This is a genomic window from Arenibacter sp. ARW7G5Y1, assembly GCF_003201775.1.
Taxonomy (GTDB): Bacteria; Bacteroidota; Bacteroidia; order Flavobacteriales; family Flavobacteriaceae; genus Arenibacter.
On record NZ_QJJZ01000013.1, the window covers coordinates 57672 to 173014 of the forward strand.

General features: G+C 40.4%; 109 protein-coding genes, 1 pseudogene and 2 riboswitches (2 of these 112 cut by a window edge). Of the genes and pseudogenes, 21 read left to right on the forward strand and 89 right to left on the reverse strand.

The window, feature by feature from the left end:
• The 4 genes and pseudogenes from C7972_RS17210 to C7972_RS17225 form a co-directional block, all read right to left on the reverse strand.
• On the reverse strand, positions 1–136 hold the 5' portion of the coding sequence (locus C7972_RS17210; RefSeq protein WP_110357415.1) for a bifunctional 5,10-methylenetetrahydrofolate dehydrogenase/5,10-methenyltetrahydrofolate cyclohydrolase. 749 nt of this gene lie to the left of the window's left edge; the window shows 136 of its 885 coding nt (coding positions 1–136); the start codon lies at positions 134–136; its stop codon lies beyond the left edge, outside the window.
• Between the two features lie 18 nt (positions 137–154).
• A pseudogene (locus C7972_RS17215) lies at positions 155–558 on the reverse strand (four helix bundle protein).
• Between the two features lie 79 nt (positions 559–637).
• Complete coding sequence (gene ffh, locus C7972_RS17220) at positions 638–1975, reverse strand: signal recognition particle protein (protein ID WP_110357416.1); 1338 nt, start codon at positions 1973–1975, stop codon at positions 638–640.
• A gap of 138 nt (positions 1976–2113) precedes the next feature.
• Positions 2114–3862 carry a hypothetical protein gene (locus C7972_RS17225; RefSeq protein ID WP_110357417.1) on the reverse strand — a complete coding sequence of 583 codons (1749 nt, stop codon included), beginning with the start codon at positions 3860–3862 and terminating at the stop codon, positions 2114–2116.
• A gap of 112 nt (positions 3863–3974) precedes the next feature.
• Here C7972_RS17225 and C7972_RS17230 point away from each other — a divergent pair, with 112 nt between their 5' ends.
• The 3 genes from C7972_RS17230 to C7972_RS17240 all read left to right on the forward strand — a co-directional run bounded on the left by C7972_RS17230 (position 3975) and on the right by C7972_RS17240 (position 8144).
• Positions 3975–4487: an RNA polymerase sigma factor gene (locus C7972_RS17230; protein ID WP_110357418.1), complete on the forward strand. Its 513-nt coding sequence runs from the start codon at positions 3975–3977 to the stop codon at positions 4485–4487.
• Positions 4488–4687: 200 nt separating this feature from the next.
• Positions 4688–5596 (forward strand): FecR family protein, encoded by a 909-nt coding sequence (locus C7972_RS17235; RefSeq protein WP_110357419.1) that lies wholly within the window; start codon positions 4688–4690, stop codon positions 5594–5596.
• Positions 5580–8144: a carboxypeptidase-like regulatory domain-containing protein gene (locus C7972_RS17240; protein ID WP_110357420.1), complete on the forward strand. Its 2565-nt coding sequence runs from the start codon at positions 5580–5582 to the stop codon at positions 8142–8144. Before C7972_RS17235 ends, C7972_RS17240 begins: the two co-directional genes overlap by 17 nt.
• Before the next feature lie 154 nt (positions 8145–8298).
• Here the strand turns inward: C7972_RS17240 and C7972_RS17245 are convergent, their stop codons facing one another.
• The 4 genes from C7972_RS17245 to argS all read right to left on the reverse strand — a co-directional run bounded on the left by C7972_RS17245 (position 8299) and on the right by argS (position 17399).
• A complete protein-coding gene (locus tag C7972_RS17245) occupies positions 8299–11700 on the reverse strand; it encodes a DUF1080 domain-containing protein (RefSeq protein WP_110357421.1) in 3402 nt (1133 codons plus the stop codon).
• Between the two features lie 20 nt (positions 11701–11720).
• A complete protein-coding gene (locus C7972_RS17250) occupies positions 11721–12989 on the reverse strand; it encodes a Gfo/Idh/MocA family oxidoreductase (RefSeq protein ID WP_110357422.1) in 1269 nt (422 codons plus the stop codon).
• Positions 12990–13136: 147 nt separating this feature from the next.
• Positions 13137–15419 (reverse strand): LamG domain-containing protein, encoded by a 2283-nt coding sequence (locus tag C7972_RS17255; RefSeq protein ID WP_146216347.1) that lies wholly within the window; start codon positions 15417–15419, stop codon positions 13137–13139.
• Positions 15420–15614: 195 nt separating this feature from the next.
• A complete protein-coding gene (gene argS, locus C7972_RS17260) occupies positions 15615–17399 on the reverse strand; it encodes an arginine--tRNA ligase (RefSeq protein ID WP_110357424.1) in 1785 nt (594 codons plus the stop codon).
• Positions 17400–17560: 161 nt separating this feature from the next.
• Here argS and C7972_RS17265 point away from each other — a divergent pair, with 161 nt between their 5' ends.
• Positions 17561–17986, forward strand: coding sequence for a hypothetical protein (locus tag C7972_RS17265; protein ID WP_110357425.1), 426 nt, complete (start codon positions 17561–17563; stop codon positions 17984–17986).
• A gap of 252 nt (positions 17987–18238) precedes the next feature.
• Entirely contained in the window at positions 18239–19768 is a 1530-nt protein-coding gene (locus C7972_RS17270; RefSeq protein ID WP_110357426.1) for a BCCT family transporter, read from the forward strand.
• Here C7972_RS17270 and ctlX read toward each other — a convergent pair whose 3' ends face one another.
• From ctlX to rpsL, 38 genes are all read right to left on the reverse strand, one after another.
• Complete coding sequence (gene ctlX / locus C7972_RS17275) at positions 19769–20698, reverse strand: citrulline utilization hydrolase CtlX (RefSeq protein ID WP_110357427.1); 930 nt, start codon at positions 20696–20698, stop codon at positions 19769–19771. It abuts the gene before it with no gap.
• Positions 20699–20815: 117 nt separating this feature from the next.
• Complete coding sequence (locus tag C7972_RS17280) at positions 20816–21730, reverse strand: dimethylarginine dimethylaminohydrolase family protein (protein WP_110357428.1); 915 nt, start codon at positions 21728–21730, stop codon at positions 20816–20818.
• Positions 21731–21831: 101 nt separating this feature from the next.
• Entirely contained in the window at positions 21832–23115 is a 1284-nt protein-coding gene (locus C7972_RS17285) for a citrate synthase (protein ID WP_110357429.1), read from the reverse strand.
• A 124-nt stretch (positions 23116–23239) separates the two neighbouring features.
• Positions 23240–24781, reverse strand: a complete 1542-nt coding sequence (locus tag C7972_RS17290) for a glycogen synthase (RefSeq protein ID WP_110357430.1) — start codon at positions 24779–24781, stop codon at positions 23240–23242.
• A 148-nt stretch (positions 24782–24929) separates the two neighbouring features.
• Positions 24930–26222 (reverse strand): phosphopyruvate hydratase, encoded by a 1293-nt coding sequence (gene eno, locus C7972_RS17295; protein WP_110357431.1) that lies wholly within the window; start codon positions 26220–26222, stop codon positions 24930–24932.
• A 120-nt stretch (positions 26223–26342) separates the two neighbouring features.
• Complete coding sequence (gene carA / locus C7972_RS17300; protein ID WP_110357432.1) at positions 26343–27455, reverse strand: glutamine-hydrolyzing carbamoyl-phosphate synthase small subunit; 1113 nt, start codon at positions 27453–27455, stop codon at positions 26343–26345.
• A gap of 97 nt (positions 27456–27552) precedes the next feature.
• On the reverse strand, positions 27553–28125 hold the full coding sequence (rplQ, locus tag C7972_RS17305; RefSeq protein ID WP_110357433.1) for a 50S ribosomal protein L17: 573 nt from the start codon (positions 28123–28125) through the stop codon (positions 27553–27555).
• Positions 28126–28182: 57 nt separating this feature from the next.
• Positions 28183–29175 carry a DNA-directed RNA polymerase subunit alpha gene (locus C7972_RS17310; RefSeq protein ID WP_031445092.1) on the reverse strand — a complete coding sequence of 331 codons (993 nt, stop codon included), beginning with the start codon at positions 29173–29175 and terminating at the stop codon, positions 28183–28185.
• A gap of 19 nt (positions 29176–29194) precedes the next feature.
• Complete coding sequence (gene rpsD / locus C7972_RS17315) at positions 29195–29800, reverse strand: 30S ribosomal protein S4 (protein WP_110357434.1); 606 nt, start codon at positions 29798–29800, stop codon at positions 29195–29197.
• 102 nt (positions 29801–29902) lie between these two features.
• Positions 29903–30295 (reverse strand): 30S ribosomal protein S11, encoded by a 393-nt coding sequence (rpsK, locus tag C7972_RS17320; protein ID WP_031445094.1) that lies wholly within the window; start codon positions 30293–30295, stop codon positions 29903–29905.
• Between the two features lie 13 nt (positions 30296–30308).
• Entirely contained in the window at positions 30309–30683 is a 375-nt protein-coding gene (gene rpsM, locus C7972_RS17325; RefSeq protein ID WP_031445095.1) for a 30S ribosomal protein S13, read from the reverse strand.
• Positions 30684–30685: 2 nt separating this feature from the next.
• Positions 30686–30802 (reverse strand): type B 50S ribosomal protein L36, encoded by a 117-nt coding sequence (gene ykgO, locus C7972_RS17330; RefSeq protein ID WP_013621733.1) that lies wholly within the window; start codon positions 30800–30802, stop codon positions 30686–30688.
• A 9-nt stretch (positions 30803–30811) separates the two neighbouring features.
• A complete protein-coding gene (infA, locus tag C7972_RS17335) occupies positions 30812–31027 on the reverse strand; it encodes a translation initiation factor IF-1 (RefSeq protein WP_013549436.1) in 216 nt (71 codons plus the stop codon).
• Between the two features lie 3 nt (positions 31028–31030).
• Positions 31031–32374 carry a preprotein translocase subunit SecY gene (gene secY / locus C7972_RS17340; protein ID WP_110357435.1) on the reverse strand — a complete coding sequence of 448 codons (1344 nt, stop codon included), beginning with the start codon at positions 32372–32374 and terminating at the stop codon, positions 31031–31033.
• Between the two features lie 12 nt (positions 32375–32386).
• A complete protein-coding gene (rplO, locus tag C7972_RS17345) occupies positions 32387–32839 on the reverse strand; it encodes a 50S ribosomal protein L15 (protein ID WP_110357436.1) in 453 nt (150 codons plus the stop codon).
• A gap of 15 nt (positions 32840–32854) precedes the next feature.
• Entirely contained in the window at positions 32855–33034 is a 180-nt protein-coding gene (gene rpmD, locus C7972_RS17350; RefSeq protein WP_072865343.1) for a 50S ribosomal protein L30, read from the reverse strand.
• Between the two features lie 13 nt (positions 33035–33047).
• The gene (rpsE, locus tag C7972_RS17355; RefSeq protein WP_031445099.1) at positions 33048–33572 is read right to left on the reverse strand and encodes a 30S ribosomal protein S5; all 525 of its coding nucleotides are present in this window, start codon (positions 33570–33572) and stop codon (positions 33048–33050) included.
• A gap of 7 nt (positions 33573–33579) precedes the next feature.
• The gene (gene rplR, locus C7972_RS17360; protein ID WP_110357437.1) at positions 33580–33936 is read right to left on the reverse strand and encodes a 50S ribosomal protein L18; all 357 of its coding nucleotides are present in this window, start codon (positions 33934–33936) and stop codon (positions 33580–33582) included.
• An 11-nt stretch (positions 33937–33947) separates the two neighbouring features.
• Entirely contained in the window at positions 33948–34490 is a 543-nt protein-coding gene (gene rplF / locus C7972_RS17365; protein WP_072865345.1) for a 50S ribosomal protein L6, read from the reverse strand.
• Positions 34491–34510: 20 nt separating this feature from the next.
• Complete coding sequence (gene rpsH, locus C7972_RS17370; protein ID WP_110357438.1) at positions 34511–34909, reverse strand: 30S ribosomal protein S8; 399 nt, start codon at positions 34907–34909, stop codon at positions 34511–34513.
• Between the two features lie 67 nt (positions 34910–34976).
• Positions 34977–35246 carry a 30S ribosomal protein S14 gene (gene rpsN / locus C7972_RS17375; RefSeq protein WP_110357439.1) on the reverse strand — a complete coding sequence of 90 codons (270 nt, stop codon included), beginning with the start codon at positions 35244–35246 and terminating at the stop codon, positions 34977–34979.
• A gap of 1 nt (position 35247) precedes the next feature.
• Entirely contained in the window at positions 35248–35799 is a 552-nt protein-coding gene (rplE, locus tag C7972_RS17380; protein WP_110357440.1) for a 50S ribosomal protein L5, read from the reverse strand.
• 2 nt (positions 35800–35801) lie between these two features.
• Positions 35802–36116, reverse strand: a complete 315-nt coding sequence (gene rplX / locus C7972_RS17385; protein ID WP_110357441.1) for a 50S ribosomal protein L24 — start codon at positions 36114–36116, stop codon at positions 35802–35804.
• Between the two features lie 13 nt (positions 36117–36129).
• A complete protein-coding gene (gene rplN, locus C7972_RS17390; protein ID WP_103440708.1) occupies positions 36130–36498 on the reverse strand; it encodes a 50S ribosomal protein L14 in 369 nt (122 codons plus the stop codon).
• Positions 36499–36500: 2 nt separating this feature from the next.
• On the reverse strand, positions 36501–36758 hold the full coding sequence (gene rpsQ / locus C7972_RS17395) for a 30S ribosomal protein S17 (protein WP_031445107.1): 258 nt from the start codon (positions 36756–36758) through the stop codon (positions 36501–36503).
• A gap of 13 nt (positions 36759–36771) precedes the next feature.
• Positions 36772–36963, reverse strand: coding sequence for a 50S ribosomal protein L29 (rpmC, locus tag C7972_RS17400; protein WP_031445108.1), 192 nt, complete (start codon positions 36961–36963; stop codon positions 36772–36774).
• 17 nt (positions 36964–36980) lie between these two features.
• Complete coding sequence (rplP, locus tag C7972_RS17405; protein WP_110357442.1) at positions 36981–37400, reverse strand: 50S ribosomal protein L16; 420 nt, start codon at positions 37398–37400, stop codon at positions 36981–36983.
• Between the two features lie 20 nt (positions 37401–37420).
• Positions 37421–38143: a 30S ribosomal protein S3 gene (gene rpsC, locus C7972_RS17410; RefSeq protein ID WP_072865350.1), complete on the reverse strand. Its 723-nt coding sequence runs from the start codon at positions 38141–38143 to the stop codon at positions 37421–37423.
• A gap of 10 nt (positions 38144–38153) precedes the next feature.
• A complete protein-coding gene (gene rplV, locus C7972_RS17415; protein WP_031445111.1) occupies positions 38154–38561 on the reverse strand; it encodes a 50S ribosomal protein L22 in 408 nt (135 codons plus the stop codon).
• A gap of 3 nt (positions 38562–38564) precedes the next feature.
• Positions 38565–38843, reverse strand: coding sequence for a 30S ribosomal protein S19 (gene rpsS, locus C7972_RS17420; protein WP_110357443.1), 279 nt, complete (start codon positions 38841–38843; stop codon positions 38565–38567).
• Between the two features lie 13 nt (positions 38844–38856).
• On the reverse strand, positions 38857–39681 hold the full coding sequence (rplB, locus tag C7972_RS17425) for a 50S ribosomal protein L2 (RefSeq protein WP_110357444.1): 825 nt from the start codon (positions 39679–39681) through the stop codon (positions 38857–38859).
• 9 nt (positions 39682–39690) lie between these two features.
• Positions 39691–39981 carry a 50S ribosomal protein L23 gene (gene rplW, locus C7972_RS17430; protein ID WP_110357445.1) on the reverse strand — a complete coding sequence of 97 codons (291 nt, stop codon included), beginning with the start codon at positions 39979–39981 and terminating at the stop codon, positions 39691–39693.
• A gap of 7 nt (positions 39982–39988) precedes the next feature.
• A complete protein-coding gene (gene rplD / locus C7972_RS17435; protein ID WP_110357446.1) occupies positions 39989–40618 on the reverse strand; it encodes a 50S ribosomal protein L4 in 630 nt (209 codons plus the stop codon).
• A complete protein-coding gene (rplC, locus tag C7972_RS17440; protein ID WP_110357447.1) occupies positions 40618–41238 on the reverse strand; it encodes a 50S ribosomal protein L3 in 621 nt (206 codons plus the stop codon). The genes rplD and rplC overlap by 1 nt, the downstream gene beginning before the upstream one ends.
• A gap of 160 nt (positions 41239–41398) precedes the next feature.
• A complete protein-coding gene (gene rpsJ / locus C7972_RS17445) occupies positions 41399–41704 on the reverse strand; it encodes a 30S ribosomal protein S10 (protein ID WP_010230113.1) in 306 nt (101 codons plus the stop codon).
• 11 nt (positions 41705–41715) lie between these two features.
• Positions 41716–43848, reverse strand: a complete 2133-nt coding sequence (gene fusA / locus C7972_RS17450) for an elongation factor G (RefSeq protein ID WP_110357448.1) — start codon at positions 43846–43848, stop codon at positions 41716–41718.
• Between the two features lie 9 nt (positions 43849–43857).
• Complete coding sequence (gene rpsG, locus C7972_RS17455) at positions 43858–44334, reverse strand: 30S ribosomal protein S7 (RefSeq protein WP_072865355.1); 477 nt, start codon at positions 44332–44334, stop codon at positions 43858–43860.
• 78 nt (positions 44335–44412) lie between these two features.
• Entirely contained in the window at positions 44413–44787 is a 375-nt protein-coding gene (gene rpsL / locus C7972_RS17460) for a 30S ribosomal protein S12 (protein WP_031445118.1), read from the reverse strand.
• 573 nt (positions 44788–45360) lie between these two features.
• Between rpsL and C7972_RS17465 the strand changes: the two genes are divergently transcribed.
• From C7972_RS17465 to rlmB, 4 genes are all read left to right on the forward strand, one after another.
• A complete protein-coding gene (locus C7972_RS17465) occupies positions 45361–48522 on the forward strand; it encodes a SusC/RagA family TonB-linked outer membrane protein (RefSeq protein WP_110357449.1) in 3162 nt (1053 codons plus the stop codon).
• Positions 48523–48533: 11 nt separating this feature from the next.
• Positions 48534–50234: a SusD/RagB family nutrient-binding outer membrane lipoprotein gene (locus C7972_RS17470; RefSeq protein ID WP_110357450.1), complete on the forward strand. Its 1701-nt coding sequence runs from the start codon at positions 48534–48536 to the stop codon at positions 50232–50234.
• Positions 50235–50251: 17 nt separating this feature from the next.
• A complete protein-coding gene (locus C7972_RS17475) occupies positions 50252–51142 on the forward strand; it encodes a hypothetical protein (protein WP_110357451.1) in 891 nt (296 codons plus the stop codon).
• Between the two features lie 68 nt (positions 51143–51210).
• A complete protein-coding gene (gene rlmB, locus C7972_RS17480; protein ID WP_110357452.1) occupies positions 51211–51951 on the forward strand; it encodes a 23S rRNA (guanosine(2251)-2'-O)-methyltransferase RlmB in 741 nt (246 codons plus the stop codon).
• A 103-nt stretch (positions 51952–52054) separates the two neighbouring features.
• Here the strand turns inward: rlmB and C7972_RS17485 are convergent, their stop codons facing one another.
• On the reverse strand, positions 52055–52795 hold the full coding sequence (locus C7972_RS17485) for a rhomboid family intramembrane serine protease (RefSeq protein ID WP_110357453.1): 741 nt from the start codon (positions 52793–52795) through the stop codon (positions 52055–52057).
• A gap of 431 nt (positions 52796–53226) precedes the next feature.
• Here C7972_RS17485 and C7972_RS17490 point away from each other — a divergent pair, with 431 nt between their 5' ends.
• Positions 53227–54504, forward strand: a complete 1278-nt coding sequence (locus tag C7972_RS17490) for a replication-associated recombination protein A (RefSeq protein ID WP_110357509.1) — start codon at positions 53227–53229, stop codon at positions 54502–54504.
• A gap of 101 nt (positions 54505–54605) precedes the next feature.
• Here C7972_RS17490 and C7972_RS17495 read toward each other — a convergent pair whose 3' ends face one another.
• The 33 genes from C7972_RS17495 to C7972_RS17655 form a co-directional block, all read right to left on the reverse strand.
• Positions 54606–55481 (reverse strand): hypothetical protein, encoded by an 876-nt coding sequence (locus tag C7972_RS17495; RefSeq protein ID WP_146216348.1) that lies wholly within the window; start codon positions 55479–55481, stop codon positions 54606–54608.
• A 238-nt stretch (positions 55482–55719) separates the two neighbouring features.
• Positions 55720–57156 carry a DUF5723 family protein gene (locus tag C7972_RS17500; protein WP_110357455.1) on the reverse strand — a complete coding sequence of 479 codons (1437 nt, stop codon included), beginning with the start codon at positions 57154–57156 and terminating at the stop codon, positions 55720–55722.
• Positions 57153–57689 (reverse strand): hypothetical protein, encoded by a 537-nt coding sequence (locus tag C7972_RS17505; protein ID WP_110357456.1) that lies wholly within the window; start codon positions 57687–57689, stop codon positions 57153–57155. The genes C7972_RS17500 and C7972_RS17505 overlap by 4 nt, the downstream gene beginning before the upstream one ends.
• Before the next feature lie 63 nt (positions 57690–57752).
• Complete coding sequence (locus tag C7972_RS17510; RefSeq protein WP_110357457.1) at positions 57753–58442, reverse strand: YjjG family noncanonical pyrimidine nucleotidase; 690 nt, start codon at positions 58440–58442, stop codon at positions 57753–57755.
• A complete protein-coding gene (locus tag C7972_RS17515) occupies positions 58435–59730 on the reverse strand; it encodes a polysaccharide deacetylase family protein (RefSeq protein WP_110357458.1) in 1296 nt (431 codons plus the stop codon). Before C7972_RS17515 ends, C7972_RS17510 begins: the two co-directional genes overlap by 8 nt.
• An 85-nt stretch (positions 59731–59815) precedes the next feature.
• On the reverse strand, positions 59816–60514 hold the full coding sequence (gene radC / locus C7972_RS17520; protein ID WP_110357459.1) for a DNA repair protein RadC: 699 nt from the start codon (positions 60512–60514) through the stop codon (positions 59816–59818).
• A 158-nt stretch (positions 60515–60672) separates the two neighbouring features.
• Positions 60673–62010, reverse strand: coding sequence for a Gfo/Idh/MocA family protein (locus C7972_RS17525; RefSeq protein ID WP_110357460.1), 1338 nt, complete (start codon positions 62008–62010; stop codon positions 60673–60675).
• Between the two features lie 54 nt (positions 62011–62064).
• Positions 62065–62859 carry a DUF1080 domain-containing protein gene (locus C7972_RS17530; RefSeq protein ID WP_110357461.1) on the reverse strand — a complete coding sequence of 265 codons (795 nt, stop codon included), beginning with the start codon at positions 62857–62859 and terminating at the stop codon, positions 62065–62067.
• A gap of 86 nt (positions 62860–62945) precedes the next feature.
• Positions 62946–63437 (reverse strand): VOC family protein, encoded by a 492-nt coding sequence (locus C7972_RS17535; protein WP_110357462.1) that lies wholly within the window; start codon positions 63435–63437, stop codon positions 62946–62948.
• Positions 63438–63515: 78 nt separating this feature from the next.
• Complete coding sequence (locus C7972_RS17540; protein ID WP_110357463.1) at positions 63516–63881, reverse strand: hypothetical protein; 366 nt, start codon at positions 63879–63881, stop codon at positions 63516–63518.
• 36 nt (positions 63882–63917) lie between these two features.
• Positions 63918–64382, reverse strand: a complete 465-nt coding sequence (locus C7972_RS17545; RefSeq protein ID WP_110357464.1) for a hypothetical protein — start codon at positions 64380–64382, stop codon at positions 63918–63920.
• Positions 64383–64504: 122 nt separating this feature from the next.
• Positions 64505–65593: a serine hydrolase gene (locus tag C7972_RS17550; RefSeq protein WP_110357465.1), complete on the reverse strand. Its 1089-nt coding sequence runs from the start codon at positions 65591–65593 to the stop codon at positions 64505–64507.
• 68 nt (positions 65594–65661) lie between these two features.
• The gene (locus tag C7972_RS17555) at positions 65662–66474 is read right to left on the reverse strand and encodes a head GIN domain-containing protein (protein WP_258364886.1); all 813 of its coding nucleotides are present in this window, start codon (positions 66472–66474) and stop codon (positions 65662–65664) included.
• 41 nt (positions 66475–66515) lie between these two features.
• Positions 66516–67613 (reverse strand): acyloxyacyl hydrolase, encoded by a 1098-nt coding sequence (locus tag C7972_RS17560; RefSeq protein WP_110357511.1) that lies wholly within the window; start codon positions 67611–67613, stop codon positions 66516–66518.
• Between the two features lie 140 nt (positions 67614–67753).
• Positions 67754–68707 carry a methylenetetrahydrofolate reductase [NAD(P)H] gene (metF, locus tag C7972_RS17565; protein WP_110357466.1) on the reverse strand — a complete coding sequence of 318 codons (954 nt, stop codon included), beginning with the start codon at positions 68705–68707 and terminating at the stop codon, positions 67754–67756.
• Positions 68708–69040: 333 nt separating this feature from the next.
• Positions 69041–71755: a methionine synthase gene (gene metH, locus C7972_RS17570; RefSeq protein WP_110357467.1), complete on the reverse strand. Its 2715-nt coding sequence runs from the start codon at positions 71753–71755 to the stop codon at positions 69041–69043.
• 41 nt (positions 71756–71796) lie between these two features.
• A complete protein-coding gene (locus tag C7972_RS17575; protein WP_110357468.1) occupies positions 71797–72738 on the reverse strand; it encodes a pyridoxal-phosphate dependent enzyme in 942 nt (313 codons plus the stop codon).
• Entirely contained in the window at positions 72728–73747 is a 1020-nt protein-coding gene (locus tag C7972_RS17580) for a homocysteine S-methyltransferase family protein (protein ID WP_110357512.1), read from the reverse strand. The genes C7972_RS17575 and C7972_RS17580 overlap by 11 nt, the downstream gene beginning before the upstream one ends.
• Before the next feature lie 187 nt (positions 73748–73934).
• Positions 73935–74087: riboswitch (SAM riboswitch) on the reverse strand.
• A gap of 171 nt (positions 74088–74258) precedes the next feature.
• Positions 74259–75323 carry an NAD(P)/FAD-dependent oxidoreductase gene (locus C7972_RS17585; RefSeq protein ID WP_110357469.1) on the reverse strand — a complete coding sequence of 355 codons (1065 nt, stop codon included), beginning with the start codon at positions 75321–75323 and terminating at the stop codon, positions 74259–74261.
• A gap of 76 nt (positions 75324–75399) precedes the next feature.
• Positions 75400–76167: a uroporphyrinogen-III C-methyltransferase gene (gene cobA / locus C7972_RS17590; protein WP_110357513.1), complete on the reverse strand. Its 768-nt coding sequence runs from the start codon at positions 76165–76167 to the stop codon at positions 75400–75402.
• A 71-nt stretch (positions 76168–76238) separates the two neighbouring features.
• Positions 76239–78329 carry a HEPN domain-containing protein gene (locus tag C7972_RS17595; protein WP_110357470.1) on the reverse strand — a complete coding sequence of 697 codons (2091 nt, stop codon included), beginning with the start codon at positions 78327–78329 and terminating at the stop codon, positions 76239–76241.
• A 110-nt stretch (positions 78330–78439) separates the two neighbouring features.
• On the reverse strand, positions 78440–79687 hold the full coding sequence (locus C7972_RS17600; protein WP_110357514.1) for a sulfate adenylyltransferase subunit 1: 1248 nt from the start codon (positions 79685–79687) through the stop codon (positions 78440–78442).
• A 76-nt stretch (positions 79688–79763) separates the two neighbouring features.
• The gene (cysD, locus tag C7972_RS17605) at positions 79764–80663 is read right to left on the reverse strand and encodes a sulfate adenylyltransferase subunit CysD (RefSeq protein ID WP_110357515.1); all 900 of its coding nucleotides are present in this window, start codon (positions 80661–80663) and stop codon (positions 79764–79766) included.
• Positions 80664–80785: 122 nt separating this feature from the next.
• The gene (locus C7972_RS17610) at positions 80786–81409 is read right to left on the reverse strand and encodes a phosphoadenosine phosphosulfate reductase family protein (RefSeq protein WP_110357471.1); all 624 of its coding nucleotides are present in this window, start codon (positions 81407–81409) and stop codon (positions 80786–80788) included.
• A gap of 37 nt (positions 81410–81446) precedes the next feature.
• Complete coding sequence (locus tag C7972_RS17615) at positions 81447–81716, reverse strand: DUF2061 domain-containing protein (protein WP_110357472.1); 270 nt, start codon at positions 81714–81716, stop codon at positions 81447–81449.
• Positions 81717–81935: 219 nt separating this feature from the next.
• The gene (locus C7972_RS17620) at positions 81936–82346 is read right to left on the reverse strand and encodes an Rrf2 family transcriptional regulator (protein ID WP_110357473.1); all 411 of its coding nucleotides are present in this window, start codon (positions 82344–82346) and stop codon (positions 81936–81938) included.
• A 94-nt stretch (positions 82347–82440) separates the two neighbouring features.
• The gene (locus C7972_RS17625; protein ID WP_110357474.1) at positions 82441–83610 is read right to left on the reverse strand and encodes a PLP-dependent aspartate aminotransferase family protein; all 1170 of its coding nucleotides are present in this window, start codon (positions 83608–83610) and stop codon (positions 82441–82443) included.
• A 337-nt stretch (positions 83611–83947) separates the two neighbouring features.
• The gene (locus tag C7972_RS17630) at positions 83948–84271 is read right to left on the reverse strand and encodes a GIY-YIG nuclease family protein (RefSeq protein WP_110357475.1); all 324 of its coding nucleotides are present in this window, start codon (positions 84269–84271) and stop codon (positions 83948–83950) included.
• Between the two features lie 111 nt (positions 84272–84382).
• Positions 84383–87769, reverse strand: a complete 3387-nt coding sequence (gene thrA / locus C7972_RS17635; protein ID WP_110357476.1) for a bifunctional aspartate kinase/homoserine dehydrogenase I — start codon at positions 87767–87769, stop codon at positions 84383–84385.
• A 137-nt stretch (positions 87770–87906) separates the two neighbouring features.
• Positions 87907–89199 carry an O-acetylhomoserine aminocarboxypropyltransferase/cysteine synthase family protein gene (locus C7972_RS17640; RefSeq protein WP_110357516.1) on the reverse strand — a complete coding sequence of 431 codons (1293 nt, stop codon included), beginning with the start codon at positions 89197–89199 and terminating at the stop codon, positions 87907–87909.
• 123 nt (positions 89200–89322) lie between these two features.
• A riboswitch (SAM riboswitch) is annotated at positions 89323–89462 on the reverse strand.
• A gap of 76 nt (positions 89463–89538) precedes the next feature.
• The gene (gene metK / locus C7972_RS17645) at positions 89539–90795 is read right to left on the reverse strand and encodes a methionine adenosyltransferase (RefSeq protein ID WP_110357477.1); all 1257 of its coding nucleotides are present in this window, start codon (positions 90793–90795) and stop codon (positions 89539–89541) included.
• Positions 90796–91039: 244 nt separating this feature from the next.
• Entirely contained in the window at positions 91040–93727 is a 2688-nt protein-coding gene (locus C7972_RS17650; protein WP_110357478.1) for a TonB-dependent receptor, read from the reverse strand.
• 54 nt (positions 93728–93781) lie between these two features.
• On the reverse strand, positions 93782–94627 hold the full coding sequence (locus C7972_RS17655; protein WP_110357480.1) for a GLPGLI family protein: 846 nt from the start codon (positions 94625–94627) through the stop codon (positions 93782–93784).
• 197 nt (positions 94628–94824) lie between these two features.
• Between C7972_RS17655 and C7972_RS17660 the strand changes: the two genes are divergently transcribed.
• A complete protein-coding gene (locus tag C7972_RS17660; RefSeq protein WP_031445163.1) occupies positions 94825–95439 on the forward strand; it encodes a deoxynucleoside kinase in 615 nt (204 codons plus the stop codon).
• 105 nt (positions 95440–95544) lie between these two features.
• Here C7972_RS17660 and C7972_RS17665 read toward each other — a convergent pair whose 3' ends face one another.
• From C7972_RS17665 to C7972_RS17685, 5 genes are all read right to left on the reverse strand, one after another.
• The gene (locus C7972_RS17665; protein ID WP_110357481.1) at positions 95545–96810 is read right to left on the reverse strand and encodes an MgtC/SapB family protein; all 1266 of its coding nucleotides are present in this window, start codon (positions 96808–96810) and stop codon (positions 95545–95547) included.
• Positions 96811–96895: 85 nt separating this feature from the next.
• Positions 96896–99310 (reverse strand): sodium-translocating pyrophosphatase, encoded by a 2415-nt coding sequence (locus C7972_RS17670; protein WP_110357482.1) that lies wholly within the window; start codon positions 99308–99310, stop codon positions 96896–96898.
• 114 nt (positions 99311–99424) lie between these two features.
• Positions 99425–99955: an inorganic diphosphatase gene (locus C7972_RS17675; protein WP_110357483.1), complete on the reverse strand. Its 531-nt coding sequence runs from the start codon at positions 99953–99955 to the stop codon at positions 99425–99427.
• A gap of 71 nt (positions 99956–100026) precedes the next feature.
• Positions 100027–102522, reverse strand: a complete 2496-nt coding sequence (locus C7972_RS17680) for a DUF5686 and carboxypeptidase-like regulatory domain-containing protein (protein ID WP_110357484.1) — start codon at positions 102520–102522, stop codon at positions 100027–100029.
• A gap of 168 nt (positions 102523–102690) precedes the next feature.
• Positions 102691–103671 carry a pyruvate dehydrogenase complex E1 component subunit beta gene (locus tag C7972_RS17685; protein ID WP_110357485.1) on the reverse strand — a complete coding sequence of 327 codons (981 nt, stop codon included), beginning with the start codon at positions 103669–103671 and terminating at the stop codon, positions 102691–102693.
• Between the two features lie 186 nt (positions 103672–103857).
• Between C7972_RS17685 and C7972_RS17690 the strand changes: the two genes are divergently transcribed.
• From C7972_RS17690 to C7972_RS17710, 5 genes are all read left to right on the forward strand, one after another.
• The gene (locus C7972_RS17690; protein ID WP_110357486.1) at positions 103858–104604 is read left to right on the forward strand and encodes an electron transfer flavoprotein subunit beta/FixA family protein; all 747 of its coding nucleotides are present in this window, start codon (positions 103858–103860) and stop codon (positions 104602–104604) included.
• Between the two features lie 120 nt (positions 104605–104724).
• Complete coding sequence (locus C7972_RS17695; protein WP_110357487.1) at positions 104725–105693, forward strand: electron transfer flavoprotein subunit alpha/FixB family protein; 969 nt, start codon at positions 104725–104727, stop codon at positions 105691–105693.
• Positions 105694–105783: 90 nt separating this feature from the next.
• Positions 105784–106413: a bifunctional nuclease family protein gene (locus tag C7972_RS17700; protein WP_110357488.1), complete on the forward strand. Its 630-nt coding sequence runs from the start codon at positions 105784–105786 to the stop codon at positions 106411–106413.
• A 24-nt stretch (positions 106414–106437) separates the two neighbouring features.
• Positions 106438–107898: a NupC/NupG family nucleoside CNT transporter gene (locus tag C7972_RS17705; RefSeq protein WP_110357489.1), complete on the forward strand. Its 1461-nt coding sequence runs from the start codon at positions 106438–106440 to the stop codon at positions 107896–107898.
• Positions 107899–108087: 189 nt separating this feature from the next.
• Positions 108088–108912 carry a thymidylate synthase gene (locus C7972_RS17710; RefSeq protein WP_110357490.1) on the forward strand — a complete coding sequence of 275 codons (825 nt, stop codon included), beginning with the start codon at positions 108088–108090 and terminating at the stop codon, positions 108910–108912.
• A gap of 197 nt (positions 108913–109109) precedes the next feature.
• Here the strand turns inward: C7972_RS17710 and C7972_RS17715 are convergent, their stop codons facing one another.
• Positions 109110–109406, reverse strand: a complete 297-nt coding sequence (locus C7972_RS17715) for an isoamylase early set domain-containing protein (protein WP_110357491.1) — start codon at positions 109404–109406, stop codon at positions 109110–109112.
• 153 nt (positions 109407–109559) lie between these two features.
• Positions 109560–110642 (reverse strand): aminotransferase class V-fold PLP-dependent enzyme, encoded by a 1083-nt coding sequence (locus C7972_RS17720; RefSeq protein ID WP_110357492.1) that lies wholly within the window; start codon positions 110640–110642, stop codon positions 109560–109562.
• Between the two features lie 56 nt (positions 110643–110698).
• Between C7972_RS17720 and C7972_RS17725 the strand changes: the two genes are divergently transcribed.
• Together C7972_RS17725 and C7972_RS17730 are read left to right on the forward strand one after the other, a co-directional pair.
• Positions 110699–111088 (forward strand): 2TM domain-containing protein, encoded by a 390-nt coding sequence (locus tag C7972_RS17725; protein ID WP_110357494.1) that lies wholly within the window; start codon positions 110699–110701, stop codon positions 111086–111088.
• Entirely contained in the window at positions 111085–111588 is a 504-nt protein-coding gene (locus C7972_RS17730; protein ID WP_110357495.1) for a dihydrofolate reductase, read from the forward strand. The genes C7972_RS17725 and C7972_RS17730 overlap by 4 nt, the downstream gene beginning before the upstream one ends.
• Positions 111589–111609: 21 nt before the next feature.
• Here the strand turns inward: C7972_RS17730 and murI are convergent, their stop codons facing one another.
• Positions 111610–112401, reverse strand: coding sequence for a glutamate racemase (gene murI / locus C7972_RS17735; protein ID WP_110357496.1), 792 nt, complete (start codon positions 112399–112401; stop codon positions 111610–111612).
• Positions 112402–112539: 138 nt separating this feature from the next.
• Positions 112540–113901 (reverse strand): UDP-N-acetylmuramate--L-alanine ligase, encoded by a 1362-nt coding sequence (gene murC, locus C7972_RS17740; protein WP_110357497.1) that lies wholly within the window; start codon positions 113899–113901, stop codon positions 112540–112542.
• Between the two features lie 314 nt (positions 113902–114215).
• On the opposite strand from murC, the gene C7972_RS24345 reads away from it, so the two are divergent.
• The 3 genes in view from C7972_RS24345 to C7972_RS17755 are tightly spaced (at most 45 nt apart) and all read left to right on the forward strand, a layout consistent with a single transcriptional unit that may run on beyond the window.
• A complete protein-coding gene (locus C7972_RS24345) occupies positions 114216–114371 on the forward strand; it encodes a hypothetical protein (RefSeq protein ID WP_309148933.1) in 156 nt (51 codons plus the stop codon).
• Positions 114372–114374: 3 nt separating this feature from the next.
• Positions 114375–114533, forward strand: a complete 159-nt coding sequence (locus C7972_RS24350; protein WP_309148934.1) for a cupin domain-containing protein — start codon at positions 114375–114377, stop codon at positions 114531–114533.
• 45 nt (positions 114534–114578) lie between these two features.
• On the forward strand, positions 114579–115343 hold the 5' portion of the coding sequence (locus C7972_RS17755) for an SDR family oxidoreductase (protein WP_110357499.1). It continues 21 nt past the right edge of the window; 765 of the gene's 786 nt are visible here — the first part of the coding sequence; the start codon lies at positions 114579–114581; the stop codon falls past the right edge of the window.

The window sequence follows — 115343 nt, forward strand, 5'->3', positions numbered from 1 at the left end:
GACTGGCACCGTCGTTCCCCACGATAACCGCTGCCAAATGTGGCACCTTTTCACCACGCTCCCTCATTTTAGCTACCTCAGCGGCTATTTCCTCCTTTATTTGATTCGATACTTTTTTACCGTCTAAAATTTCCATTCATTTAAAGTTTAATGTTCAAGGTTGTTGTTTGTTGAATTTTGACCCCTTGTACTCTGATCGGGACAAGTAACTAATAAAGGAGCTGATTTTTTTTTACTTTCCAAAAGAACCAATTCGTAAAGAACCTCGAAAGAGGATCTGTTAATATGATTTCTATCCAATACTCTATAAAGTTGGGAACGTAGTTCACCACATGAAGCTTTTGCTATTCTTAAAAATTGAATAAATTCGCGATTGCCATTGCGCTCGAACCCTTCTGAAATATTATCCATAATTGATCCAGAACTTTTATCCATCTGATTCCTAAGAGCATAATTGCTGCCTAAAGAAGTGGTTTCAAAAATTTGATGTACTTTATTACATATCTCCCGAGCCAACTGCCATATTACCAAATCTTCAAACCTTTCAACCTTTGCCATTAGGACATCTATTTTATACTTTGCTCCTGCAATCTGAAACCTCGAACCTGGAACCTTTGACTTTCAATTTCGAACAACCCTACTTCATCCCCTTCATGGCCCCCATCATCTGCATCATCTTTTTGCCGCCGCCGCCCTGCATCATCTTCATCATCTTGCTCATTTGATCAAATTGCTTCAGCAATTGATTTATTTCCTGAATACTGGTACCACTACCTTTGGCTATCCTCTTTTTTCGACTGGCGTTCAATTTAGCCGGGGTAGATCGTTCATCCGGGGTCATGGAATGTATAATGGCCTCTATATGTTTAAAGGCATCATCATCTATATCCAAGCCTTTTAAAGCTTTTCCTGCTCCAGGAATCATCCCCATAAGATCTTTAAGGCTACCCATCTTTTTTATTTGCTGGATCTGGCTTAAAAAGTCATCAAAACCAAATTTATTCTTGGCTATCTTCTTCTGGATTTTCCTGGCCTCCTCCTCATCAAACTGCTCTTGGGCCCTTTCCACCAAAGACACCACATCCCCCATACCAAGGATTCGTTCGGCCATACGGGAAGGGTAAAAGACATCTATGGCATCCATTTTTTCCCCCGTACCTATAAACTTAATGGGCTTGTTTACGACAGATTTAATGGAAATAGCGGCACCACCACGGGTGTCCCCATCCAATTTTGTTAATATGACCCCGTCAAAATTAAGAACGTCGTTAAAGGATTTGGCAGTATTAACAGCATCCTGTCCTGTCATGGAATCTACCACGAACAGGGTTTCCTGAGGCTGTATGGCTTTATGGATATCGGCAATTTCATTCATCATTTGCTCATCCACTGCCAAACGACCTGCCGTATCAATAATAACTACATTAAAACCATTGGCCTTTGCATGGGCAATACCTGCTTTTGAGATGGCAACGGGGTCATTATTTCCCCGGTCCGAAAAAACCTCAACACCAATCTGCTCCCCTACTACATGAAGTTGGTCTATCGCAGCAGGCCTATAAACATCACAGGCCACCAACAAAGGTTTTTTTGTCTTTTTGGTTTTAAGATAATTGGCCAATTTTCCTGAAAAGGTAGTTTTACCGGAACCCTGTAGACCGGACATTAGGATTACGGAGGGCGTACCGGATAAATTGATGCCCTCAGCGTCTCCGCCCATAAGCTCAGTAAGCTCGTCCTTCACCAATTTTACCATCAACTGGCCTGGCTGAAGGGAGGTCAATACATCCTGTCCCAATGCTTTTTCCTTTACCTTATTGGTAAACTCCTTGGCAATTTTAAAGTTGACATCCGCATCCAAAAGTGCCCTACGCACCTCCTTTAAGGTTTCCGCAACATTGATCTCTGTAATTTGTCCATGTCCTTTTAGAACATGTAACGCCTTATCCAACTTTTCACTTAAATTATCAAACATAGTCTTACTGTATTATCAGGAAAGCGCAAATTTAAGAATAACTGCCGTAAGTGTGAAGCCTGGGATGAAAAATATAAAAGTAAAAAAAGGGCAGCTTCCTGAGGAAGCCACCCTTTTCCAAAAATTGGGGCAAAATTTTTATTTCTTTTCTAAAACAAGAACTTCTATGTTGTTCCCATTAATCATCTTTAACTCTACGCGATCATTGGTAATGGAGACAATTTTCCAGTCGTCCATTAAGACTTGCATGGCCGTAGCCAAGCCAAAATTAAGGTAACATTTCAGCTCTCCTTCACTATCCCTTATTATTCTCCAGAGTCCCGGATAGGCTGGTCCGGTTTCGCCTGTGGTAACATTCACGGCTAGTTCGGCCTGAAAGTCGAAGACAAAAGCTGCATAATTTTGGGTTTCATCATTATCGCCCTCCATATATTTTGCAATTATCCATTCTCCGCCCATCATGATATTCCTAATCTCGGCAACATCTTCATCGTCGGCGTTATTATCACAAACCCTTTCCAAGATTAGTTCATAATTCCCATCTTCTATAGTAAACTTTAAACGTTTATCCCTAAGATCGGACAATAACCATTCAAAACTCACCCCTGGCTCGTCCCCCATGGTAATGGCCATTACCAAACGCCCTTGGGCATTGGTCGTAATAGCCCAGGTACCTTCTGACATATCGGATTCGTTGCTCAAAGTAACCACCCCCTCGGCCTGAAAAGCGAACTCGTACCCCAATAACCTATCAAGGTCTTCGTTGTTCAGCATTACCTTTTTTATGACCCAGCTACACTCTTTTAAAATTTCCCTCAAGGTATCCGGTGTGTTATCTACGATACCACATGCCTTTTTCATTATTATCCGCTCCCCTTCACCGGCATACAACTTAATTTTACCATCGTCCAGATCATAAACAAACCACTCCAGGTCAAAATCGGCCAAGGCTTCAAAGTCCAACTTCAACAAGACCCTGTTCTCTCCAATTCTGGTACTCCAGGTTCCCGTTAAACTGTTCCCTGCCCTATCTTTCATTACGACCTTTCCGTCATCGGTAAAATTCATTACGTAATCAAAATACTGACCTGTATTGTCTATATTGGCCCGTATTACTTCATTCACCAACCATGGGCAGGCCACTAGGTACTCTTCCAAACGCTCTTGGGTAAAGTCATCATCATAATCGTCGTCCTCATCACATTCACTTTTGGCCGTTTCAATGGCATTGGCCAGTTCGGCATTATTGCTTACACTAATTTTAGTATCATCATATAATTCCAATGTAATAGGGAAATCAAAACTAAGTAGGTCATCATCACCACGTTCGGCGAAATAGCGTCTTAATTGCATATCATTTTCTACGGTAACATTCCCTGTTTGCTGTAGATTGATATCAAAGGAATATACAACAATAGGGTACACAAAATCTATACATTCTATATCATCGTCATCCCCACCTTCAACACACTCTTCAACCTTTTCACGAAGTTGTTCCTTGTTACTTATAGTTACTTCCGTATAATCCGACAAGGTAATCTGTATTGGGAATATAATTTCCAAGATATCATCATCTACCTCTACCTCATTAAAAAGCTGCTTTATCAACTTTAAATCTTCAATAGCATCTATTTTAACTTCCAGGCCATTTACATTTACCATATATGGAAAGTTGATTGCAATACAACTTGCTCCATCCACAATATTGTCATAAGAACCATCTTTGGACGACGTTCTTTTAATTAGTTGTGCCGTACTGGAACTTGCCAATATGGCTTCCTGGTTATCCTCTCCAGGCAATTCTTCAAACTCTTCCTGACAAGAAGTGAAATTTAATGCCACCAGAAGTAGGCTCCCGTACATTAAATATGACATAAACTTTTTCATAACGATTTGGTTTTTATTTGTTCGTATATATCTAAAACAACCCACTTTTAAAATACCCTACCTAATTTTTTGTTTTTTTTAAAATATCTTTGAAAAAATAAAACAGGAAGGATTGAAAGCTATCAAAGAAGAACATGTATGCGAGGATAAAGTTTACGCTTCAATCTTTAGCACCCATTCCAAAACGGTTTTTAATTACATATATTATAAGTTCGGCAATGAGGAAAAAGCGTATGATGTTGTACAAGAGGCCTTTATGAAATTATGGGAAAACTGTTCCAAGGTTGCACCGGACAAGGCCAAGTCCTATGTATATACCATTGCAAACAATTTATACCTGAATGTTATAAAAGCGGAAAAAGTAAGATTAAAATACGCACCGGATACCAATGCAATTGTAAATGAATCCCCGGAATTTTTATTGGAGGAACAGGAATATAAAGAAAAATTGGAACGTGCATTGGCAGCTTTGCCAGAAAACCAACGTACCACCTTTTTGCTAAATAGGATAGATGGAAAGAAATATGCGGAAATCGCGGAAATGGAGGGGGTAAGTGTAAAAGCTATTGAAAAAAGGATGCACTTGGCCTTAAAAACACTTAGGGACCAGATTGAAGGAATATAGGACAAAGAATTGAATACGGAGTAATGAGTAAATGGGCAATTGGGGTATTTTAACCTATTTAGGGTTAGAAAATTATCATTTTATACAGCAATCCCAAGACACGACACAAATATCGCTATACTAGTAGTAATTGTTAATTGTTAATTGAAAAGTAGGGTATTTTCAGTTTTGATTGTTATACCTATATAAAGCTAGAAACCATGCAGGAAAATTATTTGGCAAAATGGCTCAACAACGAACTCACGCAAGAGGAGTTGGTTAAGTTTAAAGAGACCGAAGAGTATGCCTCGTACATAAAACTACGGGAAGCCACCAATAATTTGGCAGCGCCTGATTTCAACATGGCCAAGGCTTGGGATGACCTCAACAAACACAAGGCTTCCACCAAGAAAAAAGTAATTAATCTTAATCCATATAAGAAATATTTGGGCATAGCCGCTGCCATTACCTTGATTATTGTTGCCTCCTTTTTGTACTATGGCAACTTGAACGAGGAAATAAGTACACAATATGCAAAAAGGACGGAAATATTGCTTCCAGATGCTTCGGAAGTTAGACTGAATGCAGATTCCCAAATTTCGTACAGCAAAAAGAATTGGACAAAAAAAAGGGACATAGCACTAAACGGAGAAGCTTATTTTAAGGTAGCCAAAGGAAAGCGTTTTACCGTAACAACGGAGCAAGGAACCGTAACCGTTTTGGGTACCCAATTTAATGTAGAAAACAGAAAAGGCTATTTTGAAGTAGCCTGCTACGAAGGTTTGGTAAGTGTTGTGTACAACAAGCAAGAAATTAAACTCCCAGCTGGCAATTCATTGGTGGTCATAAACGGAGAATTACAGGCCTTAAAAATACCAAATACAAAGGAACCCTCCTGGATAAGGAACGAAAGTAGTTTTAAAAGTATTCCCTTGAAATTTGTTTTGGATGAATTTCAAAGACAATTTAGTATTGAGGTCTCTACCAAAAACATAGATACCAATCAATTATTTACAGGATCCTTTAGCAATACGGATAAGGAATTGGCGTTGCAAAGTATTAGTACTCCTTCTCAGATCATGTATAAACTAGAGGGGAATAAAGTGCTGTTCTATGCTGAAACGCCATAAAGACCTTGTATTTCTTGTTGCCCTTTGTTTATCCCTTCTTTTCCCTTATTCCAACCGGGCACAAGATAATAGTGCGCCAAAAGCAAATCTAATCAGTTATTTGGAAAAACTGGAAAGGGAGTTCAACATAAAATTCTCCTATGCCGATCAGGACTTGCAACAATTGCAATTTTCTATTCCGGATACCAATTCCCTACCCCAAATACTTGACGAGCTTCGCAGTCAGACCCTATTGGACATCACTAAGCTCAATGATCGTTATTTTGCCATATCCAAAAGTAAGTTCATAGATATCTGTGCCAAGGTGATGGATAATTTTGAGAACAGCACCATCATGAATGCTACCGTGCAGGTTTTGGGCAACAATATATCGCAAATTACCGATCTTGAGGGGCAGTTTAGAATTAAGCAGGTGCCTAGAAATGCCAATATCGCCATAAAACACCTTGGTTTTAAGACCAAATATTTAAGTGCGGAAGAACTCCTGGACAATAATCCATGCAAGACCATATTATTGTCTCCAAATTATCAGCAACTGGAAGAAGTTGTTGTCTATCAATTCCTTACAACCGGTATCACTAAAGAACCGGATGCCAGCATTGAACTCAACACGGACAAATTTGGAATTTTACCCGGTCTTATAGAACCTGATGTACTGCAGACCATACAAGCATTGCCCGGAATTAAGAGTGTGGACGAGACCGTGTCCGACATCAATGTGAGGGGAGGTACCAACGACCAAAATTTAGTATTGTGGGATGGTATAAAAATGTACCATTCAGGACATTTTTTTGGTTTAATTTCTGCTTTTAACCCCTATTTGATAGATAATGTAAATATCATAAAAAATGGGACCAGCGTGCAATATGGTGATGGAGTGAGCAGTGTAATCAATATAAAGACCAGAAATAACATCAACGATTCATTCGTGGGAGGGGCAGGATTTAATTTATTGAGCGGCGATGTATTTGGACAGCTACCCTTTTCCGAGAAAGTTTCCGTTCAGTTTTCCGGTAGACGTTCTACCACAGATTTTATAAATACCCCTACCTACAATCGGTTTTTTGACAAAGTGTTTCAGGACAGTGAGGTCAAGGAAAATGGCAATTCAACCAATGCCGAAAATACAGTTAGGGACGAAGATTTCTATTTCTACGATTTTACGGGCAAATTGCTTTACGACATCAGTGAAAACCAGAAGGCGAGACTTAGTTTTATCAATACCAACAACCACCTTAATTACTCGGAAAAAACGGAGGATGCCACGGCCAAAAGTCTATTGGATCAAACCAATCTTTCCTTTGGAGGGAGCTTGGAAAGTAAATGGACTCCCAACTGGAGTACCCATTTAAACCTGTATTACACCCGCTACAATTTGGATTCCCAAAACATCCCTTCCCAATCCCAGCAACTTTTTCAGAGTAACCAGGTTTTGGAAAAGGCAATAAAATTGAACACCAAATACCACTTTGGCCCAAACCTTAATTGGTTGAACGGATATCAACTTAATGAGGTGGGCATAACCAACTTTACCCAAGTGAGCCAACCCCCATACAAGAGCAATATAAAAGGGGTGATTATGACGCATTCCCTATTTTCCGAGTTGGATTATAGATCCAAAAATGAAAAATTCAATGCCAGAGGCGGACTAAGATTAAATTACATTAAAAACTTAAAGACCTTTAAAACCTTTGACGAGTTTATTCTAGAACCCAGATTAAACTTAAATTATGCTTGGACAGAAGAGCTAAAGACCGAATTACTTGGAGAATTTAAAAGTCAGTCCACCAACCAAATAATAGATTTGGAACAAAATTTTTTGGGAATTGAAAAAAGGCGATGGATACTTTCGGACAACGAAATATTACCTATTACCAAAAGCAAACAAATATCCCTTGGACTAAATTATGACAAAAATACGCTTTATGTAGGTGTTGAAGGCTTTTACAAGAAGGTGGATGGCATAAGTACTGCTACACAGGGGTTTCAAAACCAAGATCAATTTAATGGCGAAATAGGAAAATACGACATATCCGGAATCGAATTCTTGATCAATAAAAAAACAACAACCTATAGCACCTGGCTCAGTTACGCCTATAACACCAACAATTATACTTTTGAGAATATAACGCCCCAGCAATTCCCCAACAATTTGGACATTAGGCACACCATAAGCTTTGCCGGCACCTATACTTACAAGAGCTTTAGAATGGGGCTTGGTGCCAATTACCACACGGGAAGACCATATACCAAACCACAGGAAGGCAACAACTCTATTATCCTGGATGTTTTCCCCAATCAAATCAATTATGAGGAGCCAAATAGTAGTAGACTCCCAGCCTACCTCAGGGCAGATGCTTCGTTTATCTACAACTTCAAGATAAGCCAAGGAATAAAATCGTCCGTAGGGGCTTCCGTCTTAAACCTATTGAATAAAAAGAATATCCTTAATATCTATTACAGGATAAATGAACAAAACGAAATTGAAACTATAGAAAGAGTTTCATTAGGCATTACCCCCAACTTTAGTTTCCGAATGAGCTTTTAGTTTTTCCAATATGTTCCTTGCAAAATAAATAAAGACGGGTAACTGCTTTAGAACCTTGTTGTTTACACAACTTGGATTTTTGCCATAAAAAAACCGGGAGTTATGGATTGTACCTATCCATAACTCCCGGTATATAAATAAATAATCAATAAAATTACTTGCTCAAATCCTTAATTCTAATATTCCTAAAGGCGAGTTCGGCACCATGGCCCAAGAAACCAATGTGACCTGTATTTCTTTCCAGGCCTGGGTGTTCCTTATGGTCTGCCGTCCCATTCTTGGACGCCTCCTTCCAATCCCCATCCACAATGACGGTGCCATTCAAGGTTACTTTAACATGATTTCCCTTAACGACAACCTCCTGCGAATTCCATTCCCCTACCGGATTCAATGCTCCTCTTTTTGCCGCCATTATTCCATATACGGACCCATGGTATTGGTAAGGTTTTAGATTGGCGTAAATTTCGGCCGTATTGTCCAAAATCTGCAATTCCTTACCTTCATAGGCAGCATCGCCCTTTAAGGGAGCATGAATACCCAAACCGTTGTTGGCGCCAGGAGTCAATTTAAAATCGAACCTGAAAATAAAATCCGAATATTCTTCTGCGGTATACAAATTTCCGTGACCACCCCTTTTAGGGCGTACCAATAACTCATTGTTTTCCATAACATAGTCGGTTTTATTGCCGACCCAATGATCAAGATCCTTTCCATTCAGCAAAGATTTAAAACCTTCTTTCTTTTCCTCTTCGGTCAATAGATCATCACCAGAACCAATTTCCCTTACATAAATATTCCTAAAGCCCAAGTCTTCCCCGTGAGCCTGTAGCTCAATGGCCTCTTTTGCAAAAATTGCCTGTTTGCGATCCCAATAGTTTTCCAAAACTACATTATCCGTTACCAAGACTCCATTTAAGTGTATCGTAACGCGCTCACCCACCATTTTAATCCTAAAGGTATTCCATTCATCAATGGGGTTGTCGGCCACCTGCAAAGGCTTACTCTCATGTTTTTGATTATTGTACAAACCACCTGACCCCACTTGGGCACCAACATTTACTCTGGCAATGTCCCATATTTGAACCTGGGGCGTACCCCTTAAATAAATACCACTATCGCCTCCGTTGGTAATCTTCCAATCTACGAGCATTTCAAAATCGCCATAATCCTTAATGGTACAAATATTATTATATCCTTCCCCTTTAAAACCGATAACACCGTTTTCTATATACCAATCTTTCATCATCTGTTCATTGGCCTTGGCCTGTTCTGCTGCCAATTTTCTGGAAGACATTTTGGACCGTGCTATTGGATTTTGTACCAATCCTTCCCATCCTGTAAAGTCCTTGCCATTGAAGATCGATACAAAGCCTTTCTCATTGGGCATTTTATCCAAAAACTCCTTCACGTCAATTTTAATATACTGGCTATCTGGACCTGTAAGGTTGTCTATACTTCTAGATACAATATCCCTTACCACTTCCCCGCTTAGGCCATCCTGTTTACCAGGGGTAGGCAAAGCAATGGCTATAGCTACATTTGAAGCGGTTGTTAAAAGTTCCTTATCTTGTAAATATTCCGAAACAAAAATTAGGGAAAGGAAGGTTTTTATATTCCTTACCGCAGAAAGCACTTGCTTTTTTTCTGCGAGGGTTTTGGCCTCAGGCATCAGCTTCCTAACCAACAACAATTTCTGATCATCCGGATAATCCGATTTTCTGACCTTGGCAAGATAATTGGTAAAAGCATTTTTTCTTATTGCACCATCAGTACTAGATGTGGCCGACCTAAATAGATATGGCAAAGCATCATTGTTTTTCCAGTTGGACAAGGCATCCAAAGCAATCATTTTTTCACTATCATTACCTTTAGAAAGGCTTTGGGAAACCAATTCCAATGCTTCCTGATTACTTAAGGAAGCCAGTACCGGCAATAATTTTGACTTATCCGCGGCCTTTTTATACTCCTTGAAGACAGCATCCGCATATTTGCCATTACTTTCATCCAGAATACCCAAAAGGGCCTGCTGTGCATTATTTATGTTTTCGGCCTTATCGGTCTTGTTCAACAGATTAACCAAGGTGGAAAAATCCTTATCCGTTGAAATAGATGGCAAAGCCCTGTATACTGCACCAGCAACCTTTTCACTTCCTGAATCGATAACCGCTACCAGTGTATCAAATTGATCAGTGGCATTTCTGGCCGCCAAGACATTTATCAATACTTCCTTACCGGCCTCATTTACATTGGGGAGCTGACCGGCCAATAACCCACTGTCCTTGGCATCGCACAATCTTAACAAGCTTTCCTCTATAGCCTTATATTCCACAGGGGTAGTGGCCTGTTTTAAACTGTTGAACAATACTGGTAAGGCCTTGTTCTTTTCTTGATAGGACAAAGATTTTATTCCTGCCTCACGTACAGCAACATCCTTGTCTTCCACCGCCTTCAAAACAACCTTATCAAAAACAGCCATTTCCTTGCTTTTACCAAGCATTCTAATTATAAGCGGTTTAATTTCTATTGATGATTTCTTATACTGTTTTACCCATAGTGCAACCTCCGTGGACGTAAGATCGGAGCCGGCCGCATCCAGCACGGCACCAACATAATTCTTATTGCTGTTCTTGGACTCCTTTAACAAGGTCTTGGTAAAGGCTGTGCCTTCATTCTCACTCAATATATGAATTCCCGCAGATCGATAATGCAGTTGGTCATCCATCCTGCAATTTTTGAGCAAGGCGTTGGCCACGGTATTACTTAAAACTTTATCGCCTTTCTTTTGCAATTTATTGCCATAGTGGATAAAGGCTATAATACTTTTGGAGTCATCCAATTGATAATTGGAGCTAGAAACAGCTTTTTCCAAGACCTCATAGGAAGTTGGACTTCCTATTTCGGCCAAAGCCATCAAGGCTCTTTCTTGTACTATTTTCGAAGATGAGTTTACACTAGCTTTCAACACTTCTTCCGCAGGAGCAAATTGTAGTGCGCCCAAAGCCTCAATAAAAGCAGCTTGTTTATTTACATCCCCTACCTCCGTAGCTTTCAAAATTGCCAAGGAAGCGTCAGTGGTACCTATGGCCGTTAAAGCGGCCAATGCTGGCTTAAACAAGTCGTTATTGGATAGATACCCCTTTAAAACTGGAACACTTGCATCGGTTCCAACATAAATTAGTCGGTCCATTAAAAAGGTCTTTACCTCCTTGTGTTTAGCCGCCCCCACCGCATGTAACAAGGCCTTTTCAACCACAGAGTTCTGAATTTTTGGTTGTTTCCCACCACTATAAATAGACACACTCTGAATGGCGTATCTGGCCTGGGTATCATTTCCACTTCCCAAAGGAACCAGCTTATCGGTAATTTTTAGGATCCCATCCTCGCCCAGATCAATAATCTCCTGCATTAGGCGATCCGAATGATCCAGGTCTTCCGTTGGTAATTGCATCAAAATATCGGCCACCTTGGTATCCAAGGTTCTATTGTCCTGTGCACTAATGGCAAATGTGCCTATAAATAGCATTAGCACACCTATGTTTTTATATAATGTATTCATTTTATATTTCTAGTATTTGGTTAATAAGCCCAAGAGGACCTCATTGGTTGATCTATTAATCTATTGGCTTCCTCATCATTGATAAATTCCTGTTTTACAGGATCAAACTCCAATGTACGTCCCAATCTCAAGGCGATAATACCCATGTTCACAACCGTTGCGGAACGATGGCCATTCTCTTCATTAAGGGCAAATTTCTGTCTGGTTTTAACCGATTCCGAGAATACGGTAATCTGCTCTTCAGGATCTGGAATACTATTGATCAAACCTTCTATATTGGGGATGGTCGACTTAAAACCGTTGTATATTTTTCCATTGGGCCCTTCAATATAGGCAGCATCCTTATCACTATTTTCACCGTCCAGGATAATTTGACAACCATCGGCATAGGTATAGGTAATTCTTCTCCAAGTCCCTATGGCATCATAGTGCTGCTCTGGTGCATCCACCTCCACTTTTACCGGACTGGTATTATCCTTTCCTAAAAAATATTGTACCGGATCAATATAGTGCTGGCCCATATCACCGAGCCCACCGCCATCATAATCCCAATATCCCCTAAAGGTACCGTGCACCCTATGTGGATGATAAGGCTTTTCCGGGGCCGGTCCCAGCCACATATTATAGTCCAACTCCGCTGGTACGGGTTGAGGCGTTAAATTTTCCTTTCCAACCCAATAGAACTTCCAATTAAATCCAGTAACCCCGCTAATGGTCACTTTTAACGGCCACCCTAAGGCACCACTATCCACTACCTTCTTCAACTTTTTTACCGGAGTACCCATTCCGTAAAAGTTATCCTTAAAACGGAACCAGGTATTTAAGCGGAACATCTTTCCATGCAATTGCATGGCTTCCACAACCTTTTTACCTTCACCTATAGTTCTTGTCATGGGTTTTTCACACCAGACATCCTTTCCTGCTTCCGCCGCCATAATAGACATAAGACCATGCCAGTGGGGAGGAGTAGCTATATGCACGATATCCACATCAGGTCTTTGCAAAACTTCCCTAAAGTCCCGATACCCCTTAACACCGCTTCCCACTTTTTGAAGGGTATTCGAGAGATGGTTGGCATCGGCATCGCAAATAGCCAAAAGTCTAGTCCCTTCATAATTCAAATGTCCTTGGCCCATACCCCCAACGCCTATTACGGCCTTGGTCAATTGATCGCTAGGCGGAATAAAATTTGTCCCTCCCATGACATGTCTTGGAATTATACTGATTCCTGCAGCTGCCACTAGCGACTTTCTAACAAATTCCCTACGGCTGGTTGATTTTTTATCCATCTATACTTATTCTATTAATTAATTGAAGTTTCAATATTTAAACCCACAAAGAAATAGTGACATGCGTAAAAAAAGGGGTAATATTTGGGGTAATAAAATTGAAAAAGAGGGAATTATATAAATATTTTCAAATATCCATGGGTGCTGTTAGGGCTTATTAACCACCATGTCCTCAAATTTAACCGTATATACCTCACCGTAAATTTTTTCATAAAGCTTAACAAAATTGTCATAGGCAGTATGTGCCAAACTCAATTTCCCCTGCCTAATAAGAATCTGCAATTTGATCTGTAGGGCATGCTCATTTAAATCATCGTAGATATACATCACGGATGCCAAGTTATACATTAAGGCGCTATGCGTATCCATGTCCAACATTTTTGAAATATCATAACAGAATTCTATGATTCTATTGCTCATATTTTCAACAATGGGATCCAGCCATGAATCGCTCATGTTTACAAAAAATCGATCTGACTTTAATATAGAGAACAATTGGGGCAATTGTTCTTCCAAATAAGGAACGGTTACCCCGCTACTACCCAAATCTTTCAAATAATCCAAAACCTCCTGATAATCGCAAAAACAATTTTTTCCTATTTCCAAATACCAACTTTTATCCCGAAATGTCAAATTCATTTCCTTGGCTTCGGACAAAATGGCCCTAAGATTCTGGATATTGGTACCCCTGGTATTTTTGGCATTCTTTGGGCTCATCCCTGGCCAAAGAGCTTCCGTAAGCTTTTTGGTACTAATTCCATCCTTGTCGCCAATACTATGCAACAAAATTATAACAAACAGCTGTTTTAACTTAGGGGACAATTTTTTGGCAATATCAACCCCTTCAGAATTTATAATGCGCAGAGCCCCAAAACAGAGTATTTTTTCCGTTGTACCAATTAACCTCTTATGATCCCTGTTGGCATGGTTTTTTACCCGTCCTACTGGTACCGACGACAACTTTGGCCTTATCGACCCCCTCTTCCTAAACTTTAACGCCAAGAAGATAAGTAAAAAACCAGCAATAGCTATTCCTATTTTCACATATAAGGATGATAATATAGAATTGTCCACCTCTATTTTTTGGTATTCCTTGGCAATTTCATGGGCATTGAGCTCACGCTCCCATATTTTAATATTGGTAAGATATCCCACAAAAAACTCTTGCCACAAATTACTTCCGATTAAAATATTATAGTCGGATGTATCATAGTCCTCAATGAGCTGTATCTCATCGGTCTGTACCCCATTTACAAAAAACAATAGTTCGTTGTTCACTTCGGAATGCACCAAGGCCACATGGGTCCATTTATTCAAGGGTACTGGGGATGACCCTGATATATAATCCTTTATTCCGGCCATGGTAAAGGTCAATAAACCTTCGTGCAACTTTAAAACAAAGTTATCCCCTTTCCCCAGTATACTATTGTTACTAGTTAGTACCGTGGGCTTGACCCATGCCAAGATGGTAAAACTTCCTTCCAAGGCCGTTCTACTGTCCAGTCCCGCATCAACATATGCCCCATCATCAAAATAACCCACCTTTCCGTGTACTTCATCGGATTGAATCTTTACATTATTTACGATAAGCTCCTTATCGTTTTTTCTAGTAGCATTTTTAATGATGGGTCCAAAAGTAAAATGATCGGTTAGACCGTATTCAAAATCCAATGGAAAACCAATAAACTCTTTAAGATTGCCACGGTTCTCAGGGGTCGTATAAATTATATCGGGTGAGAAATAATAGCCGGCTTTGTGAGGAATAAATACCGGCAAGTTTTCATTTAGATCTATTGGAAGACTAAAATGCCCATTAACAATAAGGTTGCTATGATTTTTGAAGCTAACCCCATTCAACAAGCCAACCTTGGATCTTACTGTTCCATATACCCTGCTCTTTTTATTCAAGTCCGAGATAAGTTTATCCGCGAAAGGGAACCACTCTGGATCAATTTGTATAAAATTGGGCATTTTTCCGGAGCGCTTCCAAATATCCACAATAACACTGTCATTTATAAATTCCTTATCCAACACCTTTACGGCCCCTAATTCCTTTGAAGTATCAAATTTGGCGGCATCTAGATCGCTGATCAGGGAATCCAACGAAATAGTTTCTATCTCTTGCAATGGTATCTGTGGAGCCCATGATTTGGACAGGAAGTCTTTGCCAAATATATTATCGGTCACCAAGATGAGCGAATCATTTTTTTTGGTCAATTGCTCCAAAAGAGTAGTGTAATTTTCCTGATAGTCAGAAATATAGACTGCTATAGAGGTTTTACCATTAAGAAGAACAGGTAAATTGTTACTTGTAATATGATGAATATCGATCAATACATGTGAATGTTGACGTATGTCCCACTTCTCCTCTTCTGAAAGAAGTCGATATTCCTGTGCCGTCCCCACTTTCAACAATAGAAGCAAAAACAACAAACAACATTTGGAAAATAGATTTCTTCTTAGCAATATTAACGTAATAATCCCTAAAAGGGCATTTGTATGAACTACGCAATTTACTAAGAATAAATAAAATTTCTCCTGCCGAAATTATCCGAAGTATATCTGTCCTGAACAATTTAATTTTAAGGCCTGAAAATGCAACTTCCCTTATAGGCCAAGACTTGCTTACATTCTATCGGGAACCTCTATTCCCAAAAGACCAAAGGCCGATTTTATAACCTCTCCAACCTTTTTTGCCAATTGAATCCTGAATATTTTTTTGGTCTGATCTTGCTCTCCCAATATGGACACATTTTGATAAAAAGAATTAAACTCCTTAACCAAATCATAAGTGTAATTGGCAATTAGGGCCGGACTATAGTTATCGGCCGCCAATTGTACAGTTTCTGGAAACAACTGCAGTTGTTTTAACAATTCCTTCTCTTTCCCTTCTAAATCCGTCAACTTTTGCGAACCGTGCAAGTGCTGCTCCAGTTCCTCCGCCTTCCTCAAAATAGATTGGATCCTAGCATAAGTATATTGAATAAAAGGCCCTGTATTTCCTTGAAAATCAACAGACTCCTCCGGATTGAACAAAATTCTCTTTTTGGGATCCACCTTAAGGATATAATATTTTAAGGCCCCCAGTCCTATTACTTTATACAACTCTTGTTTTTCCTCTTGGGAATAATCTTCCAGCTTGCCCAATTCCTCAGAAATAGTAGCCGCCGTTTGGGCCATATCCGCCATTAATTCATCGGCATCCACTACGGTACCTTCCCTACTCTTCATTTTACCACTAGGCAAATCTACCATCCCATAACTTAAGTGATATAGTTTTTCTGCCCAAGAAAAGCCCAGTTTCTGCAGTATTAGGAACAATACTTTAAAATGGTAGTCCTGTTCATTCCCAACAGTATAAACCATACCCTTCACATCTGGATTGTCCTTTACCCTCTGTATGGCCGTACCAATATCTTGGGTCATATACACTGCCGTACCATCTGAACGGAGTACAATTTTTTCATCCAATCCCTCGTCCGTTAGGTCTATCCAAACACTGCCATCCTCTTTCTTGTAGAAGACACCTTTTTTTAACCCATCCTCCACAAAATCCTTACCCAATAAATAGGTATTGCTTTCGTAATACAATTGATCAAAATCAACCCCCATATTTTCGTAGGTAATCTCGAACCCATCATATACCCATTGGTTCATTGTCTTCCATAAACTCACTACCTCCTCATCACCAGCTTCCCATTTTCTCAGCATTTCTTGGGCCTCCAATAAGATTGGCGCCTCTTTTTCCGCCACCTTTTCATCTATCCCTTCAGCAATCATAGTAGCAATTTCGGCCTTATAGGCCTTATCAAAAGCAACGTAATAATTCCCTACCAATTTATCACCCTTAAGCCCGGTACTTTCCGGCGTTTCTCCATTGCCAAAGCGTTGCCATGCCAGCATGCTTTTACATATATGGATTCCCCTATCGTTAATAATCTGGGTTTTATAAACCTTCTTCCCTGAGGCCTTTAAAATCTCTGCCACGGAATACCCCAACAAATTGTTTCGGACATGCCCCAAATGCAAGGGTTTATTGGTATTGGGAGACGAATACTCCACCATTATTGCGTCTGTAGTACTTTGTGAAACAAATCCAAAATCGCTCTGGTGCCTTATTCCTTCAAAAAAATCGAGGTAATATTCGTTACTAATGGTAATATTCAAAAAACCCTTAACCACGTTATAATCGGTCACCTCCTCCACTTCATCCTTTAGGAACTGTCCTATTTGCTCTCCAATTTGCACAGGATTTCCTTTCACAAATCGCAACATGGGAAAAATAACCGCTGTAATATCACCCGCAAAATCTTTGCGGGTTGGTTGAAATTCCACGCTTGGCAAATCAACTTTAAAAATAGAGGTAACAGCTTCTTTTACCTTTTGTGCAAGGACGTCTTGAATATTCATGAATTTAGGCATTTACGGCTGCAAAATTAAGCATTTTTTATTCTTTCACCTTAATGTTAAGGATAAGTAGACCACAAGAAGGAAGTTTTTTTTAACTTTATTAGCCTATACGGCCCATAGTACCATACTGTGATGATTTAAACTGGATATCCATAAAATTTATGTTGCTGAACGTTTCCTATAACAACAAAGAAATTACCAAAAAAATAGACGAAGAAGTTGGAAAACCTTTTACCCTAAAAGAGCGTTTGGCCCTGGACGGTATTGGGTCTCCCAAATTGTTCATTGTTGACAGTAGCATGGAAATTAAAAATCTATTGATCTTGGACAACAACACCAACACCTGCAACATTGAGTTAAGACCAAAAGGAATCATAATTCGCTTTAGGTCACTACTCGAAACCTTTGGACTTATTATACCATATTACAAATTTACATTATATAAGACGGACCTTGGCCTATATACAATTTACAGGGACCAATATTTTATCAAAATAAAATCTGACACAAAGGCCGTACAGAAATTTTTTACAAAATTACTGGGACATAGGGCAGACAATGCACCTACGAATATAGAAGATATTTAACCCGTCCGCCACTAATTGAAAAGAAAACCGGATGGTTTGCGCTCTAAATGAGATCTGAATACCTTGAGGCTTGCTACAACCCAACCCGTTTCGTTGGGACCTGGGCCGAAATGTCATCGGTAGTTTCCTTTTGATGCTTAAGGAGATTGCCCTGTAGTAAATGACCTTTAATTAGTCATAATATAAATAACATAAGCTAGCCGTAAAACTTTGAATACTTAGTTTGCATAAATTAAAACCGATATTATCAAAATGTTGAATCCTTTTCGCAAAAACCCATTGCTTTACATTTCCGTTGGAATCCTTTTGATATGTACAATCGTAGTGTTCATAGCCACGGAAGCAACCTATGAGGCCATTGAAATCGCTTCCATTTGGGTCAGGAACTATTTTGGATATTTCTACCTATATCTTGGGCTGGGCTTCGTATTTCTTTTGTTGGTCATTGCACTATCCCCTTTAGGAAAAATAAAACTGGGCAGAAAAAATGAAAGACCTGAATTTACCACTTGGGCATGGACGGCCATGCTTTATAGTGCCGGTATGGGTGCTGGAATCTTGCTCCGTGCAGTTCAGGAACCTGTTTTTATGCAGCAAAACCCTCCCTTCCCTTCAGATTTGCCATCGGAAATCCTAGCCCTGGAATTCACCTTTTATCAGTGGGGATTTACGGCCTGGGCATTTTATGGACTTTTTGCCATGACCCTAGGTTATTATCTTTTTGTTAGAAAGAAAAAAGTACTCATCAGCTCTACCATTGGGGACATATTGCCCAATAAGGCGGCAAGAACAGGAATTGATGCCCTTACCATTATGACCACGGTATTTGGTCTGGTTGCGGCCATAGGCCTGGGAACAACCCAAATTAATGGAGGCCTAAATCATATTACCTCTTCCAATTTCGGCTTGGCCACTACGCTATTGCTCACCACCCTTATCTCGGTGTTGGCTTTCTATTCTGCTTGGAAAGGGGTTAACAAAGGAATTCAGATACTTTCAAAGGTAAACATCCTTATCACCTTGGTGGTATTGATTTTTGCCCTTGTTCACAGCGACATCCTTAAGGTTGTAAACCATTTTTTAGTGGCTACCTTCCACTACATAATTGATTTCATACCCCTGAGTTTGGCCTATGGCAGTTATGATCCAGGCATGGCTTTTCTCACTGATTGGACCTTCTACTATTGGGCATTTTGGTTGGCATGGGCACCTTTTACAGGAATCTTTATTGCCAGGATCTCCAAAGGGCGTAGCCTAAGACAGTTGTTATTGGGTGTTTTGGTCATCCCCAGTTTGGGTACCTTTTTTTGGTTTTCAGTATTTGGAACCTCGGCCTTCCAACTCATTGAGGGATGGGGAAGTTATAACAACGAATTTAATGGTGTGTTTTCCTCTATTTTTGTTTTTTTCGGCAACTACCCTTTCGCCACATTCCTTAATATTACCACCATATTATTATTGATAGGTTTTTTGGTAACTTCCGTTGATTCTGCTGTTTTTGTATTGAGTATGTTTTCGGATAAAGGCAAACAAGAACCTAGCAAAAAACATCGCCTAATTTGGTCCCTCTTTATTTTTTTGGCTACAATTGCCCTAATTCTATTGGGCAATGCAAAACCAGAGGTAGATGTATTAAGTGCCGCACAAAAGCTATTGATTATCACTTCACTTCCCTTTGCCTTTTTTATGGTCTTTATGGCCATAGTTTTTATCAAGGAGCTACTGAAATACCATAGCTATTATACTTTAATAGGTAAGGAACAAAAACCAATGGATAAATAATTACTCTTTTGGAAGAAACACCTCTGCCATCATACAGCGTGCACTGCCGCCTCCGCAGGTTTCAATAGTATCCAACGAACTATGGATGATGGCACAATGCTTTTCCAACGCCCTTAACTGTTCCTGTCTTAAACTAGTGTAAGCTGCCGTACTCATTACCAAATAGCGTTTTTCTCCCATTCCGAAGACCTGTAGCATATTCCCGGCAAAATGGTGCATCTGTTTTTCGGAAATAGTAATAATTTCCTTGCCATCTTGTTTTAAATGGCTCACGACATTCTTTTTTTCTTTTTTGTCATCAATGGAATCCAAACATATTACCGCAAACGTTTCTGCCAAACACATCATTACGTTGGTATGATAAATAGGTTTTCGGGTACCCGCTACGGATTGATTGGCAGTGAATACAATAGGAGTATATTCAAAATCTTCACAAAACTCTATAAACAAATCCTCATGCGCCCTATCTGAGAGGGCACAATAGGCTTTTTCATTCACCCTGTCCAATACAACACTTCCTGTGCCTTCCAAAAAATAGCCCTCCTCCTCAGCCGAGGTATAATCCATTATATTTTCTATAATAAACCCCCTCTGCTCCAAAAGTGCCAGAATATCATCCCTTCGTTCATTTCTTCTATTCTCGGCGAACATAGGATAAATCCCCACTGTTCCATCGGCATGGAAGGACACCCAATTATTGGGAAATATGGAATCCGGGGTATCCACATCCTTTTTGTCATCTACCACTATAACATTTACCCCTTTTTCCCTCAACTCCAAAACAAAAGCATCAAATTCCTCCTGCGCCTTCAAATTTATTTCCTGGTTTTTTAGATCAAGATCTTCCTGAAAATAGTTATTCACGGCAGTTTGCTCGTTCATTCGAAAATTCACTGGGCGCACCATCAAAATAGTATTGGTAATTTGCATTTTATTAGTCACTTTTCAAATTGGGTATTACAAAACTTTCCATCATTAAAACTGTGCAAATTTAGCTTAATTATTTCCTGGAACGGATTATATGCAAAAATTGGCACTAGAACTATACTATTCCCTCACCAAGGGCAAGGTGCTACACCTTAAAAGCCCCTCTTGTTTGGCTATCTCCGAATAAGCTATTTCCTCCACCGTAAAACCGTGTTCCCGCAACCAGTTGTTCAACCTTGTAAAATTACGCTCAGAAACCACCACATTGGGGGATATGGAAAAAACATTGCTTACCATATTATACATTTCCTCTTTCCCGATCTCGAATACATTGTCGCTTCCAAAATAATCCAGCAACCATTGATACTCCTCTTCCCTTAAAAATCCATTCTTATGTAAAATGGCCTTATTTTTTCCAACGGGCTGAAAACAACAGTCCAAATGTAGGGCATTTTCCCTGGCATTGGTATTCGACTTTCTAAGTTCAAAAGCCTTTACCTTTTTATTTGGGAATTGACTGGCAATAAAATCTACCGCTTCCTGGTTGGTACGTGCCGTAATATAATCCGCATAATCCGAACCCGTATATGTGCCCATAAAAATATACTCTCCCCATGGCATAACGTCCCCTCCCTCTACATGAACCTCTTCTGGGGGATAGATTATCTGATCTTCATCTATTTTATTCAACACATATTTAATAGCCTGAAATTCCTTTTCCCTATCCGGAAGAATATTCGCCTTCACCAGCTTATCCCCAATAACAAAAGCAATATCCCGTGAAAATATTTGATTACAATCCTTCAAGACTTTGGGCCTAAACACTTGAACATCGTATTTGGCAAATACTTGGGCAAAACCGTCCATTTCCCTTACCATATCCACCTCTTTGGGGTAGGTGCCGGCCAAAATATGTTCCAATGACTTGGGATCATAGGCTTCCTCTGGTTTCGGAATAGGGCCACAGCTTTTAGCCGTTCCCAATACCACAGATCTTAAGCGTGAAGTTTCATCCTGTACGTTCAACTTTAGCATACCTGCTTTTTAGGTAAAGATAGAAATACTTATTCTGATAAATAAAAACTGCCCTTTGTATATTTAACACAAAGGGCAGTGGCATAGAATTTGTGTTTTTTCTATCTTTTGTCCAAAGCAACAAAGGATCTGCTCTTTTCTCCAATATATACCTGTCTTGGTCTACCGATAGGCTCATTATTCAACCTCATTTCCCTCCATTGGGCAATCCAGCCCGGTAGGCGTCCCAAAGCAAACATAACGGTGAACATTTCTGTTGGAATACCTAGTGCCCTATATATTATTCCAGAGTAAAAGTCAACGTTGGGATATAATTTTCTGTCTACAAAATATTTATCTTCCAAGGCCTCTTTTGCCAATCCTTTAGCTATATCCAAGATTGGATCATCTATACCCAAATCTCCAAGAACTTCCTCAGCTGCCAGTTTAATAATCTTTGCCCTGGGATCAAAATTCTTGTACACTCTATGTCCAAAGCCCATTAAACGAAAAGGATCGTTCTTGTCCTTGGCCTTGGCCATATACTTTTTGGTATCCCCTCCATCGGCCTCTATAGCCTCCAACATTTCCAAAACCGCCTGATTGGCTCCACCGTGTAAGGGGCCCCAAAGTGCACAGATCCCGGCAGAAATGGAGGCAAATAATCCCGCATGTGAAGATCCTACGATACGAACGGTAGAAGTAGAACAGTTTTGTTCATGGTCCGCATGCAAGATCAATAATTTATCCAAGGCCTCAATGACGATCTTGTTCTTTTTGTAATCCTGGTTGGGCTTTTTGAACATCATTTTATGAATATTCTCCACATAACCCAAGGAATCGTCCCCATAATCCAGCGGCAATCCTTTTTTCTTTCTTAAGGTCCATGCCACCAAAACAGGAAATTTGGCCAAGATCCTTACTATGGCCCAATACATTTCCTTTTCCGAGGATACGTTTACTGAAGTTGGATTAAAGGCAATCAGCGCACTGGTTAAGCTGGAAAGTACACCCATTGGATGTGCCGATTTTGGAAAACCATCCAAAATCTTCTTCATCTCCTCATCTACATGCGATTCAGCTTTTATATCTTCATGAAATTTATCCAATTGCCCTTGATTTGGCAATGCTCCAAAAATCAACAAATAGGCCACTTCCAGAAAATCGGCCTTTTCCGCCAATTCTTCAATAGAATATCCGCGATACCTTAAAACTCCCTTTTCACCATCCAGAAAAGTAATGGCACTCTCACAGGAGCCGGTATTCTTAAACCCAGGGTCTATCGTTATCATTCCTGAATTGGCCCTCAAAGTTTTGATATCTATAGCCAACTCATTTTCAGTGCCTTCTATAACTGGAAATTCAAATTTTTTCCCGTTGTATTCTAATGTTGCGTTATTCGCCATTTTTTAAATTCCTGTTTTATTCAATTATTCGTAAAAATACTAAAAACACCCAAGGATAACAATTGAAGATTTTGTTATTTAATGAATAATAGTGAATTATTCAAAAACCTGATATGATTTGATTCTATTGGTTAATGGAATAAAGATATTTGTAGTAATCATCAACCGATTTTTCCCAGGTGAACCTCATCTTTTTGGCATTGGCCTGAATCTGCTTCCACTTTGGTTTGTCATTCTCAAAAACATCCAAAGCCTGATCAAGTGCCAAGATCATATTTTTAATTTTATCATCATAGGTCTTCCCATCAAAACTAAATCCAGTTCTCATGTGCTCTACAGTATCCCTTAGACCACCCGTATTGTGTACCAGACATGGATTTCCATTACGCATGGCCAACATTTGGCTAATGCCACAGGGCTCGAATAAACTGGGCATAAAATATAGGTCGGTTTCCAAATATATCGAATCGATCAAATCTTCGGATTGACCGTTGGTGAAAATAAAATTTTTATGATCATAGCTCAATTGACGAAATAGCTCTTCATATTCAGGGGCACCTGTTCCCAAAAGCATAAAGATTCCGTCTACCTTTTTCAATCTGTTCAATATTTGCACAAATGCCTCCGGTGAACGCTTAAAGAAATAAAATTTCTGCTCTGTTAAACGGGCCACACTTGAAACTATGAATTTAGGCTTTTCAGTAACATATTCCATTACCTTTTCCCCGGTATGCGCCAAAAAATCGGCTTTATATTTCTTGGATTCCTCCTGTAGCCACCTAAATAAAGCCTTGACGATATTTCTGTACAACAATCCCTTTTCGGCCGCACGAATATTCTTGTAATTGGAACCATTGAGAATCCCGAACAACCTCCCTTGATTGTTTGCCTCCTGTAAGTCCATTTCCAAACCTTCACCTCCTATAAATTCAGGTGGATTGCTCGGTCTTAGTACATCCTCCTTATACGAGGGGGATACGGTATGTACGGCATCGGCCAATCGAATACCTACAGCCATAAGATTAATACAATCTTGGTACCTATAGTCCATCAACTTCTTTTCATCTATGGATACATTGGGAAACCAATTTCCTAGGGATGAGTAATTATTATAGAACGGTCGTATACCTTGAATGGCCAGATTATGAATGGTATAGACATAGCGCATTTTCTTAAGGGCCTGATATTCGGGGTGATAGGTTTTTAGAAACAAAACCAAACTGGAATGCCAATCGTGCATATGAACTATATCCAATTCCCCAAAAGCCCCAACCTTTATTGCCTCGGCCACGGCCGTACAAAAAATAGTGAACTTAATGTTATCCGTAAAAAAAGCCTCTTCCGGATCATCATGATAAATATGTCCTATTTCACCACCGGTAATTTCAGGATGGTGTATTACGTAATGATGTAAATTTGCAAATTCCTTTTTGGGGGAGACTTCATATAACTCTGCCACATAGACCATCCCCCTCAGGTTTAAATTAAGATTGGTAATGAAGGTTCCATTTTGATGCAATCTTGAATAGGAGGGCACTACTACATGCGCCATATCTCCCCTATCCGAAATCTGCCGAGGCACATCCCTAACAACATCGCCCATACCACCGGCCTTGCACTTTGGAATACCGTCATTCTCAGCAGCAACAAATAGAAAATTATTCATTTAATCCAGGATTTGGTTATTATTTCGAGTATTAATTTGAGTAGGATAATATAATTATTTATTTCTGATAAGTAAACAAACCACCATGATATTTAAAAAAAAAGCCACTCTATATAGAATGGCTTTTTTTAACGTACTAAATTTTGTGTTATTTTATTTTGAAGGCATCCACTCCTGGATAATATGCCGTACTCCCCAATTCTTCCTCTATCCTTAACAATTGGTTGTATTTAGCCATCCTATCGGATCTGGAAGCTGAACCAGTTTTAATCTGCCCAGTATTTAAGGCAACGGCCAAATCGGCAATGGTGTTATCCTCCGTTTCACCTGAACGGTGCGACATAACAGAAGTGTAACCCGCATTTTTAGCCATATTCACCGCTGCTATGGTTTCGGTTAAAGTTCCAATCTGGTTAACTTTGATAAGAATGGAGTTGGCAATACCTTCCTTTATCCCTCTGGACAAACGCTCTACGTTGGTCACAAATAAATCATCGCCTACCAACTGTACTTTATCCCCAATTTTATCGGTCAAAGCCTTCCAACCTTTCCAATCGTTCTCATCCATACCATCCTCAATGGAAATAATTGGATATTTACCACTCAAGTCTGCCAAATATTGAGCTTGTTCCTCAGAAGTTCTAACGACTCCCTTATCACCTTCAAACTTGGTATAATCGTATTTTCCATCCACATAGAATTCTGCAGCAGCACAATCCAAGGCGATCATAACATCGTCCCCTAATTTGTATCCTGCCTTTTCTACCGCTTTTGCAATTGTATCCAATGCATCCTCGGTACCGCCGGCAAGATTGGGAGCAAAACCACCTTCATCCCCAACAGCTGTACTTAATCCCCTATCGTGTAAAACTTTTTTTAGATTATGGAATATTTCAGTACCCATTTGCATGGCATGCGAAAAATTATTGGCCTTAACCGGCATCACCATAAATTCTTGAAAAGCTATGGGAGCATCGGAATGTGACCCCCCATTAATTATATTCATCATTGGCACCGGTAAAGTATTGGCGCTAACACCGCCCACATACCTAAATAGGGACAATCCCAATTCATTGGCAGCGGCCTTGGCAACTGCAAGGGAAACTCCCAAAATGGCATTGGCCCCCAATTTCGATTTGTTGGGCGTACCATCCAAGTCTATCATGGTTTGGTCAACCAAATTTTGTTCAAAAACGGACATACCCAGAATCTCCTCGGCTATAACGGTATTTACATTGTTAACCGCCTTTCCTACTCCTTTACCCATGAAAGTTTTTCCTCCATCACGAAGCTCAACCGCTTCATGCTCACCTGTAGAAGCTCCTGAAGGAACAGCTGCCCTTCCCATTACTCCATTTTCGGTAATTACATCTACTTCTACTGTTGGATTGCCTCTTGAATCCAAAATTTGTCGTGCATGAACACTTAGGATGATACTCATATGTCTTTCTTTTATTTTTTAGTTAAATTATTATGCAAATATAGCAAAGGGAGCGCTTTTAACCCCACTAATACTGGCATTAATGACCCTTTGATAACAATAAAATAAAACTATAACGTTTTAGTTTACCGTAGATTGGATCATTTCGAAAAATTGATCGAACAAATAGTCTGCATCATGTGGCCCTGGACTTGCCTCAGGGTGGTATTGAACGGAAAATACGTTCTTATCTTTCATTTTAATCCCGGCTACGGTATTATCATTAAGATGAACATGGGTTATTTCCAAATTGGGATTGGCCTCGGTCTCTTCCCTGTTGATGGCAAAACCGTGATTTTGTGAAGTAATCTCCCCTTTTCCAGTTACCAAATTCATTACAGGGTGGTTTATACCCCTATGTCCGTTATGCATTTTATATGTAGAAACCCCATTGGCCAATGCCAACACTTGATGCCCCAGACATATACCAAATAAAGGTTTGTTGGATTTGATCATTTCTTTGGCCGACGCTATCGCCTCTTGCAGGGGATCTGGATCTCCAGGACCATTGGAAATGAAGTAGCCGTCAGGATTCCAAGAGCTCATTTCCTGAAATGTTGCATTGTAGGGGAAAACCTTGATGTACGCATCCCTTTTCGCCAAGTTTCGAAGAATATTTTTCTTAATCCCGATATCTAGGGCAGATACTTTATATTTTGCATCCTTATCCCCATAATAATAAGCCTCTTTGGTAGAAACTTTAGAAGAAAGTTCCAAACCTTCCATGCTTGGCACTTCTGCCAATTTTCTCTTCAACCCCTCAATATTGTCCACATCCGTAGATATTACCGCATTCATGGCACCGTTATCCCGAATATACCCCACCAAAGCCCTGGTATCCACGTCGGAAATGGCCAACAAATTATTTTTATCCAAAAATTCCTGTAGACTTAAATCCGCATCGGGTCTGGAATAATGGTAACTGAAATTTTTACACACCAAGCCGGATATTTTCACGGAATCAGATTCAACTTCCTCGTTATTGGCGCCATAATTTCCAATATGGGCATTGGTGGTTACCATGATTTGCCCAAAATAGGACGGATCCGTAAATATCTCCTGATAGCCGGTCATACCAGTGTTAAAACAAGCCTCTCCAAAGGCAGTTCCTTCTTTGTCCCCTACAGCCTTACCGTGAAAAATAGTCCCATCGGCAAGCAACAATATTGCTTTTTTTCTTGTTTGATACTTCATTTTTTGGCGTTACAATTTTTCGTTTTGCAAAATAACATAAAAAAAGGATAAGCTTTTAGGCTTATCCTTTTACAATTATTAATATTTAATAACAATTTTACTCTTTAGCATCATCCGCTTTTTTTTCAGCTTTTGGCTCCTGAGCTTTTGGCTCTTCTACTTTTGGTTCTTCAGCCTTTGCACTTTCTGCTTTTGCCGTTTCTTCAACAACAGCCGTAGCATCCTCTGATTTTTTGCTTCTACCCCTTCTTGTAGTCTTTTGCTTCTTAGGCTTACCAGCATTATAGATTTCGTTAAAATCCACTAGCTCTATCATAGCCATGTCTGCGTTATCCCCAAGACGATTACCCAATTTGATAATCCTGGTATATCCTCCTGGTCTGTCGGCTACCTTTTCAGCAACACTGCTAAAAAGCTCTGTAACCGCATACTTGTCACGAAGGCTTTTAAAAACAATACGTCTATTGTGGGTCCCTTTCTCAACTGTTTGATTATTCTCAGTTTTTGATTTGGTAATCAATGGTTCCACAAACTGCTTTAGGGCTTTTGCCTTTGCAACAGTTGTATTAATTCTCTTGTGCTCTATTAATGAACAGGCCATATTTGCCAACATAGATTTTCTATGGGCCGCCTTTCTTCCTAAATGATTAACTTTCTTACCGTGTCTCATTGTTCTTTTCTATATTCTTTCTTGGTTTGGGTATTCCCAATGCCCGTGAAAGTTCAATTAATCTTTATCCAATTTATATTTTGACAAATCCATTCCAAAGCTCAAACCTTTATTGATCACCAATTCTTCCAATTCGGTCAAGGATTTTTTACCAAAGTTTCTAAACTTCATCAAATCGTTCTTATTAAAAGAAACAAGATCACCAAGTGTATCAACTTCTGCAGCTTTCAAACAGTTCAATGCTCTTACAGAAAGATCCATATCAACCAATTTGGTCTTCAATAGCTGACGCATATGTAATGATTCCTCATCATAGGTCTCTGTCTGCGCTATCTCGTCCGCCTCTAAGGTAATTCGCTCATCGGAGAACAACATAAAGTGATGTATAAGAACCTTTGCCCCTTCGGTCAAAGCCTCCTTTGGATGAATTGAACCATCGGTTGCGATTTCAAAAACCAATTTCTCATAATCGGTCTTTTGCTCTACACGGAAGTTTTCTATACTGTACTTTACATTTTTAATAGGCGTAAAGATAGAATCAACGGCTATGGTACCTAGTGGTGCATTGGATTTTTTATTCTCCTCGGCAGGCACATATCCTCTACCTTTATCTATGGTAATCTCCATGTTAATGCTAACCTTGGGATCCATGTTACAAATAACCAAATCCGGATTCAATACTTGATAACCAGAAATAAATTTTTGAAAATCACCTGCAGTCAATTGTTCCTTTCCGCTAACGGAGATAGATACTGTCTCACTATCAACATCGTCTATCTGTCTTTTGAAACGAACTTGTTTAAGATTTAGAATGATTTCGGTAACATCTTCCACAACACCGGAAATTACAGAGAACTCATGTTCTACCTTATCAATTCTAACAGAAGTGATAGCAAAACCTTCCAAGGACGAAAGCAAAACTCTTCTTAATGCGTTCCCAACAGTTAAGCCATAACCTGGTTCCAATGGACGAAATTCGAATTTACCTTCGAAATCGGAGGAATCAATCATTATAACTTTATCGGGCTTCTGAAAATTTAATAATGCCATAATTGGATCAGTGTTGTTTTTATTTAGAGTATAACTCGACTATTAATTGTTCTTTGATATTCTCTGGAATTTGCATTCTTTCCGGAACGGCAACAAAATTACCTTCCATTTTCTCTGAATTCCAAGTAATCCACTCGTAAACACTGCTGTTTGCAGAAAGAGCGTCTTCAATCGCTTTTAAAGATTTTGATTTTTCCCTAACACCAACCACATCACCGGGTTTCAAGTTATAAGATGGAATGTTCACCAACTCTCCGTTGACCGTAATATGTCTATGTGAAACCAATTGTCTTGCACCGCTTCTAGAAGGGGAGATACCCATTCTGTAAACAACGTTGTCTAAACGTGATTCACACAATTGAAGCAATACTTCACCGGTTACTCCTTTACTCCTATTTGCTTTGGCAAATATGTTTCGGAATTGTTTTTCCAAAATACCGTAAGTGTATTTTGCTTTTTGCTTTTCCATTAACTGGATAGCATATTCAGACTTTTTACCACGACGTCTGTTGTTACCGTGTTGTCCTGGAGGATAATTTCTTTTCTCAAAAGATTTATCATCTCCGAAAATCGCTTCACCGAATTTACGGGCGATCTTTGTTTTTGGTCCTGTATATCTTGCCATTTTCTTTTAGTTTGGAAACGTGATCATGAATTAAGGCTTATCCTTCGATAATCGTAACTACATCTCCTTGAAATACCCCATGGGGCAATTGATTACTATTAATTATACTCTTCTTCTTTTTGGTGGTCTACAACCATTGTGCGGCATTGGAGTTACATCGATAATCTCTGTAACTTCAATTCCTGAGTTATGTATGGAACGAATGGCAGATTCCCTACCATTTCCCGGACCTTTTACATAAACCTTTACTTTTCTCAAACCAGCTTCATGAGCAACTTTGGCACAATCTTCAGATGCTATTTGAGCTGCATAGGGAGTGTTCTTTTTTGAACCCCTAAAACCCATTTTACCTGCTGAAGACCAAGAAATTACATCACCCTTCTTATTGGTTAAAGAAATAATAATATTATTAAAAGAAGCAGTAACATGGGCTTCGCCCACGGACTCTACTATAACTTTGCGCTTCTTTGCTGCTTTTGCATTTGCCTTTGCCATAATATCCTAATTATTATTTAGTTGCCTTCTTCTTGTTAGCAACTGTTTTCCTCTTACCTTTTCTTGTCCTAGAGTTGTTCTTGGTACGCTGACCCCTTAAAGGCAGACCAGATCTATGGCGAATACCTCTATAACAACCTATATCCATTAAACGCTTAATGTTCAATTGGTTTTCGGAACGCAATTCCCCTTCTATAGTCAAAGAAGAAACTGCTTCACGAATACGACCAATCTCATCATCGTTCCAATCAGATACTTTGGTATCCTCACTTACTTGGGCAGTGGATAAAATCTCCTTTGCCCTACTTTTTCCTATACCAAAGATATAGGTTAGGGCTATTACCCCTCTTTTCTGTTTTGGTATGTCTACACCTGCAATTCTTGCCATAATTACCCTTGTCTTTGTTTAAATCTAGGATTCTTTTTATTAATTACGTACAATCTGCCTTTTCTACGCACAATCTTGCACTCGGCACTTCTCTTCTTTATTGATGCTCTAACTTTCATCCTATTTGCTTAATATCTATATGTAATTCTTGCTTTACTTAAATCGTAAGGGCTCATTTCGAGCTTAACCTTATCCCCTGGAAGTAACTTAATATAATGCATACGCATTTTTCCAGAGATATGTGCCGTTACCACATGACCGTTTTCCAACTCCACGCGAAACATGGCATTTGACAATGCCTCAATTATGCTTCCATCTTGCTCTATTGCTGATTGTTTAGCCATAATCTATGCTACCTTTCTATTTTTTCCTGATTTCATCAAACCGTCGTAATGTCTGTTCAACAAATAAGAATTTACCTGTTGTACTGTATCGATCGCCACACCTACCATAATCAACAAGGACGTTCCTCCGTAAAACAAAGCCCAACCTGCCTGTACATCCATAAGCTTCACGATCACTGCCGGCAATACCGCCAACAAAGCTAGGAAAACAGATCCTGGCAAAGTAATCAATGACATTATCTTATCCAAATAATCCCCAGTTTCCTTTCCTGGTCTAATTCCCGGAATAAAACCACCACTCCTTTTCAGGTCATCGGCCATTTTATTCGTAGGCACTGTAATAGCCGTATAAAAATAGGTGAAGACAATAATAAGGAACCCGAACAAAAGATTGTATGCCAATCCAAATATATCCTGGAATTGAACTTCCATCCACTGCCCTACTGCCGTATTATTAAAGGTCTTGCCCAACAGTCCCGGTGCAAACATAATTGCCTGCGCAAATATAATGGGCATTACTCCAGAAGCATTCAACTTTAAGGGAATATACTGCCTAGATCCCATGATATTCTTTTCGTATCCCCCGGAAGCAGTTCTTCTAGCATATTGAACCGGAATTTGACGAGTAGCCATCACCAACAACACACATAATAAAATAACCACGAACCAGATGATCACCTCGATAAGCATGAACATCAATCCCCCGTTATTATTGGCCGTTCTGGAAATAAATTCCTGCACAAAATTCTGTGGCATATTGGCGATAATACCAACCATGATCAATAGGGATATACCGTTTCCGATACCCTTATCGGTGATTTTTTCACCTAACCACATTGCAAAAATAGTTCCTGCAACCAATATTATCACTGAAGGAATTACAAAATCAAGTCCTTTGCCAAATACGAAGGCACTATCCGGAACACCCAAAGCTCCCAAACTGTATAAATAAGCAGGAGCCTGAACAATACATATCCCGATAGTAAGCCATCTGGTAATCTGATTGATCGTTTTTCTTCCGCTTTCACCTTCCTTTTGCAACTTTTGAAGATAAGGAATGGCTATACCCATCAACTGCACCACAATGGAAGCAGAAATATAGGGCATAATTCCCAACGCAAAAATAGAGGCGTTGGACAATGCGCCCCCAGTAAAGGCATTCAATATTCCTAAGATACCACTATCAGTACTGGAGGCCAAAGCACCCAGCTGAGTAGAATCAATACCTGGAAGAACGACCTGCGCACCAAAACGATACACTAAAAGCAAACCAAGGGTAACAATTATTCTACCCTTAAGCTCTTCAATCTTCCAAATATTTGATAATGTCTCGAAAAATTTCTTCATAGTATTCTTTGCTTATAAACTTAGAGCCTCACCACCTGCAGCCTCAATTGCGGCTTTTGCTGTAGCTGTAAATTTATGTACAGAAACTTTAAGGGGGGCTTTTAGCTCTCCATTACCAAGAATCTTAACCAAATCGTTTTTACCAACCAATCCATTTTCTACCAGGATATCCAAAGTAACCGTATCCTTCACAGTTCCTTTGTCTACCAATTCCTGTAATTTTTCCAAATTGATCCCAGCGTAATCCTTTCTATTGATATTAGTGAAACCAAATTTTGGAACACGTCTCTGCAAAGGCATTTGCCCACCTTCGAAACCAATTTTCTTAGAATAACCAGATCTGGATTTAGCACCTTTATGTCCTCTGGTAGCAGTACCTCCCTTTCCGGAACCTTGACCTCTACCTACGACTTTGCCGGCTTTTTGGACAGCACCATCCGCTGGCTTTAAATTACTTAAATTCATAACACTAAAATTATATTAAGCCTCCTCTGTGGAAACTAAGTGTTTAACTTTATTTATCATTCCAAGAATATTTGAGGTAGCATCATGTTCCACAACCTGTCCTATTCTTCGTAAACCAAGAGCCTCTAATGTTCTCTTTTGATTTTGAGCCCTTTTAATACTGCTCTTTACCTGTTTTACTTTAATCTTTCCCATTCTATTCTTGGTTTTATCCTTTAAAAACTTTTTCTAAAGAAATACCTCTTTGGTTTGCAACTGTCTTTGCTCCTCTAAGTTGTAAAAGCGCATCAAAAGTAGCCTTTACCACGTTATGGGGATTGGAAGAACCTTGTGATTTGGACAATACATCATGAACACCTACTGCCTCCAATACTGCCCTAACAGCTCCACCTGCAATTACTCCGGTACCATGCGATGCAGGCTGGATATAAACCCTAGCTCCACCGAATTTCCCTTTTTGTTCATGAGGTAAGGTACCTTTGTTCAAAGGAATTCTAATAAGATTCTTTTTAGCATCTTCTATAGCCTTGGCAATTGCCGTAGCAACTTCCTTGGACTTACCTAGACCGTGACCCACAACACCATTTTCATCACCTACCACAACTATGGCCGAGAATCCGAACGCTCTACCACCTTTTGTAACTTTGGTAACACGTTGTACCCCAACCAATCTATCTTTTAATTCTAAACCTCCCGGCTTAACAGTCTCTACGTTTTTGTATTTCTGATACATAATATTCTTAGAATTTTAATCCTGCTTCCCTAGCGCCATCGGCTAATGATTTAACTCTTCCGTGGTACAAATTACCACCCCTATCAAAAGCAACCGCTTCTATTCCAGCTTCTTTTGCCTTTTCGGCAATAGCCTTACCTACTAGCTTAGCCACTTCTGTCTTAGTCCCTTTAGCCTTAGCCAACGCCTTATCTCTTGAGGAAGCGGACACTAAGGTTGTTCCGGCCACATCATCAATAATTTGAGCGTATATTCCAGTATTGCTTCTAAAAACAGCAAGCCTTGGCCTTTCTGCAGTACCTGAGGATATTTTTCTAATCCTCCTTCTGATACGTAGTCTTCTTTCAGTCTTCGTTAATCCCATAATGCTAATTATTAAGCCGATTTACCAGCTTTTCTTCTTAATTGTTCACCAACAAACTTAATTCCTTTTCCTTTGTAAGGCTCTGGCTTACGGAAAGATCTAATCTTAGCGGCGATCTGCCCCACTAATTGCTTATCATGCGAACTTAGCTTTATAATAGGATTCTTTCCTTTCTCGGATACGGTCTCAACTTTTACCTCTGAAGCCAGATCCAAAACAATATTGTGCGAAAATCCTAAAGCTAGATCCAATGTTTGTCCTTGGTTACTGGCACGATATCCTACTCCTACCAACTCCAATTCCTTTACCCATCCTTTAGAAACTCCTTGGACCATATTAAAGATCAAAGATCTGTAAAGACCATGCTTTGCCTTATGCTCCTTGGAATCTGAAGGTCTTGTAACAAATACCTGACCGTCTTCAACCTTTACAGCAGCACCAGAAAATTCTTGGGAAAGTTCTCCCAGCTTACCTTTTACAGTAATAACATCTTCCTTAACCTCTACGGTTACTCCTTCTGGAATTGCTATTGGATTATTACCTGTTCTAGACATCTTTCTAAATCTTTATAGTATTAATAAACATAACATAATACTTCCCCACCTGCATTCTCAAGCTTTGCCTGTTTGCTGGTCATTACACCATGGGAAGTAGAAATAATAGCAATACCAAGACCGTTCAACACTCTTGGCAACTCCTCGGAGCTGGCATATTTCCTAAGTCCTGGTGTACTAACTCGCTTTATTTTCTTTATAACCGGTTCTTTTGTGAATTTGTCATATTTCAAGGCTATTTTAATAGTCCCCTGAACCGCGTCATCCTCAAATTTGTAGCTTAAAATATATCCTTGATCGAATAATATTTTAGTAATTTCTTTCTTTAAATTAGAGGCAGGAATCTCCACCACCCTGTGGCCAGCGCTACTTGCGTTTCTAATTCTAGTCAAATAATCCGCAATTGGATCTGTAAACATAATTATTGATTTACGGTAACGGTTTTTAACACTAATGTTAAACCTGAAACCAGTTTATACTTTTTTATTACCAGCTAGCTTTTCTTACTCCAGGAATAAGACCGTTATTGGCCATTTCCCTAAAAGTAACCCTGGATATACCAAAAGTTCTCATGTAACCCTTTGGTCTTCCTGTTAGCTTGCAACGGTTGTGCATACGAACAGGAGAAGCATTTTTAGGTAATTTCTGTAACCCCTCGTAATCACCAGCCTCTTTTAAGGCCTTTCTCTTCTCGGCATATTTTGCTACAGTCTTAGCTCTTTTGACCTCACGGGCCTTCATGGATTCTTTAGCCATACTAATTCTTTTTAAAAGGTAGTCCTAATTCGGTTAATAATGATTTAGCTTCTTTATCTGTCTCCGCAGAGGTTACAAATGTAATATCCATACCATTGATTCTGTTAATTTTATCAATGTTTATTTCAGGAAATATGATTTGCTCCGTAATACCAAGATTATAATTCCCCCTTCCATCAAAACCTGTGGCCTTAATTCCTTGGAAATCCCTTACCCTAGGCAATGCAGTTGTCACCAATCTATCCAAGAATTCGTACATTCTCTCTCCACGCAAGGTTACTTTTGCCCCAATTGGCATTCCTTTACGCAACTTAAATGCAGCAACATCCTTTTTAGACATCGTTGAAATTGCTCTTTGGCCAGTGATATTGGTCAACTCATCTACCGCATGGTCTATAAGTTTCTTATCCGCTACAGCGGCGCCAACACCTCTACTAACAACAATTTTTTCTAATTTAGGAACCTGCATTACATTTTTGTAACCAAACTCCTCTTTAAGAGCCTTAACAACTCTTTCTTTATATTCCTGTTTTAATCTTGGAACGTAAGCCATAACTAAATTACTTCTTTAGATTTCTTAGAAAATCTTACTTTCTTACCATCTCTTACCTCAAATCCAACTCTAGTGGTCTCTCCAGATTTTGGATCGATCAATGACAGATTGGATATCTGTAAGGGAGCCTCTTTCTTAACAATCCCACCTTGAGGATTGCTAGCACTTGGTTTTTCGTGTTTGGATACCATATTGGCACCTTCAACGATCGCCTTGTTCTTTTCACGGTCTACACTTACAACCTTGCCCTCAACCCCCTTGTGGTCTCCGGCAATAATTCTAACAGTATCCCCTGTTTTGATTTTTAATTTTCCCATTTTGCTATTTTTATTAAAGCACCTCTGGAGCCAATGATACAATTTTCATGAACTGCTTATCACGAAGTTCCCTGGCCACCGGTCCAAAAACACGTGTTCCCCTCATTTCCCCGGTTGGGTTCAAAAGTACACAGGCATTATCATCGAAACGAATATAAGAACCATCAGGTCTTCTAACTTCTTTCTTTGTTCTTACAACAACCGCTGTGGAGACAGCACCTTTTTTAATAGCCCCATTAGGAGTAGCTTCCTTTACGGAAACCACAATTTTATCCCCAACAGAAGCATATCTTCTTTTTGTACCTCCCAACACACGAATGGTCAAAACTTCTTTTGCCCCCGTATTATCCGCTACTTTTAGTCTAGATTCTTGCTGTAACATAATTATTTAGCTCTTTCTATGATTTCAACTAACCTCCAACATTTGGTCTTACTCAATGGACGTGTCTCCATGATCTTAACAGTATCGCCAATATTGCAATCGTTCTTTTCATCGTGTGCAACATATTTCTTAGTTTTCAACACGAACTTACCGTACATAGGGTGTTTAACACGTTTAACTTCTGAAACCACTACTGATTTCTCCATTTTGTTGCTAGTTACAACTCCTATTCTCTCTTTTCTTAAATTCCTTTTTTCCATAAAGCAGAACCAATTATTGTAATTCCCTTTTAGTTAATTCAGTTGCCAATCTTGCTACAGTTCTTCTTACTTTTCTGATAAGTAAAGGGTTTTCCAATGGTGTAACAGAATGGGCCAATTTTAAATCAGAATACTGCTTTTTAAATTCAGCACTCTTTTCCTTTAACCCCTCAACTGATAATTCTTTTATTTCTGATTGTTTCATGATTCCTTGCAATTATATTAAGCAGAATAGTCCCTAGCAATAATAAATTTAGTTCTTACTGGTAGTTTCTGTGCCGCAAGACGCAAAGCCTCTTTTGCAATATCGATAGACACACCGGCAACCTCGAACATAATCCTTCCTGGCAATACCACAGCTACAAAATATTCCGGAGCTCCCTTACCTTTACCCATACGCACCTCTAAAGGCTTTTTGGTGATAGGCTTGTCCGGGAATATCTTTATCCATAATTGGCCTTCTCTTTTCATATACCTAGTTGCCGCGATACGAGCTGCTTCTATTTGCCGCGATGTTATAAAAGAGGTATCCATTGATTTAATACCAAACATACCGTTTGAAAGTTGATGTCCCCTTCCAGAGATCCCTTTCATACGACCTTTCTGCATTTTGCGGAACTTAGTTCTTTTTGGCTGTAACATTTCTTTACTTCTTTAAAAAATTACTTTCTACGACGTTGTTTCTTCGGTCCTTCCTGCTTTCCACCTTTTCCCTGAGACTGGCTTTTGGCCATACCTACCAATGGGGAAAGTTCCCTCTTTCCATAAACCTCACCTTTCATGATCCATACTTTTATACCCAATCTTCCATAGGTCGTATGAGCTTCATGCAAAGCATAATCTATATCGGCCCTGAAAGTGGACAATGGGATCCTACCATCCTTATAAGATTCGGATCTTGCCATTTCAGCTCCGTTCAAACGTCCAGATATCTGAATTTTAATACCTTCGGCATTCATTCTCATGGCCGCTGCAATTGCCATCTTTATAGCCCTTCTAAAAGAAATTCTACTTTCAATTTGACGCGCTACACTGGCAGCAACAAGATTAGCGTCCAATTCAGGTCTTTTGATCTCAAAAATATTGATCTGAACTTCCTTGTCCGTAATCTTTTTAAGCTCCTCCTTTAGTTTATCAACTTCCTGACCACCTTTTCCAATGATTATACCTGGTCTTGCAGTGGTAATGGTAACCGTAATCAACTTAAGGGTACGCTCTATAATAATTCTAGACACACTTGCTTTTGCCAAACGTGCATGAACATATTTTCTGATCTTATCGTCTTCGGCAAGTTTATCCCCATAATCATTTCCACCGTACCAGTTAGACTCCCATCCTCTGATAATTCCTAGACGATTTCCGATTGGATTTGTTTTCTGTCCCATACTAAATGCTCTAGCTTTGTGTGTTATTGTTAGATCCCAAAACCAAGGTAACGTGGTTGGAACGTTTTCTAATTCTATGTGCTCTTCCCTGTGGGGCCGGACGTAGTCTTTTCAACATACTTCCACCATCCACTCTAATTTCCTTAACAAAAAGTTCAGCATCCTCAACACTGGCATCCTCATTCTTGGACTGCCAGTTGGCTATTGCGGAAAGCAATAACTTCTCCAATCTACGAGATGATTCCTTTTGGTTGAATTTCAAAATAGCAAGCGCTTTCTCCACTTTTACACCTCTAACCAAATCCGCCACCAAGCGCATTTTTCTAGGGGAAGTCGGGCAATTATTCAACTTTGCAAACGCTATTTGCTGCTTCTCCGCCTTAATTCTTTCGGCCATTTGTTTTTTACGAACTCCCATAGCTTACTTTTTTCCTTTATTTTTTGCTCCGGCATGACCCCTAAAAGATCGTGTTGGAGAAAATTCACCTAATTTGTGACCCACCATGTTCTCTGTTATAAAAACAGGTACAAATTGTTTTCCATTGTGAACCGCTATTGTCTGACCTACAAAATCAGGAGTAATCATAGAAGCTCTAGACCATGTCTTAATGACTGCCTTTTTACCAGATTCAACATTTTGTTGGACTTTTTTATCCAAACTATAGTGAACGTAAGGTCCTTTCTTTAATGAACGTGCCATTTCTTTCTACTTTTTATTTCTTTCTACGTTCTAAAATATACTTGTTGGTACTCTTGGTCTTGGAACGGGTCCTGAATCCTTTGGCAGGAATTCCGTTTCTAGATCTAGGATGACCTCCAGAAGCCCTACCTTCTCCACCACCCATTGGGTGATCAACAGGGTTCATCGCAACCGGTCTTGTTCTTGGTCTTCTTCCCAACCATCTACTTCTACCAGCCTTCCCGGACACCAATAACTGATGATCGGAGTTGGATACTGCACCTATAGTGGCCAAACAATCCGCTAAAACCAATCTAGTTTCACCTGATGGCAATTTAATGGTAACAAACTTACCGTCCTTCGCCATTAACTGGGCAAATGTACCGGCACTTCTTGCCATTACCGCTCCTTGTCCAGGACGCAATTCAATTCCAGATATGATGGTACCCAAAGGTATCTCACTCAACGGAAGCGCATTCCCAATTTCAGGAGCAACCTCGGCTCCAGAAGATACTTCCTGCCCAACCTGTAAACCGTTTGGAGCAATAATGTACCTTTTTTCACCATCGGCATACGCCAATAAAGCTATAAAAGCTGTTCTGTTGGGATCGTACTGGATTGATTCAACAGTAGCAGCAACACCTTGCTTATCCCTTTTGAAATCAATAACACGATACCTTCTCTTATGACCTCCACCTTTCTGGCGCATGGTCATTTTTCCTTGACTGTTTCTACCTCCCGACTTTTTTAACGGAGCAAGCAAGCTTTTTTCCGGCTTATCAGTAGTAATGGCGTCAAATCCGTTTACTACTCTAAAACGCTGCCCGGGAGTGATTGGTTTTAATTTTCTAACTGACATTTTTTGTCTTTATAGATTACTGTAAAAATCAATAATATCTCCTTCTGCTACATCAACAATGGCTTTTTTAAAACCACTTGTCTTTCCGTGCTGTACACCTGTCTTGGTGTAACGCGACTTGCGCGAAGGACCATAATTCATTGTTCGAACTTTATCGACAGCAACACCATAAGTTGCTTCCACTGCTTCCTTAATCTGAATCTTGTTGGCTTTTGGATCAACAAAAAAACCATAACGATTGTGCAACTCGCTATCAGCAGTCATTTTTTCCGTAATAATTGGCTTTATCAACACACCCATGGTTCGCTTATTTTATTAAGTTCGATTCGATTCCTTCCAAAGAACCTTCCAACAACACTAGATTGTTAGCATTTAATATTTTGTAAGTGCTTAATTCTGAGTTAGTTATAACCTCAGAACGCTCTAAATTGCGTGAGGACAAATATACGTTATTATTTGAATCACCCAACACAATTAAGGATTTTTTATTCTCCAAGCCCAAAGACTTCAAAAATTGCTTAAAATCCTTCGTTTTTGGGGTTTCAAAATTAAAGTCCTCAACCACCATTATAGCATTGTCTTTCGACTTCAATGTCAAGGCAGACCTTCTGGCCAAACGCTTCACATTTTTGTTTAATTTTTGCTTATAATCCCTTGGTCTTGGCCCAAAAATACGTCCACCTCCTCTAAACACCGGAGATTTGATACTACCCGCACGAGCGGTACCAGTTCCCTTTTGTTTTTTGATCTTTCTTGTACTACCTGCTATTTCGGCACGCTCCTTGGATTTGTGCGTACCCTGTCTTTGGTGTGCCAAATACTGCTTAACATCCAAATAAACAGCATGATTGTTTGGTTCTATTGCGAATACAGCGTCCGAAAGCTCAACCTTTCTACCTGTTTCTTTTCCCTTTATATCTAAAACTGCTACCTTCATTACTTCTCAATAGTTACGTAAGCGTTCTTATGACCAGGAACACAACCTTTTACTACTATAAGGTTCTTTTCTGGAACAATTTTTAATACTCTCAAGTTCTGAACGGTAACCTTATCAGTTCCCATTCTACCGGCCATTTTCATTCCTTTAAAAACTCTTGCAGGATATGAAGCGGCACCAATGGAACCTGGAGCCCTTAACCTATTGTGCTGACCGTGGGTTGATTGACCAACACCGCCGAAGCCGTGTCTTTTAACAACTCCCTGAAAACCTTTACCCTTAGAGGTACCGATTACATCAACAAATTCTCCTTCCACAAAAAGATCAACTCCAAGAGTATCCCCTAATTTGTGCGCACCTTCTTCAAAATACCTGAATTCCATGACTTTTTTCTTAGGAGAAGCTCCTGCTTTTTTAAAGTGGCCAGTAGCCGCTTTATTAGCACGTTTTTCTGCCTTGTCATCGAAACCAAGCTGAAGGGCATTGTACCCGTCCACCTCTTCGGTTCTGACTTGGGTAACTACGCATGGTCCAGCTTCGATTACTGTACATGGAATGTTCTTTCCATTTTCATCGAAAATGCTGGTCATACCTATTTTTCTACCTATTAACCCAGACATATTTATAATTGATTATTAATTAATTACTATTTAACTTATCGACAAAAAAACAGGGTCAAAAAAATAATTCAACCCTGAATATATTTTTTTCCGTTTTTCCCTCGCGAAACGCTCAGGACATGTCTTTCATAATTTCAAATTATGAATTCCGAAATCAGAACTATACCTTGATCTCTACCTCAACACCACTAGGAAGTTCCAACTTCATTAGCGCATCAATGGTCTTTGATGAAGAGCTGTATATATCCAAAAGCCTTTTATAAGAACTCAATTGGAACTGCTCCCTTGCTTTCTTATTTACGTGCGGTGAACGCAAAACCGTAAATATTTTCTTATGGGTTGGCAAAGGAATTGGTCCAGTTACCACCGCACCTGTAGTCTTTACCGTTTTTACGATCTTCTCAGCAGATTTATCTACCAAGTTATGGTCGTACGACTTTAATTTTATTCTAATTTTCTGACTCATCTTAGTACGATTTAAGCTGTTAATCCTTTTGCTTTCTTAATCACCTCTTCCGAAATATTGGATGGGGTTTCAGCGTAATGTGAAAATTCCATTGTAGAAGTTGCCCTACCGGATGACAAAGTCCTTAAAGAAGTTACATATCCAAACATCTCGGACAATGGCACTTCACCTTTGATAACCTTGGCACCTGCCCTGTCGTCCATATTGGTCACTGTTCCCCTTCTACGGTTCAAGTCACCCACTATATCACCCATGTTTTCCTCAGGAGTCAAAACTTCCAATTTCATGATAGGCTCCATAATGACAGCTCCAGCAGCTTTTCCAGCAGCTTTATAACCCATTTTTGCAGCCAATTCAAAAGATAGTGCATCAGAATCCACAGGGTGGAAAGATCCATCCTTAAGAACCACTTTCATTCTATCCATTTCATAACCGGCCAATGGTCCATTCTTCATAGCGGTTTTAAATCCTTTTTCAACAGGACCGATAAATTCTTTTGGTATACGTCCACCTTTGATTTCATCAACAAACTGTAAACCAGTTCCAACAAAATCCTCATCAGCAGGTCCCATCTCGAAGACAATATCCCCAAATTTACCACGACCACCAGATTGTTTTTTATAGACTTCCCTATGGGCAGCCATCTTGGTCAACGCCTCCTTGTATTCAACCTGAGGCTCACCTTGACTTACTTCAACCTTAAACTCACGTCTTAAACGGTCAACAATAATATCCAAGTGAAGCTCACCCATTCCGGAAATAATAGTCTGTCCGGAAGCTTCATCGGTTTTCACCTGGAACGTTGGATCCTCTTCGGCCAATTTAGCCAAAGCCATTCCCAACTTATCAACATCTGCCTTTGTCTTGGGCTCCACCGCAATACCGATTACAGGATCAGGGAAGTTCATACTCTCCAAAACAATTGGGTGTTTTTCATCGGACAGGGTATCCCCGGTCTTGATATCCTTAAACCCAACAGCTGCACCTATATCCCCAGCTTCTATATATTCAACCGCATTCTGCTTATTGGCATGCATTTGGTAAATTCTAGAAATACGTTCTTTGTTTCCAGAACGATTGTTCAAGACATAAGATCCTGCATCCAATCTACCTGAATACGCCCTAAAGAATGCCAAACGACCTACAAATGGATCGGTTGCAATCTTAAATGCCAAGGCAGCAAATGGCTCCTTAACACTTGGTTTCCTAGACTCGGGCTTTTCTGTATCAGGGTTGGTACCCACAATAGCATCCTTGTCCAAAGGCGATGGCAAATAGCGACATACAGCATCCAACAAGAACTGAACCCCTTTGTTTTTAAAGGAAGAACCACAGATCATAGGTATGATACTCATATCCATAACAGCAGCCCTTAAAGCAGCATGTACTTCATCTTCGGTAATGGAATCTTCGTCTTCGAAGAATTTTTCCATTAAAGTTTCATCATATTCGGCAACAGCCTCTATCAAGGCAGCCCTATATTCCTTAACCTCATCTTTCATGTCGGCCGGAATATCCACTACATCAAAGGTACCTCCAAAGTTGTCCTCATGCCATACAATAGCACGGTTTTTAACCAAGTCGACCACCCCTCTAAAATCAGCTTCATCACCAATAGGCAACACAATAGGCACCGCATTGGATTTCAACATCTCCCTAACCTGCTTGCACACGTTAAGAAAGTTGGACCCCTGACGGTCCATTTTGTTTACAAAGCCCATTCTTGGCACTTTGTAGTTATCGGCCAATCTCCAGTTAGTTTCGGATTGGGGCTCAACACCATCAACCGCACTAAATAAGAATACCAGGCCATCCAAGACTCTTAGGGAACGGTTTACCTCCACGGTAAAATCAACGTGTCCCGGAGTATCTATAATATTAAAGTGATAAGGTTTGGTCTCATCTATAACGGCCCCATTTTTCATAGGAAAATTCCACTCGCAGGTAGTAGCAGCGGAAGTAATGGTAATACCCCTTTCCTGCTCCTGCTCCATCCAGTCCATCGTAGCCGCACCATCGTGCACCTCACCTATTTTATGACTAACTCCCGTATAGAACAAAATCCTTTCGGTAGTAGTTGTTTTTCCAGCATCAATATGCGCTGCAATTCCAATGTTTCTTGTATATTTTAAATCTCTTGCCATTTCTGCTTATTAAAATCTAAAGTGTGAGAATGCCTTATTGGCCTCGGCCATCTTATGAGTATCCACTCTCTTCTTAACAGCAGCACCTTCCTCTTTTGATGCAGCCAATATTTCCCCTGCCAATTTTTGCGACATAGCCTTTTCATTTCTCTTACGGGAATAACTAATAAGCCACTTCATAGCGGTTGAAATTTTTCGATCCGGTCTGATCTGCATAGGAATCTGAAAAGTAGCTCCACCTACCCTTCTACTTCTTACCTCAACATGAGGCATCACATTGGACAATGCATCCTTCCATAGTTCCAATGCCGTTTTTTCTTCGTCTGTCTTTTTCTCTTCTACGATATCAATAGCATCGTAAAAAACTTTAAAGGCTACCGACTTCTTACCATCCCACATCATCATGTTAACAAAACGGGTCACCAACTGGTCATTAAACCTTGGATCTGGTAAAAGTGGTCTCTTTTTTGCCTGCTTTTTTCTCATTTCTTCTTTTTGAGTTAATGGTCAATAGCCATATATAAAAAGTACTTACTACTTTAATATGCAGCTTTTAACAAATTTTTACTTCTTAGGGCGTTTTGCTCCGTATTTAGATCTACGTTGTGTCCTTCCAGCAACACCTGCTGTATCCAAGGCACCTCTAACGATATGATACCTAACTCCCGGCAAATCCTTTACCCTTCCGCCCCTTACTAATACTATCGAGTGCTCTTGCAAATTGTGACCCTCACCTGGTATATAAGCGTTAACTTCCTTCCCGTTGGTCAACCTAACCCTTGCAACTTTTCGCATTGCAGAGTTTGGTTTCTTAGGAGTGGTAGTATAAACACGTGTACATACACCTCTTCTTTGAGGACACGAATCCAAAGCAGCCGATTTACTCTTCTTAGTAATCGTGACTCTTCCTTTTCGTACTAATTGTGAAATTGTTGGCATACTATTTTTGTATAATAATAACTTAACCCCTCTTTTAAGGGCTGGCAAATGTAGTAATTATTCACAATAATTCAAACCCTGTGCAATTTATTTTTTATATTTTTTGTCTGCAAGATATTCAGTAGCCTGGATTTAGATCCAAATGCCCTTTAAAATAAAGTTTCAAAACTACAAAAGGTGAAAAACGGGGATGGCGGAATTTGAATCAAAATAGATCAAGGACAAAGATTGAACACCATAAAAAAAGGGTTGTAAATTGACAAATCCTCAGCTTAAACGATTAATCCTATAAGATAAATCAATCAAAACCCCATATATCACCTAATAATTGTGATTATTGCGAATTTGTCAACAAATTATCGTTTTTTTTGAAAAAAATTCCTACAATAAAGTCAGACAGTTGTTTTAAATGTAAAAATGCCACTCATATATGTGTTAAAAATGTAACATTAGGACCTTACAGAGCCTTTTTTAACAATATTTTCTTATGCATGCATAAGAAAATGGTCCCAAAACTTGTTTTATTAACAAGGAATTAAGATTTTTGCAGCTGCTAATTCAAATAAACATAAAATGAAAACAAAGTTAAGTGGAATCCTAACGCTGTTTCTAGCGTTGATTGTGCAATTATCCTTTGCGCAAGAAAAAACGATTTCCGGTACGGTAACGGACCAAGACGGTCTGCCACTACCTGGTGTGAACATCTTAGTAGAGGGCACAACAACAGGAACACAATCCGATTTCGATGGACTTTATTCCATCAAGGCCAACGTAGGACAAGTCCTTGTATACTCCTATATAGGGCAGCGAAATGTTAGAATGACCATAGGTGCCAGCAATACCATCGACGTCCAAATGGAAGAAGATGCACAGGCGTTGGAAGAGGTTGTGGTTACAGCATTCGGAATTAAAAGAAAACCCAAATCTTTAGGGTATTCGGTGGCATCCGTAAAATCGGATGAAATAACAGAGAATTCCGAACCAGACCTTATACGTTCCCTTAACGGTAAGGTTCCTGGAGTAGACGTCAACGTCTCAACGGGGGTTGCCGGGGCTGCCAACAAAATTAATATTCGTGGAACAACTTCATTTCAAGGGGGGAACCAACCGTTATTTGTTGTAGATGGTACTCCTTATAGTAATGACGAATTGGAAACCTCCGATCAGGTTATTGATAGTGGTGGTAGTTACGAATCAGGGATATCCTCTTTGGACCCAAATGACATTGCCAATGTTGAAGTATTAAAAGGAGCAGTTGCAGCCGCGCTTTATGGTTCCAGAGCCGTTAACGGGGTTATTGTTATCACCACTAAATCAGGTCAGTCGGGCGGGTTTTCAAATAAGAAATTTGAAGTCTCCCTGAATAGCGGGCTTTATTTTGAAAAAATAGCCAACCTTCCAGAATACCAAAATACCTACGGTAACGGAACCAACTTCAATTACAATAATGCCAACGGTTCTTGGGGTGCAAGATTCGATTCTCTTGAAACCATCCCTACTTGGGGGCCACTATTGGATGCTTTCCCAGATTTATTTGGACCTACGGTTCCCTATGTAGCACAACCTAACAATGTTAAGGATTTGTTCAGGACAGGTATTGTACGGGATAATTCGGTCAACATTAGTACGGCCAATGAAAATTCCAATTTTAGCCTAACCCTTTCCAATCTTGATCAAGAAGGGTATATTCCTTATAATACATATAAAAGGACCAATATTTCCACAGGAGGTAATTTTAAACTGGAAAATGGTCTAAGGATCGGAGCCAATTTAAGTTATTCAGATAGTGAACAAGTAGGTGCTTTCTTTGGTGAAAATCAATATGCCGGAGCCGCTTCCTCCTTTGCAAGAACAATGGTACTGGGAAGGACATGGGATTTCAACTTACCTTATGAGCACCCGGTAACTGGCGCACCTGTAGTTCCAAATGGAGGTTATGACCACCCTTTATGGTCATGGAAACACAACCAGATAATAAGTAGTGTCAACAGAACTGTGGCCAATGTGAATTTTTCATATGATTTTAACGACCACATAAATGCCAGATATCAATTAGGTATTAACAAATATAATTTGGGAAGGGTAGAAATCACTGATAAAGGTTCTAGGGCAGCCGCTGGCATAGGCCAAGTAAGAACCCAAGATTACGACAGTGAAGAAATTGAATCTACCTTCTTGTTAACCTTTAATTATGATTTGGCCCAAGATTTGAACCTAAATCTAATGGTAGGGAACAACGTAAACCAAAAATCTACCCACGACGTTGGTTATACTGGTACCGGCCTTATTGCGGATGACATATTTACCATTAAAAATACCGCCAATGTCACAGCCGATTTTAACGATACTACGAGAAAACGGATAGTTGGTGTATTTGGTGATATGGGCTTAAACTATAAGGACTATTTATTCTTAAATGCCACCGCAAGAAATGACTGGTCCTCAACATTACCAAAAAATGGCAATAGTTTCCTATATCCTTCCGTATCCACATCCTTTATTTTTACGGATGCCTTGGGCATAAGTGGCGATATAATGAACTATGGTAAAATTAGAGGGGGATGGGCCAACGTTGGCCGTGACGCCGATGCTTATCAAATCAATAAAGTGTATGGCTTAGGCGATGTATATGCCGGACAACCCGTTGTCTTTGTACCCACCACTTTAGGGAATCCGGATTTGGTTCCCGAAAACACCGAGGAATTTGAAATTGGAGCTGATCTAGAGTTTTTCAACAGACGTGTTATGGTCGATTTCACCTGGTACCAGAAGACGACGACCGATTTGATTTCCAAAGTAAATGTTCCAACCTCTACCGGTTATTCCTCATTCCTTACCAACATAGGTGAAATGGAAAACAAAGGGGTCGAGATTGGATTGACACTGATCCCGGTTAGAACCGATAACTTTAGTTGGACATCCTTTACGTCATTTACCAAAAACACAAATGAAGTTAAAGAATTGATTGACGGATTGGAAAGGTTTCCTATTGATGTTAACCAGATTGCCTATGTTCAAAAAGGACAGCCATTTGGTGTTTTCTACGGAACGGCATTTGCCCGGGATGATGAAGGAAATTATTTAATAGAAGAAGGTGGCGGCGGTATTTTACAAGCCACATCGGATGCGGTCATAGGAGACCCGACCCCCGATTTTAAAATTGGGTTTACCAACACCTTTAAATATAAAACCTTAAGCCTGAGAGCTCAGGTTGACTGGAAAGAAGGAGGGGATTTTTCCTCATCGGGCCTAGAGGCATTATTAGGTAGAGGGGTAACCAAGGATACCGAAGACAGGGAGCGTACTTTTATAATACCTGGAGTATATGGTAATCCAACGACCGGTGAACCTATTCTGGATGGTTCTGGAAACAAAATTCCAAATACCACACAAATAACTATGAACAACCTATATTTCTCACCTACTACCAATAGTAACACTTTTGGTATTAATACAGTGGATGAGGGCAACATCTATGACGGTACCGTTTATAGGTTAAGAGAGCTTTCCTTGGCATACGAGCTGCCGAAAAAGTTTCTTGAAAAAACATTTATCGGCTCTTTGTCCATCGCCCTAATCGGGAATAATCTATGGTATTTCGCACCCAACGTGCCTAAGTATACCAATTATGACCCTGACGTAAATGCCTATGGAGCATCCAACCTACAAGGCATTGAAACTCAATCTGCACCAAGTTCCAAAAGATATGGTTTTAAGATTAATGTAACATTTTAATAAAAAAAACTATGAAAAATATATATAAAATAAATCTGAAAAGCCGATCAATGTTCGCTGCAGCATTGTTGTCCTTACTTTTCTACAATTGTAGCGACTATTTGGATGTGAATACAGATCCCAATAATCCTACGGTGGCACCCTTGGATCAGTTATTGACCAATATTGAAACTAATTTTAACGATATCACGGAATTTGAACTTTATTCGGCAGAAATTCTATCTGCCTATGTTCACCAATTTACGTTCCGTGAAGAACAGGATCAATACGGAACAAGGCAGGATAATTCCAACATACAGAATTCATGGGACAATGCCTATTCCGTTTTTGGCGAAACAGACATCATCATTAACCAAGGGACCGAGGAAAACGAAATGATCATGGTTGGTATGGCGAAAATCCTTAAAGCCTATACTGCAACCATCATTGTGAATATATGGGGTGATGCACCCTTTACGGAAGCTGCCCAATTGGCAGGTGGGATGGTGAGTCCCGTATTCGACGATCAACAGGACATTTACCAAAATGCCCTTACATTGATAGATGAAGGTATAGCCAATATCAATAGTGGTCAAGGTGTAAATCCTGGTACCCAAGATCTTTTTTATGGAGGTAGTATTGCACAATGGACCAGGTTTGCAAATACACTTAAACTAAAGCTTTATAATGAGATTAGATTATCTAGCTTGTTTGATGCAGGCAAACTGAGCACCCTGGTTGCCTCCGATAATTTTATGTCCGGAATTGCTGATGATTTTGAATATCCCTATTCAACAACACAATCCCCTTCTGACGAAAGAAATCCCCTATATACAGATTCATATTTGACCGGACAGGCTACACATTATGCCAGTCCCTGGTTTTATGAGATCTTACAAGGTTGGAACCCCAACATTCACAATGGTGTGGCCGATCCTAGATTACCCTACTATTTCTTTAATCAATTAACCCCTGGAGAATTGCCTCCAGATGTTGGAGATCCTACAACAGGAGATCCAAAGGCCGATTATTGGGATAGAAATACAGGATTCCATACTATTAGATTTGGTAGTGTAAGTGCCAATAGGGATTTTGCTTCCAGAAATTCTTCGACCTATCCAGGAATCTATCCTGCAGGGGGAAAATACGACGATGGTCAAGGTGGAGCCGCCGATACCAATGCAGGGACAGGTGCTGCTCCCCACAGAATACTGACATATCATGAATTTCTGTTTATTCAGGCCGAATTAATGCAGGCAAATTTAATCCCTGGGGATGCCAAAGCCAAATTGGAAGAAGCCATCACCGCTGCTTTTGCAAAAGTAGATCAGGTAGTCAGCAATTCCGGAACAAGCCAAACCGTACCAAAACTGATTGGATCCACCGCTGTAACCGATTTTATTGATGGGATCTTGGCCGAATTTGACGCTGCCTCCGATACCAAGAAAATGGAAATCATTATGACCCAAAAATGGGTGTCGACTTTTGGCGACCCCTTTGACCAATACAATGATTATCGAAGAACCGGATTCCCTGTATTGGCAAATCCAGTTGGCCCCTCTCCTGAATACCAATTGGACAATGGAGATGATTGGCCATTGCTTGACAGTGAGACAACCCTATCAAGACCGTTCCAGCTTTCCTTATTCTGGCCACAAGCTGAATTGAACGTTAATGAAAATGCACCTACCCAGAAAGATGCAACTACGTACAAAATATTTTGGGACAATTAATACATAAAATTCACAACATGAAAAACATATATATATTAAGCCTATTTTTAGCCCTATTTGTGCTAAATACGTCCTGCGATGATGACGGAGGTACTTCGGCTATCGACACCTCTTATGGGGCTTTGCCCGATTTGAAGCTGGCAGACGGTAGTCCAGAATTTATTGTCAACACTACTTTTCCTACCCTGGAGTTAAAATTTCAAGTAGATTTGAGTGTAGGCGAACCTCAGTCCTATGATTTAAAAGCGCTTTACAAAACTGTTGATGGCGACATTTATGGACCAGTGACAATAGATGCCAATGTAACAACTTTTCCCAAGGATTATGTAATTACCGGTTCAGAAGTTATCAGTGCATTTTCCGAAATTAGTTCATCTTCAGATATGAATGCCGGGGACAATATATTGTTCTACCCAGTTTTTACCATGGAGGATGGCACCGTATTGGAAATCCTAAATAAAGAAGGTCAGCCTAATTACTATGCACCGGATTTCAACGCAGTGGAAAATAATGCTTATACCTATTTTTTAGCTTATCCTGTAACTTGTGCTCCCCAACCAGGTGTATACCGAATTGACATGCACGATATTTTCGATGATGGATGGCAGACAAATGACGGGAATGGCGGAAATGGACTACAATTAATCTTGGATGGCGAGATTGTAGCTGAAGTAGGATTGTGCAATCCTTATGTAGACAGTCCTTTCGAATGTGTAGGCGATTATAGTAATGGCACCGCCACTGTAACTATCCCGGAAGGTACGGAGGTGGCCGTATGGCAATTTCCAGGCGACCAATATGATGAAATAAGCTTTGAAATTTATGGGCCAAATGATGAGCTCCTGTTAGAATCAGGGGTTGGCGAATCTGCTGGAGGCCCCTTAACGGTAATTCTTTGTGCCGAATAAGTTGGCAACCATAATTTACTTGTAAAAACCACCCTGAAAAGGGTGGTTTTTTTATTTACCTTTACCCCATGAAGAACACAGAACAAATCTATGGCATCAGGGCTGTAATTGAAGCTATAAAATCCAATGAACCCATAGACAAGGTTTTTATCCAAAAAGGCCTTAAGGGCGATCTTTCCAGGGATATGGAAACGCTGATCCGCAAAAATGGTATTAGCTCTTCCTATGTCCCCATTGAAAAACTGAACAGGCTTACAAAGAGTAACCATCAGGGTGTTGTTGCCAATATATCCCCAATCACCTTTTTAACCGTGGAAGAATTGGTTGAAAAAACATTGGAAACCAAGACAACTCCCCTTTTCCTATTACTGGACCAACTTTCGGATGTGCGTAACTTTGGCGCTATCATAAGAACGGCCGAATGTACCGGAGTAGACGGAATCATAATCCAAAAAAAAGGAGCTGCACCCGTAACCGCAGATACCATTAAAACCTCTGCAGGTGCTGCTTTTCGGGTGCCAATCGCCAAAATAGACCACATAAAGGATGCCGTATTCTATTTACAGGCATCAGGAATAAAGGTAATTGCCGCAACCGAGAAAACGGATAACACCATATACGAAGTTTCCTTTAAGGAACCGTGCGGCATAATCATGGGATCCGAAGATGTGGGCATCTCCCCATCCATTCTAAAGGCTGCGGACCATATGGCAAAGCTTCCCCTACTTGGGGAAATTGGATCCCTCAATGTTTCAGTTGCCTGTGGAGTCTTCCTGTACGAAGCGGTAAGGCAGCGACAGGAATTATAGGATAACTACCCATTAAATCGATAACATTTAAATTTCAATTATTCCATAGGAGTCGAGCCTTGGTGCATCAATTCCTTTACAGGCAGGAAGTGTTAGGGTTTGCCTAATTTTCTTCTGTCCCTTCCCCTGAGTCCTTTTTGAAATGATATTTAACAATTACATCATCTTCTTGGCTAGGGGGCCTGCTCTCTATAAAATTCCCGTGTTCGTCAAAATGTTTTAGAAATTCATCTTCTTCCTCGTCATAATCCTCCTTTTCCCAATCATATTTTTTTAATTTGGGCAGAGGAGCCTTCATGACAAATGCCAAAAATATACCTGTGACAAATCCACCTAAATGCCCCTCCCAGGAAATACCGTCCTCCACTGGAAAAATGTACCACAACAAACTACCATAGATAAAGACCACCATCAAGGATAATGCTACCAAGCGGTAATGCTTGGAAATAATTCCTTTAAAAAAAATAAAACTCACCAATACATAGATCAATCCACTGGCACCAATATGGTGGGATGGCCTTCCTATGAGCCAGGTTATAGCCCCGGATAACAGAATTCCCCACAACAATACCCTAAAGGCTATATTCCTATAAAAATATGCAAGGGATGCCGTAAGTATGGCAATTGGAATGGTATTGTTATAGAGATGTTCCACAGACGAATGTATGAACGGACTCAAGACAATACCCCTTAATCCCTTTAAGGTTCGTGGATAAACACCGTAATCGTTAAAATTGACCTGAAACCGGATTTCAAACCAATAAACGGTCCAAATAGAGAGTACCGCCAGCAATGGAAGTATTATTACCCAATTGGAGAATTTAAAATAGTTGCTTTCTGTCATTCCTGAATTATAAAACTTAATTAAATGGCCCTGTTGATCCTCATCAAGACCTAAACCTAGTTTGCGGTACCCTTCTCAAGACGGGTACCTTTTTGATGCTTCATTTAAACCTTTACAAAATCGGAGGCTTTTGGCACTTATGTTCAATTTTGCAAAACGAAAAATAACCAACACCAAAACTTTACAAAAATGAACCCCTTTTACCCATTACAAAATACTTAAAGCTACATTTAGTTGGCCTTTAAAGAGGATTTTTTTTGTACTGTGTTCCAATTACCCTCATTAGCGGAAATATAAAACTTTATTCAATAGTCTGGCCAAGAATCCATTTTCGGTAAAAATGTCATTCCTGTATTTCTTCCACTAAAAATTCTCTTTTTAAAGTCACGAAAGGAAACCTCCTTATGCCAACTTTGTTTTATTTTTACATTATGAACGAGCCACTAGCAGAGCGGGTACGCCCCAAAACCTTGGAAGATTATATAAGCCAGAATCATTTGGTAGGCGAAAATGGATCATTGACCCATCAAATTAAGAAAGGGATTTTGCCTTCCTTGATTCTTTGGGGCCCTCCCGGTACAGGTAAAACAACCTTGGCCAATATTATAGCCGTTACAAGTGGACGACCTTTTTACACTCTAAGTGCCATTAGTAGTGGTGTTAAGGATATACGGGAAGTCATAGAAAAGGCCAAACAAAGTGGGGGTTTGTTCACCACCAAAAACCCAATACTCTTTATTGATGAAATTCATCGCTTTAGCAAATCGCAGCAGGATTCCTTGTTAGGGGCCGTTGAAAAGGGATGGGTGACCCTCATTGGTGCCACAACCGAAAACCCCAGCTTCGAGGTCATTCCCGCCCTTCTATCCCGATGCCAGGTATACATTCTAAACCCTTTTGGCAAAGAAGATCTTATAGCCATGCTCCATAGGGCCATGGCAGAGGACAAATATTTAAAATCCAAAAAAATTAAACTCAAGGAAACAGAGGCCCTACTTCGACTCTCTGGTGGTGATGGCAGAAAATTGCTCAATATATTTGAGCTGATCATCAATTCCGAAGAAACGGATATCGTTACCATTACAGACGATCTTGTTTTGAGTAAGATCCAAAAAAACACAGTCCTGTACGATAAAACCGGAGAGCAACACTACGACATTATCTCTGCTTTTATAAAATCGATTAGGGGAAGCGACCCCAATGCCGCGGTTTATTGGTTGGCCAGAATGATAGAAGGCGGAGAGGATGTAAAATTTATTGCACGGCGCCTACTTATCCTAGCCTCCGAAGATATTGGAAATGCCAACCCTACAGCCTTGGTGATGGCAAATACAACCTTTCAGGCCGTTACTACCATAGGATATCCAGAAGCCAGGATCATATTGAGTCAGTGTGTCATTTATTTGGCCACGTCGCCAAAGAGCAATGCAAGCTATATGGCCATAAATAAGGCCCAGCAAACAGTTAAACAAACAGGGGATCTATCCGTTCCCTTGGCATTGCGAAATGCGCCCACCAAGCTAATGAAAGACTTAGGTTACGGGGAGGATTATAAATATGCCCATGACTATGACAATAATTTTATCGCCGAGGAATTTATGCCCAAGGAAGTAGCCAAAACCAGCTTTTACCGCCCTGGCAATAATCAGAGGGAAAATGCCATCAAAGATTTCCTAAAAAAACGGTGGAAAGATAAATACGAACTTTAAACTGGCTCAATCCAACAATGCCCATTTAATCACCAATACCCCCTCACACTCAGCCCAGAGCCTATTCGCTGCCCTAACACCATTAAACACAAGAAAGCATCTTAGAATTTAATATTCAGTTCTTGGCCCATTAACTTGTCGCCCTCGTAATATTCAAAGTACCACTTTTCACCTTTTTTCAGAACCACACCATTATGTACTTCTCCTTCGGCAATATAAAAATTGGCCTGGGAGGTAGCATATATTTTTAATGTAATTTTAGGTGTGCTGTCTACCAACTGAAATCCGTTTGCAATGGCCTGTGCGTATAATACCCCAACACCATCTGTTTTATAATCTACTTTTGGCAATGCTTTGGCGGGACTAATTTCCGCTTTGGTAATATTGGACTGTACCGGTTCCCTATTTTTATAGGACTGCTCCTCTAAAGTTGCTGTTTGTTGAACTACCGGATTCGGTGTACTTTGTTTTGGCTCCACATTGGATCTCCCTTCAATTCTTTTAACATCATTTTTAAAGCTAACGGCCGGGGCTGCATTATTCCCCGTTGGCTCAAATTTATATCCAATCCCTGATAAAGATTTAAAACATTCCTTTATAGCTTCCGAATAGGCAGATTTGAAGTCTTTCTCCTTACTACTACCTTCCACGGTAGTGTAGACCTCTTTAGACTGACAATCCTTGAGCGTTAAGGTTACTTTGGTGGTGAACATGGACGAATCATCCTTAAGGTTCAAAAGCAGACCAAGACACCTGTTGGCCAACAGATCTTCGGGCATGTCACTGTCATAAACTGCCGTAAATCCATTTTCCACAAGATTATATTTGATCAAGGTACTGGTCTGATACTGATTCTCATGTTTAAAAGCTTCAAATTTGACCGGAACTATAATGTACTTGTATTTGTTTAATTCGGCTTGTGCCATACCATAAAAGCCACACAATAAGATAAGGGGTAAAAAAAAGTTTTTCATCATTTCAAAATTTCATAGTTAGTGTTGACAATGCCGCCCGGCGCTTTTTGAATTCCATATTCGATAAAATAATAGGTCCATCATCCTTTTGTGATCTATTTACGGGCAAAAAATTATAGACATAAATAATAATGAAAGCAAAAACTAAACCAATACGGCCTTACTCAATAAGAAACTTTAAATATTATTCCTTCTATCGGGGCCTTTAAGCACATAAATGTTGGTTTCAAAAGTTCAACTATTATTTCTTCCCCCAAGATATAATATTTAATCCTAATTGAAAAGAGGAGTAGTGACTATCCGCAAGGTTCTTATAGGCCAATAGGTTGTCTGCCATAACATAGATGTTTACGGGACCAGCCTGTAGATTAAGTCCCAAACCTATATTGCTCCAGGAAAACTTATCTATTGTGTAGGTCGTTTTTAGTGCCAAAGCCCTTCCAAATCTTCTTAAATAAAAGGCTGTAAGTGCTGCTTGTGGCCCTCTTGGTCTGTTGATTACGTACAGTTGTCCCCCAACACCATTTGCATATTTAGTGTTATCCCTCCTTTTGGAAACCATATAATTACAATCGCAATCCATATTGCCATTGGAGGGTTCCCCCCAATTATAACGTATGGATCCATAGAGTTTGGTAGGCCTAAAATAAATATAGCTCTTATCATTGGTCCCATGAGGAACCAATGCATCCACCTCATCCACTAAATTTTGCCAAAAGTCGTCATTGGAGTTCGAAAATGCATCCGGTAAAATAACTTCTATTCCCTCCACTGTGGCATTGCCCTCTATGGTATAGTTTTTAACATCTGTGGAACTATAAATGAATCCCAAGTCCAATAAACTTCCGGTTATTACAGTCTGCTTGTTAAGTTTATAGGTAAATCCAAGATCTATCCCCAATCCCAAATCCCCCCCAAAAAATAATCTTCTTGTCAATAATCCAGGTAAAAGGGAACTGTCATTGTCCAGGGCGTCCTCAATTTCATTAAGACCGGAGGACCTCAATTCCAAGTCGGCATCAATGGTATTGGCCAAGAGATTGTTTTGCCCCTCATTGGTTACAAAATAGCCTTTGTTTTTAGTAGACGAAAAGTTAAAGGCACTGGAGTATATTTTGGCTCTTCCCCCAAGGGTAAGGGCCCCATCAATTCTTTTGTTTATTCCGAAATGAAAGACATTGAGCATTTCCCCCCGTGTTTTTAAGTGTCCGAGGTCAAATTTTCTTCCCAATTGGTCGGCATTGCCCTCAAAGGCCAAGATGGCATAATCTTTAAACCAATAGCCAATGGCATCACCTTCGTTGTAAATCCCAAATGAAAAGAAATTATCTGGATTACGGCCGCGAAAACCTCCATTCAATAATTCAACCTGATAAGTGCCGCTTAGTTCGTCACGGGTATTCATCCCATATATAGCCCTTTCCCTGACCTTTACATTAAAATCAACTCCGTCATCAGCAAACAGATCGTTTACCGTTAGCCCACTGCTCCCAGCCTGAAACGAAATCCCGGATACTACTGGGATTCCGGCATACCACTGAAAGTCTGTGGACATTCCGGGATTGATCATTAGCGCTTGGGGAATCTCCGTAAAATCGTACAAAATCTGTTTATTCTGGGCAGTAACAAAAATACAGCCCAAGAACCAGGATAATAAGAGAAGTTTACCTTGCCTCATTTTAAACGAAGTCTGAATTTACCACTGGACCTAAAAATAATCTTAGGGTCCGGGAGGTTGGATACACTATTATTATCTCCTAAATTAAGAACACTGACCTGAATACTGGAAGTATTCTTTATGATTTCAATGCTGCGCCCAGTACCATAGGCCACCTGTAATTGCAAAAGGGACGTTGGAGCCGGATCTATATGAAAATATTGGGTATCAATGGTATTTCCACCTTCATCCAAAAATTCAACCGTGGCCTCCATTTCCTTGCTGGTGGTATTTTCAATTTCGTAAAAAATAAATCCATCCAAAACCCGGTCCGAGAAAGCATCTACACTAAATCCGTCAAAATTAAAATCCTGGGAATAAAAATTCTGTCCGGGAATTTCATTTAACAGTCTTTCGGGTGATTCCAAATACAAAATACTGGCCTCAATCGTAGGAACAATTTCCAAATCATCATATTGGTCGAAGTTTTGCCTTTCTATACAGGAATAGAGTGCAAGCAAAAAAAAAGCGGGAAGCAAAATTTTATTTTTCATACCAAACTCTCCAAGAACAACTACTGGTACCGTGTTGTTATAGTGTTACTCTAAAGTATAACTCTATAAATAGGATTTTATTTCACTCAAATCGTGAATCATATGGCAATATTCGTGCTTTGGTTCATTATTGGCGTTGAAATGAAGGGTATGCAGGCCCACAGACTTTGCTCCTAAGATATCTGCCTCCAGGCTGTCTCCGATCATCAAGGAATTTTGGGGCAATACATTGGCCATTTCAAGAGCCAATTTAAAGATAATTGGGTCGGGTTTTTTAACTCCGGCCATTTCCGAATTGATTATATGCTCAAAATAATTGTGAATATTGGCACTGCGTAATTTTTTGTGCTGTATTTCCTCAAAGCCGTTAGTGATGATATGCAATTTATAATTGGGCTTCAAGTAGTCCAGAACCTCGGTGGTATTTGGAAAAAGATGGTTATAAGAGGACAAATGTTCTATATATTGATCGGATAAAATGTGGATTAATTCATTGGACATGGAATACCCCAGCGTATCAAAGGTAATTTTCAATCTTTGGAACCTCAATTCATTTTTGGTAATTTTTCCTTCCCGATAAAGCTTCCAAAATTCAAAATTTATGGGGATATATACTTTTAAAAAATCATTGGGCTCCACGCTAACAGAATTCTCCGAAAGAATTTTTTGAAACGTCAAAGCCGAATTTTTTTCAAAATCCCATAGGGTATGATCCAAATCAAAGAAAATATCGGTAACAAGGTGCTTAAACATTTACTCGTTTTAGGATACTACTATATAATTTTTTCCAATTCAATTTACTTTCACCCCCAATTAATTCGTTCGAAAAAACAGTAATGAAATTACCGTTTACCTTTTTTGCTTCCAAATACAACCTTTCCACAGCGGAAAAGGCCTCTGTCCTATTCCTGTATTTCAATAAGCCATAATCGTGTACGGCAAAAGGATGTATCTTAATGGGCTGCTGTACCTCCAAGGGAATATCATAAAAATAAAAGGGGGTACAGGTACCTGCCCTAAATCCAATTTCGTGGGTATATCCCATGGTATAGTCATCCGTAAATCCTGCTTCTATCAAATTCCTGTACGTTTCCGGAACGTCTACCCTGTTATAGCGCATACGGGAACTACCAACAGGTCTATTGATTACATTGGAAAGATTTCTTTTCTCTTCCTTAAGCAGTGTTATGTCATTAAAGGAACTATAGGAACAAGACAGAGAAACCTTATCGTAATCCGCCACGGACTTGATCAGGTACTTGAATTTATTATTGTTGGGGGACACATTTTTGTCATATGTGGAATACTCCGCGAACTGGAAAAAGAACATACCCTTTACCTTGTTGTTCTTGTGCAATTCAATAAGCTCGTAGAAATTGTCATAGGGATCTTTTTTTAATTTTAACCATACCGAAACCCGGTCAAAAACCCTTCGGATCTTTAGGGAAGCAAGATCAAAAAGAAATCCCGACATACCCCGAATAAAACCTCTATGGGCAAAACAATGGGAACTGGAAACATCTATAATAGAGGTATAATTGTAATTTCTTGGTTTGTGCTTAAGATCCTTAAATTTATCCTTTAGAGCGGATAATAATTTTTGGGCCCAAATATCCACTAAGGGCTTTTCCAGAAAATGATGTTGAAAGGCCAAACTGTCTTTGGGTGAAAATCTACCGTGCATGTCCTTTACGTGGGGCAAATACTCTTCATACCTACTCAACATGTAAAAACTTGCAGAAAAAATATCAAAAGGCAGATTGCTTCTTTCCCCGGTAGCAAAAAAACAAGGTGTACCCTGCCAATCCGCCACATAGATCTGTATGTCGTTAATTCCCTGTTCAAACAACAAGTCGTTGCTCCGAACAAAGAATTCGTTCTGTAAGGGTTGTTTGGTGTAAGTTATCTTTGGCCCTGTATGTTTAATAAAATCCTCAACCTTGGTGGTATAGGTAACCTCTATTCCCAAAAGAGTTGTGAATATATGCCGCATAATATAACTGAAGCGATGAGTAATTTTATGGGTGTAGATAAGCAACATAACTTTTTACTTAGTCCTTTTTGTGAAGTCCTGCATTTTTGAATTCGGGAGTTACTACCGAAATCCATAAATTACAAGCCCTAAATTAAAGGATATTTTCATCTGCAAAACTAAAGTATTCTTTTTGTGTGATGATGATATGATCCAAAACTTTTATATCCAAGGCTTCTGCCGCTACCTTTAGTTTTCTTGTAATTTGTCTATCGGCCTCACTTGGCCTTAAAGTACCCGAAGGGTGGTTATGTGCCAAAATCAATCCTACTGCGCCAAGTTCCAAGGCTTGTTTCAACACTAAGCGAACGTCTACCAATGTCCCAGTAATACCCCCCTTGCTTAGTTGCCCGGCCTGTAGCACGGCGTTGGAATTATTAAGAAAAACTATCCAAAACTCCTCATGTGGCAGCTCTCCCATGGTAGGCTGTAAAAGTTCGAATACATTTTTACTACTTTTGATTTTCGTTATTTTCTGAGCCTCTTCTCCCCTACGTCTCCTCCCTATTTCCAAGGCAGCAGCAATAGAAACCGCCTTGGCCTCCCCTATGCCCTTAAATTGCATTAGTTGTTTAAGGGACAATTTACCCAACTCGTTCAGATTGTTGTTTACCGAAGCCAAAATGCGTTTCGAAAGCTCAACGGCGCTTTCGTTCCTACTTCCCGAACCAATTAATATGGCTATCAGTTCTGCGTCGGAAAGAATGGATTTTCCTTTTTGCACCAATTTCTCCCGAGGTTTATCATCATCGGACCAATTTTTAATAGAGAAGGAAGATGGCTTTTGTTGCATAACCTAAAGATAAGAATCTTATAGTTTAATCATGATTTCAAAACAGAATATTACGTAGGCCTTGGATCAAAAAATTATGAATAAAAAGCCCATCTGCCATTTTCCAACGGAATGGCAGATAGGCTAATATCACTTATGTAAACCTAAAGTATTGAGTTTTAGAAATCCCTATAAGGGGCATCTAGGAACTTATTGGCCTCGGGTTCGGAAAATCTTGCGGTGGCATTATCCCAATGCAATGTCTTATTGGGGAAACGACCCGCAATGACCCCCAACAAAATAGTTTCGGTAAGTCTGGCCGAATATTCAAAGGGGGCACTACATTCGGCTTTGCCCAAACAAGCGTCCACAAACTGATGGTAGTGTTTGTTGCCTTCGGAATCATAGTCCCTCACCGGCTCCCCAATAGCCTCTTGATCCTTAATTATGGACAAATCCAGTTCCTGATATTTACCATCTACGATAAGTCTGGGCAATTCCATAAAATGCGGCAATAAAAGTCTACCTTTTTCACCGACAAACATGGCCCCTTGATTAGGTAATTTCTCATTATTGGGCAACCTCAGATCTTTATGTTTTCCAGGGGCCCCTTTGCCATCATACCAAATCCATTTTAAGGTATCCGCTGTATATTCGGTACCTGGAAAGGTATAGGTAACAGTGTTTTTTTCAGGAAATCCAAATCCCGTTGGTTTTCTACATTGGTTCTTTATGGTCATGGGCACGTCCAATTTAAGGGCGTTGTAGGGAGTATCAAAAATATGTACGCCCATATCGCCCAAGGTACCACAACCATAGTCCAATAATTTTCTCCAGTTGGCCGGATGGTAATACCCTTCCTTATAGGGTCTTTCCGCAGAAGTACCCAACCAAAGGTTCCAATCCAAATTATCGGGTACCGGATCTGACCCTTTGGGTTCTGGACCATCAAAGCCCCAGTTCTTTGGAGACCACGCCCTAACCGTGCTTACCTTCCCTATTATACCGGATTGGATCAATAAGGTAGCCAATTTATAATCGTAAAAAGAATGTACCTGAATGCCCATTTGGGTCACTAGGTTTTTTTCCTTTGCCATTTTGCGCATAGCCCTGGCTTCCACCACGTGATGGGTAAGGGGTTTTTGACAATAGACAGGTTTACCAATTTCCATTGCCATCATGGATGCAGGGGCATGGGTATGATCCGGGGTAGAGACTATTACCGCATCTATATCGCTCTTCATTTCTTTGAGCATCACCCTATAATCCTTATAGACTGCAGCGTTTGGATGCAATTTTTTGGCCTCTGCCAATGCCTTGGAATCAACATCGCAAAGTGCTACCACATCCACCAATTCATGGGAAGAAATGGAAGCAAGGTCGTTCCCTCCCATATTACTAACACCGATATGGGCAGTTCTTAAACGACCATTTTTGGACAAGGCCCAAACGGAGGATGGCAGAAGAGCCGTTAAACCCAAGGCTGCGGTACTTTTTAAAAAGTCTCTTTTTTTCATAAGTAAGTTTTTTTATTGTTTTTAACGGTCAAACCAAACCGACAGAATTAAGTTCTATAATTTTCTAATCTTTATATTTCTAAACCAAATGGGACTTGAGTGATCCTGAAAACCGATATACCCAGACTTGAACTTGCCATAATATTCCTCATCCTTCCATTTCCCGGAATTTTTTCTTTCATACCAATCTTTGGACCAAGGCACAAAAGATAGCACTTTTTTCCCATTGAGCCAGTGCTCTACTCGCTCCGGTGTAAATACTATTTTGGAAGAGTTCCACTCTCCCACAGGATTCAATATTTTTTGTTCCGGATCGGCCACATGCATGGCATAATCCGAAGCGGTCTGTTGTAGGGGTTGCAGTTCCGCAGGATTCTCGGTATGCCCTAGACTAAGGTTGTATTCCGTTAAATCATGGATTTTTGCATAGTTTTCATCATCGATCAACTGGTACTCTGGAGAGATATTTGGTGGCCCGGCATTGGGAATACCTTCCTTTAGGTGATAAAAAATTCCGCTATTGCCCCCTTTGGGCAACTTCCATTCCACATACAACTCAAAATTATCAAATTCTTCCAATCCATAGATTATATCCTTTCCACCCTTATAATCCTGCTCCAGTCCCAATTCGGTGTCAAATGTCAACACACTGTCCTTTACGACCCAACCGGGAGGCAAAGTGTCTCCATTGTATGCTCTCCATCCGTTGGTAGTTACCCCATCAAAAAGGTATATCCAATTTTCGGCTTCTACTGTTGTTTCAGCTTTAGCTTCAGGTTTGGCGTCGGTTTTAGTTTTACAGGAAGACAGTAGTAAAACTACAGAAAAGATAGTCGGTAGTATTTTCATTCAATTATTTCATTTATAGTATTAATAAAACTTCAAGATAAAAATTTTTTCACAAAAGACTTAAAATATGAAAGTGTAATTCAATCTTATTCCAGTTCCTGTAACAAACTCACCATATTTAGTGGTTTGGTGAACATTGTCAAGGATCCGTACGGCTCATAGGTCCAAAGACTTTTTGGGCGATCCCAATACAATTCCACTCCATTTTTATCGGGGTCATTTAAATAAATGGCTTCAGACACACCATGGTCACTAGCTCCGGTCAAGGGATATTCTGCCTTCCTCAAACGGGAGTATATTTCTGCAAGATCCTTTCTTGTAGGGTATAAAATTGCCGTATGAAATAAGCCTACGCTATTGGTATGGGCAGGGGGTTGCCCTTTGGAATGCCACGTATTTAAACCAATATGATGGTGGTATCCACCGGCCGAAATAAAGGCGGCCTGATCTCCGTACATGGTGGTGACTTCAAAACCTAAAAGATTACAATAAAAGTTTAACGATCGTGCCAGGTCGGCCACTTTCAAATGCACATGGCCTATTCGTGTTTGGGAAGGAATGGTATATTTATTGTCCATTAGAGGAGTAAATTAAACGTAAATCTCAAATTGTTATTACTGCCCAGCAATTTCGTTCACCAACGACCCTGGATATGATCAATATTTATAAATTCTTAGGGAGTAGGCTTTAGTACTGTCAATTGGATAAACAGTCATGGGATAATTGCCAGAAGGCCTAACAACGGGCATTTCTACCGTCTTTTTCTCTGAATTAATTTTATTGGACCTCTTATGGTCCATAAAACCACTAAGCGCATCCTTAAAATTGAAGTCAAAAACAATAGAATCCTTTATCCCAATTTCCTTTTTTCCAAATGCGTTGGCCTCATGCTTGCTCCAATCCTTTACCAATAGATCGCTATTGGCATTTTCATCTAGGGACGATATGGCGCGTTGTTGGGCATTGAGACTACTACTGCCTATAAAAAATATTACCAAACATAAAAAGATGAAATATTTCATTGTATATTTTTGTGGGCATAACACAAGAGTAATTCTTTAAAACTCCTCGCAATGAATACCCTTTTCCAATTGTTTCCTTAAGGCGGTTACCATACTTTTCAATTCCTCGGGTTCCTTGCCGTACTCAAAGGTCACCTTGGATTTCTTGCCGGAAAAATTTTCAATCTCCAACCACTCTGCCCCTCCATCTGCACAATCCGGACATCCCAAGATTTCGGGCAAGGAATTAAATTCATTTAAATCTACTGTTTTTTTAAGAGAGTCCCAACTCAATTGGGTCATGTTTTCTGTACACTTAATGGGTTCTACCTGATTATTCCAACCCGAACGGGAATAGAATACCGTACCCGACCTTAACAACATCTCGTTCTTACAATAGCCCACGCACATACCAAAGGATGTGCCATAACCCAACTGTTTGATATCTGAAGGATTTACCTCATTTTTTTCGCAGGAAAGCAATATCCCAAACATCAATAATAGAAATGCACCTTTGTTCATCTGTATACTTGTGTTAAAAATTAAGCTTGCTCCTAGGAATTCCCTTTGAAGACTCACAACTTACTGAAATACTGAAATTAAGATGTTTATATTGTTCTTTGGTTGCGTGGCCTGGTTTATAATCAAGTAGGGATATTACTATTTAAATCCTTAAGAAAAACAGATATTACCTCTTCCAAGGTATCCAATACCCCAGGATTGGTACAGTTGATTAGAATGGAGAAAACCATATCCTGTTCAGGATACACATAAAATACGGCATATCCCCCTACCCCATTGCCTACATGGCCATAATAGGTCCTCCCCAACTTATCCTGGGTAACCTGCCATCCTAGGCCATAGTAGGTTGGAGTCCCATTAATAATCCCAGAAGTGAGGAATTGGGACTGGATTTTACCTTCCCTAAACTTGGGGTCCAAATATACTTGTCCAAAAAGTGCAATATCCGCTGATGTGGACAAATATCCCCCACCAGCCAATTTATAAGCATTGTTTACAGGGATGGCCTTTCTGAACCCCAATCTACCCTTTGAATAAAAAGTGGTGCCGTTGGGAAGATGATGCCCGGGATTTTCTGGGAATGTATTTTTTAATCCACAAGGATTTAATATTTTTTCCCGAACATAATCGGCGAAGGGGATGCCACTTACCTCCTGCATGGCCAAGGAAATCAACACCCAATCAAAACTGGTATACTGAAAGCCTTTTCCTGGCTCAAAAAGAAGGTCATCATCCTGGAATAGGGCAAGCGACTCCTTTATCCCCAAGGGCTTGTTCAGGCCATATTCCCCTCCGCGATAGCCTCTTATTCCGGCCGTATGTCCTGCCAACTGACGCAAACTAATGTCGAATTCCTTTTTTGGAAAGTATGGAACATATTTATAAATGGAGGCATCCAAATCCAAAAGCCCCTCCCCTACCATTGAGGCTAATGCGGCGGCGGCAATAGGTTTGGACACACTGGCAATCCTAAAGATCGTATTTTGTGGATCTATACGCGTGTGCTGTTCCACATCCGCAAATCCATAACCTTTCTCGAAGTATACTTCATTGTTTTTACGAACCGTAATGGCTAGACCTGGAACCCGTCGGTCATCGATAAGCTTTTGCAATATTTTATCTGCTTGGAGCTTGCCCAATAATTCCATATCCCCACCTATGACCCGTTGGGAGGCAAATAAATTCTTTAGATATTTTATAACAGGATTCATCGGTCTAATAGTAAACTACTTTTAAGTTATGGGAAATAGAGGTTGGAAGCGACCGTAGACTTTGGGTGCTAATCAATAAAAATAAGTTCTCCTTTATACATTTGCTCTACCTCCACCACGGCTGGTCTATTAAAACTAACCACATCACCGGTGCCACGCAAAATGCCTTTAAGCGATTCCTGTGGACTTAAGCGCATATCGTTGGATCCCCTGTGATTAAAGCTAACGTTTTCAGCAATTAAAGCCTCAGCTTCCAGCCGCGAATCCCCAGAGGCAAAAAGGATGTTGAAATTAATAGTTTTACCCCTTAAATTATAATACGAAATTCCATTGGAAACAATGGCCAAATTCTGGGTGTCCAACTCCAAATTGAACTCCCCACTGGTATAGCCGGCATCAGGGTCGTTAAAGCTCTCTGAAATAAGGGTTAAACTGGGAAACGCCAATACACCATCACTTAAAATATCAAGTCCTGTGCTACTTCTAATCTCTGTAATATTGGGAGCCGTGACATATACCTTGGTAAGCCCATATTTTCGCGTAAAATTACAATCATTGGTATCGCGTAACAAAAGTCGGCCATCCACAACCTGCACCTCAACTTCATTACGCAAATTTTCTCCCGTTTCCACTTCTACCTTCAAAGGACTTCCCTGCCTTAGGGTCATTTCTACATTCTCATAGACCGTAATGGCGGTAAAATTAGGTACTTCCACAATTGCCCTGTTAATGTCCCCGGCATTTTGGAAGCAATCAGGGGCATTTTCACTGTTGCAATTCACCAGTAGTATCACCATGGCCAAGTGCATGCCATATCTGGCAACAATGGTCACAAGGCTCTTCCACCTTAACCCTATCTTCAAAATAAAATAGTTCATCATCTTATATCTTTTGAGCAGACTATCTGCCAAATTCATTGACCCTATAATCTAACTCCGACTCCAAATTCCACGGCTTCCGCTTTTGCCCCATGGGATTTTAGAGTTATTGCACCGTATACCTTTTCCGAAAAATAACGCTTTAGACCAATTCTATTATAGACCTTGCCCTCAAAATCAAAAGGGTAATAGACATAATAGCCCAATTGGGCTATAACGGACATTTTATTTACAAAGAGTTCATGGCCCAAAAACAATCCCACGCGTTTATAATCGTCGTCTGCCTGCACTCCATACTCGGGGAACGCTATCGACTGATAACGAATAAGTTCCTTTAAGAAGTTGGAAAAATACACATCTGCACCAAACTGCAGCGCACTTTTTCTGGTAAAGCGTTTGTCCATATAAGCCGAAAAAATGTAAAAAGCATATTGGCCGGAATCCACTACATCGCTCTCATTTATACCAGACCTAAAGGCGAGATTAAGTTTAATAGGCTCTGAAACCTTCAATTTTTCGGTTTTAATATAGTCCCGTTCCTGGCCACCATCCAAATCATAGGTCAACCCCACATTAAGGGCCATGGTGTTGGTAGAGGTATTGGGTGCCGTAACATTGGCGTTGGAATAATGAATTAAGGTTAATCCTGCCTTTAGCCCCAAGCCCTTAAATATATTTTCTTTGTGATAGTTCAACATTAAATAGGTTGAACTTAAAAAATGGGAACCATAGGCATTGTTCCTAAAATTCCTGTTCTTATCAAAGGGGTTGGTATTATAGGCTATACCCTGCCCCAACCTAAATTGAAGGTTTCTCTTAAAAAAATAAAAATTGTAATGGGCATATAGTCCATAATTCTCCCCCAAAGTACTACTGTTCATATTTTGATAAACAAAAGAAAAACCGGTATCGGGATAATTAAATAACTGTTGCCATTCCTCCTCCCCATAGGTCTTTTTATTGTACCCCAGGATAAATCCTCCCGGATGATTGGTAATCAAATGGGAAATATCCGTATTGTGCAATAGCACGGAACCGTAGAACTGACTAGCGTCCAAGGTATATCTCTTGGTTTCTTGCCGGTTTTGTGAAAAGCAAAAAGCTGTCGACAGACAGCTTATAAGAAATAGCTTTAGTTTCATGGGGAGCAAATGTAATGAAAAATTAAAATAGGCGTTTCTAAAACTTGGTAATACTACCTGACTTCCGTGAACACTTGAAATTGACTCAATACAGAATCCATCCCCATCCGTAACCATGCCCTTGCACGCTTGGGCCTCCCTTAAAACAGCTCTTTGGCAATGGCCTCGATATTATCGGATTTTCCCATGGAATAATAGTGCAATACAGGAACCCCTGCCGCTTTCAGCTCCTTGGACTGCTGAATGGCCCACTCAATTCCTACCTGTCTCACATCTGCATTATTTGAACAATCATCTACAGCATCTATCAAATCCTGTGGCAAGTCTATCTTAAAGACCTGTGGCAATAATTGCAAATGTCGCTTTACGGCAATGGGCTTAATCCCGGGTATAATAGGTACATTAATACCCATTTTCTTCGCAGCTTCCACAAACTCAAAAAATTTCTGATTATCAAAAAACATTTGGGTTACTACGTAGTCGGCCCCAGCCTCCACCTTTTCCTGCAATCGTCTTAAATCCGTAGTCAAGGATGGTGCTTCCAAATGCTTTTCAGGGTATCCGGCTACGCCAATGCAAAAATCGGCACTGTGAACGGTCTCTACCTTATCGTGTAAATAATTGCCGTGATTTAAGGCGTGAATCTGTTTTACCAGCTCCGAAGCATAGGCATGTCCACCTTGGGTGGGATTAAAATACTGCTCCTCTTTCCGCGCATCCCCCCGAAGTGCCATCACATTTTGGATACCCAAATATTGACAATCGACCAGTACATATTCGGTTTCCTCCTTGGTGAAACCACCACAGAGCACATGAGGTACGGTATCAACTCCATATTTGTGCTGAATTGAGGCACAAATACCCACAGTTCCAGGTCTCATACGGGTCAACCTTTTATCCAACAACCCGTTCCTATCTATGTACACATACTCTTCCCGAGAAGTAGTAACGTCAATGAAGGGCGGTTTAAACTCCATCAAGGGATCTATATTGTTATATAATTCCTGTATACTTCTACCTTTGACCGGCGGTATGATCTCGAAGGAAAACAATGTCTTACCATCCGCTTTTTTTATGTGTTCCGTTACTTTCATAATTTCTCCTCCTTTCCTTTCCCAAAGAAAAGGCCTATTAGCTATTATATTATTTATTACCCTCTACAAGGGTTGTTCCCATTTATTATTCCTTTCTGTTATGGCAGCCCCCAAACACTCCTTTCAGTAGGTTTGTGGCCGGGCTATCCACTTAATTTTTTTATGCCAAAGTCATAAAAAAGATATCGCTCCTATCCCTGCTGCAAAGACTATCCCTCTCCGTGTATATAGGAATCAAAGTCCAATTGCAATACTATATTTCTTTTCGAGACCGAGACCTACAAGGTTTTAAAACCTTGCAGGTCGCTGAAAAAATCTTGCAGGTCCAGGTCCTTAATCATCCGCAATATTAGGTGCCAACCATCGGGTGGCCTCCTCCATTGGAATTCCTTTCCTCGCTGCAAAATCGGCCACTTGGTCTTCCTTTATTTTGCCTACCCCGAAATACCGCGCTTCGGAATTCCCAAAATAATATCCACTTACACTGGCAGCGGGCCACATGGCCAAACTATCCGTCAACTCCACCCCTATTTTTTCCTTCACTTCCAGTAATTTCCACAACGTCAACTTTTCCAAATGGTCAGGACAAGCCGGATAACCAGGTGCAGGCCTAATGCCTATATAGGATTCCTTGATCAGTTCCTCATTGCTTAAGCCCTCATTGGCAGCATATCCCCAGTGATTGATCCGTACTTCCTTGTGTAAGTATTCCGCAAAAGCCTCCGCAAATCTATCTGCCAATGCCTTGACCATTATACTGTTATAGTCGTCCAAATTTTTGCGATAACCGTCTGCCAATTCATCCGTACCAAAGCCCGTGGAAACACAGAAGCAGCCTATATAATCTTGCAAACCACTTTCTTTAGGGGCTATAAAATCGGATAGCGCAAAATTAGGTTTCCCCACATATTTTTTAGACTGCTGCCTTAAAGTCCTAAAAACAAACTCCTTCCCATTATGGGTAAGGGCTATATCATCATCATTAATGGTATTAGCAGGAAACAGTCCAAAAATAGCCTTTGCTTGAAAAAGTTTGCCATCCAAAATCTTCTTCATCATTTCCTTGGCATCTGCAAAAAGTTCGGTGGCCTGTTTGCCTACGACCCCATCGTTCAAAATATCCGGGTACTTGCCATGCAGTTCCCAACTTCTAAAGAAGGGGGACCAATCAATATAAGGCACCAATTCCCTCAGATCAAAATCCTCGAGTATTTGGATACCCAAGGACTTGGGCTCTACAATTACAGCCTTTGACCAATCCAATTGATATTTATTTTTTCGGGCCTCCCCAAGGGTTAAATACTCCTTGCGCTTGCCCCTATTCAGGAATTTCTGTCTAAAGTCGGCATAATCCAATTTAATGCCTTCCTTATATTTATTGGACGATTCCTTCTGTAGAAGGTCCCCCACTACCGTCACTGCCCTGGAAGCATCATTTACGTGCACCACCGCACTTTTGTACTGAGGGTCTATCTTGACCGCGGTATGCGCCTTACTGGTGGTGGCCCCACCAATGAGCAAGGGAACCGTGAAATTTTGCCGCTCCATTTCCTTGGCCAAAAAAACCATTTCATCCAAAGAAGGGGTAATGAGTCCGCTAAGGCCAATGATATCCACATTCTCTTCCTTGGCGGCATTAATTATCTTTTCTGGGGGGACCATGACTCCCAAATCCACGATCTCGTAATTGTTACAGGCAAGGACCACACTTACAATATTTTTTCCAATATCGTGTACGTCTCCTTTTACGGTCGCCATTAGTATTTTTCCTGCCGATGAGCTGCTACCTTCGGGTAGTGGATTTTTAAGCTTTTCCTCTTCAATATAGGGCAATAGATAGGCCACTGCCTTTTTCATGACCCTGGCAGATTTTACCACTTGGGGCAGGAACATTTTACCACTTTGAAAAAGATCCCCCACCACGTTCATTCCGGTCATCAAGTGTCCCTCGATCACCTCTATTGGTGCTTTTACACTTAATCGGGCCTCTTCAACATCCTCTACAATATATTGATCTATTCCCTTCACCAAGGCACGGGTAATCCTATTTTGCAAGGGTTCTTCCCTCCAGGTAAGGTCTATTTTATTTTCCTTTTCCTTACCAATTACGGTTTCCGCAAATTCCAATAATCGCTCCGTAGCGTCTTCCCTTCGGTTGAGGATTACATCCTCCACATGTTCCAATAGGTCCTTTGGAATATCATCATACACCTCCAACATACTAGGGTTTACAATTCCCATATTCATACCCGCCTTTATGGCATGATAAAGAAACACGGAGTGCATTGCCTCCCGTACCGGGTTATTGCCCCTAAAGCTGAAGGATACATTACTTACCCCACCACTAACACTACAAAAAGGCAGATTTTCCTTTACCCATGCGGTAGCCTTTATAAAGTCGAGCGCATTTAACTTATGCTCGTCCATACCAGTAGCTACGGGAAATATGTTCAGATCAAAAATAATATCCTCTGGGGGGAACCCTACTTTATTCACCAGAATATCATAGGATCGTTGGGTAATTTCCAGTCGCCTTTCGTAATTATCGGCCTGCCCTACCTCATCAAAGGCCATAACAATGACCGCAGCACCATAACGCCTAATTAATTTGGCATGCTTAACAAACTCTTCCTCCCCTTCTTTTAAACTTATGGAATTCACCACACATTTTCCCTGAACTACCTGTAGGCCCGCCTCTATTATCTCCCATTTAGAGCTATCTATCATGATAGGGACCCTGGCAATATCAGGTTCGGCCACGATAAGGTTCAAGAACTTTACCATAACCTCCTTTCCATCAATAAGACCATCGTCCATATTAACATCAATGATCTGCGCGCCGCCTTCCACTTGTTCCCGTGCTATATCCAAGGCTTCCTCAAACTTCTCCTCCTTGATCAATCGCAGGAATTTTTTGGAACCTGCCACATTGGTACGCTCCCCTACATTTACAAAATTGCTTTCGGGAGTTATCACCAAAGGTTCCAAACCCGAGAGTTTCAAAAACCGTTTTGTACTATGTTCTTCCTTATCCGTAGTATTGCTCATTATTTATATATTGACCTCGAAAAAAACACCTAAATGTGTCCTTAAAATGGCAAATTTGATAGTTCCACATTGCCTCCCGAGAGGATGATTCCTATTTTTTTATTCCTATATTTTTCTCTTTCCTTCAACAAGCCCGCAAATGGCACTGCACTGGAAGGTTCAATTACCAGTTTCATTCGCTCCCAGATTAATTTCATGGCAGCGACAATCCCATCCTCTTCCACTCTAATAATATCGGAGACCAATTCTTTGATAATTGGAAAATTTATATCCCCTAAGTTCGTTTTAAGTCCATCCGCAACGGTATCCGTCGTAATATTATATTCTATTTCCCCACTTTTCAAAGCCCTATAAGCATCATCCACCTCCCTTGGCTCAGCTCCTACAACTACACAATTGGTCCCCAAATAATGGGCTGCCAATGCCGTTCCCGCTATGAGTCCACCTCCCCCCACTGGAGTCATAATAAACTCCAAATCAGGATGGTCCTGCAAAAGTTCCAAGGCCGCCGTACCTTGCCCTACTATTACATTCAAGTCGTTGGACGGGTGTAAAAAAACTGCCCCTTCTTCTTCCACGATGGCGGCCGCGGATTTTTCCCTGGCCTCCAAGGTAGGCTCTGAAATAGTGACCAGCCCTCCATAAGCCTTCACTGCCATTGTCTTTACGGCCGGGGCACTGGAGGGCATTACTATATAGGCTTTTACCCCTAATTTTTTTGCCGCCAAAGCTAGGGCCTGACCAAAATTTCCAGAGGAATGGGTTACCACTCCTGCCTTTTTCTGGGTCTCACTTAATTGCTGTACGGCATTAATGGCTCCCCGCATTTTAAATGCTCCCATTTTTTGAAGGTTCTCACATTTAAAGAAAACCTCCGCCCCTGATAATTCGTTCAACAGACGGGAGGTAAGCACCGGTGTTCTATGTACAAAGGGTGCAACCCTATCTCCTGCCTCAAGAACAATCTGCCTGCTAGGTATCATGCTTATGTGCTTCTAAGGTATTTAGAATTCTAGGGGAATAGTCTTTAACCACATCGGCCATTGCCTTGATATGTTCTGGCGTAGTCCCGCAACATCCACCAACTATATTTACCAAACCCTTTTCGGCATATTCCTTGATTTGGGCAGCCATTTCCTCCGGGGTTTCGTCATACTCCCCAAAAGCATTTGGCAATCCGGCATTTGGGTGCGCAGATACGGCATGTTCGGTCTTGGCCGATAGTACCTCCAAATGGGGAACCAACTGGCTAGCTCCCAAGGCACAATTGAAACCTACGGACAATATAGGTATATGGCTTATGGAAATCAAAAAGGCTTCCGCGGTTTGGCCGGACAGGGTCCTACCCGAAGCATCGGTTATAGTACCGCTCACCATAATTGGAACCTCCATATTCCGCTCTTCCTTTACCTCTTCAATAGCAAATAATGCAGCCTTGGCGTTTAAGGTATCAAAGATAGTCTCTACCAGTAAAATATCCACTCCCCCATCCAAGAGAGCCTCTACCTGTTGCTTGTAGGCCAACCTTAACTCATCAAAGGAAACTCCCCTAAAACCAGGATCGTTCACATCTGGCGACATACTGGCCGTTTTATTGGTTGGCCCAATACTCCCCGCAACAAAACGTGGCTTATTAGGTTCCTTGGCCGTAAATTCATCGGCAACAGCCTTCGCTATTTTAGCCGATTCATAATTTAATTCGTAGACCAAATCTTCCATATGATAGTCTGCCATGGCAATAGTTGTACCCGAAAAAGTATTGGTTTCCACAATATCGGCCCCTGCTGCAAAATACAGTCGGTGCACCTCGGCTATAGCCTCTGGCTGGGTAAGGGACAATAGGTCATTATTTCCCTGTAAGGGGTGTTCCCAATCCTTGAATCGTTCCCCCCTAAAATCTTCCTCGGTAAACTTATGCCTTTGTAGCATAGTTCCCATGGCACCATCCAACACCAAAATCCTTTCCTTAAGTACGTCCTGAATATTTTTCATATTACTTTTCAAAAATGTTCGATCCCAAAGACCAAACCAAGATACCATCACAAATGGCCCTAAACGATTTGGGACCACAAAATTAGAAAATTGACACCCGAAAAACAAAGTATAACAACCCGGTTGTCGGTATCAAAAAAATTAATAAAATCAAGTAAGGAAAAGTTTCGGACCTGTGTCTTTCTTTATGTTATCTATTCCCAAATGAAATTCTAGATAAATAGAATAAAACATAGGATTAGAACGTAGCACCTTCTTATTCTTCCCGATGGTTACCGATTAAGAAAAAGGGTTGCTAAGGCTTCACTGGGTCTAGTCCCTCCACCTTTCTTGATAACGTTTCAAATTGATAATGAACTAACTGCAAAGTAACGCATCAGTGCCCTTAAAAACAAGGAAACATTACTTTATTTTACGACTCCCGAAAATTCAATTTCAGGGAAATTATGATAAAACGAAACCTGCCAGATTTCAAGACCTGGCAGGCTAAAAGTTTGATCCCAATTGGGGATTAGGCCAAAATACTTTGAACTACTTCTTTTTTTGCTTCCTTCTTGCTACCATCAAATCCTTCTACCCCTCCTACAGTGGTATATTTCATTACATAACGCTTTCCAGGGTTGATCAACTGGTAGGCACTTTGGCACATCACAGCCGCTTCATGGAACCCGGACAATATTAGTTTAAGCTTTCCTGGGTAGGTGTTTACATCCCCAATGGCATAAACCCCTGGGATATTTGTCTGATAATCATAGGCATTGTTTACCTTAATGGCATTTTTTTCTATTTCAAGTCCCCAATCGCCAATGGGCCCTAATTTTGGGGAAAGTCCGAACAATGGAATAAAATTATCCGCTTCCACATAGCTTTCGCCTTTGGCCTCATCATTGTGTTTTACCACAACGGCTTCCAAATTATCGTCTCCGTACAGTTTAACCACCTCGGCTTCGGTAAATAACTTGATCTTACCTTGTTTGGCCAAGTCAGCAGCTTTTTCCACAGAATCCAGGGCTCCCCTAAATTCATTTCTTCTGTGCACCAAAGACACCTCAGCAGCCACATCGGAAAGGAATATTGCCCAATCCAAGGCCGAATCCCCTCCTCCGGAGATTACTACTTTTTTATCCCTATATACTTCTGGATCCTTTATAATGTATGCCACTCCCTTGTCCTCAAAATCGGCCAAATTGGGGATCAAAGGTTTTCTAGGTTCAAAAGAGCCCAATCCTCCGGCAATAACTACCACCGGAGCATGGTGTTTTGTTCCTTTATTAGTAGTTACCACAAAAGAACCATCTTCCAACTTATCCAAAGTCTCAGCTCTCTCGCCCAAAGTAAACCCAGGTTCGAAAGGTTGTATTTGCTGCATCAGATTCTTTACCAAATCCCCAGCAAGAATTTCCGGAAATGCCGGAATATCGTATATAGGTTTCTTAGGATAAATTTCAGAACATTGACCCCCGGGTTGAGGCAGGGCATCAATAAGATGCGTCTTCAATTTCAACAATCCCGCTTCAAAAACTGTGAACAATCCTGTTGGACCCGCTCCAATAATAAGTATATCTGTCTTTATCATACTACTTTGATTAATTCCTATTTAATTATGACATCCATTAGGGCTTAGGCCCCTTCCTTTGAATGTCTCTCTTTATCTATTGTGCCACCACTTCGTGGCTCTTTAATATTTCGTTAAAATTTAATATGGCAGCCCTATGGCTTACCACCTCTCCAATAATGATAATGGCTGGATTGCTTAATTGTTCCTTAACCACTATTTCCTCAATTGAACCTATAGTCCCAATACCAACCTTTTCGTCTTCCCGGGTACCATTCTGTATTATAGCGATGGGTGTTGCAGATTTTCCTTCCTTCTGGAACAGCCCAACTATCTCCGAAAGTTTGCCCATCCCCATAAGTATAACGATAGTGGCATTGGATTTGGCCGCCAAGGCAACATCTGCGGATAATTTATGATCCTTTGTTGTTCCCGTAATTACCCAAAAACTCTCTGAAGCACCCCTTTTGGTTACCGGTATGTTTTGGGAAGCCGGTACGGCCACCGAAGAGGAGATACCCGGAACCATGGCCACCTCTAGACCTTTACTGGCTGCATATTCCATTTCCTCCGCCCCTCGGCCAAAAACAAAGGGATCACCTCCCTTTAATCTTACAACGTGACCGTGGGTTTTGGCCCTACTAACAATGAGGTCATTTATCTGTTCCTGTTGATAGGCATAGCACCCTTTCCTTTTGCCAACAAAAATATGTTCCGCATTAGGCGCGTAATTCAATAGGGAAACATCCACCAGGGCATCGTACAATACTACATCGGCCGCCTGCAAGGCCTTTATGGCCTTAAGCGTAATCAACTCCACATCACCAGGCCCAGCACCAACGACGGTCAACTGTCCATGGCCCATGGGTACCTGATGGGAAGCAGGAATTCCCACTGTGGTGTCAAGGTGAATATTATCTTTCTTACCGATCATTACTAAGCGTTTGTCAATTCCAATTTCCTAAAAGCTTCCACCTTGGTCAAAAACTCCTCAGCATCATTTAAATAGGCCTTTGCAAAGGACTCTGTTGGTGCATTCCGATTTAATTGAAGCACCATTTTCTCAAAACCTTGCTCCAATTTAAATTTCCCTGAAGCCACAAACAGCTCATCAAAATCCTTTATAATACTGATATGGGTATTTACCTTTGTATTTTCGGCCGTTAATAATGCTTTGGCCGTATTTACCATGGACGAATAGGAATGGTAGATACTGGCCGCCCATTTCCCCTCTTCCAAATTCAATTTAGCAGTTTCAATTTTTTCCTCACTGTCAAACAACAAGGTTGCTATCAAATCTATTACTACCCCGGCGCATTCTCCAATCCCAATAGCTTGTTCATATTTTTCAGAAGTTCCCCAATCAATAAAATCGGATGCCGTTAGGTTATCCACATCTGACAAAGGCTTTAGAAAATCATAAAAATACATTTGGCCCTTTTCTTCATAATATTCTACAAAAGGTTTACCATTGCCGTTGGCATCGTAATCATTTAAAATGAGTCTCAAAGATTCCGGCCCTCTCTTACTAGGTATCTTAATAACCTTATCTGCAAAACGGCCATTTCCGTCCCCAAAATTACCTCCTCCCAATAGCACTTGAAGTGCCGGGGCCACCAATTTATCCTTTGTTCTCACGGACATTCCCTGAAAACCAATATTGGCCATATTATGTTGCCCACAGGCGTTCATACAGCCGCTTATTTTAATAACCACATCCGGGTTATCTATATAATGTGGGTATTCTGCCTTGATCAGCCTTTCCAATTCCTCTGCTATTCCGGTACTACTGGCAATTCCAAGATTACAGGTATCGGTACCGGGACAAGCGGTGATATCCAAGGCAGTATTGTATCCAATTTCGGCAAATCCCAATTTCTCCAACTCCTGATAGAAAAAGGGCACCAACGATTCCTTTACATAAGGAATCAATATATTTTGACGCAGGCTCAATCTAATTTCGCCGGCTGCATATTTTTCCACCAAATCTGCCAATTGCCTGGCTTTTTCTATATAAAAATCGCCCAATAATACCTTGACCCCAATGGCAACATATCCCTGTTGTTTTTGAGGAACCAAGTTGGTAGCCTTCCATTTATCAAAGGCCTTTTGGTCTTTGATGGTTACTTCCGGAGCTTCATTCCCGGCAATATTCACACTTGGATAGGCATCCGCATCTATTTCGTACGTTTGAACAGGTATAGCCAATTGCTCTTCTTCCAACAATTGCCTAAATCCGTCCAAACCAATATCCTTAATTAAAAATTTCATCCTGGCCTTTGCCCTACTTTTTCTTTCCCCATAACGGTCAAAAACACGAACTACACCTTCCATTAACGGTATAATCTTGTCTGTGGGCAGAAAAGAATAGATAACATCTGCATGTCTGGGCTGTGAGCCCAATCCTCCACCTAAAAGCACTTTAAACCCTCTTACTCCATTTTCTATCTTGGCAATAAATCCAAGATCGTGCATGTATGATAGACCTGTATCCTCATCCGAGGCTGAAAAGGAAACTTTAAACTTCCTTCCCATCTCCTGACTAATGGGGTTTCTTAAAAAGTATTGAAACAGGGCATGTGCATAGGGAGAAACATCAAAAGGTTCGTTTATATCTATTCCAGCAGTTTCACTGGCGGTAACGTTCCTCACCGTATTCCCACAGGCTTCCCTGATCGTAATATCATCCTGTTCCAACTGCGCCCATAATTCCGGGGTACGGTTAATATCCACATAATGGATCTGGATATCCTGACGGGTTGTTATATGTAGTCTGCCGGTAGAGTATTCTTCCGATACATCACATATCCTTCTTAACTGCTGGGAGCTAACTTTACCATAGGGTAATTTTATACGAATCATTTGGACCCCTGGCTGTCGTTGCCCATAAATTCCCCTTGCCAAACGTAGACTACGGAATTTTTCCTCATCCAAATTACCGCCTTGAAATTCACGGATCTTAGCTTCCAAGGCTATAATATCCTGTTCTACAATCGGGTTTTCCACTTCTGTTCTAAAAGACCGCATGCTACTTTTATTTTATATTCAAAATAATTAAATTCATTTAAAAGGCTTATCCCATAGGGATAATAGATTAAACTGACAACAATTCCACACCCTAAGGTACGGAAGACGGTTTAGTTTATAAACCCAACCCCAGCTGTTGTATTGGATTGATTATCTATTAGGATAAAGGAGCCATTGGTTCTGTGATTCTTGAAGGAATCATAAAAAATTGGCTTGTTCAATCTAAAGGTGACCTGTGCTATATCGTTCATGCCCAAAGAAGTGATAGAGGTATCTATACCAGAGTAATCTGGATTAATCTTATGGTGAATGTTCTCAACTTTTGCCAAAACCTTGTTTACCCCGTGCTGTACTACATATTTGCTTCCCACGGTTAAATTTTGGGAATCCATCCATGAAACCGTAGCTGTAAATTGTTTGTCTATAGTAGGCAAATCCCCTGCCTTGACCAACATATCCCCCCTGCTTACATTAATCTCGTCTTCCAAGGTAATGGTAACGGAAGAGCGTCTTGTTGCCGTTTTATACTTTTTGTCGTAGAAATAAATATCCTTAATCTTGGATTTGGTCATTGATGGCAAGACCACGACTTCGTCACCAACACTCAGCTCCCCTCCGTACACTTTACCGGCAAATCCCCTAAAATCGTGGAATTCCTCCGTTTTGGGACGTATCACATATTGCACTGGAAATCTTGGGGTACCTACATTATAGATATCCTTTCTGTCCAATCCTTCAAAATGCTCCAATAAGGTCTGCCCTTTGTACCAAGTCATTTTCTCCGACCTGTTTACCACGTTATCCCCCTTAAGTGCACTAACCGGAATAAAGGTTATTTTCTGGTCCTGATAATCCCGTTTGCTCATCAATTTCTCAAAATCGGCCTTGATCTCGTTATATCTTTCTTCCGAATAATCAACCAAGTCCATTTTATTAATGGCTACAATAACATCTTTGATCCTCAATAAATTATTGATAAAAAAGTGTCTATTGGTCTGCTCTATCACTCCTTTTCTTGCATCGATCAAAATAATAGCTGCTTGGGAGGTAGAAGCACCTGTAACCATGTTACGTGTATATTCCACATGTCCAGGAGTATCCGCTATAATATAACTCTTGTTGGGCGTAGAGAAGTAGATATGCGCTACATCTATAGTAATTCCTTGTTCCCTTTCCGCCACCAAACCATCGGTAGCCAAAGAGAAATCCAGATAATCATATCCTTTTTGCTTGCTGGTCTTTTCAATGGCCTCCAACTTATCGTCGGTAAGGGATTTGGTATCATACAGCAATCTCCCTATCAAGGTACTTTTACCGTCATCTACACTTCCTGCTGTTGCTATTTTTAGTACTTCCATTTCTATTGTGTTTTGTATTTGGCATGAGATTCCGTTGACAATTTTCACAAGTGCCAACCCACTTCAAATGCCGACTTTAAAAGTATCCTTGTTGTTTTCTTTTCTCCATGGCAGCTTCGGAGCGCTTATCATCTATTCTAGCTCCCCTTTCCGAAATCTTGGACTCCCTAATTTCGCCAACTACCTTTTCAATGGTATCTGCGTGTGACAATACCGCCGAAGTACAACTCATATCCCCAACAGTTCTAAAACGAACCATACGCTCTTCCACCTTTTCATCTTCAGAGCGAAAAACCACATCATCTTCGGCCGACCATATAAATCCGTCCCTAAGGAATATCTTTCTCTTATGGGCAAAATAAATGGACGGTATTTCTATTTCCTCTTTTTGGATATAGCTCCAAACATCCAATTCTGTCCAGTTACTTATTGGAAATACCCGTACGTTCTGTCCCAACTCTATCTGCCCGTTCAACATATCGAACAACTCTGGACGTTGGTTTTTCTCGTCCCACTGACCAAAATCGTCACGTACCGAAAAGATACGTTCTTTGGCGCGTGCCTTTTCTTCATCCCTCCTGGCTCCACCGATACAGGCATCAAATTTAAATTCCTCAATGGCATCCAACAAGGTAGTGGTCTGTAACATATTCCTGCTGGAGTATTTCCCAGTTTCCTCTACCACTTTTCCCTGATCTATGGAATCCTGAACCTTACGAACAATTAATTCCACCCCCAATTCCTTGACCAACTTATCCCTAAAAGCTATAGTTTCCGGGAAATTATGCCCCGTATCTATATGCATTAACGGGAAAGGTATCTTAGCCGGAAAAAAGGCCTTTTGTGCCAATCTCACCAAGGTAATGGAATCTTTACCTCCCGAAAAAAGCAACACCGGCTTTTCAAACTGCGCCGCAACTTCCCTTAAAATATAAATTGCTTCGTTCTCCAAAGCATTATTGTTCAATACTTCCAATTCATTAGATCCGCTCACGTCTACTACTGTTTCCAATTCTGATTCTACAATGCTCACAATAATTCTGTATTTAATTGGCCTTCCTGTATTGGAAGCAATCGCCAATTGTTAATATTCCTTTCTTAGGTATGCAGTCCACATTCCCGGTTTTCCAATACCTTGGTGGGGTCAAAATATTTATGCTCATTGGGCAAATTCCTGTCCTTTAGGTAAGCATCCAATTGACTATCATTATAATGATAAAATGGACTCACCTTTAAAACCCCGTCCTTGCTTAAACTTAATATATCCAGCGAATCCCTTAGAGCGGTCTGGCCCTGTCTAAGATTCGTAAACCACACATCGGGTTTATGCTCTTCCATAGCCCTTCTAAACGGCTCCAATTTTACCTGCTCCGTAAAAAGTTGATGCCTGGGATCATCTATACCGGGGATCCCCATTATAGCATCCCTGTGCGAAGAGGTTTGCTTGGGTACATACAGCTTTATATTTAAATGCAATCTTGCAATTAGCTCTTCGGCATGTTTGTATGTATTGGGCGTATTGTAACCCGTATCGCACCAAATCACAGGTATATAAGGGGAAACATCCGTTACGGCATGCAAAATGGCCACCTCATATGGACGGAAATTGGTAGTTACCAATGGTTTCTCGGCAGACTGTATTGCCCAGGAAATTATCTCCTCTGGCGGAATCCCCTTAAATTGTTGATTTAACTTATGTATCTGTTGCTCTGTGTATGCCATGATCCTCAATGCTTTAATTTCCTTGAATATTTCCGTTCTACTTCCCCCAACTTATCTTGTTCCAGATTCTTTCATGAAAGAAGTACAACAACATCTTGGTAAACAACTCCACAACTCCAATTGAAAAGGCAACTGACAATGTACCGGTAACGATCCAAGAAATAAGAATGGTGTCCAGAGTTCCAATAATTCTCCAACTAATAGATTTGGCAATACTCCTTTTAGGATTTTCGGAGGACTTATCCGCCTTATAACTTTTGGTTACAGTATTTGAATTATTATTTGAAATTAATTGTTCGGCAATCATATGACAAAAAACTTAAATTTATTACCCTATCGATTTAATAGAGTAAGCAAAAATAGAAATATTTTGCAAAACACAATAAAAAAATATAGTTAAAATTCAACTTACCCTATAAATTTAGTAGATTAACAAAATTTCCCTTGATTTTTAACGATAATGAACGCCCTTGACCAGAATACGGCAAAAACCACCGAACAAACCTGAAAATACTGTTTAAGGCACCTAAGGTACCAGGTCGGCAAGTGTATTGTTCCTAAAGACTTCCAGAGTACTGTCCCTGACCTGTAGCATTAATTTATGTACGGAACAGCTGGCCTCATCCGGACAGTCCTCACATTTTTCGTAGAAGTTTAAACTTACGCAGGGCACCATCGCTATTGGGCCCTCCAAAACCCTCATCACAGTAGTCATTGGAATATCTTTGGGTTCCTTAATTAGGTAATACCCTCCACCTTTTCCTTTTTTGGAACCAAGAAGTCCCGTTTTTCTCAAAGTGAGAAGAATACTCTCCAGAAATTTTTGGGAAATGTTTTCATGTTTGGCTATTTCAGATATCTGAACAGGGGTACGCCCCTTTTGAGCCGCCAAGAAGGTTAGTGCCTTTAATCCGTATTTTGTCTTTTTGGAAAGCATGCAGCGAAGATAAGGAAAATTAACATTCGCTATAAGGCTTGTCCCATTTTTACAAAAACGGGCCAAGCGCTATTTTAAACTTAGTGCGATCCTCCTACCCCAGTGCTTGTTCAATATCCGCTATTATATCATCTATATGCTCCAAGCCTACCGACACCCGAACCATACCATCGGTAATACCCGATGCCAATCTTTCTTCAATGGACAACTTACTGTGTGTGGTTGATGCCGGGTGTGTGACTATACTTCTTGAATCCCCTAAATTAGCGGACAAGGACAACATTTTTATACCGTTGAAGAATTTCTGTCCGGCTTCAACACCCCCTTTTACTTCAAATGCCACTACACAGCCCCCTGCCTTCATCTGTTTCTTGGCCACTTCATATTTAGGATGCGATTTTAAAAAGGGATATTTTACCCAATTGACCTTGGGGTGGCCTTCTAGGAATTCGGCCAATTTCAGGGCGTTGTCACAATGTTTATCCACCCGTAACGCCAAAGTTTCCAAGCTTTTGGACAGTACCCATGCATTAAAAGGCGATAGGGACGGACCCGAAATTCTGGAAAAACGATACACCCTATCTATCAAGGCCTTGCTTCCCACAGTAATACCGGCCAACACCCTGCCCTGTCCGTCCATTAGTTTGGTTCCAGAATGGATGACCAAATCGGCGCCGAATTTAATAGGTTGCTGTAAATAGGGCGAAGCAAAGCAATTATCTATAATATAAATCAAATTGTGCTTTTTGGCAAAATGGCCCAATTCTTCCAAATCCAAAACATCCACTCCGGGATTGGTAGGAGTTTCTGCATAGATGATTTTGGTCTTAGGAGTCACCAATGCCTCCAATGTATCCAGTTCATCAATTTTAAAATAACTGGTGGAAACATTCCATTTAGGAAATATCTGCGTAAACAAACTATGGGTAGATCCAAATATACTTCTAGCAGAAATAATATGGTCTCCACTTTCCAACAGGGCCGCAAAGGTAGAAAACACGGCTGCCATACCGGAGGCAAAGGCAAAACCATCGTCGGCACCTTCCATCTTACAAACCTTTTCAACAAACTCCGAGGAATTGGGATTGCTATACCTGGAATAAATATTGCGTTCCTTTTCTTCTGCAAAGGAAGCGCGCATGTCCTCTGCATCCTCAAAAATAAAACTCGAAGTTAAATACATAGGAGTGGAATGCTCCAAAAACTGGGTACGTTCTGTTTGGGTGCGTATCGCTTCCGTTTCAAATTTAAAATTCTTCTTCATTATTTCTAATCTATCTAATTCTTTTGGCCTCCATTAAAATGGAAGCTTTAGTTACATTATTTGTCTCCGGTTCAAGGGAAAGTGTATTGATGTTCCGGCCCACGGACAATTCCCATTGGGATTACCCCAGTGGCTTTTCGGAGCCGAAGACACATTCAAATTCTTCCCCTCTCAACCCTAACCGATTTCGACTACGCTCAATCTCCGAATATCAACGGTGGCTGGATTCAACCGATGCCATGTCCAAACATCCTTCTTCTCAACTATGCCCGATTTCGACTACGCTCAATCTCCAATCTTTTCCCGGTGGCTGAGCGGAGCCGAAGCCACGAACCAATTACTTATTATACTTCTCTTCAACATAATATTTATAATGGGATTCATTTTTACATTCAGCAAGACCATTTAATTTTGCTAAATCCCCATTAATCAATGCCTCCTTTTTATTACGGCTCCAACCTTGTATTTGCTTTTCGCGATAAAATGCTTTATCAATCCTATCATATTCCTCTATGTACAACAACTTAATTGGAAGCCTCTTCTTTGTGTGGTTAGACCCCTTGCCATCAGCGTGTTCCTTTAACCTCTTGTCTAAATCCACTGTACTACCACAATAATAACTTCCATCTGAACATTCCAATATATACAGGAAACCTTTCACACTTTAAATAAAATTAAAACCATTTTATCTCAAATACCCATAATCTCGATTTCGACTACGCTCAATCTCCGAATATCAACGGTGGCTGAGCGGAGCCGAAGCCACAGAAGTTTAACCTTTTTCAGCAATCCTCAAAATATCCCCAAAAACCCCTCTGGCCGTCACAGCCGCACCTGCGCCTGCTCCTTGTATTACCAAGGGATGCTGCCCATAAGACTCCGTATAAATCTCAATAATGGAATCGGACCCCTTTATTTGCCCTAGCGCACTTTCCTTGGGAACAGAGATCAATTTTACTTCCAATTTCCCCTTTTCCTTGTTCAAGTCTCCTGAAAGGTCGCCCACATAGCGTAACACGTATCCTGGTTTTTGCGCCTTCTTTATCTTGCTAAACTTTTCATCCAAAACATCCAGTTGTTCCAAAAAGCTTTTTACATCAACATCTTGCAAGGACTCTGGGATTAGATTTTCAATTTGAATATCCGAAAACTCATTGCTCAGATCCAGCTCCCTGGCCAAAATGAGTAATTTCCTACCCACATCGTTCCCCGAAAGATCTTCGCGCGGATCCGGCTCGGTATACCCCAAATCCATTGCTTCTTTTAAAATTTCCCGGAATGATGCGTCCTTTTCAGAAAAAGTGTTGAAAATATAACTTAGTGACCCCGAGAACACCCCTTTTATTCTTGTTATATTCTCTCCTGAAAGATGTAACAACTTAATGGTATCTATCAACGGAAGTCCCGCCCCAACATTGGTTTCATATAAGTACTGTTTTTGATGTTTGGCAAGCTCCTCCCTGAGCAACTGATAATAATCGAAACCCAAGGTATTGGCAATCTTATTGGACGAAACCAAATCAAAACCGTTATCCACAAAATCAAAATACGAGGCCACAAAATCCTCATTGGCAGTATTGTCCACAGCAATGAGGTTCTCCAAATGATTATCCTTGGCGTATTTAAAGATATCGTTTAATTTATAAGGTATTGCCTTGGTTTCCATGGCACTTTTCCAGTTTTTGGAAATACCATTTTTACTCAATAACACCTTTTTGGAATTGGCTACCGCAAAAACATTGATATTAATACCTTTTCTTTTTTCAATGGTCTTATTGGATTTAAGAATTTGATCAATGAGGGTACCCCCCACGTTTCCATGGCCAAAAATGGCCAAATTTACTTTTTTACTGATTCCAAATATCTGACCATGTACTACATTCAGTGCCTTGTGCAAATCTGATTTTTTAACCACCAAACTCACATTTTTTCCCGAAACAGTATTGTTGAACAACAGGGGAACCACCTGGTTTTTGATGAGCGCATTAAATGGTTTATGAAACGTACTAAGGTCCTGTCCCACTATGGAAATTACAGATACCTGATCTATTACCGTAATATTGTTAATATCCTGTAATTTGAAATCGGTTTGAAATTCCTCTTCCAAGGAAGTTTTGGCCAAATTGGCATTTTTAGCGTCTACCACCAGACCAATCCCTCTTTCAGAAGACCCCTGGGAAATAATACTTACACTTATATTATTATTGCCCATTGTCCTAAAAATACGGGCATCCACCCCCACCTTACCCAATAGACCACGACCTTCCAAATTGATCAAGGCCATATTTTCAATAACGGACAAGGATTTGATACCTTCCTTACTGGTCTTGGCACTGATCAATGTACCCTCGTTATCGTTGTTGAAAGTATTTAGGATCCGTAATGGAATATTCTTTTCTATTAATGGAATAATTGTCTTGGCATGTAGGATATTGGTTCCAAAATTTGCCAGCTCATTGGCTTCGCTATAGGATAGTTCCGAGATTCTTTTGGCCTCGGTGACCAAATCCGGATTGGCCGTAAATATACCATCTACGTGGGTGTAATTCTGCAACTCCTCGGCATTGAGATAATTGGCCAATAAGGCGGCAGAATAATTACTCCCATTTCTGCCCAAAGTGGTTGTTTCGTTTAGTTCATTGGAGGCAATGAACCCGGTAGTTACCACTACAGCATCCAGATCCAATTTCCCAAACTCACTTTTTACATTTTCCTTGGACAAGGCCTCCAATACCTTTGCGTCGCCAAAATTTGAATCTGTTTTAATAAGTTGTCTCGAATCTATGAATTTGGCATTGACGCCCTTGCCAATAAGCAATTTGGCTACCAATTTTGCCGAAAGCAATTCTCCATAAGCTAAAACCTGATCCTTTATTTTAGGACTATAATCGCCCAATAAAGCCACCCCTTCGAACAATTTTACCAATCCCCTAAATTCCTCGGAAAGATTAACATTGCCATAGGTATGCTTTTGATATTTTTCAAATTCTTCAAAATCCGTTACATAATCCAACCCCTTGGCAGCCTTGTCCAACATAGCTTCCAATTGGTCCGTAGCCTTGTTCCTGGCTGAAACCACTACTGCTATATTTTCACCATCCTTAACCTTTGTCGTTATTATTTGAAGTACAGTATCCAACCCTACTCCATTGGCCAATGACTTGCCGCCAAATTTTAGAACCTTTACTTTTTTAGATCTTCCATTTCGCTCAAAAACCCCTTTTAGCAACTCTTCCATTTGATTGAATTCTATCAGGAAGGCATCGTGACCGTGTAAGGAATGTATTTCCCCATAGGTTACATTGCTGTTTGCCTGGGCCAATTTTTTAAAGGTATCCTTATTTTCCTGGGCCGTAAAAAAAAGGTCGGAATCTACGCCAACGATGTGAATGTTGGTATCGCTATTTTGAAGATTAATAAATGCCTCTTCCCCATTTCTATTGATATCAATAGTCTTCAGCAGCTGGTTCATTAATTTGTAGGCCGACAGTTGAAAGCGCTCCTGTAATTTTTTACCATGGTGCGTTAACCAGCTCTCCACATTAAAGACTTTCAGCTCCTCATTGGTACTTCTTTTAAACCGCTCCTTAAAGGATTCCGGCGTCCTATAGCAGAGCATGGCATGCATACGCGCATCGTGCACGGGCTGCTTTGAGTTGATAAGGAACTGTTCCTGTATCTGGCAATTGGCAATAAGCCAATCCGTAGACTTCCAATCCGACGCTACCGGAATAAGATGTTCCGTTAAGTGCGGATCCAGTGCCGCCATCTCCCACGCTATACCTCCTCCTAATGAACCCCCTATCAGGGCATACAACTTACTTATTTTCAAGGCTTCCAATCCCAGAAGGAAAATCTTGGCAATGTCCTTGGCCACAAAATCCTTATAATTATCTATTACAAACCCATCATACCCATTTCCGGGTATATTAAAGCACAGAATGGTGTACTTTTTGGTGTCTATGCATTTGCCTTCACCGATCAATGTTGTCCACCAGCCATGTTCGCCAGCCACATCGGAATTACCTGTAAGGGCATGGTTCACCATAATAATGGGTGCGGAATGCAATGGTTGGCCAAATATCTCGTAGGACAGATTAATGTCCAGGGTTTTGCCGCTATAGGTAACGTATTTATTTATTGAAAGATGATGTAACATAAGTTTTATAATTATTCCAGGAAGAACATGGTCGTTGCGTACAAAGTTATATGGGAGTGCCTTTATTTACTAGCTGCTATTTTCTGCACTCCCACATTACATTATCAATGAATATTTATGTGGAAATTTTATGGAATTTACGCTAAAACAGATTTGTCTATGGTTGAAAATGCCTGTACCAAATCCGCCTTTATATCTTCGATATCCTCCAGCCCCACGCATAGACGTATTAAATCCTTGGTTACCCCGGTAGTATGTTGGGCTTCATCGTCCAATTGTTGGTGCGTTGTGCTAGCTGGGTGAATGATCAATGACTTGGTATCCCCAATATTTGCCAATAATGAAAATAGCTTGGTTTCATCAACTACCTTTTTAGCCGATTCGTATCCTCCCTTAACCCCGAAGGTCACTATCCCGCTTTGTCCGTTGGGGAGGTATTTTTTGGCCAAGGTATAATAAGGACTGGACGGAAGTCCTGGATAGTTTACCCATGCCACTTCCTTTCTACCTTCCAACCATTTGGCCAATTCCAAAGCATTTTCACTGTGTTTTTTGATACGTAGTTCCAAGGTTTCCAAACCTTGAATAATTTGAAAGGCATTAAAGGGGCTCAAGGCAGCACCAAGGTCCCTTAAGCCTTCAATTCTCACCTTGGCTATAAAGGCAGCGGCACCCAGAACATCGTGATAAACCAAACCATGGTATCCGGGAGATGGCTCAGTAAACTCAGGGAATTTACCACTGCTCCAATCGAAAGTACCGGCATCCACTATAGCACCCCCCATGGAAGTACCATTGCCATTTATATATTTGGTAAGGGAATGGATTACTATGTTAGCTCCGTGTTCAATTGGTTTTACCAAAGCACTTGTAGCAACAGTATTATCCACTATAAAAGGTATTTTAGCCTTTTTGGCTACTTCGGATATTGCTTTCAAGTCCAATACGTCCAATTTTGGATTCCCTAAGGATTCCACAAAAATGGCCCTGGTATTTTCCTGAACGGCATTGGCAAAATTCTCCTCGTCGCCCGGCTCAACAAAGGTGGTGGTTATACCCAACCTAGGCAAAGTCACCGACAACAGATTATAGGTACCTCCATAAAGACTACTCGAAGCCACTATATGATCCCCCGCTCTAAGCAGGACCAACAAAGCTGTAGAAATGGCTGCCGTACCGGAAGCTGTAACCACACTGGCAATACCACCTTCCAAAGCCGCCAAACGCTGCTCTAAAATGTCATTGGTAGGGTTGTTAAGCCTAGTGTAAATAAATCCAGGTTCCGATAAATTAAAAAGATTGGCCGCATGGTCGGTATTATTAAATACGTAGGCCGTATTCTGATAAATAGGTACAGCCCTGGTTCCTGCTGTCAATTTTGTGTCATGTCCGGCATGCAGAGCATTTGTTGAAAATTTTTGAGTACTCATGATTTCTTGTTTTTTTATATTATTAAAATAGATAAAATAAAAAGCCAAAACAAATAATGCCGACAATGCAATATTATAAAATCAAAAAGTTAAGAAGAAAGTCAGCTACAGAAGTAACCGTTAGTGTTATCTGCCATGGATACTTTAAATCAAAAAAAAAAATGATCCAGTATTTAGGTAGAATTTAGCACCTTCTTTAATAAATGATCAAAGGGTTGCTAAGGCTTCAAAGGGTCTATTCCCTCCACCTTTCTTGATAACAATTCAATAAGTGTTTGAACTTTTAGGTTTGCAAATATAGGTATGGAAAATTCTTTTTTCCTAATCTTTTCAAAAAAATTATAAATTGAAGGCTTGTTTCACCAAATCAACAGCATCCAATTTCTCCCAAGTGAATAATTCCACTTCCTTTTCCACACGTCCGTTATAAGGCGATTCAAAAACCTTGGTCATTTTTTTAGGTTCCTTGCCCATATGTCCGTAGGCCGCCGTTTCCAAATAAATCGGGTTTCTGAGTTTTAACCTATCCTCTATGGCAAAAGGACGCATATCGAACAATTGGGCTACTTTCTTAGCAATCTCCCCATCGCTCAATGCCACCTTGGCCGTGCCATAGGTATCAACAAAAATTGAAGTGGGCTCCACTACCCCAATAGCATAACTAACCTGTACCAATATTTCATCGGCAACTCCGGCAGCAACGAGATTTTTGGCAGCATGCCTTGCGGCATAAGCTGCACTGCGATCTACTTTACTAGGGTCTTTTCCGCTAAACGCGCCACCACCATGGGCACCTTTGCCGCCATAAGTATCCACAATAATCTTTCTTCCGGTTAATCCTGTATCCCCATGGGGCCCACCTATGACAAATTTTCCGGTTGGGTTTATATGATACTTTATAGTATCATTAAAAAGCTTTTGTATAGCCATTGGCAATTGTTCCTTTACCCTTGGGATTAGAATGGAGATAATATCCTTCTTAATTTTCGCCAACATTAAATCATCATCCCCATCAAACTCATCATGCTGGGTAGAAACAACAATAGTATCTATACGTTGGGGTACATTATCATCGGAATATTCTATAGTCACCTGTGCCTTGGCATCTGGCCTTAAATAGGTAATAGCATCCCCACTCCTTCTCAAATCGGCCAAAACCTGCAATATTTTATGGGAAATATCCAGGGCCAAGGGCATATAATTTTCTGTTTCCTTAGTGGCATAACCAAACATCATACCTTGGTCTCCCGCCCCTTGGTCTTCCTTTGCACCACGGTCCACTCCTTGGTTGATCTCTTTGGACTGCTCATGGATCAAAGAAATTACACCACAAGAATCCCCACTAAACTTGTAATCCCCATTGGTATACCCAATTTTATTGATAACATCCCTTGCTATTTGTTGTACATCCAGGTAGGTATGACTCTTGACTTCCCCGGCCAATACCACTTGACCAGTGGTGACCAACGTTTCACAAGCCACCTTACTTTCCGAGTCAAAGGCCAAAAAATGGTCCAATAGCGCATCGCTGATCTGATCTGCTATTTTATCTGGATGCCCTTCACTAACCGATTCCGAAGTAAATAAATATGCCATAAATCCTTTCTATATAAAAATTAATAAGGATTTGACCAAGTACACTAGAGAAGAGTGGGTGTTACAGTTCCAAGGGAACAAAACAACTTAAACTGCTTTAGCATTTTGTTATGCCGAAACTAATCCAGCACATGAGGTTGCAATCAGTCAAATCCTTCCTCGATATTTTTCGCGTACAAAAGTACAAGAATTCTTGACGTAACTAAAAATGTTTAACAACAATTTTTGGATTGACCCTAAAAATCTATAAATCGTATTTTACGGTAAACAAGATATACCGGGGTTGAATGAAATAAGAGGAGGTCGTAAAATACAATTCGTTGGTGCTATCCCTATTCAGGGTATCCGTTCCAAGTAGGTTGGTCCCCTTTATCCCAAATTCCCATGGACTGTCCTTTTGCTGGTAACTGAGGTTACCTTCCAAAAAACTATAGGTATTGTCTATCGTATTTTCTTTGTCCATGTACTTATAGTAGTCGTAATCCATGGTAAAAATGAAGCTTTTCAGAAAGGTGGCATCAAACTTGGCATAGGGCCGATCTGTATAAAAGGTAGTGGCCCTACCCCCGTTATCATAATTATTTACCGTATATCTATACCCTACTTCCAGGTTGGGCAAATTTCTAAAATTAGTAGCTAATGAAGAATTATAACTCTGGGTAAAGGATTCCGATCTTCTTGGCTGAAGGTCAATAATATTATTGGTAGCAGACCAAGAAACATTTGCCCCCACGGAGGCCTTAATTTTCCCAAAAGTGCGCTGGTACCTGCCATTGGCACTTAAGGATTCGTCTTCCAAATTTGAGTTTATGGTAGTACCTATCCTGTTAATGCCGATTATTTCCGAAGAACTTTTAAGCGCATCTATTCGCTTTGTGTAGGCAATATTTCCAAAAATATTAGTGAAATTGAACATATTAAAACTGAAGAAATTCAATGATAGGTTATGGTTCAAAGCACTTTCCAAATCCCTGTTCCCCGAATAAACGGAGTTGTAGTTGTTGAGCACATAGGCCTCTGCAAAACTATTGACATCCGTGAAAGATCTTGACACCCTGTAGTTAAACCTAATGTTTTCCGATTTTTTAAGTTGTGCATTAATATACAGGTCCGGCAACAAGGCGGTTAGATTATCCTCAACGGTAGTTCCCAGTTGATCATTTTTTGTGCCGTATTGATGCAAGGTTAGACCGGGGTTAAAGGTAAAAATCCCGGCTATTACCTTATAATGAAACCCTAAATACAAATCCGAAATAGTATAGGTTACATCGTTGTTAAATTCGCTGTCCACAAAATTCAGTGGCGCCCCTCCATCCAATATTTGAAAAATTCCTGAATTGAAATTCTGATGACTCTGTGTAGTACCCAGAGTAAAATTCAAATTACTCTTTTGGCCGGTAACCCAATAGTAATCCAACTTCGCATCCACTTTATTGGTAATTGTATTCTTACCTTGATTGAGGTTGTAGATACTCTGATTTTCATCTGCCGGAAAAATATCGGTAAAGGCAAAATTGTCCCTTATGGCATTGTAAAATGGATCTTCATCCTGATAAATATGTTGTGCCTCAAAAGCAAAAATATTTTTTGAGTTTAAAGTAGTATAATAAATATTGGCATTTTGATTTACGGAAATGGGCTTTTGCTTTTTCATTTCCGTAATTTCATCGGTTATGGTGGAAACAGAAATAACATTCTCCATCTCATTATCATTGGACTGTTTCAAAAGAATGTCATAATCAAATTGAAACCTTTCATTAGGCTTGTACATGGAACTGAACTTCGCCAAGCCCAAATGGGCGGTTTGATCGGTTGAAGTAGTGGCATCCTCTGTTTCATTGGAGGAGATATACACCCTTCTTGTTTGGTTTTCCATGAGGGTTCCGGTATAGGAATAAATACCAAAGCCGCTCAAGTCCCAATTTTCTTTAGGGGAATAACTAAAATTCACAGCGGCAAACTTGGTATCTATATTTTTTGCCCTATTGTTCTGCAGACTGGAAAGCCCCAATCCATCCCCGCCAATATTTATGGAACTTCCACTGGAACTGCCCAGATTTCTAAATCCACCGGTAAAACTCTGGTAATCCCTTCTATTAAAAGGAGCTTCCCCAATATTATTAAGATCGGTTATAATATTTATGCTATAATCCGGACTGTAGTAAAACAGTTTTGGATGTGCCAAATAACTATCATTGGTACCAAGGCCTGCTGTTATTTCCCCGAACCAAAACCTCTTCTTCCCTTCCTTCAGCTTAATATTAAGCGCAACATTGTCCGTATCATTGGTTAGTCCCTTCATTTGGGTTACCTCATTAAAATTCCTCAAAACCTCTATTTTATCCAAGGCATTGGCCGGAATATTTTCTGCCGCCAACTTGGAGTCCCCGTCAAAGAAGTCCTTGCCCTCCACCATTACTTTGGTCACTTGTTTGCCCTCTACCTCTATTTGCCCATCATCATTTATTTCTACCCCAGGTAAATTGGCCAGCACATCCTTAAGCTTCTTTTCCGTACCCGTAACAAAAGAATCCGTATTATAGACTATGGTATCTCCCTTCACCGAAACCGGCATCTCATAGGTTACCTCAACCTCGTCCAATTGATTGGCTTGCTCGTATAGTACAATGTCTTTCTCAACATCGGTCGTAGGTGCCGTAAAAGAAAACTCTTCCGTCTTAAAACCCAAATAACTTACGCGAACGTTAAAATTTGCACCGGATTTTAAATTTAGTTTATAGAGTCCACTGTGGTTTGTAATGCCATAGGATTCCAACGCCTTGGTTTCTGTATTTATGGCAATGACATTTGCCATATCGATTCCCACTCCCGTGGAATCCTTAACTGTTCCCGTTAGGGTAATTTCTTGCCCAAAAGCTGAAGTAAAAGCAAAAATAGCCAGCAGTACGGAATAAACATTCTTATTGTACATCTATAAAAAAATTAAAATACCTAAATTATTTAATGTAACTAAAAGCAGTTGAAACTATGGCCTGCCACCCCCACCACCTCTATTGCCTCCACCTCCACGACGACGAAAATTATCCCTCATTTCGGCCATCTTATCTTTGGAAATTTTATCATATTCCTCCTGTGTAACCGTCTTGCCCTTATTTGGAGCCTTTATCTCTTTCTTCTCTGTAGGATTGAGCACCAATTTTGTACACAGTACAACCGTAATATCATCGCTGACCTCCAAGATAAGGCCCGGAAGCCCCCAATACTCGCCTGGACCTTGATTTACCGGAACATCCGGAGTATACCACGCTGTTACCTCTATATCCTTTTCTATATATTCCTCCTCCTTATTTTCATCATTGCCTCCTCCCCTGCGAAAAATTGCCCGCATATTGGGCCTCTTAATGGTTTTGGTTGCAGTAGCCTTAAAGGCGGTATAATTACCAATCTGCTTTGATTCCCCTCCAAGTTTCCATTCCAATTTGGGCAATTGATCATCTACCAAAAAAATCTTCCCCAAAAGTTCGTTCTTCACCAGATACCTACCTTCTTTCACATCTTTGTAATAATCGCCCCCTGCTCCGGCCATCATTCCAAATCGTCTACCGCCCCTATCATTTCCGGGCTGCTCCAACCTTTCCTCCTCCTTATAGATCGATGTGGTCTTATCAAAGGTTAAAATATAGGTCCGTTCATTGGCCTCCTTCATCCTTTGCATTATTTCCTTCTTTCTATCCTCTGGTATTTGCCTTCCGCCAAAATCCATATTTACACTAGTCTTGCTAAAATAAGTAGCCTCACCCTGAAAATCCTGGGCATAAATTCCGAATTGGGACGCCAATAGCATCAAAGAGAAAAAATAGAAACCTTTCATTATTTTACATTTTATATCAAGTTTAAGACTACAACAATTTGATTTGGTTTAATCCAAAATCAATAAAAATTACAATTATCCTTTCCCATAAGTTTTTTATCGGATATTCTTCCAAAGATTTTAACATACCCCCGATATCTTGTATATTGTACCTCTTTATTACAAGTGCAAAAAACACTAACCATAATTACAAACCTATGCATATCGCCGTTGCAGGAAATATTGGGGCTGGCAAAACAACCTTGACAAGATTATTATCCAAACACTACCAGTGGGAGGCCCAATTTGAAGATGTGGTTGACAATCCCTATTTGGACGACTTTTACAATCAAATGGAAAGATGGAGCTTTAATCTCCAGATATACTTCTTAAACAATAGGTACAGACAAATTTTACAGATTAGGAAAGGCGGCAAAGACACCATTCAGGACCGGACCATTTATGAGGATGCCCACATTTTTGCCCCAAACCTCCATGCCATGGGCTTAATGACCAATAGGGATTTTAGCAATTACACCAGTCTATTTGAATTAATGGAGACCTTGGTTCAACCGCCGGACTTGTTAATTTACCTAAGAAGTTCCATCCCAAATTTGGTGAACCAAATCCACAAGCGGGGACGGGAATATGAAAACAGCATTTCCATTGATTATTTAAGCCGATTGAACGAACGTTACGAGGCATGGGCACAAAGCTATGAAAAAGGCAATCTCTTGGTTATTGATGTAGACAAATTGAATTTTGTGGACGAACCGGAAGATTTGGGATTGGTCATCAATAAAATCGACGCCGAGATCAATGGCCTTTTTTGAGGCACAGACCTAATAAACGCTCCTAACCATGGAGAAAGCACCCCTACAACTGCTGCTTTGCCTCCGCCAATGTACTTAAGTTACAATTGCACAATAACCATAAGATCATATATGCCAGGAAGCAGGCCATAACCATATTAAAGATATACCTACAACTATAGCAATTCCAAAGGTAAGCACAATCCATTTTACCAATTGTTTAGTGCCCAAAATTCCCGCCACAACACCTTTGAATACCAAATTTGACAAACTGGCCAATAGAATAAGTTTCCAGCCCGTATCAACGTTCAGGGCATCGCTTTTAATTAGTTGCGAAAGAGATAGGGTAATGGCATCCACATCTGTTAGGCCACTTATTATAGCCACTACATAAAGGGCGTCATCCCCAAACTCCTCATTGGCAAATGCTACAGCCAATAATATGGCCCCATAGAGCAGACCAAACACCAACGCACTTTTAAAATCGGCAGGATTGTCGGGTTCCGGCATTTTATCATCCTTGGAATCCTTGTTTATACTGTAAAACATACCTACACAAATAAGAGCCATAACCACAAATTCCACCATTAATGGCAGCAGAATGTGCGGTAATTTTTCAGGAATCACAATCCCAACCTCAACCATTATCCTTGCTAGGGAAATTGCAGAAGCCACAGTGATCACAAAGGCCGCCATTTTGCTTATGGAAGCCGTGTCTACCGTTTTTCGGGCATAACTCACAGTGGTTGCCGTACTGCTGATCAACCCGCCCAAAACCCCATTGGAAATAATTCCCAACTTTTTTCCCACAAACTTGTAGATAAAATATCCCAAGACGCTCAAACCTACTATAAGCGTTATCATCAACCAGATGTTTTGGGGATTAAGCACGTTGTAGGGACCGTACGTTTTATTGGGCAGAATGGGCAACACTACCAATGAAATGCCCGCGAAGGTCATTATAGCCGCAAGATCTTTTTCCTGTAGTTTATCTATAAAATTATGAAGCCTTTCCTTTACATAAAGAAGTACCGACATGGACGCACCCAAAATAATGCCCAACACCCTATCCCCCATTACCAAATAGGCCCCAATAGCGAACATCATTAGGGCGGCGACCTCCGTTGTCTGTCCAACATCAGGATTGGCAAACACCTTTATCTTTATAAAATTGGCCGCTACCAGCAATGATGTAAGGGCAATACCAAGAACCGGCAAAATAAAAGGATTTTGATAGTCCCTACTTAAGAACCCTGACAAAACCCCTAAAATTGCAATCAGGGTAAAAGTCCTCACCCCGGCCAGTTCACTATTTGCCTTTTCACGCTGAAGACCAACCAAAAGACCTAATCCGAAGGCAATGCCCAATGTAGTTAAATCGTGATAATCCATTTGTCGTTATCTATAAACAACCTAAAAGTAAAAACCCCGTTTAAACGGGGTTTTTAATATAATGCCCAAATATAAGTTTTGCAACTTACTTTTTAATATCTATTTTTTCAATGACTACTTTTTTACCATTTTCACCCGATACATGAGCTGTCTTTTCAAATGCCAACAATTGGGCTTTTACTTCAGCCTTGGTACCATTGAAGGTCTTTTCCTCCATAGTAATCTCACCATTCTCGGTAGTGCTATAGGTAATTACGGCCTGTGCCAAATCTGCGGATTCCATATTCATTTCAATCTGCACTTCCTGTTCCGCAACCCCAATTTCCATATGTCCGCCTAATATTGGGGCAATTACCAATCCAATTAAACAAGTAAGTTTTATAAGAATATTCATTGAAGGTCCGGAAGTATCCTTAAACGGATCTCCTACAGTATCCCCGGTTACTGCTGCTTTATGGGCATCAGACCCCTTGTAGGTCATTTCACCATTAATTTCAACACCTGCTTCAAAAGATTTTTTAGCGTTATCCCAAGCACCACCGGCATTGTTTTGGAAGATGGCCCAAAGCACTCCTGAAACCGTAACACCGGCCATATAACCACCCAGCATTTCGGCGATCAATTGATTATCACTACCATATACCAGTTTCCCCAAAAGCACAATAGCAATAGGAAATCCAATGGTCAATATTCCAGGCAACATCATTTCACGAAGGGCAGCCTTGGTTGAAATATCAACACACTTTGCGTAATCCGGTTTTCCGGTTCCTTCCATAATACCTGGAATTTCCTTGAACTGTCTACGCACCTCATAAACCATGTCCATAGCAGCCTTACCTACCGAATTCATAGCCAAGGCAGAAAAAACTACTGGAACCATTCCTCCTACAAAAAGCATGGCCAAAACTGGCGCCTTAAAAATATTGATTCCGTCGATCCCAGTAAAAGTTACATAAGCCGCAAATAACGCCAATGATGTCAATGCCGCGGAAGCAATAGCAAATCCTTTACCTGTAGCAGCGGTTGTATTCCCTACAGAATCCAAAATATCCGTACGCTCCCTAACTATAGGGTCTTGCTCACTCATTTCTGCAATACCCCCGGCATTATCCGAAATAGGTCCAAAAGCATCAATAGCCAATTGCATGGCAGTAGTAGCCATCATTGCGGAGGCGGCCAAGGCCACTCCATAGAAACCTGCAAAGGCATAGGAAGCCCAAATAGCAGCTGCAAACAATAAAACGGTCGGAAAGGTAGAGATCATCCCTGTGGCCAATCCGGCAATTACATTGGTTCCGGCACCAGTACTTGATTTTTGAACTATGGCCAGTACCGGCTTTGTTCCCAAACCAGTATAGTATTCGGTAACCGAGGAAATAACCCCGCCTACTACCAAACCAATAACAGTGGCATAAAACACCCTAATGGAAGAGATATCCTTTAAACCTTCACCAAAAAATTCCATTTGCATGGTCTCTGGCAACATATATTTCACCAATACAAAACAGCTAATAAGGGTCAATGCAATAGAGACCCAGTTTCCTATATTCAAAGCACCTTGTACTTCTTTTTCCTTGGCTTCGTTGTTTTTTATTTTTACCAACATAGTACCTATTATGGAAAAAATAATTCCAAAACCCGCTATGGCCATTGGCAATAAAATTGGTCCGATACCACCAAAGACATCTTGTATGGCACCGCCCATATCCTTAATAACATAATTTCCAAGTACCATAGCCGCCAAAACAGTAGCTACATACGAACCAAATAAATCCGCACCCATACCTGCAACATCACCCACATTATCCCCAACGTTGTCGGCAATTGTGGCCGGGTTACGGGGATCGTCCTCAGGAATACCTGCTTCCACCTTTCCCACCAAATCCGCTCCTACATCTGCAGCCTTGGTATAAATACCTCCACCAACCCTTGCGAACAAGGCAATGGATTCGGCACCTAGGGAAAAACCGGCCAATGTCTCAAGGACAATGGTCATATCTTCGGTAGATGTCCAGGTACCGTTCATAAAGAAATGAAACAAAAGAATAAAGGCCGTAGTTAAACCCAAAACGGCCAAACCAGCAACCCCGAGTCCCATTACGGTACCACCGCCGAAAGACACTTTTAACGCCTGTGGCAAACTGGTACGGGCCGCCTGTGTTGTTCTTACGTTTGTCTTGGTGGCAATTTTCATTCCCATATTACCCGCCAAGGCAGAAAAGAATGCACCAAAAATAAAAGCCACTACAATAAGAATATGGGTAGTGGGCACTATAAATGAAATTGCGGCCAATGCAATACTGGCCCCTATTACAAAAAATGTCAATAATTTATATTCTGCTTTTAGAAAAGCCAAGGCCCCTTCATAGATATAATCTGAAATTTCCTTCATTTTTCCGTCCCCGGCATTCTGTTTTAACACCCAAGACCTTTTTACCGCCATAAAAGCAAGACCTACCAATGCCATAATTATTGGCAAGTAAATAATTATTGATTCCATTTGTTTGATTATTTGTTATATATTTTGAGGGGCAAAAGTAGTAAAATATGCCAGAATAAAAAAAGCAATATTACTTCCACAATATTGCTTTTTAACTTTTTAAAAAATTAAGGATTAATACTTTATACTTACATCCTGTTTTGGGACATCACTATCCTTAAACCTTTGTATACATTTTGCAACGATTTCCTTGGCTTCCTTTTGGTCTCCCCATCCACCAACATCAACCTTTTTCTTTTCAAGATCCTTGTAAACTTTAAAGAAATGTTCAATTTCCTTTATCAAATGGGGATTTAATTCGCTTAGATCATTGATCTTGTTCCAAACCGGATCTGATACGGGCACGCAGATCACCTTTTCATCGGGACCCTTTTCATCGGTCATATGGAATACCCCTATAGGCTTCACCTCCATGACACAGCCGGGAAATGTTGCTTCGGTCACCAAAACTAGGACATCCAATGGATCGCCATCCAATGCCAAGGTTTCCGGGACAAATCCATAATCGGCCGGGTACATCATGGAAGAAAAAATCATCCTATCGTACCTTATCTTCTTTAGGGCAAAATCGTATTCATATTTATTCCTACTTCCTTTTGGTATTTCAATCAATACATCGAACGACGTAATATCTGCACTGCTCATACGGTTATGTTTAATCTTATAATTTTTCTAAAATAACAATTTAATACAAGGTAACGGTCAAAAAAAGTATATTAGAAATGAAATCCGAAGGACCCTGTTACCCCAAAAGACCTAGCTCCAGGGTTATCCAAATAATTCCCCCTAAAATTAAAGTCTATCCTTAAAATCTTAAATATATTTCCCACTCCTACCGAATACTCCCAATATATCTTATCATTTGGAGCCATCAACGGAATATTCGCCGGAGCGCTCAAGGCCCTGTTCCCATCCGAAAGTTCTCCCCATACCCCTCGTAAACCAACTATCTCCCTTAGGTTCCATTTTCGCATAAAGGGAATCCTGGAGAAAAATCTTCCATTAAAATTGTGTTCCAAATGAGCCGAAACATAAGTATCGGTAACAAACTCATAAAAATCGAGATTTGAAAACGTATTGTAAACAGAAAAAAATGTTTGATTTCCCGGAATGGCATTGAGCAACCCCAAGGGAACGTCCCCGTAGGTCTTTCCTATCTCCACTGTACTTAGCAACCTGCCAAGCCCCCCTACCTGCCAAGGTTGTGTATAGCTAAACTGAACCTTTTTATAATCGAAATCACTATCCAAGAAGTTTTTAACCCCATTGGTATAGGACAAAAACAAGGTGCTATAATTATCGTTCACATCCCTCCTTTCCACGCCGTTTCCTATGGTTTTCTTACCCGGAGTATAAATAAGTATGGTAGTAAGGTCAAATTGATTGATTTCAGATGATATCCCCGTTGGTGCCGAAGGATCTATATAGTCCAAGCTAAAGGCATTGGGCAGGGCTGAGCTAAGTGTCCTATAGGACCCGCCCACACCTATCCTAAAATTGGTGACCGGTTCCAGCTCCAGATTAAAAGTACTAAGGTCTATATTGGTAAGTCGGTCATTGGACCCTACAGTAAATACCGAAGAGGAGGCTATACTTCTACCCAGGACATCCGTGGTAGCGGTTAAACTAATCCCCAATTGTTCTATATCCCTTCTTTTTCCTCCCGAAATTATAAATCTGGACTTCTTATCCACTAACCATTTTCCGGAAATACCATATTTAAATTTATCGTCTCCAAAGCCATAAGCCAAATAAGCCTGCAATCGCCACGGATCGTTCTGCCCAAAATAGGTCCGTGCCCCGGCCCTAAGTCGAACCCCCTCAGCTTCGTTATACCCAAAAACACTGTACACATCCCCCAGATCCAGATTCCATTTATCAATTTCCACATATCCGGACCCCAGTATACTTACTATGTTATAATAACTTTTAAATTTTGGCACTGTCTTTAGGGTATCCAACAATTTATAAATGCCCTTTTCATCAGCATTTAACGATTCCAACCTATTGGCTTCCCAAAAGTCATCTTCCTTATTCAAGACCAAGGGATCAAATGGATCGGTCTTGGCCCTATAAAATTCATTGGGCTTTGGCCGATTAAATTTATAATCCCCATAGACCGTAGTTCTCTTACCGTATACCCCTCTTGAATTTTCCTTTTTATTAAAGCTAAAATCCGATAACATATAATCCCGGGTCAAAAGAAAAACGGAATCGTTGACCACATCGAACTCCTGTTCAATATAAATTTCCTTAACCCAGTTGATATTGGCACTTTTGGTAACTGCCAAATTTATATTCTTTACCGCATAGGTAGTATCGTTCACCCAAAAATCCCCTTTAAACGTAAGTTCATTCTTTCGTCTGGGATAATAAATAATATTGTAACACCATTTATTATCAATAAAGGCACTATCCGCCAAGACGTAGTTATAGGTATCCACACCTGTCTTGGACAACGGACTGGTAAAACTCTTGTCGAAGAACTTTAAATAATTGTTGTAAATATCGTAATCGGAATAAAGATCGGCAATAAAGGCAATTATAGCCTGATTATTGCTGAAACCAGAATTCTTGCTTCCCAAAACGTCCTCCTTTACCACAGCCGTCTCGTTATTGCCATAAACCTTGGAAAATGTCTCATTCAAAAAAATGGGCAGATAGGTCTTCCCTGTTATCCGCGATGTATCCAAGTCGTTAAAAACAAATTCCAGCCCCCTAAAGACCCTGCTTTTCATTAGGGCACTGTCTATTGTGTTTAGATCAAACTCTACCTTTTCATACTTATCAAATTGATATTGCTTAAACATATGAACCCCGTTCCTACGTTTTTTGGACCATATTTTCTTAAGGATATCTATCGCCGGATTATTTTTCTTATCGGTTTTACCAAAATAAACCACCACCTCGTCCAACTGTTCACTGGATTCTGCCAGCACAATATTCATATCATACGTAACCTTGGCAGTAAGGCTTATTTCCTTGGTTTCATAACCAATAAAGGATACCAATAAAGTAGTATGGGTATTCTCGGACTCCATGTAAAATCTACCATTATCATTGGTAATGGTGCCTTCGGAGGAATCCTTGAACAGTACGTTGGCAAACGAAACGGGTTCACCGGACTCATCCAACACTATACCCCCAACCTTGGTCTGGGAAACAGCACATTGAACAACAAATAAAAATAAGATTAAAAGGATTCTTGTCATTTTCTTATTTAAAAAGACTTCTAATAAAAAAGCATTCCTCCGTAATAGCAAGGAACCGAACGTATAGACGGAACCAATAGCCTATACTTACCCCTTTAGTTGGAATATAATATAAAAGCTTCGTCAACCCATAGTCAACGAAGCCCTAACATTATTTTAAGATAGGTATTATAATTTATACAATACTTTCTTGACCGCCTTTACAACATCCTCATGGTTAGGCAACCATTCTGCCAATAACACAGGGGAATATGGCGCAGGGGTGTCGGCCGTATTGATCTTTACGATGGGCGCATCCAGATAATCAAAAGCGTTGGACTGAACATGATAAGTGATCTCTGTAGCCACATTGCCAAAAGGCCAGGCCTCTTCCAAAACCACCAATCTATTGGTTTTCTTGACCGATTTTAAAACCGCCTCATAATCCAATGGCTTAACCGTACGCAAATCAATAATTTCCACACTAATATTCTCCTTGGCCAATTCTTCCGCAGCCTTATCGGCCTCCTTAATTATTTTACCAAAGGAAACAATGGTTACATCTGTACCTTCCCTTCTTATATCGGCTACACCTAAAGGAATGGTATAATCCCCTTCCGGTACTTCCCCTTTATCACCGTACATTTGTTCCGACTCCATAAATATAACGGGGTCGTTATCCCGAATAGCCGCTTTTAAAAGTCCCTTGGCATCTTTTGGATTGGAAGGAACCACCACTTTTAACCCCGGACAGTTGGCGTACCAACTTTCAAAAGCTTGAGAGTGGGTAGCTGCCAATTGGCCAGCAGAGGCTGTTGGACCACGGAAAACAATGGGACAATTAAACTGACCTCCGGACATTTGTCTAATCTTGGCCGCATTATTGATGATTTGATCTATCCCTACCAAGGCAAAATTAAAAGTCATAAACTCTATAATAGGTCTGTTGCCGATCATTGCAGAACCTACACCGATACCTGCAAAACCAAGCTCGGATATAGGGGTATCTATTACCCTTTCCGGGCCAAATTCATCCAACATTCCTTTGGAAGCCTTATAGGCCCCATTGTATTCAGCAACTTCTTCACCCATTAAATAAACGGACTCGTCCCTCCTCATCTCCTCGGACATTGCCTCCTGTATAGCTTCCCTAAACTGTAGTGTTTTCATCTTTAAAATGGAATCTTTATATTAAATTGCTTAAAGCGCAAGCAAAAGTAGGAAATAATATATCAAAACTAAGAAGTAAATAATTAAAAATACTTCAAAAAAATACTATGCATGCATAGTATTTTTAAAAATTATTGAGTATCTTAGCCACCATTTCTAAATTAACGGTCAACAAAATATTAATATATGAAAATTTTAGTATGTCTAAGTAATGTCCCGGACACTACTTCAAAAATAAACTTCACGGACGGCGACACCAAATTTGACACCAATGGGGTTCAATTTGTAATTAATCCCAATGATGAATTTGGCCTAACGCGCGCCATGTGGTTCAAAGAAAAACAAGGAGCTACCGTACATGTGGCTACTGTTGGCGAAGCCAGTACCGAACCAACCATTAGAAAAGCATTGGCCATTGGTGCGGATGAAGCGATCCGCGTAAATGCAGTTCCCGTAGATGGCTTTTTTGTAGCCGAACAGTTGGCAGAAATCGTTAAAAACGGGGAATACGACCTAGTGATCGCCGGACGGGAATCCATAGATTACAATGGTGGCATGGTACCGGGTATTTTGGCCACTCTATTGGGCATGAATTTCGTTAACACCTGTATCAGTTTGGAAGTAGAGGGCAACAACGCCTCCGCTACTAGAGAGATCGATGGTGGAAAGGAAAAAATAGCAACCACTTTACCCTTGGTAATAGGGGGGCAAAAAGGCCTTGTCGCCGAAAGCGACCTAAGGATTCCCAACATGAGGGGAATTATGATGGCCCGCCAAAAGAAATTAAATGTAGTTGAACCCACTTCATCCAAAAATGTAACAGCCGATGTTAAATTTGAAAAACCTGCTCCAAAAGGCAAAGTGACATTGGTGGATGCGGATAATATTGACGAATTGATCAACCTTTTGCACAACGAAGCCAAAGTAATTTAATTATCAGCTTTTTGCAGTTGTAAATCAATTCACAAATAGTGATGATATAATCAAAACAAATTATAGCGCCCACGACCATATTCACTTGGAACAGGGCACTTATACAAAACATTAAAATCTATGTCAGTTTTAGTATATACAGAATCCGAAAACGGGAAATTTAAAAAGAATGCCCACGAGGTAGCCTCCTACGCACACGAGGTAGCCAAGCAAATGGGAACTACGGCTACGGCTATTTCCATTAATGCCATCGATGCCGAGAGTCTAGGGGATTTTGGAATTTCCAAAGTATTGAATGTTTCCAGTGACCAACTAAAAACCTTCAACGCCAAAGCCTATGCCAATGTAATTGGCCAGGCAGTAGAAAAAGAAACCGCAAAGGTCATTGTTATTAGTTCCAGTGCGGATACTAAATTCTTAGCCCCAATTTTAACCGCACAATTAAAAGCGGGCTATGTTCCCAATGTAGTATCGGCCCCGGAAAGTACCAGCCCGTTCAAGGTAAAAAGAACCGTTTTTAGCAATAAGGGCTTTGCCTTTACCGAAATCAATTCGGATATTAAAATTATCGGTGTTTCCAATAATGCTTTCGGAAGTATCGAAAACAAAACAACTGCTGCCGTTGAAAATTTTGAACCTAACCTTGGGGACGATTCCTTTACCTCCAAATCTATAGAAATAGATAAGGTAGTAGGAAAAGCCACCATTGCCGATGCCGATATTGTGGTATCTGGGGGCCGCGGATTAAAAGGCCCCGAAAACTGGGGAATGATAGAAGAATTGGCAGAAGTACTGGGAGCGGCCACAGCCTGTTCCAAACCTGTCTCCGACCTTGGATGGAGACCACATGGGGAACATGTTGGACAGACCGGAAAACCGGTTGCCAGTAATCTGTACATTGCCATAGGCATCTCCGGCGCCATTCAACATTTGGCAGGAGTTAGCTCCTCCAAAGTAAAAGTAGTCATCAATACCGACCCGGAAGCTCCCTTTTTTAAAGCTGCCGACTATGGCATAGTAGGCGATGCTTTTGAAGTTGTTCCCAAGCTAATAGAAAAATTAAAGGAATTTAAGGCACAAAACGCTTAATTTTTGTTAAATTGTGCCCCTTAAAGGGCTGCTCAAACATACTTGGCCCGTCCAGTATTTTGAACAGCCTTTTTTAGTTGATAGATTTCTATGAGTTTAGTAAGATTAAAAATAAAGGGGATTTCCTATAGCCAAACGCAAAATGGCGCATATGCCCTTATATTGAATGAAGTTGAAGGCGATCGTAAGCTACCTATCGTTATTGGTGCATTTGAAGCCCAATCCATAGCCATTGCCCTGGAGAAGGAAATCAAGCCACCTCGGCCACTGACCCATGATCTATTTAAAAATTTTGCCGATCGATTCGATATTGTAATCAAACAGGTCATCATCCACAAACTGGTTGATGGTGTTTTCTATTCCAGTATTATTTGCGAACGCGATAAAATAGAGGAGATCATTGATGCCAGAACCAGTGATGCCATTGCCTTGGCCCTAAGGTTCAACGCTCCCATTTTTACCTACAAGACCATTTTGGACAAGGCCGGTATATTCCTTAAATTTTCTTCAAAAGAAAAGGACAAGGAAGATTCTGACGACAGTATTATGGTCGATGAAATTCTGCAGGAAGGAGAAACAGTTGAAATAAATCCAGGTGCTTCCGATGGATACAAGGAATTAAGCACAGATGAATTATATGCCGAGTTGGACAAGGCCGTTGCAAGTGAAGACTATGAAAAAGCGGCAAAACTCAGGGACGAAATTTCCAAACGTAAATAATTTAGGAATAATTAATAAGAATGGATGACAAATAAGCTTTGGGTTTTAATCATTTTCTGCTTAATTGCCTTTCCCTCCCTTGCCCAGGATATAAGCAACCCAAACTTACTACAGAATTCCCTAGAGATTACCCCTAATCAAGGTGCATCATTTCAAAGTCTTTGGAGAGGAATTCTCGGAATGATATCGTTGATATTTATTGCCTACCTCTTTAGCAATAACAAAAAAGCCATTAACTGGAAAACCGCGGGAATAGGACTCCTTATCCAACTGCTCCTGGCCATTTGCATCCTAATCGGCGAAAAAATAGGCTTTAATGCTTTCGGCTATAGGTTTGACCTAAGCTTTGTATCAAAAATCTTTGAGTTTGGAGGGAGAATATTTGTCAGTATCCTTGATTTTACAAGGGCAGGCAGCAAATTCCTGTTTGAAGGCCTGGTAGTGGACATGGATACCTTCGGATTTATTTTTGCTTTTCAAGTCCTACCAACCATTATCTTCTTTTCGGCCTTAACGTCGGTTCTGTTCTATTTGGGAATCATCCAAAAAGTAGTACAGGCATTGGCCTGGTTACTATCCAGATCCCTTGGAATTTCTGGTGCTGAAAGTTTAAGCGTAACAGGGAATATATTTTTAGGACAAACTGAAGCTCCATTGTTAATTAAGGCCTATCTGGAAAAAATGACCCGATCGGAGATGCTATTGGTGATGATCGGAGGCATGGCAACCGTTGCCGGGGCCGTTTTAGCGGCTTATATTGGTTTTTTAGGTGGTGATGACCCCGTACTCAGGTTACATTTCGCAAAACACCTCCTGGCAGCATCGGTAATGGCAGCTCCCGGAGCCATTGTTATCTCTAAAATTCTATATCCCCAAACCGAAGCCATTAATACAGATGTACATGTTTCCAATGAAAAAATTGGCTCCAATATTCTGGATTCCATTTCCAACGGAACTACCGAAGGTCTAAAATTGGCCGTAAACGTTGGTGCCATGTTATTGGTATTTGTGGCCTTTATTGCCATGATAAATGGTATTTTAAACTGGGCCGGTGATATCACTGATCTAAACGCATGGATTGCAATGAATTCACCTTACGGGCATCTTTCGTTGGAGGCCATACTTGGAACACTTTTTGCACCCCTCATGTGGCTTATCGGGGTGGATTCTGAAGATATAATGCTGATGGGCCAACTGTTGGGCATTAAATTGGCCGCGAGTGAATTTATTGGCTACATCCAACTGGCCGAACTAAAAAATATTGCCAACAGCACCCATTTCACCTTTAACAAATCGGTTATTATGGCCACATATATGCTTTGTGGTTTTGCCAATTTTGCCTCTATTGGAATTCAGATCGGAGGAATAGGCTCCTTGGCTCCAGGACAAAGAAAAACCCTCTCTGAATTTGGAATGAAAGCTGTTTTAGGCGGTTCGTTGGCCTCGTTACTTTCAGCTACCATTGCTGGAATGATTTTGGGATAGTGGTCTCTTTAAAAAATTACTCCCTGAAGATTCCTAGACCTATAATCCCCGTTAATAAAATTTAATAACTTAGACTGCTTCCCAATCCTACCCAAGGTAGATTTGCCTAATTTCGCTTCACGGTTTTTTGGATGTCAATCTAAATTTACCCCCCCTTTTTATTTGAAGGGAGAGTCAAGACAGAAGCTTATGAAACAGTACCACGATTTATTAAAACACGTATTGGAAAATGGAACCCAAAAGGGCGATAGGACCGGTACAGGCACCAAAAGTGTTTTTGGATATCAAATGCGTTTTGACCTAGCGGAAGGCTTCCCCATGGTTACTACTAAAAAACTCCACTTAAAATCCATTGTCCATGAATTGCTTTGGTTCTTAAAGGGCGATACCAATATTGGCTATTTACAGGAAAACGGAGTACGTATATGGAATGAATGGGCAGATGGGAATGGTAATTTAGGCCCAGTTTACGGTTATCAGTGGCGCAATTGGAACGGGGATGAGATCGACCAGATAAAGGATATAGTAAACACCTTAAAAACCAACCCCAATAGCCGTCGTATGCTGGTTTCGGCCTGGAACCCCAGTGTACTGCCGGACACCTCATTATCGTTTTCGGAAAATGTGGCCAATGGAAAAGCCGCATTGCCTCCATGCCATGCCTTTTTTCAATTCTATGTTGCCGATGGTAGATTATCCTGCCAATTATACCAACGAAGTGCGGATATCTTCCTAGGGGTTCCATTCAACATTGCGTCCTATGCCCTATTTACCCTTATGATGGCACAGGTTTGCGGATTACAACCCGGCGAATTTATTCACACCTTTGGCGATGCGCACATCTATAACAACCATTTTGACCAAGTTGAATTGCAGTTAAGCAGACAGCCAAGACCCTTACCAAAAATGGTCCTGAACCCTGAGGTAAAGGATATCTTCGATTTTACCTTTGAAGATTTTAGTTTGTTGGATTATGATCCCCACCCACATATAAAAGGGATCGTAGCAATTTAAAGCTATGTGGCCGACCTGTACGGGGAAGCACTAACATTTCTTGATCCATAGAAATCCATTAAGGGCTATTTACAAGGCCCTAAACTTCCTATAAATCCGCATTTATTTATAATTCATGCACTTTCAGGAGTAGCCATTACCTTAATAAATCCGATACCATTAAAGCTCTAGACCCAATGGTATCGGAGGTAGATAAATTAAAGCTCCAATACTGAATTTTCAGCACCGGCAAATTCGTTCCACTGGTAACGATCTGCATCAGCGTCGTTTACGTAATTGCCATCCACTATATATTTAAATTCATATGTACCTTCCTTTGGCAAATTGAAAGTTCCTTTAAAGGTTCCGTTTTTCAATTTCTTCAATGCACTTCCTTTTGGGCTCCAATTATTAAAATCCCCAACTACCACCACCTTCTTTGCATCTTCAGCAGGCACAGAGAAAGTCACCTTGCATATTGGCTTGCTCTTTAAATATTGTTTTGTAATTCCCATAACCTCTATATTTTAAATTAAAATTCAAAATTACACCATTAAAGTCCTCATTCCCAATGACCAATATCATTTTTATCATTTTCTTAAAATAAGTTTAACAATTGATCTTCTTTGACAATAATACCAAGTAAAATTCATAAGTAACTAACATGGCTAACTTCCTTTTAAGATCCCAATAATCTTATCTATCTCCCTTTCTGTATTGTAGAAATGAAAGCTTAGTCGTATACCATTTCCACGTTGCGCACACACCACATCCTGCTCCATTAATTTGGCATACAATTCCTTATCCCCAGCAATATTAAAAATAGAGCTATGTATTTTTCTCTTTACCACAGACTCTTCCAACAACCCCAAATTTTCAAATTCGCTCTTTGCCTTTAACGAAAGCCCTCTAATCTGGTCGGAAATAGCCGCCATACCAATGCCGGAAAGAAACCCCAAAGAATAGTTTAAACTACCAAAGTTAAAGGTATCCAAATGTCCCGGCTCCAATTGTTTGGCAAAGGATATCTTCTCCCTACCTTCCATATCCGCATCAGCAGCATTAAAACCTGTAGAACTGCAATTGAATTTGGCCGGAACATCATCTGCAAACAACATAAACCCGTTGCCATAGCCACCAAGCAACCACTTATAGGAACTGGCGCCCAACACATCTATACCAGAATCCTCAAAGTTAAAGGTTTCCGTACCTAAAAACTGTGTACCATCCGCAATGATCAATAGATCGGGGAACTCCTTTTTCAATTTTCCCAAGAACTCTAGATCTACCTTAATCCCATTTAACCACTGCACCAAACTAAGTGCCAACACATTTATGTTATCCAACCTTATCCTATCGTAAATATTCTCCTCCAAAGCCTCTGTAACTTTTATATAGAAGGTATGGCAGTCCTTACTTTCAAATGGCCAGTTCAAAGAAGGGTAATCCCCTTCCAACAACAAAACGTTTCTTGCACTCCCCATGCCTTCCAATAACAAATTGAGCCCAATGGAGAAATTGGGCACCAATGCCACATTATCCGCCTTGCAACCAAAAAATTCCCCTATGGTATTTCTAGTTTCCGAAAGAAGCAGGTGACCTTTCATCTTCATGCTACTCCCTCCAATGAGAAAATCAAGATCATGTTCCTGTCTCCAATCCAGAAGATCATCATAAAGAAGACCGGATGTAGCCGTATTTACATAGGTATATTGACTTAAAACTGGGAATTGCTTTATAATTTTTTGCATATCCAAAGAGGTAAAATTTGTATTTATGGTATCTTTGTATAAAGATAGGAATTAGGATGTTCTCCAAGGATAAAAAAAAGTCACTTTTAGAAATAGAGCAGCATGAACTAATGGAACATGCCCAAACTAGAATAAAACAAAAAAAGCGACTTTATAATCATTTTGTTGTGTTTTTGATCGGAAGTGTATTTATCGTCTTCATCAACAAAGTATTAAAGTATGGCTTGGAATACAACTGGTTTGTTTGGGCCATTACCTTTTGGGCATTTTTGTTTGCAATCCATATCTTCAATGTTTATATCACCAATAAATTTATGGGTCTGGATTGGGAAAGGGCGCAAAGGGAAAAGTTGGTATTGAAACAGAAACAAAAAATTGCTGCACTGCAAAAAGAAATTGAAACGGAATTTCCATTATCCAACATCAATAAAAAAAAAGAAGAGTGAACATTCTATCCATAATAGCCGCCGCTGCAGAAAACAATGCCTTGGGAAAGGACAATGACCTGCTTTGGCATTTACCGGATGACTTTAAACGCTTCAAAAGTCTTACCTCCGGACATAAAATAATCATGGGACGAAAAACCTTCGAGAGTTTCCCAAAACCATTGCAAAACCGAACCCATATCATTATTACCAGAGATAAGGGCTATACTGTAAAACACAAGGATTGTATAGTGGTACATTCCATGCAAGAGGCCTTGAACCTTGTGAAACTGGAACCCTTATCCTATATTATAGGTGGGGGTGAAATATATAAACAGGGATTGGAATATGCCAACCAAATAGAACTGACAAGGGTACACGGAACTTTTGAGGCAGACACCTTTTTTCCAGAATTCGACAAGGACAAATGGCAACTTACAAAAGAGGAATACCACCCCAAGGATGAGCGACATAAATATGATTTCACATATTTGACCTACACCAAAAGACAAAAGGAATAAGCAGCCCTAGTGGCAAAAAAGCTAAAAATTTAGAAACTGTGCCTTATTTGGCACACTTACATCCCTTAAAAAAAAATTTAGTACTTCAACGTCACCATTAGTAAAAAACTGCTGCGAACCACTAGGACCATCCTCTGTCGCCAATAAATTGTTTAATTGCAATACATTCCTGGTTTGTCTGGCTACCCCCTCTCCAGAGTCGATAATCTTTATATTTTTAGGTAAAATTTCCCTTATCAAGGGTATTAAATAGGGATAATGTGTACATCCCAAAACCAATTGATCCATGCCTTGGCTTAACATTGGCCCCAAATAACTTTGCAATAACTCCCTAGTTTTTGAAGTATTGATCTCCCCTTTCTCTATCTGCTCAACCAGACCAGTACCAACCTGATCCAGTACCTTTATACCACTTGCATAAATTTCCGAGGTATTATTGAATAAGGCGCTGGACAAAGTACCCTTGGTTGCCAAAACACCTATTGTTTTGGTTTTGGAATTTAAAGCGGCAGGCTTAATGGCAGGTTCAATTCCGATCATGGGAACACTATAACTGGCCCTAAGCTCCTTAATAGCGTTGGTGGTAGCTGTGTTACAGGCAATAACTATAAGTTTACAACCCTTTTGCAGAAGTAGTTCAACATTTTTTATACTAAGTTGGAGTATCTGCTCCTTTGATTTCTCCCCATAGGGGGCATTTTTACTGTCGGCCAGGTAAACAGTGGATTCATAAGGAAGAACCTTGTTGATCTCCCGCCATATGGAGGTACCGCCAATACCTGAATCAAAAATACCTATGGGACCTTTATTCATTTAAAATAAAAAGATTAAACAGCCTTAAAGTTACATTAATAATACTTTTTGGAGTCGTTCTTTTCGGGAAATAAAATGTCCGATTTTTCAAATTTTATTTTAATCCACTTGATTCAACACTACCAAAAGACCAACTACCTAATACTTTTGAACCAACATTTTTACTTCCTCCAAATTGAGTCCACCATAATTGCCCGAGCTCATTAAAAGTAGTACGGAATTATCATATTGTTGACCAAACACAAAGTTTTTGAAATCCTCGGCATCTGTAAAAATCCGTAAATCGTCCCGAACAAAAGCTTCCGAAATTTGTTCTGCCGTAACCTCCTTCAGCTTCTTTATCCTTACCGATTCCGGCAAGTAGAAAACCGCTGCTACATCCGCAGCCGCTAAAGCACCATTATACTCCTTTAAAAATTCCGGGTTAAAACTGCTATAGGTATGCAGTTCCAAACACGCAATTAATTTTCTATCCGGGTACTGCTCTTTTACGGCATTGGTAGTGGCCATTACTTTACTGGGGGAATGCGCAAAATCCTTATAGGCAACACATGTCTTGCCTTCTGCTATTTTTTCCAGTCTTTTTGAAGCACCTTTAAAGGATGCAATGGCCTCATAGAAATCATCTTCATCCACACCCATATTCTGACATATCCATTTAGCCCCAGCCAAATTGCTAAGATTGTGCTTCCCGAAAACTTCGATCGGCATAGGACCCTCCGGAGTTTCCAAAATGGTTTGTCCATTTTCAACCACATATTCCGGTGTTGTATAAGGAAGCTTTCGAATGGCATTCTCAGAAGCTTTTACTACCTTGTCCACCTCTGGGTCTTCCTCATTATAGGTTATACTACCTCCCTTAACAATGCTATCCACAAATATCCGGAATTGCTCCACATAATTGTCATAGGTAGGAAATACATTGATGTGGTCCCAGGCAATGCCACTCAACAAGGCAATATTGGGTTTGTACAAATGAAATTTAGGCCTCCTATCTATGGGCGAGGACAAATATTCATCCCCTTCCAACACTATAAAATCGTTCTCCTCCGTAAGATGTACCATACGGTCAAACCCCTCCAATTGGGCACCTACCATATAATCTACTGCTCTGTCGTGATAATCCAATACATGTAATATCATGGAAGTAATGGTGGTCTTGCCATGACTTCCTCCAATAACAACCCTGGTCTTATTTTTGGACTGTTCGTACAGGAACTCCGGATAGGAAAAAATTTTTAATCCCAATTCCTGTGCCTTTAGTAGTTCTGGGTTGTCGGCCTTGGCATGCATGCCCAAAATCACCGCATCCAAATTGGAATTCAATTTCTCTGGAAACCAGCCAAATTGTTCCGGCAATAGCCCTTTGGCTTCCAGCCTAGTTTTGGAGGGTTCAAAAATTACGTCATCGCTACCTGAAACAATATACCCCTTGTGATGTAAGGCCAAGGCCAAATTGTGCATAGCGCTACCCCCTATGGCAATAAAATGAATGTGCATGAAAAAATCGGTTTATGGGGTAAAGATAATCATTGTTGAAGGCTATCAAAAAAAGTTATTGCCATGAACTATTTTTTTTGGAAACAACAGCCATAAGCCCTAGACAGAAAGCTGTTCCCCTTCAAGAAAAGGGTTCGTGGAACAGAGGCATTAAACCAGGTTCCCTGCCAAAAATAGCAGGAGTGGTTCAACTATCCCATTTCAAGAAACCTAGGACATTTATAATCCGGATCTCAAGAATAAATCCGGAATATGACTAAAAACGATAACCGAACCTTGAATATTTTTTAATTTAGTACCCAAGAGCATTATCCATGAAAATAAAACTTGCCGAAATTGTCCCAAAGGAAATTATGCCTGGCTACCATGGCAAACTCATTCATACCCAAAATATGAGTCTAGCTTTTTGGGAGGTGGAGGCCGGAGCCAAAGTTCCTGAACACGCACACATGAATGAACAGGTGATGTAGGTTTTGGAAGGAAATTTTGAATTTACCCTTGACGGCATTACCAAAATCTATGAGCCTGGGGATCTGGTGATAATTCCACCCCACGTTTCACATAGTGGCGTAGCACTTACCCCTTGTAAATTGCTGGATGTTTTTAGTCCCACTAGGGAAGAATATAAATAAACCTATCATTGTCCTACTGGGATAGTGTTAAAACAAATTACCAAGATGAAGATATCACTCCATAACAAAAAAGCATTGATCGGTGGTAGTAGTCGTGGAATCGGCAGGGCCATTGCCCAACAATTGGCAGCCAGTGGGGCAAGTGTGACCGTCATGGCCAGAAGTGGGTACCAATTGAGATCCCTGATCTCCTATTTACCCACAGATAACGGACAGCAACACCAATATTTGGCCGTAGATTACTCCGATTTTGACACTTATAAAAAAAGTATAGTTACCTACTTCAAAACGAATACGGTTGATATATTGGTCAACAATACCCAGGGACCATCGGCCGGGAGTGCTTTGGATAAAAATATAGATGATTACCAACAAGCTTTTGACCTTCTTTTTAAGACCGTGGTATTTACCACGGAACAGGCACTAAAGGGAATGATATCCCAAAAATACGGTCGCATTATCAATATTGCCTCAGTTTCCGTAAAGGAACCCCTGTCCTATTTGGCCCTTTCCAATAGCATACGCGCTGCAGTTGTTACCTGGTCCAAAACCTTGGCTTCCGACATAGGAAAATATAACATCACTGCAAACTGTACCTTAACCGGATATTTTAACACGGATAGACTAAAGGAGCTTAACGGTGCCAAGGCCAAATCCTTGGGCATCCCTCTTACTGAAGTTGAAAATCATATGCTGGCCCATGTCCCTGTGGGACGATTTGGAGACCCAACAGAATACGGGCACTTGGTTACTTTTCTGGCCTCGGAGTATGCCTCTTTTATTACAGGGACCAATATTCCCATAGATGGC

Bases quoted from the DNA above. Each gene is read 5' to 3' on its own strand.
- argS (WP_110357424.1), bottom strand. From the start codon at position 17,399: ATGAATATTCAAGACGTCCTTGCACAAAAGGTAAAAGAAGCTGTTACC.
- rplO (WP_110357436.1), bottom strand. From the start codon at position 32,839: ATGAATTTAAGTAATTTAAAGCCAGCGGATGGTGCTGTCCAAAAAGCC.
- C7972_RS17270 (WP_110357426.1), top strand. From the start codon at position 18,239: ATGTTGAATCCTTTTCGCAAAAACCCATTGCTTTACATTTCCGTTGGA.
- rpsD (WP_110357434.1), bottom strand. From the start codon at position 29,800: ATGGCAAGATATACAGGACCAAAAACAAAGATCGCCCGTAAATTCGGT.
- rpmD (WP_072865343.1), bottom strand. From the start codon at position 33,034: ATGGGAAAGATTAAAGTAAAACAGGTAAAGAGCAGTATTAAAAGGGCT.
- rplX (WP_110357441.1), bottom strand. From the start codon at position 36,116: ATGGGAAAATTAAAAATCAAAACAGGGGATACTGTTAGAATTATTGCC.
- C7972_RS17620 (WP_110357473.1), bottom strand. From the start codon at position 82,346: ATGCTTTCCAAAAAGACAAAATACGGATTAAAGGCACTAACCTTCTTG.
- C7972_RS17660 (WP_031445163.1), top strand. From the start codon at position 94,825: ATGCATATCGCCGTTGCAGGAAATATTGGGGCTGGCAAAACAACCTTG.
- C7972_RS17710 (WP_110357490.1), top strand. From the start codon at position 108,088: ATGAAACAGTACCACGATTTATTAAAACACGTATTGGAAAATGGAACC.
- C7972_RS17525 (WP_110357460.1), bottom strand. From the start codon at position 62,010: ATGAAAAAAAGAGACTTTTTAAAAAGTACCGCAGCCTTGGGTTTAACG.
- C7972_RS17575 (WP_110357468.1), bottom strand. From the start codon at position 72,738: ATGATACCTAGCAGGCAGATTGTTCTTGAGGCAGGAGATAGGGTTGCA.
- metH (WP_110357467.1), bottom strand. From the start codon at position 71,755: ATGAGCAATACTACGGATAAGGAAGAACATAGTACAAAACGGTTTTTG.
- C7972_RS17530 (WP_110357461.1), bottom strand. From the start codon at position 62,859: ATGAAAATACTACCGACTATCTTTTCTGTAGTTTTACTACTGTCTTCC.
- C7972_RS17675 (WP_110357483.1), bottom strand. From the start codon at position 99,955: ATGAGCAGTGCAGATATTACGTCGTTCGATGTATTGATTGAAATACCA.
- ffh (WP_110357416.1), bottom strand. From the start codon at position 1,975: ATGTTTGATAATTTAAGTGAAAAGTTGGATAAGGCGTTACATGTTCTA.
- rplQ (WP_110357433.1), bottom strand. From the start codon at position 28,125: ATGAGACACGGTAAGAAAGTTAATCATTTAGGAAGAAAGGCGGCCCAT.
- murI (WP_110357496.1), bottom strand. From the start codon at position 112,401: ATGAATAAAGGTCCCATAGGTATTTTTGATTCAGGTATTGGCGGTACC.
- C7972_RS17555 (WP_258364886.1), bottom strand. From the start codon at position 66,474: ATGATGAACTATTTTATTTTGAAGATAGGGTTAAGGTGGAAGAGCCTT.
- fusA (WP_110357448.1), bottom strand. From the start codon at position 43,848: ATGGCAAGAGATTTAAAATATACAAGAAACATTGGAATTGCAGCGCAT.
- C7972_RS17545 (WP_110357464.1), bottom strand. From the start codon at position 64,382: ATGAACAAAGGTGCATTTCTATTATTGATGTTTGGGATATTGCTTTCC.
- C7972_RS17250 (WP_110357422.1), bottom strand. From the start codon at position 12,989: ATGGATAAAAAATCAACCAGCCGTAGGGAATTTGTTAGAAAGTCGCTA.
- C7972_RS17700 (WP_110357488.1), top strand. From the start codon at position 105,784: ATGAGTTTAGTAAGATTAAAAATAAAGGGGATTTCCTATAGCCAAACG.
- C7972_RS17535 (WP_110357462.1), bottom strand. From the start codon at position 63,437: ATGGACAATAAATATACCATTCCTTCCCAAACACGAATAGGCCATGTG.
- C7972_RS17500 (WP_110357455.1), bottom strand. From the start codon at position 57,156: ATGAGGCAAGGTAAACTTCTCTTATTATCCTGGTTCTTGGGCTGTATT.
- rpsH (WP_110357438.1), bottom strand. From the start codon at position 34,909: ATGTTTACAGATCCAATTGCGGATTATTTGACTAGAATTAGAAACGCA.
- C7972_RS17650 (WP_110357478.1), bottom strand. From the start codon at position 93,727: ATGTACAATAAGAATGTTTATTCCGTACTGCTGGCTATTTTTGCTTTT.
- C7972_RS17670 (WP_110357482.1), bottom strand. From the start codon at position 99,310: ATGGAATCAATAATTATTTACTTGCCAATAATTATGGCATTGGTAGGT.
- thrA (WP_110357476.1), bottom strand. From the start codon at position 87,769: ATGTTACATCATCTTTCAATAAATAAATACGTTACCTATAGCGGCAAA.
- C7972_RS17595 (WP_110357470.1), bottom strand. From the start codon at position 78,329: ATGCGGTCTTTTAGAACAGAAGTGGAAAACCCGATTGTAGAACAGGAT.
- rplE (WP_110357440.1), bottom strand. From the start codon at position 35,799: ATGGCTTACGTTCCAAGATTAAAACAGGAATATAAAGAAAGAGTTGTT.
- metF (WP_110357466.1), bottom strand. From the start codon at position 68,707: ATGAAAGTAACGGAACACATAAAAAAAGCGGATGGTAAGACATTGTTT.
- C7972_RS17580 (WP_110357512.1), bottom strand. From the start codon at position 73,747: ATGAAAAATATTCAGGACGTACTTAAGGAAAGGATTTTGGTGTTGGAT.
- ykgO (WP_013621733.1), bottom strand. From the start codon at position 30,802: ATGAAAGTTAGAGCATCAATAAAGAAGAGAAGTGCCGAGTGCAAGATT.
- rplN (WP_103440708.1), bottom strand. From the start codon at position 36,498: ATGTTACAGCAAGAATCTAGACTAAAAGTAGCGGATAATACGGGGGCA.
- C7972_RS17690 (WP_110357486.1), top strand. From the start codon at position 103,858: ATGAAAATTTTAGTATGTCTAAGTAATGTCCCGGACACTACTTCAAAA.
- C7972_RS17640 (WP_110357516.1), bottom strand. From the start codon at position 89,199: ATGAGTACTCAAAAATTTTCAACAAATGCTCTGCATGCCGGACATGAC.
- cobA (WP_110357513.1), bottom strand. From the start codon at position 76,167: ATGGGCCATGGACAGTTGACCGTCGTTGGTGCTGGGCCTGGTGATGTG.
- rplF (WP_072865345.1), bottom strand. From the start codon at position 34,490: ATGTCTAGAACAGGTAATAATCCAATAGCAATTCCAGAAGGAGTAACC.
- radC (WP_110357459.1), bottom strand. From the start codon at position 60,514: ATGCAACAAAAGCCATCTTCCTTCTCTATTAAAAATTGGTCCGATGAT.
- C7972_RS17665 (WP_110357481.1), bottom strand. From the start codon at position 96,810: ATGGATTATCACGATTTAACTACATTGGGCATTGCCTTCGGATTAGGT.
- C7972_RS17515 (WP_110357458.1), bottom strand. From the start codon at position 59,730: ATGTTGCTTATCTACACCCATAAAATTACTCATCGCTTCAGTTATATT.
- C7972_RS17485 (WP_110357453.1), bottom strand. From the start codon at position 52,795: ATGACAGAAAGCAACTATTTTAAATTCTCCAATTGGGTAATAATACTT.
- C7972_RS17310 (WP_031445092.1), bottom strand. From the start codon at position 29,175: ATGGCATTATTAAATTTTCAGAAGCCCGATAAAGTTATAATGATTGAT.
- metK (WP_110357477.1), bottom strand. From the start codon at position 90,795: ATGGCATATTTATTTACTTCGGAATCGGTTAGTGAAGGGCATCCAGAT.
- rpsJ (WP_010230113.1), bottom strand. From the start codon at position 41,704: ATGAGTCAGAAAATTAGAATAAAATTAAAGTCGTACGACCATAACTTG.
- C7972_RS17540 (WP_110357463.1), bottom strand. From the start codon at position 63,881: ATGAAATATTTCATCTTTTTATGTTTGGTAATATTTTTTATAGGCAGT.
- rplV (WP_031445111.1), bottom strand. From the start codon at position 38,561: ATGGGAGTTCGTAAAAAACAAATGGCCGAAAGAATTAAGGCGGAGAAG.
- rpsG (WP_072865355.1), bottom strand. From the start codon at position 44,334: ATGAGAAAAAAGCAGGCAAAAAAGAGACCACTTTTACCAGATCCAAGG.
- rplP (WP_110357442.1), bottom strand. From the start codon at position 37,400: ATGTTACAGCCAAAAAGAACTAAGTTCCGCAAAATGCAGAAAGGTCGT.
- C7972_RS24345 (WP_309148933.1), top strand. From the start codon at position 114,216: ATGAAAATAAAACTTGCCGAAATTGTCCCAAAGGAAATTATGCCTGGC.
- C7972_RS17225 (WP_110357417.1), bottom strand. From the start codon at position 3,862: ATGAAAAAGTTTATGTCATATTTAATGTACGGGAGCCTACTTCTGGTG.
- rplW (WP_110357445.1), bottom strand. From the start codon at position 39,981: ATGGGTGTGTTGATAAAGCCAATTATTACGGAAAAAATGACTGCTGAT.
- rpsM (WP_031445095.1), bottom strand. From the start codon at position 30,683: ATGGCAAGAATTGCAGGTGTAGACATACCAAAACAGAAAAGAGGGGTA.
- carA (WP_110357432.1), bottom strand. From the start codon at position 27,455: ATGAAGTATCAAACAAGAAAAAAAGCAATATTGTTGCTTGCCGATGGG.
- eno (WP_110357431.1), bottom strand. From the start codon at position 26,222: ATGAGTATCATCCTAAGTGTTCATGCACGACAAATTTTGGATTCAAGA.
- C7972_RS17265 (WP_110357425.1), top strand. From the start codon at position 17,561: ATGTTGCTGAACGTTTCCTATAACAACAAAGAAATTACCAAAAAAATA.
- C7972_RS17655 (WP_110357480.1), bottom strand. From the start codon at position 94,627: ATGAAAGGTTTCTATTTTTTCTCTTTGATGCTATTGGCGTCCCAATTC.
- rpmC (WP_031445108.1), bottom strand. From the start codon at position 36,963: ATGAAACAATCAGAAATAAAAGAATTATCAGTTGAGGGGTTAAAGGAA.
- C7972_RS17290 (WP_110357430.1), bottom strand. From the start codon at position 24,781: ATGAATAATTTTCTATTTGTTGCTGCTGAGAATGACGGTATTCCAAAG.
- C7972_RS17600 (WP_110357514.1), bottom strand. From the start codon at position 79,687: ATGGAAGTACTAAAAATAGCAACAGCAGGAAGTGTAGATGACGGTAAA.
- rplB (WP_110357444.1), bottom strand. From the start codon at position 39,681: ATGTCAGTTAGAAAATTAAAACCAATCACTCCCGGGCAGCGTTTTAGA.
- rpsC (WP_072865350.1), bottom strand. From the start codon at position 38,143: ATGGGACAGAAAACAAATCCAATCGGAAATCGTCTAGGAATTATCAGA.
- ctlX (WP_110357427.1), bottom strand. From the start codon at position 20,698: ATGCAAATTACCAATACTATTTTGATGGTGCGCCCAGTGAATTTTCGA.
- C7972_RS17475 (WP_110357451.1), top strand. From the start codon at position 50,252: ATGAAAAACATATATATATTAAGCCTATTTTTAGCCCTATTTGTGCTA.
- C7972_RS17470 (WP_110357450.1), top strand. From the start codon at position 48,534: ATGAAAAATATATATAAAATAAATCTGAAAAGCCGATCAATGTTCGCT.
- rpsN (WP_110357439.1), bottom strand. From the start codon at position 35,246: ATGGCTAAAGAATCCATGAAGGCCCGTGAGGTCAAAAGAGCTAAGACT.
- C7972_RS17705 (WP_110357489.1), top strand. From the start codon at position 106,438: ATGACAAATAAGCTTTGGGTTTTAATCATTTTCTGCTTAATTGCCTTT.
- C7972_RS17245 (WP_110357421.1), bottom strand. From the start codon at position 11,700: ATGAATACATTATATAAAAACATAGGTGTGCTAATGCTATTTATAGGC.
- C7972_RS17585 (WP_110357469.1), bottom strand. From the start codon at position 75,323: ATGATAAAGACAGATATACTTATTATTGGAGCGGGTCCAACAGGATTG.
- C7972_RS17615 (WP_110357472.1), bottom strand. From the start codon at position 81,716: ATGATTGCCGAACAATTAATTTCAAATAATAATTCAAATACTGTAACC.
- rplD (WP_110357446.1), bottom strand. From the start codon at position 40,618: ATGAAGGTAGCAGTTTTAGATATAAAGGGAAAAGAAACAGGTAGAAAG.
- rplR (WP_110357437.1), bottom strand. From the start codon at position 33,936: ATGGGATTAACGAAGACTGAAAGAAGACTACGTATCAGAAGGAGGATT.
- C7972_RS17680 (WP_110357484.1), bottom strand. From the start codon at position 102,522: ATGACAAGAATCCTTTTAATCTTATTTTTATTTGTTGTTCAATGTGCT.
- C7972_RS17695 (WP_110357487.1), top strand. From the start codon at position 104,725: ATGTCAGTTTTAGTATATACAGAATCCGAAAACGGGAAATTTAAAAAG.
- rpsK (WP_031445094.1), bottom strand. From the start codon at position 30,295: ATGGCAAAGGCAAATGCAAAAGCAGCAAAGAAGCGCAAAGTTATAGTA.
- C7972_RS17725 (WP_110357494.1), top strand. From the start codon at position 110,699: ATGTTCTCCAAGGATAAAAAAAAGTCACTTTTAGAAATAGAGCAGCAT.
- rlmB (WP_110357452.1), top strand. From the start codon at position 51,211: ATGAAGAACACAGAACAAATCTATGGCATCAGGGCTGTAATTGAAGCT.
- C7972_RS17610 (WP_110357471.1), bottom strand. From the start codon at position 81,409: ATGGCATACACAGAGCAACAGATACATAAGTTAAATCAACAATTTAAG.
- C7972_RS17240 (WP_110357420.1), top strand. From the start codon at position 5,580: ATGCTGAAACGCCATAAAGACCTTGTATTTCTTGTTGCCCTTTGTTTA.
- C7972_RS17285 (WP_110357429.1), bottom strand. From the start codon at position 23,115: ATGGCGAATAACGCAACATTAGAATACAACGGGAAAAAATTTGAATTT.
- C7972_RS17510 (WP_110357457.1), bottom strand. From the start codon at position 58,442: ATGTTTAAGCACCTTGTTACCGATATTTTCTTTGATTTGGATCATACC.
- infA (WP_013549436.1), bottom strand. From the start codon at position 31,027: ATGGCTAAACAATCAGCAATAGAGCAAGATGGAAGCATAATTGAGGCA.
- C7972_RS17465 (WP_110357449.1), top strand. From the start codon at position 45,361: ATGAAAACAAAGTTAAGTGGAATCCTAACGCTGTTTCTAGCGTTGATT.
- C7972_RS17505 (WP_110357456.1), bottom strand. From the start codon at position 57,689: ATGAAAAATAAAATTTTGCTTCCCGCTTTTTTTTTGCTTGCACTCTAT.
- secY (WP_110357435.1), bottom strand. From the start codon at position 32,374: ATGAAGAAATTTTTCGAGACATTATCAAATATTTGGAAGATTGAAGAG.
- rplC (WP_110357447.1), bottom strand. From the start codon at position 41,238: ATGTCTGGGTTAATAGGTAGAAAAATAGGTATGACCAGCATTTTCGAT.
- C7972_RS17280 (WP_110357428.1), bottom strand. From the start codon at position 21,730: ATGCTAAAGTTGAACGTACAGGATGAAACTTCACGCTTAAGATCTGTG.
- murC (WP_110357497.1), bottom strand. From the start codon at position 113,901: ATGCACATTCATTTTATTGCCATAGGGGGTAGCGCTATGCACAATTTG.
- C7972_RS17495 (WP_146216348.1), bottom strand. From the start codon at position 55,481: ATGATGAAAAACTTTTTTTTACCCCTTATCTTATTGTGTGGCTTTTAT.
- C7972_RS17720 (WP_110357492.1), bottom strand. From the start codon at position 110,642: ATGCAAAAAATTATAAAGCAATTCCCAGTTTTAAGTCAATATACCTAT.
- C7972_RS17715 (WP_110357491.1), bottom strand. From the start codon at position 109,406: ATGGGAATTACAAAACAATATTTAAAGAGCAAGCCAATATGCAAGGTG.
- C7972_RS17490 (WP_110357509.1), top strand. From the start codon at position 53,227: ATGAACGAGCCACTAGCAGAGCGGGTACGCCCCAAAACCTTGGAAGAT.
- C7972_RS17685 (WP_110357485.1), bottom strand. From the start codon at position 103,671: ATGAAAACACTACAGTTTAGGGAAGCTATACAGGAGGCAATGTCCGAG.
- rpsQ (WP_031445107.1), bottom strand. From the start codon at position 36,758: ATGGAAAAAAGGAATTTAAGAAAAGAGAGAATAGGAGTTGTAACTAGC.
- C7972_RS17550 (WP_110357465.1), bottom strand. From the start codon at position 65,593: ATGAATCCTGTTATAAAATATCTAAAGAATTTATTTGCCTCCCAACGG.
- C7972_RS17235 (WP_110357419.1), top strand. From the start codon at position 4,688: ATGCAGGAAAATTATTTGGCAAAATGGCTCAACAACGAACTCACGCAA.
- rpsE (WP_031445099.1), bottom strand. From the start codon at position 33,572: ATGTATCAGAAATACAAAAACGTAGAGACTGTTAAGCCGGGAGGTTTA.
- rpsS (WP_110357443.1), bottom strand. From the start codon at position 38,843: ATGGCACGTTCATTAAAGAAAGGACCTTACGTTCACTATAGTTTGGAT.
- C7972_RS17560 (WP_110357511.1), bottom strand. From the start codon at position 67,613: ATGAAACTAAAGCTATTTCTTATAAGCTGTCTGTCGACAGCTTTTTGC.
- rpsL (WP_031445118.1), bottom strand. From the start codon at position 44,787: ATGCCAACAATTTCACAATTAGTACGAAAAGGAAGAGTCACGATTACT.
- C7972_RS17625 (WP_110357474.1), bottom strand. From the start codon at position 83,610: ATGAAGAAGAATTTTAAATTTGAAACGGAAGCGATACGCACCCAAACA.